The following is a 110,435-nucleotide window of genomic DNA, read 5'->3' as shown; positions in this document are numbered from 1 at the left end:
CTACTTAAAAAAGTAATTATGAATTTTCAGTTAAGCACCTATTAAGACTTCAAAATTAAAATATTTTAAAACAAGTCAATCAACAAGTGCCCACACAGATTGTCTGATATATTGTTAAAGAGCAAAAAACAACGACGCACTTGGAAACTTAAAGACTTCACAACAGTGCGTCGTTGTGTGCGGTGCATTATAGGGATTTTAAAAACCCTTGCAAGTACTTTTTTGTAAAAATATTTAAAAAAATGATCTTTTGATGGAAATATAAACATTTCATCAAAAAGTGCGGTTAGAATGCTCAAATTTTTATCGCTATAATTTCTTACGCAATGAAACTTCACCACCATTAAACATCTGAATTTTATTGCCACATAATACTTTTAAATAACCGCGTTCATCTATGCCTTGTTCAATACCTGAAATAATACCTTGTTCAGTCAGCACATTTACTCCACTATTTGAAAACGCATTATATGATTGCCATGTTTGTTGGAATTCAGCATTAATACCATTTTTCTCAAAGATATTTAAACGTGCATATAAATTTTGTATGAGTTTTGGTAATAAGGTTTGTCGCTCTACATCAGGATCAATTTCACATAGTTCCGCGTAAGGCTGAGTAATTTCCGTTTGTTTTGGCAACAACACATTAATACCTACGCCAATCACTAAATTGAGCATACCATTTTTATGGCTAGCAATTTCAACTAAAATACCACCTAACTTTCTTCCATCAAACAAAATGTCATTTGGCCATTTCACTTGCACATTTAGCACCTCGACAATCGCCAAACCGATGACTAAACTTAACCCCTCAATTGATCTTTTAGGATCAAATGCCCAATAAAAACTAAACATGATTTGCCCGGCAAAAGGCGATAACCATTGACGACCACGCCGACCGCGTCCTGCAGTTTGATATTCAGCCACACAAAGATCACCTTTTTTTAAGGAAGGAATATTTTGTAGTATCCATTCATTTGTAGAGGAAATAATCGGCTGATAATGGATACTATAAGGAAAAAGTGCGGTTGAAATTTGCTTAGGATTTAATAAAGGAAGGCTAGGCACTAAGCAATAATTTTGGCCATCAACGACAATTTCCAAGCCTAGCTCACGTAATTGTTTAATGTCCTCTTCAATATCTGGAGAAAACTTTTCCAATTCAAACCGCACTTTCGGCTGACAATCAGATAAATATGTCAATAAAGCGAAATTCATCATTTATTCCTTGTAGCAAACGGAGCGAAAATCATAGCACAAATCCAAAAATTTCGTTTTCAAAATCTAGTAAAATCTGTATAATCCCGCCGCAATATTTTTTAACTTCAACTTAGCGAGAATATTGCAATGTCATTACACATTAAACAAGAAGCCCTTACTTTTGACGATGTTCTACTCGTCCCGGCACATTCAACTGTGCTTCCAAATACAGCCAATCTTTCAACCAAACTCACTAAAGAAATTACTTTGAATATTCCTATGCTTTCAGCAGCAATGGATACTGTGACCGAAACCAAACTTGCAATCTCTTTAGCACAAGAAGGTGGCATCGGCTTTATTCATAAAAATATGACCATTGAACGCCAAGCGGACCGTGTTCGTAAAGTAAAAAAATTCGAAAGTGGTATCGTGTCTGAACCTGTCACCGTTTCACCTGATTTATCCCTTGCAGAATTATCAGAACTAGTGAAGAAAAACGGCTTCGCGGGCTACCCTGTTGTAGATAGTGAAAATAACCTAATCGGTATCATTACTGGACGCGACACCCGTTTCGTAAAGGATTTGAGAAAAACTGTTTCACAAGTAATGACGAAAAAAGAAGACTTGGTGACAGTAAAAGAAGGGGCGAGTCGCGAAGAAATTTTGGAATTAATGCATCAACACCGAGTTGAAAAAGTATTAGTGGTTAATGATAGTTTCAAACTTAAAGGCATGATTACCGTTAAAGACTTCCAAAAAGCAGAACAAAAACCAAATGCATGCAAAGATGAATTCGGTCGTTTACGCGTGGGTGCCGCTGTAGGAGCAGGCCCAGGCAACGAAGAACGTATTGATGCTTTAGTGAAAGCTGGCGTAGATGTACTGTTAATCGACTCATCTCACGGTCATTCAGAAGGCGTATTACAACGCGTGCGTGAAACCCGCGCGAAATACCCTAATCTTCCAATCGTGGCAGGTAACGTGGCAACTGCTGAAGGCGCAATCGCATTAGCCGATGCAGGGGCAAGTGCGGTGAAAGTAGGTATCGGCCCTGGTTCAATTTGTACAACTCGTATCGTAACCGGTGTAGGTGTTCCACAAATTACCGCTATCGCAGATGCAGCAGCAGCATTAAAAGATCGTGGTATTCCTGTAATTGCTGACGGTGGTATCCGTTTCTCTGGCGATATTGCAAAAGCCATCGCTGCGGGTGCAAGCTGTGTAATGGTTGGCTCTATGTTTGCGGGTACTGAAGAAGCACCAGGCGAAATCGAACTTTATCAAGGTCGTGCATTTAAATCTTACCGTGGTATGGGTTCATTAGGTGCCATGGCGAAAGGTTCATCAGACCGTTACTTCCAATCAGATAACGCGGCAGATAAACTCGTACCAGAAGGTATCGAAGGTCGTATTCCATACAAAGGTTATTTAAAAGAAATCATCCATCAACAAATGGGTGGCTTACGTTCTTGCATGGGCTTAACTGGCTGCGCAACCATCGAAGAATTACGCACAAAAGCAGAATTCGTTCGCATCAGTGGTGCGGGTATTAAAGAAAGCCACGTTCACGATGTAACGATTACTAAAGAAGCACCAAACTACCGTATGGGCTAATCCGCAAGGTGGGCTTTAGTCCACCTTTTGTTGTTAAAAGTGCGGTTGATTTTTAAGAGATTTTAATCTTTATCTAGTTATAAGGAATATACAATATGAAAAAATTGATCATTCTTTCTGTGAGTTTCTTCTTATCTGCTTGTGCAAATGACTGGTCTTCAAGTGGTGTGCCAGATATGTATGAAGGTCAATCACAAGAAAGTGTTCTTAAAGCCTTACAAAAAAATAATTGGATTATAAAAAAACAACATACTGATGAAAAAGGTAATTTGTATTTACTTGCCCAAGGTAAACCAACAAAACAATTTGCTGGACTTTTCGGTTCTGATTGTCGTCAAAGTTCATTTGCAATTTATAAAAAAGAAGGCTTACAAGCTCTTGAAACAGCACCATGCCAGGAAACTAAAAAATAATTTTTTAATTAATAGAGATTTTTATGACAAATATCCACAATCACAAAATCCTGATCCTCGACTTCGGTTCACAATATACTCAACTGATTGCACGTCGCGTACGTGAAATCGGTGTGTACTGCGAACTTTGGGCGTGGGATGTAACCGAACAACAAATTCGTGAATTTGCCCCAACGGGTATCATTTTGTCAGGTGGTCCAGAAAGTACCACTGAAGAAAACAGCCCGCGTGCACCTGAATATGTATTTAATGCCAGCGTGCCTGTATTGGGTATTTGCTACGGCATGCAAACCATGGCAATGCAACTTGGTGGTTTAACTAAGACCTCTGAGCATCGTGAATTCGGCTATGCTTCTGTTTTAATGGATAATCCGACCGCACTTTTTGCTCATCTAAATGATGGCGATAGCAAATTAGATGTATGGATGAGCCATGGCGATAAAGTCACGCGTTTACCTGAAAACTTCCAAGTTACCGGTACGACTCCAACCTGCCCAATTGCCGCGATGTCTGATGAAAGCCGTCGTTTCTACGGTGTACAATTCCACCCTGAAGTAACCCATACCAAAAAAGGTTTGGAATTATTGATGAATTTCGTGGTGAACATTTGTGGTTGCGAAACCAAATGGACTGCAGAAAACATTATCGAAGATGCCGTTGCTCGCATTAAAGAGCAAGTGGGCGATGATGAAGTGATTTTAGGTTTATCTGGTGGTGTGGACTCTTCTGTGGTTGCATTACTTTTACACCGCGCTATCGGTAAAAAATTACACTGCGTATTCGTGGATAACGGCTTGCTCCGCTTACACGAAGGCGACCAAGTAATGGAAATGTTTGGCGATAAATTCGGCTTAAACATTACCCGTGTTGATGCGGAAAGCCGTTTCTTAGGTGAACTTGCAGGCGTATCGGATCCTGAGGCAAAACGTAAAATTATCGGTAAAGTATTCGTGGATGTATTCGATGATGAATCGAAAAAACTCACCAACGTGAAATGGTTGGCACAAGGTACGATCTACCCTGATGTCATCGAATCTGCAGCAAGCAAAACCGGTAAAGCGCATGTGATTAAATCACACCACAACGTAGGTGGCTTACCGGACTATATGAAACTTGGCTTGGTTGAACCGCTACGTGAATTATTCAAAGACGAAGTGCGTAAAATCGGTTTAGCATTAGGCTTACCTGCGGAAATGATCAACCGCCACCCATTCCCTGGCCCAGGTTTAGGCGTGCGTGTATTAGGCGAGGTGAAAAAAGAATACTGCGATTTATTACGCCGTGCGGATGCAATCTTTATCGAAGAATTACGCAATAGCGGTTGGTATGAAAAAACCAGTCAAGCCTTCAGCGTATTCTTACCTGTGAAATCTGTTGGCGTAATGGGCGATGGCCGTAAATACGACTGGGTTATTTCCCTACGCGCAGTAGAAACAATCGATTTTATGACCGCACATTGGGCTCATTTGCCTTATGATTTATTAGGCAAAGTGTCTAACCGTATCATCAACGAAGTGAACGGCATTTCTCGCGTCGTGTACGACATTAGCGGAAAACCACCCGCAACGATCGAGTGGGAATAGAACCAGAATAAATAACGCCTTGTAAAACAAGGCGTTATTTTTTAATTTAACAATATTTTCGCTGCATCTATTACCACTGAAACGGCTTTCTCTTCAGTCTCTTTCATTGTCGCTTCATTTGGAATTTCTTGTTGAGTGCGGTTTACAATCACGCCTGCAACCATTCCTGCTCGTAACCCCAATGCGCTACACATGGTAAACAATGTTGACGATTCCATTTCATAGTTCATAACATTCAAATCTTGCCACTGTTTAAGTAGTCCTTGGTAATCACGATATACTTTACCACTATAGGTATCATAACGTTCTTGACCTGGATAGAATGTATCGGATGATGCAGTCACACCTACATAAGGTTCAATCCCTTTTGCTTTCGCTGCATTATAAAGTGCAGTTGTACATTCAAAGTTTGACACAGCCGGATATTCTAACGGTGCAAAATGGCGGCTTGCACCATCTAAGCGAACAGAAGCCGTTGTAATAAGAACATCACCCACATTAATATGTGGTTGAATTGCCCCCGTTGTACCAATACGTAAGAAAGTGCGAATGCCAAGTTGAGCCAGTTCTTCCACACAAATTGAGGTTGATGGCCCGCCAATACCGGTAGAGCATACAACAACAGGTTGTCCATTAAGATAACCTAACCATGAAGTAAATTCACGCGTGCTAGCAAGAAACTCTGGATTATCAAGTTGTTTAGCAATACGCTCACTACGCGCAGGATCGCCGGGAACAATAGCGAGTGTTGAGCCTTTAAGTTGAGATTTTGTAAGATTAAGATGGAATACATCTGACATAGTCGCCTCCTTATTATTTTTATATTGTATGTTTACATGCAAAAAAAATTAAAGCAATAGCATTGAACCCCATTTGATAATATCAAAGAAGAATTTATTTTCATTCGTCGCGATACCATCAGGATTTTTCGGTGTGCCATCTTCATTTTTCTGCACTTCCACCATGCCATTTTTATATTGACCTTTCACGACAGCCAAATCATCGCGCGCTTCATTACGTAATTTTAAACACGCCTGTTCAGTTAAAGGTTCAACATTACCCACTTCGGTACGGAATTTTTTAAACTGATAGCTTGCATAATTCATCGACTTTTCATCACCTTGAATAATCTTCACATATTGCTCGCCAATAATTTTTTCCAATGGGTAGAAAAAGACATATTGTGAATGAATATAGCTATCTTCTTTAGAAAAATGCTGTTGCAAAATCCGAGTTAAATTTGGGTAAACGCATTGTTCTGCTTGCTTACTTGCAATCGCCCATTGTTTTGCATCTTGATCGGAAAGTTGGTAATCCGCACCCGCAAATTCACCGGGGATTGCGGATTGTGAGCTACCAAACATTGAGCAGCCAGACAGCAATGCTGCCATACCTAAGGTTGCAATTAATTTCACATTTGATCCTTATAAAAGTGAGAATGCGCAAAATTCTAGCAATATCTTCACAACAGATAAAGCAGCAAATGAATTTAGTTTTCCTGATCCGAAAAACTTCCGCTATAATGACCGCACTTTTTTACGTTAATTAAAAGGAATTCTCATGCAAAATCCAAAAGATGATGTGTTATATGCGCCTGTTGAATGGGTCGATCACAGCGAAGGCTATAACGACATTCGTTATCATAAATCCACTGATGGTATTGCTAAAATCACGATTAACCGCCCAGAGGTTCGCAATGCGTTCCGCCCACAAACAGTGAAAGAAATGATCACTGCATTTTCTGATGCACGTTTTGATGAAAACATTGGTGTCATTGTACTAACCGGTGAAGGCGAAAAAGCATTCTGTTCTGGTGGTGACCAAAAAGTGCGTGGCGATTACGGCGGTTACAAAGATGACAGTGGCGTACATCACTTAAATGTATTAGATTTCCAACGCGATATTCGTTCTTGTCCAAAACCAGTCGTGGCAATGGTGGCAGGTTATGCAATTGGTGGCGGCCATGTATTACATATGCTTTGTGACTTAACGATTGCTGCTGAAAATGCTATTTTCGGGCAAACTGGACCAAAAGTTGGTTCATTCGATGGCGGTTGGGGCGCAAGCTATATGGCTCGTTTAGTGGGTCAAAAAAAAGCGCGTGAAATTTGGTTCTTATGCCGTCAATATAATGCACAAGAAGCATTAGACATGGGCTTAGTCAATACTGTTGTGCCTTATGCTGATCTTGAAAAAGAAACCGTACGTTGGTGTCGTGAAATGTTACGCAATAGCCCGATCGCGATTCGTTGTTTGAAAGCGGCATTAAATGCGGATTGTGACGGCCAAGCTGGTCTTCAAGAATTAGCGGGTAACGCGACAATGTTGTTCTACATGACTGAAGAAGGTCAAGAAGGTCGCAATGCGTTTAACGAAAAACGCGCCCCAGACTTCAGCAAATTCAGACGTAACCCTTAATTTATCGTTCTAAAGTGCGGTTAAAAATCTTCGTGAATTTTGACCGCACTTTTGTATTGGGAGCAAACATGGCTGAAAAATCATTTAATCTTTACCGTTATTCCATCCCCGTTGATAGCCAACTTATCCTGCGTGATCGTTTTTTAAAACGCCGTGAAGGCTTAATCGTAAGAGTGAGTTGCAGCCGAGACGGTTGGGGAGAAATCGCCCCGCTACCTGGTTTTAGCGAAGAAACCTTAGACCAAGCTCAAGAACAAGCAATTGAATGGCTAACGACATGGTGCAATGCAAGCTGTGACGCACCTCGCGTACCATTAGATGGCACCTATCCCTCCGTTGCTTTTGGTATCAGTTGCGCAATGGATGAAATGAAAGGTTATTTACAAGCTGAAGGCAATTATCATACGGCACCACTTTGTTATGGCGATCCAGATGAACTGTACGCTAAACTTGCGAGCATGGAAGGCGAAAAAGTGGCAAAAATGAAAGTGGGCATATACGAAGCCAATCGCGATGGATTAATTGCCGATATGTTTTTAGAGGCCATTCCTGATTTACAATTACGACTAGATGCAAACCGCCATTGGTCGTTAGAAAAAGCGTTACAATTTGCCACTAAAGTCAAACCGCAGCATAGAAAACGTATTCAATTTTTAGAAGAACCTTGTAAAACACAAGCACTCAGTCGTGAATTTGCATCGCAAACCGATATTGCAATTGCATGGGATGAATCCCTGCGAGAGCCTAATTTTTGCCTGGAAAAAGAACCACACTTATCGGCTGTCGTAATCAAACCCACTTTAATTGGTTCAATTCAACGTTGTGCTGAACTCATTAACCAAGCACATTCGCTAGGTCTAAAAGCGGTTATTAGTTCAAGTATCGAAAGTAGTTTAGGGCTCTCTCAGCTCGCGCGAATTGCACAACAATACACCCCGAATGTAACTCCAGGCTTAGACACTTTAGATTTGATGGAATATCAAGTACTACGCGCTTGGCCTGGTTCTGATTTACCTATTGTGGATTTAGAATCTGAATTTATCACTAAAATTATCTGATTCGACCACCAAAAATCGAAAAACCAGTATAATGCGCTACACAAAAAGGATTAAAAATGTCGCAAACACACAGAATTTTGCTGTTAAATGGCCCGAACTTAAATATGTTGGGGGCTCGCGAGCCAAAGCATTATGGCAGTATTTCTCTTGCATCAATTGAAGAGAAAATACAAACATTAGCCACTCAGCACAATGTAAAAGTGGAATGTTTTCAAACCAATAGTGAAGAAAAATTAATTAATAAGATCCACGAAAGTTTTCAACAAGTCGATTTTATTTTAATCAATCCTGCTGCTTACACCCATACCAGTGTGGCATTGCGCGATGCACTTTTAGCTGTTTCAATTCCTTTTGTGGAGATTCATTTATCCAACGTGCATAAACGTGAAGCATTTCGTCATCATTCTTATTTTAGCGATGTGGCTGAAGGCGTTATTTGCGGTTTGGGCGCAAAAGGTTACGAGTTTGCCTTTTTATTTGCTATCGATTACCTTGCTAAAAAATAAGAAAATCGAGCATTTTTGGCGAAATTCACAGAATTTTATCGCAAATTTGCAAAATTTAAGGTAATCTTTACAACATAAAAATAAGTTTATTCATAACCGCAATTTTTCATTTAAAAGTGCGGTTAAAATTTCAATCTTTTTTAGGAAGAACGTATGGACATTCGTAAAATCAAAAAATTAATCGAATTAGTAGAAGAATCTGGCATTACTGAATTAGAAGTGCAAGAAGAAGAAGGTACAGTACGTATTAGCCGTGCAGCGCCAGCAGTTGCTCCAGCAGCAGTTCAATACGCTGCGGCACCAGTAGTAGCACCAACTCCAGCTGCTGCGCCAGCTCAAACGCCCGCAGCTGCGACTCCAGCACCAGCTGCATCTGATGAATTATCAGGCCATCTTGTACGTTCACCAATGGTAGGAACGTTCTATCGCAGTCCAAGCCCAGAAGCAAAAGCATTTGTTGAAGTGGGTCAATCTGTGAAAGTTGGCGACGCGCTTTGTATCGTTGAAGCAATGAAAATGATGAACCGTATTGAGGCGGATAAAGCTGGCGTAGTAAAAGCAATTCTTATCCACGACGGTGACGCTGTTGAATTCGACGAACCATTAATCGTTATTGAATAATTTCCAATATTTTCGTCGGGCGGACTTTAGTCCGCCTATTTCATATACAAACAATTAGAGCGAATTTATCGTAGGCGATATAAATTGAAATCTGTTCACACCTAATTTTATAGGGAGAACAATATGTCAAAAACCTACATAAAAATTCACGTCTATCTGACTAAACGGACTCTTTTATGTTAGAAAAAGTTGTGATTGCTAACCGCGGTGAAATTGCACTACGCATTTTACGTGCTTGTAAAGAATTAGGTATTAAAACTGTGGCGGTTCACTCCACCGCAGATCGTGATTTAAAACACGTTTTACTCGCTGATGAAACCGTTTGTATCGGTCCAGCGCCTTCCGCAAAAAGTTATTTAAATATTCCAGCTATTATTGCTGCCGCCGAAGTAACAGGCGCAGATGCAATTCATCCAGGATACGGTTTCTTATCTGAAAATGCTGATTTTGCTGAACAAGTTGAACGTTCAGGTTTCACTTTCATCGGCCCAACAGCAGATGTCATCCGTTTAATGGGCGATAAAGTTTCAGCTATTAAAGCAATGAAAAAAGCAGGCGTGCCTTGTGTACCGGGTTCGGATGGCCCTGTAGGTAATGATATTGCTAAAAATAAAGAAATCGCCAAACGTATTGGCTATCCAATCATCATCAAAGCATCAGGCGGTGGTGGCGGCCGAGGAATGCGTGTTGTACGTAGCGAAGACACATTAGAAGAATCTATCGCGATGACCAAAGCAGAAGCGAAAGCAGCATTCAATAATGATATGGTCTATATGGAAAAATACTTAGAAAATCCACGTCATGTAGAAATTCAAGTATTAGCAGATACTCATGGTAACGCAGTTTATTTGGCTGAGCGTGACTGCTCAATGCAGCGTCGTCACCAAAAAGTTGTGGAAGAAGCACCAGCTCCTGGTATCACTGAAGAAGTTCGTCGCGATATCGGCTCACGCTGTGCAAAAGCTTGCGTAGAAATCGGCTATCGCGGAGCTGGTACGTTTGAATTCTTATATGAAAATGACGAATTCTATTTCATTGAAATGAATACTCGTATCCAAGTAGAACATCCAGTAACTGAAATGATTACAGGCGTAGATTTAGTGAAAGAGCAATTACGCATCGCAGCTGGCTTGCCGATTTCCTTTAAACAAGAAGACATCAAAGTTAAAGGCCATGCAATGGAATGCCGCATTAATGCAGAAGATCCAAAAACATTCTTACCGTCTCCGGGCAAAGTAAATCACTTACATTCACCTGGCGGGTTGGGCGTTCGTTGGGATTCTCATGTTTATGGCGGCTATACGGTGCCTCCACATTACGACTCTATGATCGCAAAACTTATCACTTATGGTGATACACGAGAAGTTGCAATCCGTCGTATGCAAAATGCATTATCTGAAACGATTATTGATGGTATCAAAACCAACATCCCACTTCATGAATTAATTCTTGAAGATGAAAATTTCCAAAAAGGTGGAACAAACATCCACTATTTGGAGAAAAAATTAGGTATGCATGAATAATTAAAATTTAAATGGCTAACAGGCGTTAGCCATTTTCGCATATCCCTAAAACTTATTTAATGATAATAAATACTAGAATCAGCAAAACATTTTGAATTATTCAAAAAAGTTGTAAGATTAGCAAACATAAGGGGCGTATAAAATATATGCCCCTTATACCATTCAAAAATATACTTTCACTTATAAAAATTTTAAGGAAGAAACATGACATTAAAACAACGTTACCAACAAGCGGCCAAGGAAGCTAGTTGGGCATTAGGTCTATCTATTTTATATGTGATAGGTTGGTGCTTATGTGCTTATTTGCCTAAAGAAACTCAAGGGCCGATTGGTTTCCCCCTCTGGTTCGAACTCTCTTGTATTTATTTGCCTATTCTGTTTATTGTAATTGGCCATTGGATTATCAAAATTATTTATCAAGATATCTCTCTTGAAATCAAGGATGAGGAGAATCAAAAATGAATTTAGGTATTATTCTCCCTTTAATTATTTATCTTGCATTTATATTTGGTGCTGCGATTTTCGCTTATGTAAAACGTACAAAAGGCGATTTTCTAACGGAATATTATGTAGGTAACCGCTCGATGACGGGTTTTGTGCTCGCCATGACAACCGCGTCAACTTATGCCAGTGCAAGTTCTTTTGTCGGAGGGCCTGGTGCAGCTTATAAATACGGATTAGGCTGGGTATTACTTGCGATGATTCAAGTCCCTGCAGTGTGGCTTGCATTAGGCGCATTAGGTAAAAAATTCGCACTATTATCAAGAGAAACCAATGCGTTAACGATTAACGATCTTTTCCTTTATCGTTATAAAAACAAATATTTAGTCTGGCTATCAAGCCTTGCCCTTCTTCTCGCATTTTTTGCGGCCATGACCGTGCAATTTATTGGCGGTGCGCGTTTATTAGAAACTACTATCGGTATTTCTTATACTCAAGCATTGCTCTTATTTGCTTTAACGGTAGGTATCTATACATTTATCGGGGGATTCCGTGCTGTCGTACTCACGGACACCATTCAAGGTACTGTCATGATTTTAGGTACTATTATTCTCCTTGTAGGAACCATTTATGCGCTCGGAGGGGTAGAAAGTGCGGTTAATAAATTAACAGAAATCGATCCTGCGTTAGTCACGCCTTACGGGCCAAATGGAATGTTAGATTTTCAATTTATGGCTTCCTTCTGGGTGCTCGTCTGTTTCGGGGTCGTCGGTCTTCCACATACTGCTGTTCGATGCATGGCATTTAAAGATAGCAAAGCCTTACATAGAGGGATGCTGATAGGAACAATTGTTCTTTCCATCATTATGTTCGGTATGCACTTAGCCGGTGCACTTGGTCGTGCAGTTATTCCAAATTTAACGGTATCGGATCAAGTGATTCCAACTTTAATGCTCAAAGTATTACCGCCTATTATTGCCGGTATTTTCTTAGCCGCACCGATGTCAGCAATTATGTCCACAATTGATGCGCAACTTATTCAATCTTCTTCTATTTTTGTAAAAGATTTATACCTTTCTACGAAACCTGAAGCGGCAAAAAATGAGAAAAAAGTGAGTTATTTTTCATCTATTATCACGCTGATTTTGACCGCACTTTTAATCTTTGCCGCCCTCAATCCACCAGATATGATTATTTGGTTAAATCTATTTGCTTTTGGCGGACTGGAAGCCGCATTTTTATGGGTGATTGTGCTGGGTATTTACTGGGATAAAGCAAATGCTTATGGTGCGTTAAGTTCAATGATTATCGGCTTGGGAAGTTATATCTTGCTCACTCAACTTGGCATAAAATTATTTAACTTCCATCAAATCGTACCGTCATTAGTATTTGGATTGATTGCCTTTTTAGTGGGTAATAAATTGGGCGAACGCCGTATTGAAAAAACTCAATTAAAAGTTACCGTACTTTAAGCGTCAATCAATATGCTGTCACCTTCTTCTAAATGAGAGGAAGGTGATATTTAATTTTCTCACTTTCAGAAAGTTCTACGCTAAAACACAGAATTGGAACAATTCACAAGGATACATCAATGCTCTATCAAATTCTTGCGCTACTTATTTGGAGCAGTTCATTAATCGTCGGTAAACTCACTTATTCGATGATGGATCCTGTGCTTGTTGTGCAAGTGCGGTTAATTATTGCAATGATTATTGTCATGCCACTCTTTTTACGTCGTTGGAAAAAAATTGATAAACCAATGCGTAAACAGCTTTGGTGGTTGGCATTCTTTAACTATACCGCCGTATTTTTATTGCAATTCATCGGACTAAAATATACATCCGCATCCAGTGCAGTCACCATGATTGGGTTAGAACCGCTGCTCGTTGTATTTGTTGGACATTTCTTCTTTAAAGACAAAGCAAAATGGTTTCACTGGCTATTCGGCGCAATGGCATTTATTGGCGTGGCAATTTTAATCAATGGTGGAAAAAATAATGAAGGCATTGATAACATCAGTTTATTTGGCTGTTTATTAGTGCTAAGTGCTGGGATCATTTTCGCAGCCGTGTTACGTTGGACACAGCGAGTTGTGGCCAAAGTCTCAACGCAAGCTTATACCTCCGTCAGCATTGTACTTGGGACCATCACAACGTTGCCATTTACGCTATTACTCACAGAAAACTGGCAAATATCATTAAATTCCACAGGTATTGCAGGTTTATTATATCTTGCCATTGGCTGTAGTTGGCTTGCCTATTGGTTATGGAATAAAGGCCTTAATAGTGTGGATGCCAATATCTCCGGTATTTTAGTCGCACTTGAGCCGTTATTCGGCATCTTATTTGCCGTATCATTACTTGGCGAAACGCTGTCATTTTCAGCCGCACTTGGTATAACAATCATCATGCTTGCCACACTTGGCTCGACTTTACTGCCGAAACTTTTGAAAAAATCAGTATAATACGCCCCATTTTATGAAATAAAGGAAAAAACAAATGGCTTGGATTCAAATTCGCCTAAATAGCACCAATGAAAAAGCAGAACAAATAAGTGATTTTTTAGAAGAAATCGGCTCTGTTTCTGTGACTTTTATGGATAGTCAAGATACACCGATTTTTGAGCCTTTGCCTGGTGAAACTCGTTTATGGGGCAACACCGATGTTATTGCGTTATTTGATGCAGAAACAGATATGGCAGAAATCGTCCGCTTATTAAAAGAAGCGAAACACTTAGATAGCAATACGGTATACAAAATTGAACAAATAGAAGATAAAGACTGGGAGCGCGAGTGGATGGATAACTTCCACCCAATGCAATTTGGTAAGCGTTTATGGATTTGTCCAAGTTGGCGTGATGTGCCTGATGAAAATGCCGTCAATGTGATGCTTGACCCAGGCTTAGCGTTTGGTACAGGTACTCATCCTACAACTGCGCTATGTTTAGAATGGCTAGATGGCCTAGATTTAAAAGATAAAACCGTCATTGATTTTGGTTGTGGTTCAGGTATTTTAGCCATTGCTGCATTAAAACTTGGTGCGAAAAGTGCAGTGGGAATTGATATCGATCCACAAGCGATTCTAGCTAGTCGTAATAATGCCGAGCAGAATGGCGTAGCTGATCGCCTACAACTGTTCTTATCTGATGAAAAACCCGCTGATTTAAAAGCAGATGTCGTGGTGGCAAATATTCTTGCTGGCCCGCTCAAAGAACTTTACCCAATCATTAGTCAACTTGTTAAACCTAATGGCGATCTTGGTTTATCGGGCATTTTAGAAACTCAAGCTCAATCCGTATGCGACGCCTATACGCAAACATTTGCGTTAGAGCCAGTCGCAGTGAGAGAAGAATGGTGCCGAATTACGGGTAAGCTAAAAACGCTTTAATTTCTTTTTGTCAATCAAAAAAAGTGTATTTTTTAAACAAATTTCACTTTGCAAAGTAAGGCAAAATGCGTATTATAGCCAGCCTTGTCGGTCGTCGACCAGTTCGACACTAATTAGATTTAGGCTTGCTAGGAAGGTAACGTAAAATGCGAATCGGTTCATACCAATTAAAAAATCGTGTTTTACTTGCACCAATGGCAGGTATTACCGACCAGCCTTTCCGTCGTCTTTGTACATATTATGGTGCTGGACTCACATTTTCAGAAATGATGTCCACAAATCCGCAAGTTTGGCATACCGAAAAATCCAAATTGCGTTTGGCACATAGTGAAGATTTAGGTCTCAATGCCGTGCAAATTGCAGGTAGTGATCCACTCGAGATGGCGCAAGCCGCTGCTATCAATGTGGAATATGGCGCTCAAATCATTGACATTAATATGGGGTGTCCTGCCAAAAAAGTAAATCGCAAACTCGCAGGCTCTGCGTTGTTGCAATTTCCTGATCTCGTAGAAAAAATTCTGCGTGAAGTGGTGGCTGCCGTGAATGTGCCGGTGACCTTAAAAATTCGTACAGGCTGGGATAAATCTAATCGAAACTGCGTTCAAATCGGCAAAATTGCAGAACAATGTGGCATACAAGCATTAACGGTGCATGGTCGTACACGCGCTTGTCTTTTTGAAGGCGAAGCGGAATATGACAACATCAAAGCCGTTAAACAAGCGATTGCCATACCAGTTATAGCCAATGGTGATATTGATTCTGCTCGGAAAGCAAAATTCGTTCTCGATTATACCGGAGCGGATGCCATTATGATCGGTCGTGCTGCGCTAGGTAACCCTTGGCTATTTCAAGCCGTGGAAAACCTAATTGAGCATGACTCGATAAGCCAAATGCCAAGTTTAAACGAAAAGTGCGGTCAAATTTTGCGTCATATTCAAGAATTACATCAATTCTATGGAGAACAAAAAGGCTATCGCATTGCGCGTAAACACGTGGCTTGGTATTTACAGGGAATTCAACCTGATTCCGTTTTTAAACAGACTTTTAATGCAATTAGTAATCCAAAAGAGCAACTTATTGTATTGGAAGATTTTTTCAATTTAATTTTGGATAAAGAAAAATGTTAGAACAACAACGTAATCCTGCTGAAGCCTTAACGGTATCAGTATTAAATGCGCAATCACAAGTGACCAACAAACCATTACGCGATTCAGTAAAACAAGCATTGCGTAATTATTTAGCGCAATTAGATGGTCAAGATGTGAATGATCTTTATGAATTAGTATTAGCGGAAGTTGAACACCCGATGTTAGATATGATTATGCAATATACTCGTGGTAATCAAACCCGTGCAGCAAATATGCTTGGTATCAACCGTGGTACATTACGTAAAAAACTAAAAAAATACGGTATGGGCTAAGTTATACGTTTTTTTAGATAGAAAAGGGCGAACATTTTTATGTTCGCCCTTTTCATTCAATCAGATAAAGCACAAGCTATAACCTGTGCTTTAAATTTATCTTAAAATCAACCGCACTTTATTCTACGGTGACGGATTTCGCTAAGTTACGAGGTTGATCTACGTCAGTACCTTTAATTAAAGCCACATGATAAGAAAGCAACTGCATTGGGATGGTGTAAAAAATCGGTGCAACGATATCATTGACTTTTGGCATCGTGATGATTTTCATTCCTTCACTTGGTGTAAAGCCCGCTTCTTTATCAGCAAATACGTATAATTGGCCACCACGAGCACGAACCTCTTCAATGTTCGATTTTACTTTCTCTAATAATTCATTATTTGGTGCCACAACAATTACTGGCATATCAGCATCGATCAACGCTAATGGACCATGTTTTAATTCTCCAGCCGCATACGCTTCAGCGTGAATATAAGAAATCTCTTTCAATTTCAAAGAGGCCTCTACGGCAATTGGATAAAATGCACCACGACCTAAGAAAAGCGCATGATGTTTTTCAGCAAAATCCTCAGCTAATGCTTCAATTTCTGTATCAAAAGCCAACGCTTTTTCAATTTCAGCAGGTAAAGATTGCATTGCTTTAATAATCTCATGCTCTTTTTCTGCAGAAATATGACCTTTAACTTTACCAAGTGCCGTCACCAACATTAATAACGCAGCAAGCTGTGTCGTAAATGCTTTTGTTGATGCCACTCCAACCTCAACACCGGCACGCGTCATAAATGCAAGATCTGATTCGCGTACTAACGAAGAGCCTGCCACATTACAAATTGTTAATGCCGCCATATAGCCCTTTTCTTTCGCTAAACGAAGTGCAGCTAAAGTATCTGCTGTTTCGCCAGATTGAGAAAGTGTAATCAATAAGCTATTTGGACGTGTAACAAATTTGCGATAACGAAACTCTGATGCAATTTCAACATCACAGCTCACGCCAGCCAAAGATTCAAACCAATAACGTGCCACCATACCTGCATTATAAGATGTACCACAAGCAACAATTTGAATATGCTCAACTTTTTCTAAAATGTCTTTTGCACCATTACCGATTGAATCGACAATCACATTTTCATGATTGAGACGCCCTTCCATTGTATTGATAAGTGCGGTTGGCTGTTCGTAAATTTCTTTCTGCATAAAATGACGGAATTTACCTTTCTCTGCCGCATCATTTTCAAGATTAGATTCGTGAATTTCACGCTCAACTTTATTGCCGTAAGTATCATAAATATCAACTGTACGACGTGTAATTTCTGCAATATCCCCTTCTTCTAAAAAGATAAAACGGCGGGTAACACTTAAAAGTGCAAGTTGATCTGAAGCTAAGAAATTTTCACCAAGGCCTAAACCAATCACTAGCGGACTACCAGAACGGGCCGCAACTAAATGTTCAGGATGGCGACTATCCATTACTACCATACCATATGCGCCCGTGAGTTGTTTTACTGCTTTTTTCACAGCTTCTAAAAGTGAATCCGTGCTACGCATTTCCCATTCGACGAGATGAGCAATCACTTCAGTATCTGTTTGTGATAAAAATATATAACCACGAGATTTTAGTAACTCTCGAAGTTCTTCATGATTTTCAATAATACCATTATGTACTACGGCGAAGGTACCTGACACATGTGGATGAGCATTGGTTTCCGATGGCTCACCATGCGTTGCCCAACGAGTATGCGCAATCCCTGTACCACCAATCAATGGTTTCTCCGATACAGTATCGTCTAAGGCTTTAACTTTACCTAAGCAGCGCACGCGTTGTAATTCATGATTTTCATTTACCACTGCTACGCCTGCAGAATCATAACCACGATATTCTAAACGATGTAAACCATTAATTAAGATTTCCGCTACATCTCGTTGCGCTACCGCGCCGACAATACCACACATAAGCTTTCCTTATTGTTCATTAAATAAAAAATACGTCTAATTTTTAACCGTACTTTATACACAAATTACTTCTACGCCATGAGCTAAAATGGCTTGTTTATCTTGTTCTGATAATCCCGTATCAGTAATAAGCACATCAATTTGTTGCCAAGTTAATTCTAAATTTGGCATTTTCCGACCAATTTTCTGAGATTCCACCATCACAACAACTTCGCGAGAAACTTCCGCCATCACCTGACTTAATCCTACAAGTTCATTAAAAGTCGTAGAACCTCGCGCTAAATCAATGCCATCAGCACCAATAAAAAGTTGGTCAAAATCGTAAGAACGCAGCACCTGTTCAGCTACTTTTCCTTGAAACGATTCCGAACGAGTATCCCAAGTTCCACCAGTCATCAGCAATGTTGGCTCATTTTCTAATGCTCTCAATTCCGTTGCCACGGAAAGAGAATTCGTCATTACAACTAAGCCTTGTTTTAAATTAAGTTGTTTAATCAGAGTCGCCGTAGTACTACCGCTATCTACTATAATGCGGTTGTGATCTCGAATACGTTCAGCGGCAGCTTTCGCTATGACAAACTTTCGCTTCGTAAGTTCATCATTTTCGTTTTCATCCATAATTTCTTTTGGCATTAAAATTGCGCCACCATATTTACGCAATAAAAAACCACTTGTTTCTAGCGCACTTAAGTCTTTCCGAATCGTCACTTCAGATATATCAAAAAGCTGCACTAGTTGATCCACACTCACCTCACCTTGCTCTTGTAAAAGTTGCATAATGGTATGGCGACGTTGTTTAGTATTACGAGGCTGGCTATTTTTTTTCATTAAGCTATCTTTAGACACAAAAGTTTCGGTTCGAAAGTTTATATAAACAATATTGTTTTGTAAAGTAAATTTTTGTCAACAAAAAACCCTGCTCATTGGCAGGGTTTAAAATCATTCAAATATTAATTATTTAATTGCGTCTTTTAATGCTTTACCAGATACGAATGCTGGTACTTTAGATGCGGCGATTTTAATTTCAGCACCAGTTTGTGGGTTACGACCAGTACGCGCTGCGCGTTTATTTACTTTGAATGTACCGAAACCGATTAATTGTACAGGCTCTTCCTTTTTAAGACTTGCTGTGATTGCATCTAAAGTAGCTTCTAATGCAGCCTTAGCTTGTTTTTTATTTAATTCTGCTGCGCTTGCAATCGCATCAATTAGATCTGTTTTGTTCATAAATTTGTACCTTCTGTTAAAAGAAAAATTCTACTATTTAAATACGCCAGCGGGCTTTTACCGCAATAGCTTTGCAAAGGATAATCTAACTTTCAAAGAAATAAAAGAAAGATTTTCATTTTTTGTGACAAATATCACATTATTGATGGAATTCTATACCAATATTAGACATACCTTCAGCTCTAATTTCATTCTTTAAGCCTAAAATTAAAGCAATATCTCGCTTTTCACACTCTTTAAGCAAACGATAAACTTGCCATTGTATATCTAATTCACCTTGGATATCTTCACTTTCTTTCAATTCATGTTCAGTCCAATCTCGTCCTGTTTCAGTTTCTAGCAAACTCGTGATTGTACCTAAAGAAATTTGACTAATTTCAACCGCTCTTTCTAAGGTTTCGCCCGCTATGATGCCGTGTAATATCTCTGAAAGAGATTGACACGCATCTAATGCTGGAATAACCCCAAAACTATTATAATCATTTACATCAGGAATAATTTCTTCTAATTTTTCAAGCTGACTCTCAAAATTGATTTTCGCATCTTTTACGATTAAATATTCCCATACTAGATTAAGTATGTTTTGATAAACCTTTACTTCCATTTCAAGATTATTCATCTGACAGAATAAATTGAAATTAGGTGCCATACGTTCACATAATGCAGCCATAAAAGTAAGATGTTGCCAACTTTCTAAATTCTCCAAACGTTTATGAATTGGATTTCGCATGATATTCTCTTATTTATGATAGATTCTAGAATAATGGTGCACGGCATCTACAAAAACTTTAGGTGCATTTTCTGGCACATCTTGATGAATTCCATGCCCAAGATTAAATACATGACCACTTCCAGTACCAAAATCAGCTAAGATCGATTGAACTTCTTGTTCGATACGCTCTGATGATGCATACAATACGCTTGGATCCATATTACCCTGCAATGCAACTTTATGCCCTACACGTGCTTTAGCATCAGCAAGATTCACTGTCCAATCTAATCCAATCGCATCACATCCGGTATTAGCTATGGCTTCTAACCATAAACCACCACCTTTGGTGAACAATGTTACGGGGACTCGACGACCATCATTCTCACGAATCAATCCATCTACAATTTTATGCATATACTGAAGAGAGAAATCTAAATATTCTCTATGTCCCAACACTCCGCCCCAAGTATCAAAGATCATCACAGCCTGAGCGCCAGCCTTAATTTGGGCACTCAAATAAAGCGTGATGGAATCAGCCAGTTTATCGAGTAATAAATGAAGTGTTTTCGGATCAGAATACATCATTTTTTTGATTTTTCCGAAAGTCTTACTTGAGCCACCTTCTACCATATAAGTAGCTAATGTCCAAGGACTACCAGAGAAACCAATGAGAGGGACCTCGCCTTTTAGCTCACCACGAATTGTGCGTACAGCATTCATAACATATTGAAGTTCTTCCTCAGGATCTGGAATAGGTAAATTTTCTACCGCGCTTTTACACTCAATTGGTCGGGTAAATTTAGGACCTTCCCCCGCACCAAAACTTAAACCTAGCCCCATAGCATCTGGAATAGTCAAAATATCAGAAAATAAAATCGCAGCATCTAAATCATAACGACGAAGCGGTTGGAGCGTCACCTCACAAGCTAAGTCAGCATTGCGACAAAGTGACATAAAATCTCCTGCTTGGGCACGCGTCGCTTTATATTCAGGCAAATAACGTCCAGCTTGACGCATCATCCAAACAGGGGTGTAATCCACTGATTCACGTAATAAAGCTTTTAAATAACGATCATTTTTTAATACTGACATTTAGATTTCCTTCTGATTATCCTCTGCTCGACAAAGCTCAAGCGTCGTATGTATAAGTTTATGTGCGATAGTACCTGTTGGCGGTAATTCTGGCAAGGGTTGATCATAAGAAAACCACTGTGCATCATGAATTTCACTTTCTTGCAAAGTAATTTCACCGCTCTCATAATCAGCAAAAAAACCGACCATTTGAGAATTCGGGAATGCCCAAGGCTGGCTACCAAAATAACGAATATTTTTTATCAAAATCCCGGTTTCCTCAAAAACCTCTCTCCGCACCGCTTGTTCAAATGTTTCACCGACTTCTACAAAGCCAGCAAGAGTGGTATACATTCCTCCGTTCGGGTGATAATGACGCCTATGATTTGCCAATAAAATTTCATGGCCACGTCGAACCGCAACAATAATGGATGGGCAAATTACAGGATAAATTCGATACCCGCAGTAAGTGCATTGCACGGCAAGCTCTTCTTGAGTTTGTTGTGTTTTATGACCGCACTTTCCACAGAATTTATGGGTTTTCAGGAAATGATTAATTTCCACACCTCGGCTTAATACATGGAATTCATCCTCTGGCAGTGAAAGTAATCCACGTAAACTTACATATTCCCGTTCATCACTTTCTTGCTCAGCCACAAGCCGTAACGGATGATTTTTCCATTCCCCGATTTGCATTGCCTGCAATCCTTCCATTCCAAGTGTTTTAGCCGTACCACAAGGCAACTCATTATTCAGCAAATAAAGATTCGAACCTTGAGTAAGCAACCAATAACCAAAATCATCTGGATGAAGTGTTTTCATTTTTTACTCCATAAAAATAACCGCACTTTCAAAGTGCGGTTATTATAAATCTTCTTTTTAGCACTCACTAATAATAAGAGTGCTCTCCACGCTGATGTTCGGTTACATCTTTTGCACCTTTTAATTCATTAGGGAATAGGCTAATAAGTTGTTTTTCTACGCCATCTTTTAACGTAACGTCCACCATTGAGCAACCATTACAGCCACCACCAAATTGTAAAATTGCGTAACCATCTTCAGTAATTTCAATTAAGGTTATGCGTCCACCATGACTTGCAAGCTGTGGATTAATTTGAGTTTGTATCACATATTCAACACGTTCAATTAATGGCGCATCATCAGCCACCTTACGCATTTTGGCATTTGGTGCTTTTAAGGTAAGTTGCGCACCAAGTTCTTCGGTAACATAATCAATTTCTGCTTCTTCTAAGAAAGGCAGGCTGACCTCATCAATAAATGCAGAAAAAGTGTCATATTTCATTTCAAAATCACTTTCTTCTACGGCATTCGGTGGGCAATAAGATACGCCACATTCCGCGTTAGGTGTGCCTGGATTAACCACGAAAATACGAATATTCGTTCCTTCTTCTTGCGTGTCTAAAAGTTTTCGAAAATGCGCTTGTGCGGCATCAGAAATAGCGATTTGCTGGGTTGCTTGTTCCATAATATTATGTCCTAAATACTTGAGAGAAAGTATCGGGAATAATACGCTCATCGCGCTTTTTTTTCCAGTGCTTTATATTAAGCCCGCGCCAGCCCCCACACTTGGATCTCCTCTACACCTAATTTTCGCAACAATTTTGATATTTCATTGAGTGTAGAACCAGTAGTAATCACATCATCCACCAATGCTACGCGACGATAAGGAAATTCATTTTTCGAAACAGCAAGAGAAAAGGCATTTTTTAAATTCTGACGACGATCTTTTGCACTCAAACCTCGTTGAGTATGGGTATGTCTCACGCGTTTTACAATATTGTTCAAATTAGGAATATCTAGCCAACGACTTAATTGCCGAGATAATAAATCAGCCTGATTATAACCTCGTCGCCACTGACGAAAATGATATAAAGGCACTGGAATGATTGCTTCTGGCAATTTAAGTTGATGCGTTCGTTTAGCATCACGCACCGCAAGATATAAAAGGCGAGCTAAAGTGCGGTCAATCCAAAATTGATTTTGAAATTTAAAACGGTGAATCAATATAGAAAGTGGCTCAACATAATGCCCAATAATGACTATCTTATCCCAACTAGGCTCTTGTTTAAGACAATTACCACAATGCTGCGCATAATATTGCAATTCCGCACCACAATGACCGCAATAAGGAAAAGATTTAATTTGTTTTTGGCAACGGGAACATAGCCCATTTTTTGCGATATGAAGATTGCCACGACAGTGGATACAGCGAAAATTAAAAAAATTCATCATCTAAAAAAGTTATTTTTTACCCGCACTTTTTTGTTTCAACGCATCTAACGTTTCTCCTGCTTTTAAAATATGCGGCGTCACGAAAATCACTAGCTCACGTTTTTGATGTCGTTCACTTTCTTTACTAAACAATCGTTTAATGCCAGGTATATCGCCAAGTACTGGCACTTTATCTTCGCTTTTCGTGATCGTATCGTGGAATACACCGCCAAGCACAATGGTTTCCCCATCTTTGGCAAAAACTTGAGTATTAATTTCTTGCTTATCAATAGAGACCACCTCGTTTTGTCCATAAGCGACACGAGAACCTGGTGAGTTTTGACTCACTAATAAATCAAGCAAAATATTGTTATCTTTAGAAATATGTGGCGTCACTTCCAAACCAAGCACTGCCTCACGAAATTCCACAGATTGCGTATCATTACGAGTATTACTCACAACATAAGGAATTTCTGTCCCCTGTTTAATGCTTGCACTTTTCTTATTCGTGGTTAGTAAGCGAGGACTTGCGATAATTTCTACATTATTTTCACGCTCCAAAGCGCTCAATTCTAAATCGAGCAATCGCCCATTAATTTTCGCGACTTGTAATGCTATTGATCCAGCAGGTGTCGTCGTTGTCGCAAAATTCACATTAAGATTATCCGTAATATTTTCAAAGCCATTGCCGGCTAAGCTACCCGCTACACGCCCCGCATTTTCCGTTGGATTAAAAATCCCCCACCGGACACCAAGTTCTTTCAAACTCTCATCCGTAATTGTCACAATACGTGCTTCAATAGCGATCTGCTCAATAGGTTTATCCATTTCAGAAATTAGTTTTTTGATATTTTGCACAGAACGAGGCTCATCCTGAATAACCAGTAAATTACTGCGATCATCAAAGGTAATGCTCCCAGCTGGTGAAAGCAAAGAGCCACTTCCTGTCGTTAAGGATTTCATTAATTCAGAGGCTTTAGCAAAATGGAGTTTTACCGTATGACTCACTAAGTGCGGTTCATTTGTAGTAAGATTTCCTGCAATTTGACCTTTGCCTGATAGCCCTCCATTCAGATAGTAAATACCCTCATCTTTATTCAAAGTAAGCTTCTTACTTTTAGCGATTATTTGTAGCAAACGTGGCATATCAATATTGTCTAATTTCAACGAAACATTGCCTTCTAGCGTCTCATCCATCACTAAATTGACATCATGTTGAAAAGCTAATTGCTCCAGTGTTTGAGCTAAAGGCGCTTGCGATAAACGAATAAAAAAACGTTCGTTATCTGTTTTGGGATTAGCAAAAACGATTAATGGCAAACAAAAACACACTAAAAAACAACCGCACTTTAAAAGATATTTCTTCATAATCTTCCTTTAAAAACTTAATTCTTTCTGTTCAGTGCTATCACATTGAGCACCAGACTTACGCATAAATTGAACTTTATTTTGATTGATTTTTGTTACAACATATCCTTCTTGAGCTACATCAACGCCCTCTAAAACGCTGTAAATTTGCAAATCCTGATCCAGCAATAACGCAAACGCTTTATCTTTAGAAATCACTACCCCCGCCAATTTTAAATCCTTCAAAGGAATTTCAGCCGCTTGGCGATTTTCATCCGCTCCGCATAGATTATTAGGTACATCAGAGGAAATTATTTCTGTCTGCTCCATTACTGTTTGTGCGTTATCAAACTGAGAATGGGTGCGCTGTGTTTTATCGAAAGGATCTTGTCCCCAACTGCAATTCATAAAAAATAATGCAACTAGGAAAAACCAATACTTCATTTTGCCTCCTTATCTAGCTGAAAAATGATCTCGGTTTGCAATGGGCTGTCTTCGGGTTTGACAAACTGCAATCGACTCACTGAAAGCTGTGACGTATTAGCCAAAAGTGTGGTTAAAAATGTCTTCGTTTTTTCAAAATGCCCAGTAAGCTGTAAATGCAAAATAGGCTGTTGCCCCATTTCCCAACGTAAATTCTGAGATAAATTGTTACGCGCAGCTAAACGTTGAATTTGTTTATTCAACGGCATAATTTGTGCAGCCAGTTCTGGAGAAAGTTTTCGACCTTCCGACTGCTGCTGTAAAGAGGTTAAAATTTTCTGTTGATGCAACAATTCTGATCTTTTCCCGGCTAATTCACTTTCTATTTCATGGAAACGCGAACTCCCCTCGATATAATCTAAAACGGGGCGAAAAATCACCGCACTTAATAACAATAAAAAAGTTAAACCGTGCACATAAAAAGGCTGACTTAGCCATTTTCCAAAAGGTGTAAAAGGATCGTTAAAAAAGGCTTTCACTTTTCCTCTCCTTGTTCCATATCAAAGCGAAAAAACAATGTATGTTGTTCAGGCTGAACCTGACTTAATTTCACATTGGGAAAATGTTTATTTAAAAATTGATGTACCGATTCAAATTCTGTTTGATCTTGTGCTCGACCTTCCAAACTTAAGTTATGGACATCTTGTTTAAATCGGTTTAATTCGCCTTTCTGAAGAGGCAATTCACTTAATTGCTGCAAACTATTTTGAACTTGCCCATTTGTGAGAGATTGCAAAACTTCACCAACTTTCAACGCACTACGTAACAGATCAATTTGCGTGGCAGTTTTGTGAAGTTGCTGGTTGAGTTGCTCAAATAACTTTTGCTGCACCTGCAAATTTTGTTTCTGTTGTTCAATCAAATGGCTAAAAGCCAAGGCTAAATTGATTGCAAGTAAGATAAATAAAGCGAAATAAAAAACTAAACGACGTAAACGCTTTTGATGTTGATAAGTACGCCAAGGCAATAAATTCATCGACATTTAGTTACCCATTTTTTGTTGATGTAAATCTTTTTGCCATAGTGCGTTACCAAGCGCAATAAAGGGTAAATCCGTTTCTACTCGTTGCCAATTTTCTGGTAATGGTGTATGACTTGAAGGAACTTGATACACAAAAATTTGTTCAATTTTTCCCTCAAAACGTTCCGTAAATTGCTCATAAAGTACAGTGAGATTTTCATGAGATTGTAAAATTTGCGATTGCTGAGATCTTTCACAAATCGCTAAACAATAGTCATCTTCTTGAAATAAAAATAAGGTATTTTCTGACCGCACTTGTTCATTCAACAAATATTGAAATGCACGCAAGATGGTATGAGGAATAACATCTAACACATTAATTCTAAATGGTTGAAAATCCTGCAAATAAGTTCGAGCACTCGCCTCTCGAATGGCCGTAATTTCTAAACAAAAACCTTGCTTTAACGGAGTAGAAATATAATCAAACCACAATTCATCCAAAGGAATAGGTAACTCTTTCTCAATCACAAATTTACATTGTTGATGACATTCTTGTACATTTAATATTTGCGGTAACATTAATACTTTCGACCAAGTCAAATGAGCGGAAATACTTGCCACAAACTGCAAAGGAAAGGTTTTCCCTTGAAATTGTATTTTTAAGTGTTGTAAAAAACGATTTTTAAAATCTTTATCATTGACAAAGATTTGATAACATTGTGGTCGTTCTAACTCATCAAACCACACGAAATCAAAATACCCTTGCTTACGGTGAATACCAATTTGTAAAGTGCGGTGATTTTTCCGGGAGAATTGCATATTCTTTCCTATTCTTTAAAGGCTGAATCTTTTATACTTAGCAGCTAAATCATAGGTCTCTTGACAAGAATATTCATTAACGAAGCGAGAATTTTACGATGCGGATCGCAAAATTAATATTTAGCACCTTATTAACTTTATGTATTTTAGGTTTAGTCGCAGGCGGAATGCTGTATTTCCACCTAAAATCAGAATTGCCCTCAGTAGAAGCATTAAAAACCGTTGAATTACAACAACCAATGCAGATTTATACGGCCGATGGTAAATTAATTGGCGAAGTGGGTGAGCAACGACGTATTCCAGTGAAATTAACAGATGTGCCACAACGCTTAATTGATGCATTTTTAGCGACGGAAGATAGTCGTTTTTACGATCATCACGGATTAGACCCTATCGGTATTGCTCGTGCATTGTTTGTCGCAGTGAGTAATGGCGGTGCATCACAAGGTGCAAGTACGATTACTCAACAATTAGCGCGTAACTTTTTCTTAACCCCAGAAAAAACTATTATTCGTAAAGCTCGTGAAGCGGTGCTTGCGGTAGAAATTGAAAATACCCTCAGCAAACAAGAAATCTTAGAGCTTTATTTAAATAAAATCTTTTTAGGCTATCGTTCTTATGGTGTTGCAGCAGCGGCACAAACCTATTTTGGTAAATCATTAAATGAATTGACCTTATCTGAAATGGCGATTATTGCTGGTTTACCTAAAGCACCTTCAACCATGAACCCGCTTTATTCTTTAAAACGTTCAGAAGAACGCCGTAATGTGGTGTTAAGCCGTATGTTAGATGAAAAATACATCAGTAAAGAAGAATATGATGCTGCATTGAAAGAGCCGATTGTGGCGAGCTATCACGGCGCAAAATTTGAATTTCGTGCGGATTATGTCACTGAAATGGTACGCCAAGAAATGGTTCGCCGTTTTGGTGAAGAAAATGCCTACACCAGTGGTTATAAAGTATTTACCACTGTACTTTCAAAAGACCAAGCTGAAGCCCAAAAAGCCGTACGTAACAACTTAATTGATTACGATATGCGTCGTGGGTATCGTGGTGGTGCGCCTTTATGGCAAAAAAATGAAGCGGCTTGGGATGATGAACGTATTCTAGCATTTTTACGTAAATTGCCAGATTCTGAACCATTTATTCCAGCGGCTGTGGTTGGCATGGCAAAAGGTGGGGCTGATCTATTATTAGCATCTGGTGAAAAAATGACGCTCTCCACTAATGCAATGCGTTGGACTGGCAGAAGTAATCCTGTAAAAGTAGGTGAGCAAATTTGGATTCGTCAACGTGCTAATGGTGAATGGCAATTAGGTCAAATTCCAGCGGCTAACTCTGCATTAGTATCGCTTAACTCAGATAATGGTGCGATTGAAGCAATTGTTGGTGGTTTTAGCTATGAACAAAGTAAGTTCAACCGTGCGACACAATCCTTAGTTCAAGTGGGTTCTTCTATTAAACCATTTATTTACGCAGCGGCATTAGAAAAAGGTTTAACACTTTCTAGCGTATTACAAGACAGCCCAATTTCTATTCAAAAACCTGGACAAAAATTGTGGCAACCCAAAAACTCACCAGATCGTTATGATGGCCCAATGCGTTTACGCGTAGGATTAGGTCAATCCAAAAATATGATTGCTATTCGCGCTATCCAAACGGCAGGTATTGATTTCACAGCAGAATTTTTACAGCGTTTTGGTTTTAAACATGATCAATATTTTGCTAGTGAAGCCTTAGCGCTTGGCGCAGCCTCTTTCACACCATTAGAAATGGCTAGAGCTTATGCTGTGTTTGATAATGGCGGTTTCCTCATTGAACCTTATATCATTGAAAAAATTCAAGATAACACGGGTAAAGACTTATTTGTTGCAAACCCTAAAATTGCTTGTATTGAATGTAATGATATCCCTGTTGTTTATGGTGAAACGAAAGACAAAATCAACGGCTTTGCGAATATTCCTTTAGGAGAAAATGCCTTAAAACCATCAGATGACAGTACAAACGGTGAAGAAGTTGATCAACAACCTGAAACTGTACCTGAACTGCCAGAATTACAGTCAAATGTCACCGCACTTAAAGAAGATGCGATCGATTTAATGGCGGATGCAAAAAATGGTTCATCTAAAACTGAATATGCCCCTCGAGTAATCAGTGGCGAGTTAGCATTTTTAATTCGCAGCGCCTTAAATACTGCGATTTATGGTGAACAAGGTTTAAGCTGGAAAGGAACCAGCTGGCGTATCGCACAAACCATTAAACGTAGCGATATAGGCGGTAAAACAGGTACCACCAATAGTGCGAAAGTGGCTTGGTATGCGGGATTTGGTGCAAACTTAGTAACCACAACTTATGTCGGGTTTGATGATAACAAACGCGAATTAGGTAAAGGTGAAGCGGGTGCGAAAACTGCAATGCCAGCTTGGGTCGCTTATATGAAAACTGCATTGAGCGACAAACCAGAACGTAAATTACCATTACCACCAAAAATAATGGAAAAAAGTATTGATACGATGACTGGTTTACTCTCTCCATCCGGTGGTCGAAAAGAATACTTTATTGTGGGAACTGAGCCAACCCGTACATACGTTTCCGAAATGCAAGAGCGTGGTTACTATGTTCCACCGGAACTACAACAACGCTTAAATGGTACTGGAGGCAAAGCGCCAGTGCCAGTTAGCCAGCCAGAAGAACTCTTCTAAAAATGACCGCACTTTAGTGCACAATCAGGCGAGTCAATTGGCTCGCTTTCGTTATTAAACAAAGGATATATTATGCTGAGTTATCGTCACTCATTCCATGCGGGCAATCATGCTGATGTCTTGAAACATATCGTCTTAATGCTCATTTTGGAAACTCTTAAACTCAAAGAAAAAGGCTTTTTTTACTTGGATACGCACTCAGGTGTAGGTCGTTATCGTTTATCCTCAAACGAATCAGAAAAAACGGGGGAATATAAAGAAGGCATTGGACGTCTGTGGGATCAAACCGACTTACCCGAAGATGTTGCTCGTTATGTAAAAATGATCAAAAAACTCAATTATGGTGGCAAAGAACTACGTTATTACGCTGGATCACCATTAATTGCCGCGGAATTGTTGCGCTCACAAGATCGCGCACTATTGACCGAGCTTCATCCTAGCGATTATCCAATTCTTCGCAATAATTTTAGCGACTACAAAAATGTCACCGTAAAATGTGACAATGGCTTTCAACAAGTCAAAGCAACACTACCTCCAAAAGAACGCCGTGGCTTAGTACTAATCGATCCGCCTTATGAATTAAAAGAAGATTATGATCTCGTTGTCAAAGCCATTGAAGAAGGCTATAAACGTTTTGCCACTGGTACCTATGCGATTTGGTATCCTGTTGTATTACGCCAACAAACTAAACGTATTTTTAAGGGATTAGAAGCAACGGGGATTAGAAAAATTCTAAAAATTGAACTCGCCGTTCGCCCTGATAGCGATCAACGAGGTATGACGGCAAGCGGTATGATAGTAATTAACCCACCTTGGACATTAGAAACCCAAATGAAAGAAATTTTGCCTTATCTCACAAAAACATTAGTTCCAGAAGGTACAGGAAGCTGGACTGTCGAATGGATTACACCTGAATAGAAAAATGAGCATCACCAGAAGATAACGCTCATTTTTATCAACTTAACTCTATGGAATAACGGGTAATTAACCTTTCTGTACGTTATATGCTTCTAATGCACGTAAAGAATAAGTATAAGCCGCGCCTGCATTTAATGCGATAGACATTGCTAATGCTGCAGCGACTTCAGCTTCGCTTGCGCCAGCTTTCACAGCTTCTTCTGCGTGTACGCTAATGCAGCTTTCACAACGAGTTGTTACCGCAACGGCTAATGCGATAAGTTCACGAGTTTTAGCGTCAAGCACATTGCCTTCTGCCGCTGCTGCGCCTAATGCTTGATAAGCTTGTAACATTTTTGGATATTGTTTACCTAACGCACCAAATGATTTTTTAACGTGTGATGTTTCTTCTTTCCAATCTGCAAACATAATGTTCTCCTAAATATATTGAATTAATAACGAACTGGTGTGGTAAATTATAGGCAGATTGGATTATGATACTTGCTTATTTATCTCAATTTTTATCGCTAACATCTCATTATGGATTATTTGGATAAACTCACCCATTTAGCACAAGTGCGTGGGGAAATTAATATTCGCTGTGAATTTCAAGGTGAATGGCAAGTTGCCCATCAAGAAAAAGATGCAGGAAAAGGCGTATTTCATCTTATTGAACAAGGCGAATGCTGGCTTACACTCGGACAAAAGCAATTTCATTTAAAGGAAGGTGATATCTTTTTCCTTCCCCAAAATCAACCGCACTTTATGCGTCATTCATCCAACCAAACAAAGGACGCATCATTGAAAAAAAGCTGGCAAGGTGCATTTGAATTGTATCAAGTAGGGCAAGGCACACCAGATTTAAAAATGTTCTGCGGGGCGTTTTATTATCAGCAAGATGCCCTTCTTACAGCTTCTATGCCTGAATATTTACATCTCAATTTATGCGATACACCGATTCATCCTTTGGTTCAACTTTTTCTACAAGAAGCACAAAAAAATGATGCAGGTACGAAATCAGTCGTCGATGCACTTTCGAATGTGCTTTTAATTTATATTTTACGCCATGCGATTCAAGAGAACTTAATTACAGATGGTGTGCTACTTGCGTTGCAAGACAAGCGATTAAATACAGTGCTAGGTGCGATATTACAATGCCCTCAAGAAGATTGGCGAATTGAACAGTTAGCCGATCTTTCTGCAATGTCTCGTGCAAACTTTATTCGTGTTTTTCAACAACAACTTGGTATGTCGCCAGGGCGTTTTATTACTCAAGTGCGGTTACAATCGGCAGCATTTTTATTAAAACAATCCCAACAATCCGTACTTGCCATTGCTTTAGAGGTGGGGTATCAATCGGAGGCGCATTTTAGTAAAGCCTTTAAGAATTACTACCAACTTTCACCAAGCCAATACAGAAAATCTGCCAGCCTATAAATTGGAGAATTTTTGCGCTATAATCGCCAAGTTTTTTGAAAGGCAACATCTGTTGCCTTTTCTTTTTAAGGAAAAGATATGTTTAACAAAATTTTTTCGTGGTTTGAAAACCGTTTAAATCCTTATCCAGAAGGTAATCCAACAACACCTAAAAAAGGCTTATTGCGCTTTATTTGGTCTAGCATTGAAGGAATGAAAGGCTGGATTCTCTTACTGACAGTGCTAACGGTTGGTACCGGTGTAATGGAAGCCGTATTATTCCAATTTATGGGAACGCTTGTAGATTGGTTAGGGACATTTACGCCTGAGACATTATGGCAAGAAAAAGGCCATTTATTAATTAGCATGGCTGCCCTATTACTTGTTAGCATCGTGTGGGGATTTTTAGCCTCTACCGTACGTTTACAAACCTTACAAGGCGTATTTCCAATGCGATTACGTTGGAATTTCCATCGTTTAATGCTTGGACAAAGTTTGAGTTTTTATCAAGATGAATTTGCTGGCAGAGTGTCTGCCAAAGTAATGCAAACCGCACTAGCTGTTCGTGATACGGTGCTCACACTAGCGGATATGTTTGTATATGTCATCGTATATTTTATTACATCGGGCTTGGTTCTAGCCGTATTAGATTCTTGGTTCTTACTGCCATTTATTGCTTGGATTACGATTTTTATTTTTATCCTACGAACCCTCATTCCTAAATTATCAAAAACGGCACAACGACAAGCTGATGCTCGTTCTTTAATGACAGGACGCATTACAGATGCTTATTCCAATATTGCCACAGTAAAATTATTCTCTCATGGTTCGCGCGAGGCCGCTTATGCCAAACGTTCTATGGAAGATTTTATGGTCACAGTACACGCTCAAATGCGCCTAGCAACATCACTGGACACGCTCACTTATGCAGCTAATATTTTACTTACACTAAGCACCGCTGTACTCGGAATTATCTTATGGAAAAGTGGTCAAGTTGGCGTGGGTGCAATTGCAACAGCAACCGCAATGGCATTACGAGTAAATGGACTATCTCGTTGGATTATGTGGGAGTCTGCACGTTTGTTTGAGAATATCGGAACCGTAAACGATGGAATGAATACTTTAACTAAACCTCATACTATTGTAGATAAACCTCAAGCATCACCTTTACAAGTGACACAAGGGGAAATCAAGTTTAACGATATTACCTTTGCTTATGATCCGACGAAACCATTACTCAATCATTTCAATCTTACTATCAAACCTGGCGAAAAAGTTGGGCTAATCGGCCGTTCTGGTGCAGGAAAATCTACAATTGTGAACTTGTTGCTTCGTTTCTATGAAGCACAACAAGGTGCGATTACCATTGACGGGCAAAATGTACTAGATGTGCAACAAGAAAGCCTACGCCGCCAAATCGGTTTAGTGACTCAAGACACTTCGCTGCTACATCGCTCTGTTCGTGACAATATTATTTATGGACGACCTAATGCTACAGATGAAGAAATGGTTTTAGCTGCTGAACGAGCGGAGGCTGCTGATTTCATTCCATTCCTCACTGATGCTCAAGGCAGAAAAGGCTACGATGCCCATGTGGGTGAACGCGGTGTAAAACTTTCAGGTGGTCAACGGCAACGAATTGCTATTGCTCGTGTCATGTTAAAAGATGCACCAATTCTATTGTTAGATGAAGCCACAAGCGCATTAGATTCGGAAGTGGAAGTGGCAATACAAGAAAGTCTAGATAAGATGATGGAAAATAAAACTGTGATTGCCATTGCTCATCGTTTATCCACTATCGCAGCGATGGATCGCCTGATTGTGCTTGATAAAGGACAAATTGTCGAACAAGGTACCCATGCTGAATTACTAGAACAAAATGGACTATATGCAAAACTATGGGCTCACCAAAGCGGTGGATTCTTGAGTGAACATATAGAATAAAACCCAAAGTGCGGTTTGTTTTTACCTATTTTTTATTGGAGTCTAAATGAAAAAATTATTACTTCCTATGTTAATTCTCCCCACTCTATGTCTAGCACAGGAAACAAAAATCGATCCTATTTTACTCGGTCTTGGAGAAGTTTTCTTTTTTGATAAATCCCTCTCTCATAATAAGACCCAATCCTGCTCCACTTGCCATATGCCAGTAGCAGCCTTTGCTGACTTGCGTCAAAATGATATCGCTCATATGGTCTCTCAAGGAGATGATCCAACAAAATTTGGTAACCGTAACACACCAACTGCACTTTATGCTAAGTATTCACCTAGCTTCCATTTTGATGAAAAAATTAACGATTATGTGGGCGGACAATTCTGGGATGGTAGAGCAAAAAATCTTGCAGAACAAGCCGGAGGTCCACCATTAAACCCCGTAGAAATGGGCATGAAAGATAAAGCAGATGTAGTAAAACGTATTGAAGAAAATCAAGCCGTGAAAGATTACATTACAAAATATTTTGGTGCCGAAATATGGAAAGATAATCAGAAAATATATGCCATTATGGAACAAGCATTAGCTACTTTTGAACATTTAGATTTATTTAGCCAATTCAGCTCAAAATACGACCGCACTTTAGCTGGAAAAGATACCCTCACAGAACAAGAATCTTTAGGAAAGGCATTATTTTTTGATAAAGAAAAAACAAATTGTAGTAATTGTCATCAATTACAAACAGCCGATAACGATGAAGAAACTTTCACAAACTATCGTTATTTTAATCTTGGTGTTCCTAAGAATGAAGCCTTAATTGCACATAATAAATTAGACAATAACTGGATTGATAATGGCTTGCTCGATAATCCAATGGTAAAGGGAGATGAAAAACAAAAAGGAAAATTCAAAGTGCCCACACTCCGTAATGTCGCAGTTACTGCACCTTACATGCACAATGGAGTATTTAAAGAACTTCGCACCGTATTATTATTCTTAGATAGCTACAATAACCCTGCACGAAAAATTAATCCAGAAACCAGTAAGCCCTGGGATTTGCCCGAATATGCACCAACTGTAAGCCACGACGCGCTTAAAGGAAAACCATTAACTGATACAGAAATTGATGCACTAGAATCTTTTTTAAAAACCTTAACGGATGCACCTTATGAAAGAAATTAAGAAAACTAGACAATTTTTAATTAAATTGAATCCATCCTAAAATCTAGGCTCTTCTTTACTTAATCTAGCGAGTAAAATAAATAACCCAACTTGTCTCATATAAGTTGGGTTATTTTCTAACTAATAAAGTACTCGCGCACGAATTGTGCCATCGATTTCCTTCAATTTCGCCAGTAATGGCGATGCATCATTTGTTTCTACATCAACGACAACATAACCAATTTTCGGGTCAGTTTGTAAATATTGCGCGGCAATATTCAGGTTGGCTTCGACGAAAATTTGGTTCAGTTTATTCAATATACCAGGACGATTTTCATGAATATGCAATAAACGTTTTGTTCCCTCGTGTTCTGGTAAAGATACTTCAGGGAAGTTGACGGAAGAAAGTGTTGAACCATTGTCTGAATATTTGACAAATTTACCTGCTACTTCAAAACCGATATTTTCCTGTGCCTCTGCTGTTGAACCACCGATATGTGGAGTTAAAATCACATTATCAAATTCGCGTAACGGTGAGACAAATTCTTCATTAATTGACGCAGGTTCAATTGGGAATACATCAATGGCAGCACCGTGAATTTTACCGTCTTTTAAGGCTTGAGCGAGAGAATCAATATCTACCACTGTACCACGCGCAGCATTGATCAAAATTGCACCTTGTTTTAATTGTGCGATACGCTCAGCATTCATTAAGTTTTTGGTAGATGGCAGCTCTGGCACATGTAATGAAACCACATCGCAAGAACTGAGTAATTCTTCAAGGCTACGAACCTGTTTGGCATTACCGAGCGGAAGTTTATTTTCGATATCGTAGAAATGTACATCCATGCCTAATGATTCCGCAATAATACTTAATTGTGAACCAATGTGGCCGTAACCAATAATTCCAAGTTTTTTACCCCGCACTTCATGAGATCCCGTCGCTGATTTATTCCAGACGCCACGATGTACTTCGGCATTCGCCTGTGGCACATTGCGCATAAGTAATAAAATCTCGCCTAATACAAGTTCTGCGACAGAACGAGTGTTTGAGAATGGCGCATTAAATACAGGGATTCCACGCGCTTTTGCCGCATTTAAATCCACTTGGTTGGTACCAATACAGAAACAGCCTACTGCGATTAATTTGGGTGCGGCCTCAATCATTTCTGCCGTTAAATGGGTGCGAGAACGCAAGCCGATAAAGTGTGCATCTTTAATGGCTTCTTTTAATTCATTACCATCTAGTGCTTTTTTATAGTAATCAATATTGGTATAGCCTGCCGCATGGAGCGTATCAAGTGCGCTTTGATGCACACCTTCAAACAATACAAATTTGATTTTTGATTTGTCTAGAGAGACTTTGTTTGTCATGTTTGCTTCCTTATGATTTTTATTATGAATTAGTCAATAATTTTGGCGCCTTCAGGCGTACCGACGATCACAACGTCTGCGCCACGTAACGCGAATATCCCGTTAGTGACGACACCCGCAACGTTGTTTAATTCTTTTTCCATTTCAACTGGATTTAAAATAGTAAAGTTGTGCACATCTAAAATCACATTGCCGTTGTCAGTCACCACTCCTTCACGATATTCCGGTGCGCCACCAAGTGCGGCTAATTTTCTGCCTACTTGTGAACGAGCCATTGAAATAACTTCAACTGGTAATGGGAAGGTCGAACCTAACACATCCACTTGTTTACTCGAATCCACAATACAAATAAATTTTTTCGCTAATGCAGCGACGATTTTTTCACGAGTGAGTGCTGCGCCACCACCTTTAATCATCATTTTTTGTGGATTGATTTCATCTGCACCATCCACATAAATATCTAAGCTCGAGACATCATTTGCATTAAATACTTCGATACCTTGTTTACGGAGTAATTCTTCTGATGCTTTGGAAGCCGCAACTGCGCCTTGAATTTTATCTTTGATTGTACCTAAAGCTTCAATAAAGCAGTTCACAGTGGAGCCACTTCCCACGCCAACAATTGTGTCAGCTTTTACATATTGTAATGCAGCTTGTGCTGCGAGTTTTTTCATTTCTAATTGATTCATTTCTTTTCCTTATTTTAATAAGTAAACGATTGCGTTACTTTATTACGAGAGTATTTAATAAACAAGTGTAATTTTCAGCAGTGATAGGTTTAACGGATAAGCTACGATTCCGTTAAAAATAATTCCAAAAGTCCATTGAGAAATAATTTGCCATGCTCAGTGATTTGCCAAGAATCATTGTTTTCCACAATATAGTTTTGTTGAATAGCAAAATCAATTTGATTTTTCACCGCACTTTGCGATAAACCTGTGTAATCTTCAAATTCTTGTTTGGGTACCGCTTCTAACAAACGAAAGCGATTCATAAAAAATTCAAAAGGGCGGTCAATTTCTGGCACGTTTTTTTCTTCGTAAAGATATTCGCCACGCAAATAACCTTTCGGGTGCTTAGTTTTAGAAAAGCGGGTAATCTCGCCATTCGGAAACGTCAATTTCCCGTGTGCGCCACAGCCAATGGCTAAATAATCCCCAAACCGCCAATAATTCAAATTATGTTTACATTGAAAACCCGCTTTTGTGTAAGCCGATGTTTCATATTGCTGGTAGCCTGCCGCAGTTAACAGTTGGTGGCCTTGTTCAAAAATATCCCAAAGCTCATCATCATCTGGCAATTTAGGTGGGCGGTAAGCAAACATCGTATTTGGCTCAATAGTAAGCTGGTACCAAGAAAGGTGAGGAGGAGATAGCTCAATAGCTTGGCGAAGATCATCTAAGGCTTCTTCCAACGTTTGGTTTGGCAAACCGTGCATTAAATCTAAGTTGAAACTTTTTAGCCCAGAAACTTTCGCTAAATTGACCGCACTTTTTGCCTCTGCTGCATTATGAATCCGCCCAAGACGCTGTAATTTGTCATCATCAAAGCTTTGTATCCCCATAGAAATTCGCGTAATGCCTGCTGATACATAACCTTTAAAACGTTCAGCTTCTACCGTGCCAGGATTCGCTTCTAATGTGATTTCAATATTATCTTCAAAATCAATCTGCGTTTTTATTTCTTTTAAGAGATATGCAATGCTTTTTGCTGAAAATAAACTTGGCGTACCGCCACCAATAAAAATTGAATGGAGTTTTCGTTGTTGAATTGAATCTTTAAAGCGCTGTAAATCAGCCCGTAGATCTTGCAGAAGGTGGTAAATATAGTCTTGTTCTGGTATATCGCCTTTTTGTGCGTGAGAATTAAAATCACAATAAGGGCATTTTTGAACGCACCATGGAATGTGTACATAAAGGGAAAGTGGAGGAAGTTTGAGCATGCTGTTATTAACAAGTTTTAAATGTGAGAACAGTTGAAAAAGTACAAATTAACGTTGTGTAAATATGAAATCTTAGCTGACACTATGAATGTTGATAAAAAGGGCCTGTTTTCACAAGCCCTAAAACATTCAATTAATTGACCGCTCTTGTTGTCTTACTGGTCGCTTTACGGCGGGGTGATTTTGCCGCTTTAGCTTCAACTTTGACAAACTCAATGCCTTCAGGCGGATTTTCCAATGCAAGGCCAAGTACTTCATCAATGGTTTCTACTGCATGAATCGCAAGATTTTGTTTTACGTTTTCTGGAATTTCTTCGAGATCTTTAACGTTCTCTTTTGGAATTAATACGGTTTTAATTCCGCCACGATGTGCAGCAAGAAGTTTTTCTTTTAATCCACCGATTGGTAATACTTTACCGCGTAAACTGATTTCACCTGTCATGGCTACATCCGCACGTACAGGATTACCTGTTAAACAAGAAACTAATGCAGTACACATTGCAATACCTGCACTCGGACCATCTTTTGGTGTTGCACCATCTGGCACATGAATGTGAATATCGCGTTTCTCATGGAATTCAGAATTAATACCAAGTTTATCCGCACGAGCGCGCACAACAGTCATAGCCGCTTGGATGGATTCTTTCATTACATCACCTAATGAACCGGTAAATGTGAGTTTTCCTTTACCAACAACGGAGGCAGTTTCAATAGTGAGTAAGTCGCCGCCGACTTCTGTCCAAGCTAGACCTGTCACTTCACCAATGCGGTTTTGTGTGTCGGCTTTGCCAAATTCAAAGCGTTTGACACCAAGATAATCGTGCAGATTATCTGAATTTACGGTGATAGATTTAAGTTTTGGATTTACCAATAAATTTTTCACTGCTTTACGGCAGATTTTTGAAATTTCACGTTCTAATCCACGAACGCCCGCTTCACGTGTGTAATAGCGGATAATATCTAAAATTGCGCTTTCTTCGACGGTAAGTTCGCCTTTCTTTAAACCATTACGTTCAATTTGTTTCGCTAACAAATGACGCATCGCGATATTAAGTTTTTCATCTTCTGTATAACCAGAAAGACGAATAACTTCCATACGATCCAATAATGGGCCTGGAATGTTCATAGAGTTTGATGTCGCCACAAACATTACATCAGAAAGATCATAATCCACTTCTAAATAGTGATCGTTAAACGTGGTGTTTTGCTCAGGGTCGAGCACCTCAAGTAATGCTGAGGCTGGATCGCCTCGCATATCGGATGCCATTTTGTCGATTTCATCAAGCAAGAATAATGGATTTTTCACCCCCACTTTTGCCATTTTTTGAATTAATTTACCCGGCAATGCACCAATATAGGTTTTACGGTGACCACGGATTTCTGCCTCATCGCGAACACCGCCTAATGCCATGCGTACATATTTACGACCAGTGGCATTCGCAATAGATTGACCAAGAGAGGTTTTACCTACGCCTGGAGGGCCAACTAAGCAAAGAATGGGTCCTTTCACTTTGTTTAAACGAGCTTGTACTGCAAGATATTCAAGAATACGTTCTTTCACTCGTTCTAAACCATAGTGATCGGCATCTAATACTTGTTGTGCTTTCGAAATGTCTTTTTTCACTTTAGAACGTTGATGCCAAGGCACTTGGATCATCCATTCAATGTAACTACGAACAACGGTTGCTTCAGAAGACATGGCTGACATCATTTTGAGTTTTTGTAGCTCATTTTCCACTTTATTGCGCACATCTGCTGGCATGCCAGCAGCTTCTACTTTTTGACGAAGTTGTTCAACTTCATCAATCGTATCCTCACTTTCACCATCATCCATTTCTTTACGAATGGCTTTAATTTGTTCGCTAAGATAATAGTTGCGCTGGCTTTTCTCCATTTGTTTTTTTACTCGGCCACGAATACGTTTTTCAATTTGGAGAATGTCTGCTTCTGATTCCATCATGCCAAGCAGATATTCTAGTCGGTCTTGTACGTTAGCAAGTTCCAAGACACTTTGTTTATGGCGAACACTTACTGGTAAATGAGCTGCCATTGTATCTGATAAACGATCTGCATCACCAAGACGATGAAGTGCATTTAATACATCTGCAGGGATTTTTTTATTTAAGGTGAGATAATTTTCGAATTCAGAAAGTACCGCTTTTTTCGCAACATCTAACTCTTTCTCATCACCATAAGTGGTTTCGATAGGGGTAATTTTTGCGGAAAAGCACTTTTCGCCATCTTCAAGGCTGTTAATTTTCGCGCGATTTTGACCTTCAACTAGCACTTTCACTGTGCCATCAGGTAATTTTAGCAATTGAATAATATTAGCAATGGTACCCACGTCAAATAAATCTTCAGGGGTAGGTTCTTCCAAATCAGCTTCTCTTTGAGATACCAAAAGAAGCTGTTTATCATCGTTCATCGCTTCTTCAAGGGCATTAATTGATTTTGCACGCCCTACAAAAAGTGGCATCACCATATAAGGGAAAACGACGACATCGCGTAATGGCAATACGGGCATCGTACGTTGGGTATTCTTCGCCATAATTTATCTCTCTTAATTCTTTCCGATAATTTGGGTAAATATTGGGATAGGGAAAAAGGAATTCAAGGAAAAGATTATAACAAAATCTGAGTTATAAAGTGGGTTTTAAACAAAAAAGAATTTTGGCAAATGAAGTGATAATCGCTAAAATGGCCGATAATTTTATTAAATTTCACAAAATATTGAGTTATGTCCACGAAAAATAATTTTATTTTCCCCACTTACGTTCAAATGTATCCTTATTCCAAGGATCGCCCTTTTCTCAAACAAGTGCGGGAAAAATTACGCTATTATGGCTATAAATGGTTATATCAAAAGCAATGTAACCAATTAGTGGATTTTCTTAATACAGAAACTCAATGGCAGCCTTTATTTACACAAGATTATTATCGTATCAATACGGTTCTGACTACTTTTTGCGATAAACGCTTTTCTGCTTCAGAACGTTTAACGGCGATTACGGAGAATTTACGTTTGGCTGAAGAGAAAATGGGACGTTCGCTTTGCCAACAATTATTAGAACAACAAAATATCGTGTTAACACAATTAACTGACGATTTGCGTTTATCTTTGAGTATCAACCATATCGATCCCTTTGAAGGGTATTTTTCTATTAATATTCGTAATCAACATAATGAGCGAGTATACGATGCTTCTTTCACTTTTTTGAGCCCAAATAAATTGCTTATCGCCTCGATTCAAGGCCCTTCAAGTGACAATGCTCAAGAACTTGTAAAACAGGCTACGAAGGCATTGCACGGTATGCGCCCAATGTTTCTGTTGGTTAATGCATTCAAAATGCTTGCTGAAAAATGGCAATGTGAGCTAGTGGGCATTCCGCACAAAGCGCAAGGAAAATATCGTCTTGCTGCGCGCAGTAAGATTTTGTTTAATTACGATGAGTTCTGGCAAGAGAATCAAGGGAAATATCGCCATAATTATTGGCAATTACCTTTGGATATTGAACGCAAACAGTTAGAAGATATCGCAAGTAAAAAACGTTCTATGTATCGTAAACGTTATGAAATGTTAGACCAAATGGCATTGGATATTCAGCAACTTTAACAAAGAAAGTGCGGTAAAAATGAGAGAAATTTTTACCGCTCTTCTCAATTAGTTTCCTTGTTTTTTCACTTCATCCCACAACAAATCTAACTCAATAAGTGGCACATCATTAACTTGCTTACCTTGTTGTTGAACCGCTTGTTCTACTGCTCTAAAACGACGTTCAAATTTTAAATTCGCTTTTCTTAATGCATCTTCAGGATCACATTTTAAATGGCGAGCAAGATTGACGGTTGCGAACAATAAATCGCCGATTTCTTCTTCCACTTTGTTCTGTTCAATCGAAGTGCGGTGAATTTCAGCTTGAACTTCTTCTAATTCTTCCTGCACTTTGTCAAATACTGGGGAAATTTCTTCCCAATCAAACCCTACTTTAGAACAACGTTTTTGTAATTTTGCTGCTCGAGTAAGAGAAGGCAAAGCACAAGGTACATTATCTAAAATAGAGGTTTCTTCACTTTTACCTTGTTTTTCTTTCGCTTTCATTTCGTTCCAACGAGAAAGGGCTTCTGTTTCATCCCCAGCTTTTTCATCACCAAACACGTGAGGATGACGGCGCACAATTTTTTCAGCAACATCTTGCAATACATCGTCAAAAGTAAAGTATTTATCTTCCGTAGCAAGCTGGCTGAAGAAAACAACTTGTAACAATAAATCCCCTAGTTCTTCGCGTAAATTTGGTATATCTTTTTTCTCAATCGCTTCGATTACTTCGTAAGTTTCTTCCGTTAAGCAAGGAATCATAGATTCATAATTTTGTTTTAAATCCCAAGGACATCCGTCATTTGGATTGCGCAATTGAGCAATAAGTTGAATAAAATCCTGAATAGAATAATGCATTGTCTCGCCTCCTAATCAATAATCTATCTGTTTAGTAGTATAACGGAACAATAAGAAAAAGGGTGTAAATACAATCGCTTTTTAACTACTTTTTCTTTATACTCTAGCCCCTAGAAAATCTTTTATTAAGCTGGACAAGATGGAAAAAATTATTATCGATCACGATCGTTTTTCTCGTACAATTTCACGCATTTCCCATGAAATCATTGAAAAACACCAATCTCTCGATAATGTAGTGATTGTTGGAATCAAACGCCGAGGGGCTGAAATTGCCGCATTATTACAGCATAGAGTAGAGAAATTAAGTGGTAATAAATTACCATCTATGGAACTGGATATTACCTTTTACCGAGACGATCTAACCTTAGTAGATCAAGAGGATAAAATGCCGGTATACAGTGGCTCCTCACAATATTTGAATATTCAAGACAAAACAGTAATTCTTGTCGATGATGTACTTTTTACTGGTCGAACCATTCGAGCAGCAATGGATGCACTCACTGATTTTGGTAGAGCGGCAAAAATTGAGTTAGTCATTTTTATCGATCGTGGACATCGAGAACTACCAATTAGAGCTGACTATGTAGGAAAAAATGTCCCAACAAGTCGCGAGGAATTAGTACAAGTTCGCACTGAAAAATATGATGGTTGCTATGAAGTTGCTATTATTGGGAAATAATTACTGTCACTTGTGAACCTTCTTTAGAACTGATAATCTAAAGAACATTGTTGATACTTTTTGATAAAACAGAAATGAAAAAATCTACATTTAAATCATTGTTTTTAGCCACTATTAGCGCCATTGTTTTAGCTTCTGTTGTAAAAGCCGAAGAACGTGTTGTAGCAATGGTGAATGGCGTTCCAATCCTTGAAAGCCAGGTTCAAGCAAATATAGGAAAAAGTGGAAATCGCCAAGTTGCTTTAGATAAAATTATTGATGACATTTTGCTTCATCAAGCAATGCAAGATGTGAAAGCCCCTTCAATTGACCCTAAAGCATTAAATGCAGCTGTAGAGCAACAGCTTAATCATATTGCTGCAGCAAACAATTTAACCTTGGGGCAGTTCGCTATTGCGCTAAGTAATGAAGGTTCCTCACTAAATGAATTTCGCCAACGTATCGCAAAAGATGTCAAAAAAGCCTGGGAAAACCAATTACAAACGATGACCCGCGATGCAATTCGAAATAGAGCAATTCATGAAAGCGTGGATGTTGAACAAGCACGTAGTGAAGCTTGGGCCCTTGGACAAAAAATGTTAGAGGAAGCAAAAGAAAAAGGTTCTGCACAGAAAATAACAGGAAAAGAATATGAAGTTCGTCATATTTTGCTTAAACTAAATCCAATGCTAAATGATGCTCAAGCTAAAGCAGAACTTACAAAAATTCGCTCAGATATTCTTGCTGGAAAAATTTCTTTCGCAGATGCAGCGTTAAAATATTCAAAAGATTATTTATCCGGCGCAAATGGCGGCAGTTTAGGTTATGCATTCCCCGAAACTTATGCGCCACAGTTTGCACAAACTGTTGTACAAAGTAAACAAGGTGTAATTTCTGCACCGTTTAAAACAGAGTTTGGCTGGCACATTTTAGAAGTGACAGGGATGAGAGACGGCGATCTTACTGCAGAGGCCTACGCACAAAAAGCCTATGAACATTTAGTAAACTCTCAGTCGCAAGATGCAACAAAAGACTGGGTTAAAGCATTGCGTAAAAAAGCAGATATCCAATATTTTAATAAATGATTTAATATTTAAAAGAAAGGGGCTTAATTGCCCCTTTTGTTGTTTTTTATTTTCTCTTTCTTATATCTTATGAAGAAATTTTTAATTGCGATTTTACTTTTAATTTTGATTTTAGCGGGCGTGGTTAATTTTGGTTATTACAAAATTACTGAATTTGTAAAAACTCCGGTAAATGTGCAGGCAGATCAACTTTTAACTATTGAACGTGGCACAACTGGTTCAAAATTAGCCGCACTTTTTGAGCAAGAAAAGTTAATTGATGATGGGAAATTATTACCTTATTTGCTGAAGTTGAAACCTGAGCTAAATAAAATAAAAGCAGGGACTTATTCTCTTGAGAATGTTAAAACTGTGCAAGATTTACTGGATTTGCTTAATTCAGGTAAGGAAGTGCAGTTCAATGTAAAATGGATTGAAGGAAAAACCTTCAAGGATTGGCGAAAAGATCTTGAAAATACACCGCACTTGGTGCAAACCTTGAAAGATAAGAGTAATGAAGAAATTTTCACATTACTTGATTTGCCAGATTTTGGTCGAAATCTTGAACTAAAAAATGTGGAAGGTTGGCTTTATCCTGATACTTATAACTACACGCCTAAATCGACAGACTTGGAGCTACTTAAGCGATCGGCTGAGCAAATGAAAAAGGCGTTAAATAAGGCGTGGAACGAGCGTGATAAGGATTTACCTTTAGCTAATCCTTATGAAATGTTGATTCTGGCTTCTATCGTAGAAAAAGAAACAGGCATTGCTACTGAGAGAGCAAAAGTGGCCTCTGTATTTATCAACCGTTTGAAGGCAAAAATGAAATTACAAACGGATCCAACGGTAATTTATGGTATGGGTGAGAATTACAGTGGTAATATTCGTAAAAAAGATTTAGAAATGTCAACGCCTTATAATACCTATGTGATTGATGGATTGCCGCCAACACCAATTGCTATGCCAAGTGAAAGTTCGTTACAAGCTGTTGCAAAACCTGAAAAAACAGATTTTTATTATTTTGTGGCAGATGGTTCTGGTGGGCATAAATTTACCCGCAATTTGAATGAACATAATAAAGCGGTACAAGAATATTTACGTTGGTATAGCAGTCAGAAAAATGCCAAATAAAAGAGCGGAAGAAAATATGAAAGGAAAGTTTATTGTTATTGAAGGCTTAGAAGGCGCGGGAAAAAGCTCTGCTCACCAGTCTGTTGTGCAAGTCTTGCATGAACTGGGAATTAAAGATGTGGTGTTTACTCGCGAACCGGGCGGAACGCCATTGGCAGAAAAATTACGTCATCTAATCAAATATGAAACTGAAGAACCTGTGACAGCAAAAGCAGAGTTATTAATGCTTTATGCAGCACGTATTCAGTTAGTAGAAAATGTGATTAAACCTGCTTTAATGCAAGGAAAATGGGTGGTAGGTGATCGCCACGATATGTCATCTCAGGCGTATCAAGGTGGTGGACGTCAATTAGACCCGCATTTTATGCTCACCTTGAAAGAAACCGTATTAGGTGATTTTGAGCCTGATCTCACAATTTATTTGGATATAGAACCGAGTGTCGGTTTAGCACGAGCTCGTGGACGAGGTGAATTAGATCGTATTGAGCAAATGGATTTGGATTTTTTCCATCGCACTCGAGCACGCTATTTAGCGTTAGTAAAAGATAATCCAAAAGCAGTGGTGATTAATGCTGAGCCGAGTATTGAACTTGTTCAAGCTGATATCGAAAGCGCGGTAAAAAATTGGTGGAAATCAAACGAAAAATGATCGCACTTTACCCTTGGCTAATGCCAATTTATCATCAAATTGCTCAAACCTTTGACGAAGGTTTGGGGCATCATGCTGTGCTGATTAAAGCTGATTCTGGTTTAGGTGTAGAACGTTTATTTGATGCACTTGTACAGAAAATAATGTGTGTGGCTCAAGGCGATAAACCTTGTGGTCAATGCCATTCTTGTCATTTAATGCAAGCCCATAGCCATCCAGATTATCATGAATTGAGCCCTATTGATGGTAAGGATATTGGCGTTGATCAAGTGCGCGATATTAATGAAATGGTTGCTCAACACGCACAACAAAACGGCAATAAAGTGGTCTATGTGCAAGGTGCGGAGCGTTTAACGGAAGCGGCTGCCAATGCATTATTGAAAACATTGGAAGAGCCTCGTCCAAATACTTATTTTTTACTTCAGGCGGATAGTTCAGCAAGTTTATTAGCAACCATTTATAGTCGATGCCAAGTGTGGAATTTGTCCGTGCCTAATGAGCAAACGGCTCTTGATTGGTTGAAATCAGAAAGTGCGGCTGAAAATCAGGAAATTTTGACCGCACTTGCGATGAATCTTGGGCGTCCGCTTTTAGCATTAGAGACTTTACAACAAGGGCTTATTGAACAGCGTAAAAACTTCTTACGTCAATTTTGGGTGTTCTATCGCCGACGTTCACCATTGGAATTGCTTCCGTTGTTTGATAAAGAACGCTATGTTCAGCAAGTGGATTGGATTTTGGCTTTTCTTTCCGATTGTTTAAAACATAAACTTGAAATTGATAGTCATCGACAAGTTGCCGATCTTGGCCGCGGTATCGAACAATTCAGCGATGAGCAAACCGCTCTTGGTTTATTACAAGCAATCAAAATTATGCAAAAAGTGCGGTCAGATTTGCTTACAATTAATGGTGTGAATGTTGAATTGATGCTATTAGATAGCTTGACCAGATTAGTCACAGAAGTATTTGAAACGCAATAAATTAAAGATATATCGTCTATGGCGTTCAAGCCTTAGGTATAAGGAAAAATAATTATGTTCATTGTTGACTCCCACTGCCATTTAGATGCATTGGATTATGAAAATTTACATAAAAACATTGCAGATGTGGTGGAAAAAGCGCGCGCGCGTGATGTGAAACATTTGCTCGCAATTGGTGTAACGTTAAGCCGTTTTGAGCAGGCTTATGAATCTTTACGCGAATTTAATAATGTCTCGCTTGCTTGTGGTGTTCACCCACTGGATTTTGAAGAAGAACCTTATGACGCAGAACGCTTATTGCGTTTAGCGCAAGATCCAAAAGTGATTGCGATTGGCGAAATTGGATTAGATTATTATTACAGCGCGGACAATAAAGCGGAGCAACAAGCGGTGTTTGGTAGCCAAATCGATATTGCAAACCAGTTAGATAAGCCTGTAATTATTCATACACGTTCTGCAGGTGATGATACCATTTCAATGTTACGCCAACACCATGCTGAAAAGTGCGGTGGCGTTATTCATTGTTTTACGGAAACCATGGAATTTGCGAAAAAAGCGTTAGATTTAGGTTTTTACATTTCTTGTTCTGGCATTGTGACCTTTAAAAATGCCGAAGTGATTCGTGAGGTTATTCGTTATGTGCCAACGGATCGCTTATTGGTGGAAACAGATTCGCCTTATCTTGCGCCAGTGCCTTATCGGGGAAAAGAAAATCAACCGGCTTATACGAGAGAAGTATGTGAATACGTGGCAACCTTAAAGGGCTTTTCTACTGAGGAGTTTGCTCGAATCACTACGCAAAATTTCGAGCGTTTATTTAAAATTCGTGTAGAATAAATGCACAGTTCTGACAAGGGAAAAGTATGCGAAAGTTTTTTAAATATTTCTTATTTATTGTTGTTTTTTTATTCCACGGTTTTATGTTTTCTGTGGTGAATTATGTGTTCCCTCATTATGATGTGACACGTGTTACTGGCGTAGAAGTTAAACGTGTTGATAAAGATGGGCCAATCACAAAATCGAATCCAGCTGATGGCCCAACACGTGATGTGTATTACATCAACACGCAAAATGACGATGGCAAAATTATGGTGTATCGCAATGAAGATACACGTTGGGGTTTTCCGTTCTACTTCAAATTTGGCTCAGCCAATTTACAGGCTGAAGCGCAGGCTTTGGGTAATGACAACAAACTTGTGCAAATTAAATACTATGGTTGGCGTATTACGATGATGGATGAATATCGCAATGCAACCTCAATTAAAGAAATTACGGCTGATGACACGCCAAGTCATCCAATCGTTTCTTGGATTTTCTATGCATTCCTGTTAGCTACCTTATTCTTGTCTATTCAATTTGTTCGCGGCTGGTTTGACAGCGAAGAGTAATATCCTGAACGGCCGCAAAGTGCGGTCGTTTTCTTTCATATTTTTGAGTAATGATTATGGAATTATTTCATACTATTTTGGCGATTATTGCCTTAATTCTAATTAGTGCGGTTGTTTCTTCTGCAGAAATTTCACTGGCGGGTTCGCGTAAATTGAAACTACAAACCCTTGCGAATGAAGGGGATGTGCGCGCGCTTCAAGTGCTTAAATTGCAAGAGCACCCTGGTCGTTTTATTACCGTGGTTCAAATCGGTTTGAATATGGTGGCGATTCTTGGCGGGGGAATTGGTGAAAGCGCACTAAGCCCTTATATCGCGGAAATTTTAAGCCGCTCTTTTGTGGGCGATTGGATTGAGCCAACCGCTTCTACAATTGCGTTTGTGTTGGTTACTTGTTTCTTTATCTTATTTGCTGATCTTATTCCAAAACGTATTGCCATTACTTATCCTGAAATGGTGGCATTGCGCGTTGTCGGCATTATGAATTTCAGTATGTTTGTCTTTAAGCCGCTTGTGTGGTTTTTTGATACGATTGCTAATGTATTTTTCCGCTTATTTCGTATTTCCACTGTGCGTGAAGATGGCATGACGTCTGAAGATATTTTCGCTGTAGTAGAAGCGGGGGCTGAAGCTGGTGTATTAAAAACTCAAGAGCATTATCTCATTGAAAACATTTTCGATATGCAATCACGTACAGTGACTTCCACCATGACAACGCGTGAAAATATCGTGTATTTAGACCGCACTTTTTCTCGCCAAGAAGTCATGGATACGCTTTCTCGTGATTCTCATTCTAAAATTGTGATTTGTGACAATAGCCTCGACAAAATCTTAGGTTATGTAGAATCCCATACGTTGCTCACCATGTATTTGCAGAATGAAAATGTGGTGCTCACAGATCCTAAACTACTCCGTAAAGCATTATTTGTGCCGGATACGCTTTCTCTTTACGAAGTATTAGAATTGTTTAAATCTACCGGTGAAGATTTTGCGATTATTGTAAATGAATATGCCCTCGTAGTGGGTATTGTTACGCTAAATGATGTCATGAGTATTGTTATGGGGGAATTAGTTTCTAACGAAGAAGAATATATTGTGAGTCGTGATGAAAACTCATGGCTTATTGATGGCGCAACGCCATTAGAAGATGTGACACGAGTATTAGATATTGAATCTTTCCCAGATGAAGAAAATTACGAAACCATCAGTGGCTTTATGATGTATATGCTACGTAAAATCCCGAAAAAAACCGATTCTGTGGTTTACGGAAAATACAAGTTTGAAGTGATTGATACGGAAAACTTTAAAATCGATCAGATTTTGGTGTCTTTAGTAAAAGAGGCGGAATAATTACCGCCCTTTCTTTAATCCCCTTCAGCCAGTATAATGGCGGCGTTTTATTAACTTTAATCAGGTATGACTATGTTTAAAAAAATCTCTGTTTTATTTTTTACGTTAATGTTGGCAGGTTGTTCTTCTTGGTCATCGGTTACCAACTACATTCCATTTATGGGGAACGATAAAAAAGTGATTGATTTAGATAAGGATAAAATCGATCAAAAATCTTATGCGGCTGCTTATGAAGCGACTATAGCGACATATAAAGGTCGCGTGAATGAAAATTTCTTTGTAGATAATTTTGCAAGTGGTGCGAATGACTGGTATCTAGGCCGTATTTTAGTTCCTGTTAAACAAATTCAGGATAAACTTTATACAGGCGGCCATGATTCTGATGTATATGCTTATTATAGCGGCGTGTTACATGCGGAAGCATTGCAAGCGAACCTTAAACGTTTGAACGCAAATTGTTGGGAAAAAGTGGATTCGCAAAGCATAACTCAAGGTATTTATGATGCGATGCGTGATTTGCAAAAAGGCAAAGAGCGCGGTGAAAATGATGAATATATTGCGCAAGGTAGTGAAGCACTGCTGAAAGCCTGCACATCTAAATAATTGTTTTTCAACAAGCTGCTGGTCGATTTATTTCACCAGCAGCTTTATTTTTAAATTATTAAGGAGCAAGAATGTTAGAACTTTCGGAAAGCAACATTCATTTAAATGCTAACGCAGCTGATAAACAACAAGCGATTGAAATCGCAGCGTCCGCATTAGTTCAAGCAGACAATGTGGAAAATGGTTACTTGCAAGGAATGCTAGCGCGCGAGTTGCAAACCTCAACCTTTTTAGGCAATGGCATCGCTATTCCTCATGGCACCTTGGATACTCGTTCGATGGTAAAGAAAACGGGCGTGCAAGTGTTTCAATTTCCTCAAGGCATAGAATGGGGAGAAGGAAATATTGCTTATGTCGTGATTGGTATTGCGGCGCGATCTGATGAGCATTTGTCCTTATTACGTCAACTTACTCACGTTTTGAGTGATGAAGATACCGCAGCGAAATTAGCAAAAATAACGGATGTTGCTGAATTTCGTGCGATTTTAATGGGCGAGACAATTGAGCCATTTGAAATTCCTGCTGCCAATATCAGTGTAGATGTAGATACCCAAAGTTTATTAACTTTAGTCGCGATTAATGCGGGGCAATTACAGATGCAAAGTGCGGTAGAAAATCGCTTTATTTCTGAGGTGATTAATAATGCGGCATTACCACTTGGCAAAGGGTTATGGGTAACCGATTCTGTCGTAGGGAATGTGAAAAATGCCTTGGCATTTAGTCGTGCCAAAACGATTTTTAGCCACAATGGCAAAGCTGTAAAAGGCGTGATAACCGTTTCAGCTATCAGTGATCAAATTAATCCAACTTTAGCGCGTTTATTAGATGACGATGTCCAAACAACCTTACTCAATGGTAATTCAACAGAAATTTTGACCGCACTTTTGGGTTCAGAGTGTGATGTTGAAACTCAATCTGTAGAAGGTGCTGTTGTAGGAACCTTTACGATTCGTAATGAACATGGTTTACATGCGCGTCCAAGTGCGAATTTGGTTAATGAAGTGAAAAAATTCACTTCGAAAATTACCGTGCAAAATCTTACTCGTGAAAGTGAAGTCGTCAGTGCAAAAAGTTTGATGAAGATTGTTGCACTTGGTGTAATACAAGGGCATCGTTTACGTTTTGTGGCAGAAGGGGAAGATGCAAAACAAGCTATTGAAGCATTGGGCAAAGTGATTGCCGACGGCTTGGGTGAGAATGTTTCTGCCGTGCCGCCATCTGAACCAGATACCATTGAAATTATGGGGGAGCAAATTCACGCACCAGAGGTAACAGAAGATAATAACTTGCCGGCAAATGCTATTGAGGCAGTGTTTGTAATTAAGAATGAACACGGTTTGCACGCTCGCCCAAGTGCAGTGTTGGTAAACGAAGTGAAAAAATATAATGCCTCTGTAGCGGTTCAGAATCTTGATCGTAATTCTCAATTAGTGAGTGCTAAAAGCTTAATGAAAATTGTGGCATTAGGCGTAGTAAAAGGGACTCGTTTACGTTTTGTTGCAACGGGCGATGAAGCGCAACAGGCTATTGATGGAATCGGTGCTGTGATTGAATCGGGTTTAGGGGAATAGTATGGCAAGCGTTGTAACAATTACTTTAAATTCCGCCTATGATTTAGTCGGGCGTTTAACTCATATCCAACTTGGTGAAGTAAATACCGTAGAAACCCTTGGCTTATTTCCTGCGGGGAAAGGCATTAATGTCGCAAAAGTACTAAAAGATTTAGGCGTTGATGTTTCAGTAGGCGGTTTCTTGGGCGAGGATAATTCAGCTGATTTCGAGCAAATGTTTAATAAGCACGGTTTGGAAGATAAATTCAACCGTGTGGATGGCAAAACTCGTATCAATGTAAAAATTACCGAAACTGAAGCAGATGTGACAGATTTAAATTTCTTGGGATATCAAATAAGCCCACAAGTTTGGCAACAATTTGTGACGGATTCTTTGGCTTATTGTTTAAATTATGACATTGTCGCAGTTTGTGGCAGTTTACCTCTAGGTGTATCTCCTGAATTATTTGCTGATTGGTTGAGTCAGCTTCACCAAGCTGGCGTAAAAGTGGTGCTTGATAGTAGCAATGCTGCGCTTACCGCTGGATTAAAAGCGAAACCTTGGCTAGTAAAACCCAATCATCGAGAACTTGAGGCTTGGGTTGGTCATCCATTAAATCGTCTTGAAGAAATTATTGCTGCTGCACAGCAACTCAAAGCGGAAGGTATTGAAAACGTGATTATTTCAATGGGAGCCAAAGGTTCTTTATGGATTAATAATGAAAGCGTGCTCAAAGCCGAACCGCCAAAATGTGAAAATGTAGTGAGTACTGTTGGGGCAGGCGATTCAATGGTAGCAGGCTTAATTTATGGTTTTGAAAAAGGTTTATCGAAAGCTGAAACCTTAGCTTTTGCTACGGCTGTGTCCGCTTTTGCGGTGTCTCAAAGTAATGTCGGTGTGAGTGATTTGAATTTACTTGAGCCCATTTTAGAAAAAGTACAAATAACGATGATTGAAGGATAGTATGAAGTTATTTTTAACCCAATCAGCTAATGTAGGCGATGCGAAAGCCTATTTATTACATGAAGTTTTTCGAGTAGCTGCGCAAAAAGCAAATGTCTCTATTGTAGAAACACCAGCCGAAGCAGATCTTGTTCTCGTATTTGGTTCTGTATTACCCAATAACCCTGCGTTAGTTGGTAAAAAAGTCTTTATTATCGGCGAAGCTATCGCCATGATTTCTCCTGAAGTCACGCTGGCAAATGCCTTAGCCAATGGAGCAGATTATGTTGCTCCGAAAAGTGCGGTGAATTTTACAGGTGTTTCTGGTGTAAAAAATATTGTTGCGGTAACTGCTTGTCCAACTGGCGTTGCACATACGTTTATGTCAGCCGAAGCGATTGAAGCCTATGCGAAAAAACAAGGTTGGAATGTAAAAGTTGAAACCCGTGGTCAAGTTGGGGCTGGCAATGAAATTACTGCAGAAGAAGTCGCGGCGGCTGATTTGGTATTTGTTGCAGCAGATATTGATGTGTCTTTAGATAAATTTAAAGGTAAACCAATGTATCGCACTTCAACAGGATTAGCCTTGAAGAAAACCGAGCAAGAATTTGATAAAGCATTTAAAGAGGCCAAAGTTTTTGATGGCAGAAATAATGCTGGCTCAAAAGAAGAAAGCCGTGAGAAAAAAGGTGTGTACAAACACTTAATGACTGGCGTTTCTCATATGTTACCGTTAGTGGTTGCGGGTGGGTTGTTGATCGCGATTTCGTTTATGTTCAGTTTTAATGTAATTGAAAATACAGGAGTTTTTCAAGATCTTCCCAATATGTTGATGAATATCGGTAGTGGTGTGGCGTTCAAGTTAATGATTGCCGTGTTTGCCGGTTATGTTGCATTTTCTATCGCTGATCGTCCAGGGCTTGCAGTTGGTTTGATTGCGGGGATGCTGGCAAGTGAAGCGGGTGCAGGGATTCTTGGCGGTATTATTGCGGGTTTCTTAGCGGGCTATGTAGTGAAAGGGCTGAATGTGATTATTCGATTGCCAGCAAGCCTGACTTCATTAAAACCGATTTTAATTTTACCGCTCTTGGGTTCGATGATTGTTGGTTTGACGATGATTTACCTCATTAATCCACCAGTAGCTGAAATTATGAAAGAGCTAAGTAATTGGCTTACTTCAATGGGCGAAGTGAATGCGATTGTGTTAGGCGCAATTATTGGTGCAATGATGTGTATCGATATGGGCGGGCCGGTAAATAAAGCAGCATACACCTTTTCTGTTGGATTGATTGCATCCCAAGTTTATACGCCAATGGCTGCGGCAATGGCCGCGGGTATGGTTCCACCAATTGGTATGACAGTGGCGACTTGGATTGCTCGCAATAAATTCACTGTTAGCCAACGCGATGCGGGGAAAGCATCATTCGTTCTTGGTTTATGTTTTATTTCCGAAGGTGCATTACCATTTGTGGCAGCAGATCCAATTCGTGTCATTATTAGCTCTGTGATTGGTGGTGCAGTGGCTGGTGCGATTTCTATGGGCTTAAATATTACATTACAAGCTCCACACGGCGGATTATTTGTAATTCCATTTGTATCTGAGCCGTTGAAATATCTTGGTGCAATTGCGATTGGTGCTTTATCAACAGGTGTGGTTTATGCCATTATTAAATCGAAAAACAATGCGGAATAATACCGCACTTTGAATGTAAAAAAGCCGATTCATTTGAATCGGCTTTTGTTTTGGAATAGATTTATTTTTCACGATCGTCGATAGTTTGTAGCAAATAATTTCCATCTGCATCAGCAAGACTGCGGAAACCTACATTCGTGATTTTGTAGGGATACTTTGTTCGATAAGTAAAGTTTTCGTGATGATGACCGTGGAATACTTGCTTAACACCCATCTTCATTGCCAAATCATTAATCACTTGGAAACCCATCGGATGTGGCTTAGGGGCTTCGTGACAAATCAACACATCCGCTTGTTGGTTTTCTAAGATTTCAATATCCGATGGGAAAATTGACGTGCGATGACGTAAAGGCACACCGCCTCGCCAGATTTTCTCTTGTGGGCTATATTGACAATAATGAATAGGATCAAAAAACATGGGGCGATTTGGCGGCATCCAAATTTGCCCTCGGAATACACCGCCTAATCCTGCAATGTGGGTGCCTTGAATATCAACTACGCGATTGTGTAAATTCCGTGATTGCCATTCAGAACCCCAAATCGCATCAAAAGCACTAATTGTTTTGCTATCATGATTTCCATGAATAAACCAAATATCACAATGTTTAGCAAGTTTATCCAACTCATCTGTTGTCGTGAGCTGTAAATCGCCTAAAATTATGAGTGCGACATTTTCCTGTTCTCTCACAAAAGGGTAAATATGATCGTAGCTTCCGTGTGGATCACCGGCAAATAAGATCATTGATGTTTTCCTTTTATAACAAATGGACTATTTTGCAATTCACTGATTTCTTCTTCATTTAACACTTTCTCAATGACTGCTTTCACTTGGTTATAGCGATCAAGATAACTTGGCGATTCAATTTCTATGTAAGGGACTTTATATTTATCTAACAGTTTTTTGAGTAGTTGTTGAAATTGTTGGCGTTGCTTTTGTGAACCTAAACTGCGCAAGCCATCATCCACCCATTCAGTATTATTTTTAAGCAAAATAGTGACATCGAATGGATATTCTTTAATCATCGAATCTAAAAATGGATGGGCTTTTCCTTCGTACTGAATGCAGAACGCTTGCGTGGTGATGAAATCCGTATCAATAAATGCAATTTTATGTGCATGGCGCACTGCATAATCAATGTATCGTTGATGACCAAGAGCCATTTGCGGATAGTCAGAATATTGCATGGCCTGCTCATTGCCACCTAGCTTTTCAAATACAAATTCACGGCCGTATTCCCATGCAGACGTGGTATTAAATACGGCAGCTAACTTATTCACAAGCACACTTTTACCGCTGCTTTCTCCACCTAAAATCGCCACCGTTTTGGCAAAGAAAGGGCGAACTTCTTTCGGAATAAATTTCCAATATTGGAATGGAGTCGTACGAATTTTAGTTGCAGACACATTAAAGAAAGTGCGGTCAGGATCGACTAACGAAACTTCTAAACCTAAGTATTTCTCGTAAGGTGCTTTATCTTGAGGTTCGCTACTAAATACGATTGAAGGTTCAAAATGTTTTTCATGAAATAGGGTTTTAACCGCTTCGCTCCAAGATTGCCAGCCATTTGGATAACTCGGAATACCGTCTTCAACCAAATGATGAATAAAAATCTGATTTTTTTGATATTTGAAAATTTGCTGCATCCAACGCAAACGATCTTGCACGGTTGGCATGCGTTTCATTTTACTATCGTAAAATAATTTCAAATCGCGCTCCGTATCACTACACACGATAACGTGTAGTTCATCTACTTTACTGAACGCTTCATAAATCATATTTATATGGCCTGTGTGCACGGGATAAAATTTCCCGAAAATGACACCGACTTTTTTCTCTTTTGCTTTTGACATAATCGGCTCTTGATAGCGTAAGAATTGAGTACGTTTATTGTAGGCTAAATGAAAATATTTTTCACGTTCTGATTTAGTGCCTAGGTATTTTGCGCTATACTTAGTGCGCATTCTCAGGGCAGGGTGAAATTCCCTACCGGTGGTAAAGCCCACGAGCGTTTAAAAGTGCGGTCAATTTTTGGCAAATTTTTCCAGCTAAATTGTCCTGATTTTCACTTTTAAAGTCAGCAGATTTGGTGAAATTCCAAAGCCGACAGTAAAGTCTGGATGAAAGAGAATAAAACGAGTTGGGTTCCCAAATCGTTCATTTTATTTGCATTTCTCAGCCCTGATTCTGGTATTTAATTGAAATCTCAAATTAGGAAATTACTATGAATCAGTCAATTTTATCTCCATTCGGCAATACCGCTGAAGAACGCGTACTTAACGCAATTAATGCCTTCAAAAATGGAAATGGCGTATTAGTTTTAGATGATGAAGATCGTGAAAATGAAGGCGATTTAATTTTCCCAGCAGAAACAATCACGCCAGAGCAAATGGCAAAATTAATTCGTTATGGAAGTGGTATCGTTTGTTTATGCATTACCGATAAACGTTGCCAACAACTCGATTTACCGCCAATGGTAGAACATAATAATAGCGTAAACAAAACGGCTTTTACTGTAACGATTGAAGCCGCGAAAGGTGTTTCTACAGGCGTATCTGCCGCAGACCGAGTCACAACCATTAAAACAGCGATTGCTGATAATGCAGTTCCAAAAGATTTACATCGTCCCGGTCATGTTTTTCCACTTCGTGCAGCAAATGGTGGCGTACTTACCCGCCGCGGACACACTGAAGCTTCTGTTGATTTAGCACGTCTAGCTGGATTTAAACATGCAGGTGTGATTTGTGAAATCACGAATGACGACGGCACAATGGCTCGCGCCCCTGAGATTGTAGAATTTGCAAAGAAATTTGGTTATTCTGTGCTAACCATTGAAGATTTGGTTGAATATCGTTTAGCACATAATATTTAAAATGAAGAAGTGCGGTGAAAATTTCTATGATTTTTCACCGCACTTTTTATCTTATACCATTCCACATTTTATTTATTTGGGTAACTTTTATGCTCAGCTCAGCACAATTATGTTATCAGTTTAACTACTGAACAAAAACGCCGAAAACATATTACAGAAGAATTCGGTAAGCAGAATATTCCTTTTGAATTTTTTGATGCTATCACGCCTGAACTTATTGAAGAAACGGCTAAAAAATTCAATATCACCTTTGATCGTTCATCAAAAGCAACTTTGTGTGACGGTGAGATAGCCTGTGCACTAAGCCATATCGTTTTATGGAATTTCGTTTTAGAAAATAATTTAGATTATATTAATATTTTTGAAGATGATATTTATTTGGGAGAAAATGCAAAAGAATTACTTGAAATCGATTACATCCCCAAAGATACCGATATTCTTAAACTAGAAACCTTGTACGGTAAAATTATGCTCGGCAGTATGTATAAAATAAAATGTCAACGAAATATATTTCAATTAAAGTATAAACATACTGGTATGGGCGGGTATACCATCACAGCCAAAGGTGCTCGATATTTATTGAATAAAATCCAAAATAGACAACTTGTTCTAGCAATAGACACGCTTATTTTTGATAAACTCTTAAACCAAAGAGAATATAAAGTTATGCAACTCTATCCCGCTGTCTGTATCCAAGATTTAATTATAAATGGTGAAAGTAAATTTAAGAGTAGCTTACAAGATGGTAGAGAAACCGTTCATGCTAATCAAACCAAAACAACCCCATTAGAAAAAGTGATCAATGAATTGGGGCGAATTAAAAGACGAATATTCGGTAAACCAGTACCATTTAAATAATACTTATTTAATCAAAAATACAATAATTTGAGATTCTAAGCAAAGTGATTACTTAAGATACGAAGTAATATAATAGAAAATTTATTAATACAAGGACTATGTTATGAATTCAACAAAAACATTCCCGCTTCCTACGGGTTATTTCGGTATTCCTCTTGGATTGGCAGCATTATCTCTAGCTTGGTTGCACTTAGAAAATCACTTTCCTGTAGCTCGTACTATAAGTGATGTAATCGGTATCATAGCAAGTGCAATTTGGATTCTATTTATTCTAATGTATGCCTATAAACTTCGTTATTATAGTGATGAAGTTCGCTCAGAATATCATTGCCCAGTACGTTTTTCTTTCATTGCACTCATTCCTATCACCACAATGCTTATAGGCGATATTACTTATCGCTGGACTCCATGGCTTGCGGAAGTAATGATTTGGCTTGGCACTATTGGTCAATTACTTTTCTCGTCCTTACGCATTAGTGAGCTATGGCAAGGTGGTGTATTTGAACAAAAATCTACTCGCCCACCTTTTTATTTACCTGCTGTTGCAGCTAACTTCACGAGTGCAAGCTCTCTTGCCTTACTTGGCTATCACGATTTAGGGTATTTATTTTTTGGTGCTGGTCTAATAGCATGGATCATTTTTGAACCCGTATTGCTTCAACACCTACGAATTTCATCACTTGAACCACCATTTCGAGCTACGATGGGAATCATTCTTGCTCCAGCGTTTGTAGGGGCTGCTGCATATTTATCTCTAAATAAAGGGGAAATTGATACATTCGTCAAAATTCTTTGGGGATATGGCTTTCTACAACTCTTTTTCTTATTACGATTATTACCTTGGATTATGGAAAAAGGCTTAAATATTGGATTATGGGGATTCTCATTCGGATTAGCGTCTATGGCAAATAGCTCAATTGCCTTTTTTCACGGCGACGTATTACAAGGTATCTCAATTTTTGCCTTTGTATTCTCTAACCTGATGATTGGCTTACTCGTATTAATGACCATCTACAAATTAGCCAAAGGACAATTCTTCTTAAAATAAAACACAATTAAAAAATAAGGCGTATGTGATGTGAATAAACATACGCCATTTTAATAAAAACATCATTGATAAAATATAGGATTACTCGGCTTACGTCGTTTGCCGATATTTTTCGTATCCTTATGACGCAATTTCACTTTTTTCTTCGCCTCTGTTTTTTTCTTTTCTTCACGTTTTTCTTTAATACGTGCCTTTTGTTTTTTGCTTACAGATTTCACTTCACCATCTTTTGGTGGCTTAGTGCGAGGTTCTAAACCTTCTAAAATACGCGCCTTTAAAATTTCCTCGGTATAGCGTTTGATTTTACCCAGTAACTTGTAATCATGAGCTTCGACAAAAGAGACTGCCGTGCCCTTTTTACCTGCTCTCGCGGTACGTCCAATTCGATGCAAATAAGTATCTGCACTATAAGGCAAATCAAAATTCATAACATGGCTTACATCATCAATATCAATACCACGCGCAGCCACATCTGTTGCAACCAATACCGTCACAATACCGGATTTCAATTTATCAATCGCATTGTTACGTTGAGTTTGTGCCATTTCACCTTCTAGATACGCGGAACGAATACCTCGTTTACGCAATGTTTCAGAAAGTTCTCGCGCATCTTCACGACGACGAACAAACACAATTCCACGCGTCACTTCTTCAGTTTCAATAAAACGCGCGAGCAATTTGATTTTGTGTTCATTGCTGTCTGCGTGGTAATACCATTGATTGATTTTTTTTCTTTCTCGACGGCTTGGTTCGGCATCCACCTTAATAGGATCATTCAACAAACGCTCTGCGAAATCGACCAATAACTCCCCTTCCAAGGTTGCAGAAAACAACAAGGTTTGTTTTCTCCAACGGGTTTCAGCCGCGATTTTTTCCGCATCTTGCCCAAACCCCATTTGTAACATTCTATCGGCTTCATCAAAAATCAGCATTTCAACCGAACGGCAATCAAAATTTTCTTCCTTAATGTATTGCAATAAACGACCAGGCGTAGCCACCACCAAATCCTGATTGGTATTGAATACATCGCCATGATTTTGATACGCCACACCGCCTGTAATTGTCGCAATATTTAAATGAGTGAACTGCGCTAATTCTTCCGCTTGTTCTGCCACTTGCATTGCCAGTTCACGGGTTGGCGTTAATACCAAAATACGCGGTGGACCTGGTTTACGACGCGGATAATCCAATAAATGTTGTAGCGCAGGTAATAAAAAAGCAGCAGTTTTCCCTGTTCCCGTTGGTGCCGAGCCTAATACATCACGCTCTTCCATTGCTGCTGGAATGGCTTCCATTTGAATAGCTGTTGGGCGGGAATAACCTTTTTTCTCAAGTGCCTTTAAAAGCTCAGGAGAAAGATCGAATTGTTCAAATTGGGATAAATTCATTATTGTGCGGTTCTTTGTTAAAATTGAGGCGGATTATACCTGAAATTAGGGGCAATTTACGAAAAATTTATGAGCGGATTTACCTTTAAACAATTCCATATCAATCAAGATTCTTGTGCGATGAAAGTCGGCACTGATGGCATTTTATTGGGTGCTTGGGCAGATGTAAAACATTGTAAAAATATTTTAGATATGGGCAGTGGCACAGGATTATTGGCTTTAATGTTGGCACAACGAACTGAAGAAAACTGCCAAATTCAAGCGGTTGAGTTGGCTCCCATTGCAGCAAAACAAGCACAAGAAAACATCAATGATTCTGTGTGGAAAAATCGTATTCAACTTATTCAAACGGATATACAACATTTTTTACAAACCACTGAACAAACCTTTGATTTAATTGTGGCAAATCCACCTTATTTTGAACAAGGCATAGCTTGCAAAAATGAAGAAAGGGAATTGGCTCGTTATACCAAGCAAAGCCACTTAAATTGGTTAGAATGGGCAGCAATGCACTTAGCGGAAAATGGGAAAATAAGTTTTGTCTTACCTTATGATGCGGGGAAAACGCTCATAAAATCCACCGCACTTTTTTGCATCAAACAGACGAATATCATTACTAAAGTGGGAAAAACGCCCCAAAGAATGCTACTTACCTTTGCCAAACAGCCAGAAGTTTTAATGCAAGATCAATTGGTGATTTATGATGCGGATAATCAATACACTGAAGCGTTTATTGAATTGACTAAAGACTTTTATTTGAAATTTTAAAGGGGAAATCATTTTCCCCTTCAATCATACACTATCTAAAATACCACTTTGCTAACAATACACCCGCATTCACTGCAATGTTTAAGCCCGATTTAATTGGACTTGCAAGCGTTAAACGCACTTGTGTGTCTTCTGGAGTCGCTAAACTTTCCGTAGAACTTTCACTTAGCACAAAAACCACTTTATTTTTTAACCGCACTTTATCCAACGGTTCGCCTTGTTTATTGTGCGATACGTGAATAATTTGATAGCCTGATTTACGTAATTGCATTAAAGCTGAATCAATATAATCCGTTTCTAACACACGAATATATTCCGCACCACCTTCTGCTACGCGCATTGAGGCTGCCGAATATAGATTTTCCACATTATCGGCGACAATATTTTTCACGCCAAAATAAGCACAAGTACGCAATACCCCACCAATATTTTGTGCATTATTCACGTTGTCTAATAGCACTAAACAATCCTCTTCACGAGGAATATCCAAATACCCTTGCAACGTGAAAGCACGCGGTTTCTTCACCAATAAGCAAATGCCACCATGATGTTCGGTTCCACTCACTCGAGCTAATTCTTCGCTATCTACAACATGATAAGCCTTCTTGTTTTCGGCTAAATAACTCAATACCTCGCCAATTTTGTGTGACATTTGTACGGTTGCCCACAATCGAACAATACTTCCAGGGCGTTCTGCAAATAAAGCTAAACAGGCATTTTCACCGTAAACCTTCATTTCTTCCGCACGGTTTTTCTTAATTTTTTCAGGCGCACGAGGAGAAAGCGCGCCAGTTTTCTTTTCTTTTGTTTTATAAACCGTACCCGTACTTTTTATCGTCACTTGAACCTTAGGTTGTTCTGCATTTTTATTTGATGGCGCACGAGATAAAGAGAGTTGCGTAATTTTAGTTTCTTTCACTTCTTGTTTATCACGAGAAAAACGAGATTTTTCGTTTCTATTTCCATTAAATTTATCATTAGAGTGCGGTCGATTTTGAGTTGGTTTTTCTCTGTATTTTTCACCTACTGAGCGTTCTTGAAAGGATCTGCCGGCGGATTGAAAAGACGGTTTGCGTTTGTCGTTCATAGGGTTTCCCTGAATAAAAATGAATATTTTTTAGCCAGAAAATGCTAAAATTTGTGAGCATTATAACGAAAAAAAGCCTTTTTTCTATTAATAAGCGCGTGAAATATTGTAAACTAACGCACTAGTCTTTAATCACGAGATGGATTATGTTAATCAATAAAACAAAACGAGCTGAACAAAATTTAAATAATTTGCCATTCCTTGCCTTGCAAGCTGAGCAAATTGAATTTTTGGGTAGCCCGGCTGAATTTAAAACTCAAATTATTGAATTAATCAGAAACGCCAAAAAACGTATTTATGTCACCGCACTTTATTGGCAAAAAGATGAAGCGGGGCAGGAAATCCTTGATGAAATTTATCGCGTGAAGCAAGAAAATCCACACTTGGATGTAAAAATTCTCATAGATTGGCATCGCGCACAACGCAATTTATTAGGTGCGGAAAAATCTGCCACCAATGCAGATTGGTATTGCGAACAACGCCAAACTTATCAGCTACCTGATGATCCGAATATGTTCTTTGGCGTGCCAATTAACACGCGAGAAGTTTTTGGTGTATTGCACGTTAAAGGCTTTATATTTGATGATACGGTGCTGTATAGCGGTGCAAGCATTAATAATGTCTATCTTCATCAATTTGAAAAATATCGTTACGACCGCTATCAAAAAATCACTCATTCAGAATTAGCTGATTCAATGGTGAATTTCATCAATGATTACTTGTTAGATTTCAGTGCAGTTTATCCACTTGATGTGACCAACCGCCCTCGCACCAAAGAGATCCGCGGCAATATTCGCGCTTATCGTAAAGACCTTGCGCAAAATGGTGAATATTCATTAAAAAGTGCGGTGAAATTACCGAATGTTTTAAGCTTATCGCCGCTGTTTGGCTTAGGCGCATCGGACAACGAATTAAATCAAGTGATTGAAGATTTATTCTTGCAAGTACAAGAAAAATTGGTGATTTGTACGCCATACTTTAATTTCCCACGCACATTGCAACATAAAATAGCAACGTTATTGGAAAACGGTAAACGAGTAGAAATTATTGTTGGCGATAAAGTCGCAAACGATTTTTATATTCCACCAGAACAACCATTCAAAATGGCGGGGGCGTTACCTTATCTTTATGAAAGTAATCTTCGCCGTTTCTGTGAAAAATTTGAGACTCAAATTGAAAATGGTCAACTTGTGGTGCGTTTGTGGCGTGATGGCGATAATACCTACCACTTAAAAGGTGTATGGGTAGATGATCGTTATATTTTACTGACGGGCAATAATCTTAACCCTCGAGCATGGCGTTTGGATGCAGAAAATGGCTTATTAATTTATGATCCACAACAACAGCTTTTAGCCCAAGTGGAAAAAGAGCAAAACCAAATTCGCCAACATACAAAAGTATTAAAACATTACACTGAATTAGAAGAATTGAATCAATACCCAGAACCAGTGCAAAAACTTTTGAAAAAATTTGCACGAATTAGAGCGGATAAATTGGTGAAAATGATTCTTTAGGTTATATTTTTAAAAAATAAGGGAACGTTAAGTTCCCTTTATCATATTTGCTAATCACCGAGCTTTAATGACTTAAATGCCAGATGATTTAGTTCAAGATTATTTATTTAATTTTGCTTTGTAAGTTGGGTTCATTAAGTTTTCTACAGAAAGAATGTCATCTAATTGTTCTTCTGTTAATAAACCTTTTTCTAACACAACTTCACGTACGCCTTTGCCTGTTTGCGCACAGATTTTACCCACTAAGTCTCCGTTGTGGTGACCGATAAATGGATTTAAGTAAGTCACGATACCGATTGAATTAAACACGTAGTTTTCACAAATTTCTTTGTTTACAGTGATGCCATCCACACATTTATCGCGTAAGTTCACACAAGCATTCGTTAAGATATCAATAGATTCGAACATTGCTTGACCAATCACTGGTTCCATTACGTTTAATTGTAATTGACCTGCTTCAGATGCGAAGGTCACAGTGGTATCGTTACCAATTACTTTAAAGCATACTTGGTTCACCACTTCAGGAACAACTGGGTTTACTTTTGCTGGCATGATAGAAGAGCCCGCTTGTAATTCAGGTAAGTTAATTTCTTTAATACCAGCTCGTGGGCCAGAAGAAAGTAAACGTAAGTCATTACATACTTTAGAAAGTTTCACTGCGGTACGTTTTAATGCTCCGTGAACCATTACATAAGCACCACAGTCAGATGTTGCTTCGATTAAGTTTTCTGCCGGTACGCAAGCTAATCCGGTTACCTCAGCAAGGTGTTTTACAACTAGTTCTGTATAGCCTTGTGGCGTATTTAAACCTGTACCGATCGCTGTTGCACCAAGATTTACTTCAAGGAGTAAACTTGCTGTACGTTTTAAGTTACGCACTTCTTCTTCAAGTAATACCGCGAAAGCTTTGAATTCTTGACCAACAGTCATTGGCACAGCATCTTGCAATTGAGTACGACCCATTTTTAAGATGTTCGCAAACTCTTTTGCTTTATTATCAAAACCGTCGTGTAAATATTGAATTTTATCTATCAATTTTAAGATACTGTTATACACTGCAATACGGAAACCAGTAGGATACGCATCATTGGTTGATTGGCTTGCATTAACGTGGTCCATCGGGTTAATCACGTTATATTCGCCTTTTTTATGACCAATTTTTTCGAGCGCAAGGTTAGCAACCACTTCATTGGTATTCATATTGACAGAAGTACCTGCACCACCTTGATATACGTCTGATGGGAATTGATCCAAGCATTTTCCAGTGGTAAGAATTTCATCACAAGCAGCCACTATCGCTTTTGCAATATCACTTGGAATTGCACCTAGTTCACCATTGGCTAAAGCAGTTGCTTTTTTCACCATTACCATGCCACGTACAAACTCAGGCACGTCAGAAATAGTTACGTTAGAAATATTGAAATTTTCTACCGCTCTTAATGTATGAATACCCCAGTACGCTTCTGCTGGTACATCACGTTCGCCGAGTAAATCTACTTCTTTTCTAAATTGAGTCATTTGAATCACCTTTTCTGGTTAGTTAATTTGACGCCATTATAGAAATTTTAAGGAGAAAAAACTTGACCAAGATCACATTTTCAAGAAATGCTCTCAAGACATATTTTCATTTTTCGGATTAGTTTTTTTAGGGGAAAATAAGTTTTCTATCAATCTTACGCAGCTTTTAAATGCTCACCAATTTTCTCAAACAGTTTCTGAATTTGCTCTGCCCTATGCCCTAACACACGCACTATCACCCCACCTTCATTCAACTGAGATATACCAAGAAGTAAGGATTTATCCGTTTCTTGCTGTTGAAGCTGTTGTACTATCTGCTTAATTTCTCTAGATATTTTTTGTAAGTTAATGTAAACCAATGATCCCTGATGTGAAAAACCTTCCATTTGGCTTAACGCTGTTAAATTCATTTTAGCCGGTAACCACTGAATACAATCTAACATCAGCGGTTTAACTTTCCCATTTTCTTGCACAAGCTGAACTTTTAAATGAGAAGAAAATTGGCGAAATTCAAAACGTTCATCATTTGCCACTCGCCCAATAGCTACAATTTCACCATAAATTAGCGTACTCTCAGGTTGAATATTGATTAACGTTTTTTGCTTAAGAGCAGAATTCTTATGCAAAACCAACGGATGAGGTAAATAAAATAAACGACTTTTCTCGGCAAGTTGAATCAATGTATTTTGCTCGGCAAAATCATCCTCATTCATTGCCTGAACTCGAGTAAATGCCTGCGTATTTAAAGAAAGTGCGGTAGATTTTTCGAGCGTTATTTGAATATCAACTCGATCCCCTGCTAATAACCCTGGCGAAGAAGACATTTGCATTGCGCTAAGTCCATTTTCCCAAGAATCGGCATAAGCAGATAACGTCATTACTTTAAAAGGTGGCGTCACAAAGTATTCATTAAGTTGAGTTTTGCCGTTTGAGGAAAGTTTGGTTGAAAGTTTGAGGGTACTATTCATAATCTTTTCAATTTGTAAAAAACTCCCCTCTTTAAAGGAGAGGGGATGATTCTTTATCTTACTAATGCCTTAGGTTCTTCTACGTTCTTCAACAACGCATATTTTTCAATCCAACCAATCACGCCATCTAAATTTTCTTTCTTCATCAAGTTGGTAAAGATAAATGGTTGACCGTTACGCATACGGCGAGCATCGCGCTCCATAATGCTTAAATCCGCGCCAACAAATGGTGCAAGATCTGTTTTATTAATGACTAACAAATCTGAACGAGTGATACCTGGTCCACCTTTGCGAGGAATTTTTTCACCTTGTGCCACGTCAATCACGAAAATTGTCACGTCTGCTAAATCAGGGCTAAAAGTTGCCGATAAGTTATCACCGCCTGATTCGATAAAGACAATTTCCACATCAGGAAAACGCGCCACCATTTCATCGACCGCTTCTAAATTCATTGAGGCATCTTCACGAATTGCCGTATGTGGGCAACCACCTGTCTCTACGCCCATAATTCTCTCTGGCGGAAGTAAACTATTTTTCGTTAAAAATTCCGCATCTTCTTGGGTGTAAATATCGTTAGTAATTACTGCCACGCTATATTTACTCGCCATTTCGCGAGTGAGTTTTTCAATTAAGGCCGTTTTGCCCGCTCCAACAGGGCCTGCCACGCCAATTTTAATGTAGTTACGCATAATGTTCCTGATTTGATTAATATGTCTTGAAATAAAATTAATGATTGTTAACGAATTACTGAAACAGAATCAACCTCCCCTTCAGCACCTATAAAACGGACTTCTGGCTGTAAACATACACCAAATTTAATTTCCACAGTATGACGCACATGACGAGCTAGATTTGCCACATCTTCACCAGTAGCTCCGCCCTTATTAATCAACACCAGTGCTTGTTTTTCATGTACTGCTGCTCCACCAATTTGATAACCTTTTAATTGACATTGATCGATTAACCATCCAGCAGCAAGTTTGACTGAGCCATCAGGTTGTGGAAAGTGCGGTAAATTTTCGTGATATTTTTTGATTTCCGCAAAATGCTCTGCACTCACTACGGGATTTTTAAAGAAACTTCCTGCATTACCAAATTCATCTGGGTTAGGCAATTTACTTTGACGAATTTGACATATTTCATCAAAAATTTGTTTTGCCGTAACTTTCAGAGAATCAAACTCAGTTAAAGAGCCATATTTTAGCACTGGCTGCCAGTTTTTGTTTAATTTCAATCCTATCGCAGTGATCACATAGCCAGACTGATAATGGTGTTTAAAGATACTGTCTCGATAACCGAATTCACATTCTTCAACTGTTAATCGAAATATTTCATGAGTACTTAAATTTAACACCTCTACATAATGGCATATATCTTTAAATTCTACGCCATAAGCACCAATATTTTGGATCGGTGCTGAGCCTGCGCAACCTGGAATGAGTGCAAGATTTTCCAAACCATAGATACCTTCATTTACACTCCATTCCACCAAATGATGCCAATTTTCGCCACCATTTACATGAAGATAATGAAAGTCAGTATCTTGTGTATGTGTAATCCCCATTAATCGATTAAGCACAACAATACCACTGAAGTCTGCTAAAAATAGCATATTGCTTCCTTGACCAAGGAAAAGTATGGGGAGATTCATTGCTTTTGCATGATCCCAAGCTTCTTGCAATTGTGCCACACTATGCGCATCAATAATTTCATGGGCTTGAACAGAAATATGAAAAGTATGAAAAGGTTGTAAATTTTGCATTTAAAATACCATTTTAGGATGCACTTATGCTTTGCTACTCGTGCATGAATTATCAAAAGTGTATGAATTTTTAAATTCACTCTACGTTTAAACTAGGGTATGAGGTAAAGTAATTTTTACCTGAGTCCCCCCCTCTTCTCGACGTCGAATATCTAATTCTGCATTCAATTGACGACAACGTTCTGTCATAATATTCAAACCATAATGTCCTTCGGGCTCTTCAAGATTAAGAATACCGATGCCATTATCTAGCACAGAAATTTCATACTCCCCCTCAGGGTTAATCAGGGCATGAATTTCAATGGCAGAACCTTTAGAATGTTTTATCGCATTTGTTGTTGCTTCACGTACGATTTGCAACACATGTACTAACTGCTGAGGATTTAAACTTTGTGAAGGCAAATGACTATTCACACTCATTTTCATACTAGTTTGAGCACGTAAAGAATCAATCACTTGCTCCAAAGCCAGTTGTAAGTTAGCTTCTTGAATCGTTAATCGGAATGTTGCTAAAAGTTCACGCAATTGTGCATAACCACCTGAAAGTGCTTGTTCAAAATCAGCAATAATCCCCAAGCTTTTTTCTCTTGCGTGTGGTTCTTCTTTCCTTAAATTATGTTTAAGCAACGTAAGTTGAATTTGCAGAAACGATAATACTTGAGCTAAAGAATCATGCAGTTCTCTTGCAATAATAGAACGTTCTTCCATCAACAAAAGCTGTTCTTGCTGACGCAAACTTTTATGGAAGTACAAAGCTCGTGCAAGCATTTGTGCCAAATTCTGCATCATTCTAGGGTCGGGACAAGGCAATCCTGATTGCCAAGAAAGTACACCTAAATCTTCATTATCTACCGATAGCACTTCAAGTTGTAAAGCCCGATGAGAATCCTGCTCTCCAAAAGCAATATTCCAATGCTCCGCCCCCATAACTTCTATTTTAATATATTGCAAATGCTCACTCACACGTATGAGATCTAATACTTGGCTTAAAATTTTATCATTAATGGAATTCGCATTAAGAATCTGTGAACTTTGATAAAGGTTTGTCAAAGAGCGGTTGGTTTGGCGTAATTTTTGTGTTTTTTCATTTACGGCATCTTCTAAACGAGAATAAAGTTGACCTAATTCCATCGACATTTGTGTAAAAACATGTGCCAATGTGCCCAATTCATTCTGTTTTGTTGTATCTAATGAAATATGATTAAACTGACGCATCTGCACTTGCATACTTGCTTTTGTCATTAGCTCTAAAGGTTTCACTACCTCACGATGAGTGTACCAAATCAAATAGGAAACCATGACCAAAATTAATAACATAGCCAAACAAAGTACAAATACGCCAAGGATCCATTTTTGCTCACTAAAACGCTGTAATTCAAACACAAAACGATCAACATCTGCGACATAATCCGTTAATTGTTCGCTATAACTTTTTACATTTTTCTGTTGGGCATATTTTTCCATTAATGCCCAACGCTGTAAAATGGTATGGTAGGATTGTTTGACTGCATCTGGAGTAAAAAATTGACGTTGAATTTCTAATAATGCAGATGAATGGAGACTAATATTATAATGCCGTAAATTAGCCTCGACTGTTGAGGGTTGAGATTGCATTTCATAGAGCAACCGATAGCTTTGCATGCGCAATGAACCTGAAATATTGATCGCTTCAGCATCATACTTATTGCTACTCATAATTGCTAAACTTAGTGAGCTAATAACACCAGAAACAATAAGGATAATAAATAAATATTTAGCAATACGTGTAGAAACAGAATGTTTAGTATGCACAGAAACTCCAATGAAATAACATCAATTTATAGATAAAAGTGCGGTTATTTTCTTACTTCTTTTTTAGTTGACTCCAAACTTTATCTTCCTGACCTCGCCATAAACGTTGAATATTATCGTGATGACGATAAATCAATAAACAACAAACTAAAGCAACAGGGAAAGTAAATTCAGGTTTAAACCACCATACATAAAAAGGCACAAGCAATGCCGCAAGTACGGCACTTAATGATGCATAACGACTAACAAGAAAGATCAATATCCACGTTCCAAACATTGAACCCGCAACAGCCCATGAAATAGGTGCTATCGCACCAAATGCAGTCGGTACACCTTTTCCTCCCTTAAATTGAAAGAACAGTGGGAAAATATGGCCTAAACATGCAGCTAAAGCAACCATACCTAATTCAAATTGAGTTAAACCTAAATAATAACCAGCCCATACGGGGAGCATCCCCTTTAAAAGATCAAGGATTAATACAATTAATGCAGCCCAATAATTACCAATACGAAATACATTTGTTACATCTGGGGTACATGAGCCATTTTGACGAGGATCAGGCAAGCCTGCAACGCGACAAATTAGAATAGCACTGGAAATAGAGCCTAAAAGATAGGCACAAAGCATATAAGAAAGGGCGAAAAGGCTCATTTTGTACTCCAGCAAGAAAAATTATTCGTTATTCTACCCAAAGTTGATAGCATACGCCTACAATAATTTTAGAGGAAATCTTATGGATCGTGTTTTTATTGAAGAATTGACTGTTTTTGCACAAATCGGTGTATATGATTGGGAACAGCAAATTAAGCAAAAACTTGTGTTTGATTTTGAAATGGCTTGGGATTGTAAACAAGCTGCGGAAACGGATGATGTTGCATATTGTTTGAATTATGCTGAAGTAAGCCAAGTGATAATTGATTATGTGGAAAGTAAACCTTTCTTGTTGATTGAGCGAGTGGCTTATGAAGTGGCAGATTTACTTGAGTCGCGTTATCAACTTCAAGGATTAAAAATTAAACTGAGTAAACCGAAAGCTGTTGCGCAAGCTCGAAATGTTGGCGTATTGATTGTACGTGGATGTTTAAAATAATGTAAAATTTTCGTAAAAACTTGTCGGCTTTTTAAACGAAATTGACTAAAATAGTCATGAGTTTTTACTGCAATAAAGGAGATTGCAATGAATATGAAAACCTTATTAGCACTAGCGGTTAGTGCGGTATGTTCAGTTGGTGTTGCGCAAGCACATGAGCATAATCATGATCACAATATGGCACCAAAAGGTGCTTCTATTGAAGTGAAAGTGCAACAACTTGATCCAGTAAATGGTAACAAAGATGTGGGTACAGTGACTATTACTGAATCTAACTATGGTCTTGTGTTTACCCCTAATTTACAAGGATTAAGCGAAGGCTTACATGGTTTCCACATCCATGAAAACCCAAGCTGTGAGCCAAAAGAAAAAGAGGGTAAATTGACTGCTGGTTTAGGCGCAGGCGGTCACTGGGATCCTAAAGGTGCAAAACAACACGGTTACCCATGGCAAGATGATGCACACTTAGGTGATTTACCTGCATTAACTGTATTACATGATGGTACAGCGACTAACCCTGTTTTAGCACCACGTCTTAAACATTTAGATGATGTTCGCGGTCACTCTATTATGATCCATGCTGGTGGTGATAATCACTCCGATCATCCAGCTCCACTTGGCGGTGGCGGCCCACGTATGGCATGTGGCGTGATTAAATAATTCGATTGTTCGAAACGAAAAGTGCGGTGAATTTTCACCGCACTTTTTTGTTAGATATTTAGCGTTTAATTCACGACTTCAGCAGTATATTTCAGCTTATGAATCGCATCGAATAATTGCTGGTTTGTGACTTTGGGATCTTCCACAACCGTCACTAAACCATCTTTAATAGATGCTTTTGTTGAAATTACGCCATCAATATTTCGTAACTCTTTATTCACTAAGTAAGCGCAAAGCTGGCAATTCATTTCTTTTACTTTTAGCATAATTTGTTTGGTTTCATTCGCATGAGCGAAAGAAATTGCAAACAACGAAAGCAAAAGTGCGATACATAATTTCTTCATTTTTATTCCTAATTAGCTAATTCTAAAATCCAAGGCAAAATTGTTGGATAGGTTAAGAAAAAAATCATCACGATAAATACAATCCAATATAAAATGATGAGTTTTTTACGGGAAATATATTTGCTACAAATGATTTTTTTGGAAAACATCAACAGCCAAAATCCATAGGCAAAGGCACATAATGAAATAATGAGCATTGGAATACGCAAATAATCATATTCGCCTAAGCCAATCAACCAAGTAGATGATACGCCGAACACTAAATAGATTAATGGTGCGATGCAGCACAAAGTTGATGCCACCGCGGCGCTAAGTGCGGTGGCTATGGCAACCCAAAAGGATTTATTAGAGTTTTTTAGAGACGTAGTCATATTTAAATTCTTTTGGATCAAAGGAATTTAACGGATCGCCACCTACTTCTGCATATGGATAGCCGAAGTTATTGATTGGAGCCAGTTCTGGTTGTGGATATAAATCGAAGTCACGAGCATGATTAAATCCGACCCAGTTTGCTTCCCAGTTACCAAACAAATATTTTGCTACGGCTTGTGTATCTTTATCTTCAACAGATTTTTTCTCTGCTAAGCGCATTTTGGCAACGTCTGCGGAATCAACTGGTACCCATCCAAACCCTGCAAGGTAGAATTCAGCTCGACAGTGTTGGCCACCACTTACGTTTGCGATTCCATGTTCATTCGCACTACCGAAAGCACCTTTGGAATATTTGCCCATTTTCTCTGCCGCACCTAAGCGAATACCAAAAATTTCACGAGCTGGGATGCCTGCCGCACGAGCAAGTGCCACAAATACAGAATTAATATCGGTACATTTACCTTTTAATACGCCAGTGGTAAGAATTTTTTCTACATCGCCGTCGCCACAACCTAATACAGAATTATCACGTTCCATATTTTTTACGATCCAATGGTGAATAAGTTCTGCTTTTTTCAATGGATTCGTTTCTTTACCTACGATTTTGTCAGCAAATTCTTTCACTATGCCATCAGTTTTAATGTGTTGAGTAGCTTTTAAGTACTCTTGTACATCCACGGAATACTGAATATCTTTTGGCGGAGTATAATTCTCTAAAGCACCTTTCACCATTGGCTCACGGTCTTTTGTTTCAATGACCATAGTGACTTTTAAATCACGTTTTTGTGCATCTTTATCCCAAGTGGCAAACAAGGTTTTCGCACCGTATTTATTGTTTTCTGTTACATAGGCATTCATGTAATTACCTTCAAAGTGAATTGATTTCACCTGTTGGTATTCCCCATTAAATGGCAATGGAACCCATAAATTGGTTTGTCCTTGCGAGCCTTTTGGCACAACTAAATCATAGGTTTGCGTGAATTCGTAAAGATGGGTGTCTGTATTGTAGTTTGGAATATTGGTGTTTGCATGAGCTAACGAGCCACATGCAGAAAGCACCGCAACTGCGATAAGTTTCTTCATGAAGAGATCCTCTAGTTAATAATAGTTAAACTTAACATATTAGATAAACTAATACGCTACTATGCTAACGGATTTTTGAGCAATAATTCAACCGTTTTGCGTAAACTTTTTATTTTTCCTATATAAAAAATATTTTATTTTCCAACCGCACTTTCCTTCTAACATTTGACACCCCTAGCCCTTACACCTATTATTCCCTCGTTATTTATTAAGATTTACGGAACAAAATAATGATGGTGAATAAAACCGCTCAACTTAAACAAGCTCTAGAAAATCGTATTCTCATTTTAGACGGTGCGATGGGGACGATGATCCAAAAATATAAATTGACGGAAGCTGATTTTAGAGGCGAGCGGTTTAAGGAAAGTGCGGTCGATTTACGCGGTAATAATGATTTACTGACATTGACTCAACCACTGCTAATTTCCGCTATTCATGAGAAATATTTGGCAGCGGGTGCAGATATTATTGAAACCAATACTTTTAGTTCAACTACGATTGCTCAAGCGGATTACGACTTGCAATCTATCGCTTATGAACTCAATTTTGTTGGCGCAAAATTAGCTCGTTTTGCTGCCGATAAATATAGCACGCCAGAAAAACCTCGCTTTGTCGCGGGCGTGTTAGGGCCAACAAACCGCACAGCCTCCATTTCACCCGATGTAAACGACCCAGGTTTCCGTAATGTGACTTTTATGGAGTTGGTGGATGCTTATGCCCAAGCAACAAAAGGCTTAATCGAAGGTGGAGCGGATTTAATTATGATCGAAACCATTTTTGACACGCTTAACGCTAAAGCGGCCGTTTTTGCTATTGAAAGTGTATTCGAAGAATTAGGCGTGGAATTGCCGATTATGATTTCTGGCACAATTACTGATGCTTCAGGGCGAACTCTTTCTGGGCAGACGACTGAGGCTTTCTATAACTCCCTCCGTCACGCAAAACCGCTCACTTTCGGTTTGAACTGTGCTTTAGGTCCAAAAGAATTACGCCAATATGTAGAACAGCTTTCAAAAATCAGTGAAACCTATGTTTCTGTGCATCCAAACGCGGGTTTGCCAAATGCTTTTGGAGGTTATGATTTAGGGACAGAAGAGATGGCGGCTCACTTAAAAGAGTGGGCAGAAAGTGGTTTTGTGAACATTATCGGCGGTTGTTGCGGCACCACCCCGGAACACATTAAAGCCTTTGCCGAGGCGGTAGAAAATATCCCGCCCCGCAAATTGCCACAAATCAAAACCGCCATGCGTTTATCAGGTTTAGAACCCCTCAACATTGATGATGAAAGCCTGTTCGTGAACGTGGGTGAACGTAATAACGTGACGGGTTCTGCAAAATTTAAACGCTTAATTAAAGAAGATAAATTTGCCGAAGCCATTGAAATTGCTATCGATCAAGTAGAAAACGGCGCGCAAGTCATCGACGTGAACATGGATGAAGCCTTGCTCGACGGCAAAAAATGCATGACCCGTTTCCTCAACATTATGGCGACGGAACCCGATGCGGCAAAAGTGCCAGTGATGATCGACTCCTCCAAATGGGAAGTGATTGAGGCTGGTTTGCAGTCGGTACAAGGTAAACCGATTGTGAACTCTATTTCCTTAAAAGAGGGCGAGGAAAAATTTATTCATCAGGCTAAATTGGTGCGTAAATACGGTGCAGCCGTTGTGGTGATGGCATTTGATGAAGTCGGGCAAGCTGATACCGAAGAGCGTAAAATGGAAATCTGTACCCGTGCTTATAACATCTTAGTCAATCAACTTGGCTTCCCGCCAGAAGACATTATTTTCGACCCGAATATTTTCGCCATTGGTACCGGGATTGAAGAACACAACAACTACGGTGTGGATTTCATTAACGCCACAGGTCGTATTAAACGTAGCCTTCCACACGCAAAAATTTCCGGTGGTGTGTCAAACGTGTCCTTCTCTTTCCGTGGAAATAACGTCATGCGTGAGGCTATTCACGCGGTATTCCTCTATCATGCCATCAAACAAGGCATGGACATGGGGATTGTGAACGCAGGACAGCTCGCAATTTACGATGATCTGGATCCTGAATTACGCAATGTGATTGAAGACGCTGTCTTGAACCGCACGCCGGATGGCACAGAGCGTTTATTAGATATTGCGGAAAAATATCGCAACCAAGGCAACGATGAAAGTGTGGTAGATTCTGTGGCTGAATGGCGTACGTGGCCTGTGGAAGAACGCTTAAAACACGCTCTGGTGAAAGGGATTACTACGCATATCATCGAAGACACCGAAGAGGCTCGTCAAAAATTGCCAACACCGTTAGAGGTGATCGAAGGGCCGCTGATGGCAGGCATGGACGTGGTGGGTGATTTGTTCGGCGACGGCAAAATGTTCCTGCCGCAAGTGGTGAAATCCGCACGCGTAATGAAACAATCGGTGGCGTATTTAGAGCCGTTTATCAACGCCACCAAACAAAAAGGCTCTAGTAACGGTAAAGTGGTGATTGCCACTGTGAAAGGCGATGTGCATGACATCGGCAAAAATATCGTGAGCGTGGTGTTGCAATGTAATAACTTTGAAGTGATTGATTTAGGCGTTATGGTGCCAGCGGACAAGATCATCCAAACTGCCATTGATGAAAAGGCGGATATTATTGGCTTGAGCGGTTTGATTACGCCATCCCTTGATGAAATGGAATACTTCCTCGGAGAAATGACGCGCTTAGGTTTGGACTTGCCGGTGTTGATTGGCGGGGCAACTACATCGAAAGAGCATACTGCGATTAAACTTTATCCAAAATATAAACAACATGGTGTGTTCTATACATCCAACGCCTCCCGTGCGGTAACGGTATGTGCCACGTTGATGAACCCGGAAGGCCGTGTAGCATTGTGGGAACAATTCAAGAAAGATTACGAGAAAATTCAGCAATCTTTCTCTAACCGTAAACCACTGCGTAAACAGCTTAGCATTGAAGAAGCACGAGCAAACCGCTTTGACGGCTTTAGCGGTGAATGGGCAGATTATGTGCCGCCAACGCCAAAACAAACCGGCATTGTGGAATTTAAAAACGTGCCAATTGCCGAACTACGCAAATTTATCGACTGGTCACCATTCTTCCGTATTTGGGGCTTGATGGGCGGCTACCCTGATGCCTTTGATTATCCGGAAGGCGGCGAAGAAGCCCGTCGCGTATGGAACGATGCACAAGTCGTTTTAGATGAATTAGAGCAAAACCACAAACTCAACCCAAGCGGTATCTTAGGCATTTTCCCTGCGGAACGTGTGGGCGACGATGTGGTGCTATTTTCTGATGAAGAACGCACACAAACCATTGGCACTGCTTATGGCTTACGCCAACAAACGGAACGTGGTAAAAACAGCAAAAGCCCATTTAACTTTGCTTTAAGCGACTTTATTGCTGATCGCGAAAGCGGTAAAAAAGACTGGTTCGGCATGTTCGCCGTATGCGCCGGCATTGAAGAAATGGATTTAGTGGAAGGCTATAAAGCGGTAGGCGATGACTACAACGCCATCTTGCTACAAGCTGTGGGCGACCGCCTCGCCGAAGCCATGGCAGAATACCTGCACTTCGAGCTGCGCACCCGCATTTGGGGCTACACCCAAGAGGAATTCGACAACCAAGGGTTAATCAATGAAAACTATGTCGGCATCCGCCCTGCTCCGGGTTATCCAAGCTGCCCGGAACACACGGAAAAAGCCTTGATTTGGGATTTATTAGAAGTAGAACAACGCATAGGCATGAAACTCACCGAAAGCTATGCTATGTGGCCAGCGGCTTCCGTCTGCGGTTGGTACTTCACCCACCCGGCAAGTAACTATTTCACACTTGGTCGCATTGATGAAGACCAAGCTCAAGATTATGCCAAACGTAAAGGTTGGGATGAGAGAGAGATGATGAAATGGTTGGGTGTGGCGATGAAGTGATAGATTTTTTTTCTAACTAAATTAAACTATGTCCAATTTATATATAACTGGAAAAAATATGGAAGAATTTGGGAACTATCTACTAGAAACTGATGGATTTTTAGGACAAGGTGCTTTTGGATTGGTTGAAAGAGTAAAGGTTTATAATAAAAGTAAAACTCATTGTACTCTTTTTGCAAAAAAGTCTTTTAAACCTGAACCTAACTTTGACAGTGAGCTTATTGGGGAATTAAAACAAAGATTTAAAAGAGAAATTAAATCTCAATCATTATGTAAACACAATAATGTTGTTCCCATATATTTACACAATCTTTCTATTGAAGAACCTTGGTTTGTTATGGAACTAGCTGATATCAGTCTTCAAGAGGAACTAGAACAGAATGCTCTTAATAAAAAACAGAAGCTATCTGCACTTTTAATGATATTAGAAGGAATTAAATATATTCATAATAAAGGTTTAATCCATCGTGATATCAAACCTCTGAATATGTTAAAGTTTACCGATGGTTCTTATAAAATATCAGACTTTGGTCTAGTAAAAAATCTAGAGCAAGATTCTCTACTTAAAACACAATTTGGAACTGTAATGGGAACTAGTAAATATTTAGCCCCAGAAATATCCAACGGAAGTACAGAATACACTATACTTTCTGATATATACGCTATAGGTGTTGTTATCGATGATTTAAATTTAGGAAATGAAGTAAATTTTATTATAGATAAATGTATGCATAGAAGACCTAATGCACGTTATAAAAATGTACAAGAAATTATTAATGACCTAAATTCGTTACCTGGAGAGAACAATGATTAAACTATTAGCTTCTTCAATTTTTTCATATCCATTTAATCTGGAAAATCAGGATTCAATATTAAGTCCAATTGAGCTCAATAATGGATATTTATTTGCAATTGCTGATGGTGTCGGTGGATATGAAGGAGGAGCATTGGCTGCCAATATTGCTATATCATCTTTAAAAGAAGCAAAAAGCATTGTTGACATCAAAAGAATTTTTAAACATAGTTTGAGTAAGATAAACCAGCTTGATCAAAAGTACAAAAAAGCATCAACAACTCTTACCTTAGGATATCTAAATTCAGAAGGTCTTCACATTGGACATATTGGAGATTGTAGACTATATATCAAGCAAGGTAATAAATTAAGACAAAAAACTAAAGATCATACATCACATCAGCAATTACTTGATCAAGGTATATATACAAAAAAAGAGTTAAAAGAACTCTCTGGAAAAAATATTATTACAACAGCCATTTCAAATTTAATTGAAATGAAATATGACGAGTCATTTATACCTATTAAAGATATAAAAGATGAAAATAATAATATTTTTATTTATATTATGTCAGATGGGGCTTATTATTTCTGGGAAAATCGACCAAGATTTTCTGATAATACAATGAATAGCGTAATGAAATTCTCAGCAGCATTGCAAAAAAGAATAGAAAAATCACCTATAGATGATTATTCATTAATTGCTATCCAATTTAAATTAGAATAATAACATATCCTTTCTAGCCCTCCCCACAATGGCGCACGCTTCCCAGCGTGTGCCTAACTTCAATAAAAACACCTCAAAAACTGACCGCACTTTATTTACTTTCTACGGCACGCGTTGGGCAACGCACGCCAGCATAAGCGTTAAACACAAAAAAGTGCGGTGAAAATTTTCAACGTTTTTCGATTTATTGCAACAACCAATCCACCACATAAATCACTTCAATCCCATCAATCTCCGTTTTTTCGTAATATTTCTCCGTAATTAAGATCTTTTTATAGTTATCCTTAATATGCAAAAGATTATCGGTTTCGTGGGTATTTTCAGGGATTTCAAAGGCGACTTGCACATATAAAATTTCATCGGCTTTTCGGGCGATAAAATCAATTTCTTTGCTGTCGAGTTTACCGACATCTACGGTATAACCTCGTCTAAGCAATTCAATAAAGACAATATTTTCTAAGCGATTAGCATAATTCGCACCTTTTTTGCCGATAGCGTGTCGTCTTAAACCGTTATCCACAATAAAATATTTCGCATTGGTTTTTAAATAGCCTTTTCCGCGAATATCGTATTGTTTTGCTTTATAAAAAAGAAAGGCATTTTCCAACAGATCAAGATATTTGCTGATGGTGTGATTTGAAGTAGGAACACGTTCAGACGTGAGCGTGTTGCTAATTTTGCTCGGATTCACCAACTGCCCTACGTTATCCGCCAAAAAGAGAATCACGCTTTTAAGAATATGAGTATCTTTCACGCCGGCTCGATGAGCAATGTCATTCAGCACGATGGAATCAAAAATGCCCGATAAAATCGTTTCTTTTAAAGGTTCATCCGCAATGGCGATACTGGGGAAACCGCCATATTTTTCGTATTCCGAATAGAGTTTATCCACCAATCTTGATTGGCTATCCACATTTTTAGAGCGTAAAAATTCTTTAAAAGAAAGCGGATAAATTTTGATTTCCACATATCGACCGCTTAACAGCGTCGCAAGCTCGCCGGAAAGCAAGTTGGCATTGGAACCTGTAATCACGATATCGGTGTTAAAACTCACACGAAGCGCATTGACGATTTTTTGCCAACCTTCTACAAACTGAATTTCATCAATCAGAAAGTAAGTTTTCTCTTGAGAGGAGAGCATTTTTTCTTGAATAAGCTGTTGGAAATCTTGAGCGTCTTTCACCCATTGATATTCAAAAGATTCAAAATTGAGATAAATAATGTTTTCGGAAGCAATGCCCTGCTGTTGCAAGTAATCACGGTATTGCATGAGTAACACCGATTTACCAGAACGACGAACACCAGAGATGACTTTGATAAAATCAGTATCTTTAAATTGAATCAGTTGCTGTAAATAATTTTCACGAGAGATCATAGTTTTACTCATTGGAAGTTAATTTCATATTTTAAAAAAGTATACAGAAATTGGAAGTTGATTTCCATATTATTTGTTTCCTGATATATTTGGAATTACATTTCCAGTTTTTATTTCGGTTTTTTAGTATCATTCCAATCCCTTGCACAATCCCCAATTTCCGCTATCATACGCGCTTTCTTATTTCTCGGAATTTTGTATTTATGAATAAATTAAAGGTGGCGTTGTTTGTGGGTGTCCTAGTGAGTTTATTTGCTTGTACCACAACACATCAGCCGAAGAAGACGGTTAAATCTCGATTTTTAAAGAACAATATTAGCCAAGCAGAGTTAAATAATTCGGTTAATTACAAGCCATATCATTATCGTTGTAATAATAAAGAAACTGGGGGGATTTCTCATTTAACGACTTATTTCCCTCTGTCGCGTGAAAGCCGTATGAAAGATAACTTCGGGTTTTATTTCCAGCTAGATAATGGCAAGGCGGTGCCTTTTGATCATTCATACACGCTGACACTCAATACACGCGGTACAAAATTTGAAGTGGTTTATCGTTCGTATGATCCGATTCAAGGAAGTTATGTGGATTTAATCGCGCGATCGCAAAGTTCAATTTACTACAAGAATCAACAAGGCAAGCAAGTTCCTTGGTTGATTTGTAAGGGCGGTTGATTTTTCTCGAGAATAACTTTTACTTTCAGCAAAATGAGAAATTGGAATTAGGTTTCCAATTTCTCTATCCCATAAATCTCTCTTCTTTCTGCATCAAATTTCACGCTTATATCAAAGGCTTTTGCAAGATTCGCTGAATTTAGCACCGCTTGTGTTTTGCCAGTCGCAATGATTTTACCCTTGTCGAGCAAAATCACTTCATCACAGTATTTATAGGCAAGTGATAAATGATGGATCGCTACAACGCAAGTATGCTGTGGCGTGAGTGATTTTAATTGTTCCATCATGTCTATTTGATAATAGGGATCAAGTGGTGCAATAGGTTCATCAGCAAGTAATAGCGGCGCATTTTTGATACAACAACGAGCGAGTTGCACACGGGCTTTTTCCCCGCCTGACAGTTTCTGAAAGGATTTATTAAGCAAATGTTCTATCGAAAATTTTTGTGAAATCTCCGTAATTTTTGACCGCTCTTTTACCGATGATAATGGTGAATTTAAGCCAAGAGCAATGACATCATAAACCGATAAATCCCAATGGATATTGATATCTTGCGCCAGATAAGCGAGTTGCAGGCTTTTTTCAGCTGTACTCATTTTGCTTAACGGGCTGTTTCCAAAATAAATTTCACCTCTTGTAATAGGTAAAATTCCTGCAATCGTTTTGAGCAAAGTCGATTTGCCCGCACCGTTTGCGCCCATAATGCCGATAAGTTTTCCTTTAGGAAGCGTGCAGCTGATGTTGTTTAAGCCATAAGGCTGGGAAAGATTTTCGATTCTAATCATTATCTTGCCAACTTGCGTTGCTCCGTAATTAAAATCCAAATTAAGCAAGGTGCGCCAATGATTGCGATGAGCGTGCCAATATAAATATGTGAGAAGATTGGAATATATTGCACGCAAAGATCCGCAATAAGTAGCAATAATGCGCCAAGTAATGCACTGGTGATGTAAAGTTGCGAAGGGCGTTTTTTTAGCAGAAGGCGAGCAAAGTGCGGTGCGATTAAGCCAACAAAACCGATAGTGCCTGTTTGCGGAATCGTTGCACCAACTAATAATGCCACGCCAAAGGTCGTGATGAAAAAGCTACGTTTAGGATTTACGCCCATTGTGCTCGCGGTTTCTTCACCGAAGGTGAGCAAGTCAATATAGCGGCGTTCACGATATAAACAGAACAATCCCAATAATACGATTGGAAATGAAATGAGTAGCGTATCAAGTTTTGCCCACACAAGAGAACCTTGTAGCCAGCGGTAGAGTTCAGCTAATGCCCATGGGCTTTCAGCGTTAGAAAGTAGCAATGCGACGGCAGCCGAGAGCAACATGTTGACGGCTAAACCACTTAAAATCATCGCCGTTGTACCGTGGTTTTTAGCGATTAAATAAACCAATAAAAAACTAGATAATGCGCCAGCTACACCGCCAATTAACAATAGACTTAAGGGTACGGAAAAATAGTAAAGTAAAAAGACACTGGTGGTGGTTGCACCAGCACTACAGCCCAATAATCCGGGACTTGCCAGTGGATTTTGAAATATCCCTTGCATTGCATTGCCCGCTAAAGCAAGACTTGCGCCAGTTAAAATGGCTAATCCGATGCGCGGTAGACGAATCTCAAGCAATACGAGCGAGCGCATATCCGTGAGCACGCCATCGGCATTTTTGAGATGAGCAAAATCGCCGAGCTGATGATAAATTGCAAAGCCGCTAATCAACAGCAACGCTAAGAAAAGTGCGGTATTTAATTTTAATGTTTTGGTCAATGAACAATTTCCTATGTAATCCAAATATCATTTTAATTGTTGATAAATCTTCTCCGCCCCTTGCCACACGCCGTGATCAAAGCAATAAGTATATTTCATTGGAATGCGAAAGTGCGGTCGATTTTTAAAAAGATTTTGCAAAAGCGGATGTTTAAGCAATTCCGCTTGCTCGTTATAACTTTGCTGGTCGCTGATTTCAATCAACACGTTTGGTTCAGCTCGTAACACTTTTTCAAGAGAAAAATTTTGTGCCGTAAGCGGTGTTTTTAGCGGGGTTAAGCCTAGCAAGTTAAGTAAAGTGGGATACTGTGGCGTATAAGTTTCTACAATGCCTGTATCTGAAAGTATTAATGTGTCAGTGAGTGATAGATTGAGGCGAGAATCTTGTAATTTAAGTTTTTCAACCAAAGATTCCGCATGCGTTTCGTTACCCGTAAGTTTGCCCAAGTGCAATATTAGCACAAATAACTCTTCTGCCGTTTGTGGCGTGTCATTAATTGGCTCAATTTTTGCCCCTAGTTTTTTCAAATCTGCCACAAGTTGTGGATAAAAGGTTTCATTGATCAGAAACGTTTTATCGAGATAGGGCAATAATGCGGTGAGTTGTGGCTCAAGGGTTGGTTTATCCACATTGAGTTTATCCAACATCATCAAGGGATTTTTAGAATAAGGAGATTGTGCGGCAATTTGCTCAGAACGCACAATTTCCGACAAAAGACGATCGCTACAAAGTGTGAGCGAGACAAATTGCTCCGACGCATGCGAAGTCAAGGGCAAGAAAAGTGCGGTTAAAATTAAACGAGTTTTTTGCATATAGATAATGATACGCTACGCCATCAAGAATGTAAAAAGGCGTGCTAAGCACGCCCTTATATGTGGATAATAATTAGAACGATCCTTTTAACCCAACGTAAACATTACGTCCGTCTTGGCCATAGCCAACTACGTTTTCGTATTTTTTGTTGAATAGGTTGTTGAGGTTCGCATAAATTGTCAAGTTATCTACCACTTTGTAGTTCAAGCCTAAGTTTGCCAAGGTGTAGGATGGCATTTTGAAATCGCCGGAATCAAGGCGTTTACCTACATAAGAAACATTCACATCAGAACCTAGTTTTTCCGTGATTTGATAAGCGAAACCAAGGTTTCCTGTGTGTTTTGGACGGCGAACGTAGTTTGAACCATATTGATCATTTTCAGATTTAATATAGGTGTAAGTATAGTTCGCGTAACCTGACAGCTGCTCGGTAAATTTACCGTTATACGCCACTTCTACGCCTTTGATTTTGGTTTTACCGTCACGATTGATTGTGCGATAAGCTGTAGAACCTCTAACTGGGACTGCAGAAAGGAAATTATCTACATTACGGGCAAAGAGTGTGGTATCTAAGCTATGACGTTTGTCATTGCTTTCAACTAATAAACCTAATTCACCACCTAAGCTTTTTTCTGGTTTTAAATTTGGGTTTGCAGCCCAACTGGTATAATTGCCCCATCCATAAACATCAATAAATGTTGGATTGTGGATTGCTTTACCAATACTTGCGTGTGCTTTTAAATTTTGTGATAAACGATAAGCTCCAGCAAGGCGAGCTGTGAATGCATTTTCAAATAAGCTGTTATCTGTATAACGACCGCTTACAGAGAGACTATGGTCAGATTCAGTAAATAAACGGTATTCAGCAGCGATACTTTTCTCGGTTAATTTTTTCTCAGCAAAGTTGTAAGCGGAAGCAATATATTTCGTATTTTGATAATCCGCTAATACGCTGACGGCTTGTTTGACTTCTCCTTCACGGTCGAAGTTAATATCAAGTTGATAGTTCGTATTCAACTTTTTGCTGTCGTATTCTGTTTTACCAACAGCGGAAGCCCAACTTTTATATTGTGCAGTATCAGCATCCATTTTAACGTGACTTACCGCCGCTTTATGCACAAATAAATCTTCTGCATTACCAAAATAACCGCTTAATTTATAGCGAGTTTCGCGTGTACGGGTATTATCATCAAATTTTAATTCATCTGCTGCACTATTATCAAAATGCAAGGTTTGAGAAGAGTGAGAAGCAAGGAAATCCACTCCTTTTTTACTATCATCAAAACCTAAACGCATAGACACGTTATCACGGTGGAAGCCGTCTTTTTCAGTTGCCGGCACGTTTGTGCTTTTCATGCCGGATACGCTCGTATAATTAAATACGTGTTTGCTACGCGCAGAAATCCCTTGTGTACGATGGCTATCGCCATGAAGCGCATAATAAAGGCCATGATGCTGACCGGAAAGTGTAACAGAACCATCTCGTGTACGGTGCGACCCTGTGCCAAAGTCAAAATCTGCATTAAATGGCTTGTCTTTATATAATCCACTTTTTGTGGTGATATAAACTACACCACCCATAGCATCACTGCCCCAGAGTGCAGATTGCTCACCACGTAATATTTCGATATGTTCAATATTACTTAATGCTAATCCACCAAAATCAAAGTTAGTATCAGCCGGATTAACGCGAATGCCGTCAATAATGACCGCAGTATGTTTTGAATTTGCACCACGTAAAAATAAACTAGTTACAGCACCACGACCTCCAGTTGCTCCCATTGCCACACCTGGCACAGTCTTCAATACATCACTTACATAAGTCGCATTACGCTCAGCAAAATCTTTTTCTGTTAATACGGTGACTGATGATGCAGTTTGATCTTGGTTTACAGGTGTTGCGTAAGCTGAATACACATTGATCGGTTCAAGCTCGGTTTTAGTTTCAGCTTGTACAAAAGCCGATGCACTCAATAAAAGTGCGGTAGTAATTAAGTTAGTTTTCATTAAGTTGGTTCCTCTTTTAAAAAAGTGCGCTATTTTGGCACAATAGAAATTCATTTCCTAGCTGAGAATTTTCATTTACTTTACAAATTCTGTTCATTTTGTAAAAAAATTCGTTTTTTGACCGCGCTTTTTCGCCTTTATCCGCCTTACGCTTTCAAGTATAATGCGGACATTTTTAATCACATTAGATCAACGATTATGAGCACAAAATTTAACGTAAAAACATTCCAAGGTATGATTTTAGCCCTGCAAGAATATTGGGCAAACCAAGGCTGCACCATTGTGCAACCTTTGGATATGGAAGTGGGTGCAGGTACTTCTCACCCAATGACTGCATTGCGCGCATTAGGCCCAGAGCCAATGGCATTTGCTTATGTGCAACCTTCACGTCGTCCAACCGATGGTCGTTATGGCGAAAACCCAAACCGTTTACAACATTACTATCAATTCCAAGTGGTGATTAAACCGTCTCCAGATAACATTCAAGAACTCTATTTAGGTTCACTTGAAATGCTCGGTTTCGATCCAACACAAAACGATATCCGTTTCGTGGAAGATAACTGGGAAAACCCAACCTTAGGGGCTTGGGGCTTAGGCTGGGAAGTGTGGTTAAATGGTATGGAAGTGACCCAATTTACCTATTTCCAACAAGTGGGCGGCTTAGAATGTAAACCAGTAACTGGCGAAGTAACTTACGGTTTAGAGCGTTTAGCCATGTACATTCAAGGCGTAGATTCTGTGTATGACTTAGTTTGGTCTGATGGCCCGCTTGGCAAAACCACTTATGGCGATGTTTTCCATCAAAATGAAGTTGAACAATCAACCTATAACTTTGAACACGCAAACACAGATTTCTTATTCTACTGTTTTGATCAATACGAAAAAGAAGCACAAGAGTTATTAGCCTTAGAAAAACCGTTACCATTGCCAGCTTATGAGCGTATTTTGAAAGCGGCACACAGCTTTAACTTGTTAGATGCACGTAAAGCAATTTCGGTAACCGAACGCCAACGCTATATTTTACGCATTCGTGCATTAACTAAAGGCGTGGCTGAAGCTTATTATGCAAGCCGTGAGGCCTTAGGTTTCCCGGGTTGTAAAAAATAACACTTAAAGGTAATTCAAAAAAGTGCGGTGAAATTTGGCCGCACTTTAGGAGAGCAAAATGAGCAAACCCATTCTTTATTATGCGGCAGATTGCCCTGATACTGCGCCATTTGTGGCAGAGTTAAAACGCTTGGGCGTGGATTATGAGTCAGTGGAAGTACTATCTTCCATCCCGAATTTGAAACAATGGTTACGCTTGCGTGATCGTCACGCCGCATTTGATGATGCAAAAGCACAAGGCTATGCGGGCTTTCCAGCATTATTGTTAGATGACGATCGTGTTATTTTGGATGAATCCAAATTAAAAGAGATTTTTTAAAGTAATGAAGAAAGTCGGGTTTTGGCAATTTTTATTTAAAATTGGCGATGATTATTTAATGTTTTTACGTAACTTAACGCCAGCAGTGTTATTTTTATCACTGGCATTATTTATGTTTTCTGAGCTGGATTGGCGGCATTGGGAGTGGGGTAATCTGCTTGTGCTATTTTTATGCCTCGCTTCCGGATTTATTGCACTTAGTGTAATGGCAATTAATACCGTCTTTTTTGTACGTAAGATGCTGAAAACCTTAAGAACACTGAGTGGAGAGAGCGAACTTGATGAAAATATTGGTACGCTCGCATTATTTAAAATGCTCTGGCTGGAAAGCAACAGTAAACAACTAATCTTTTTTGCGGTAGTCAATATTGTTGCAGTATTTATGGTGTTAGTTTACGGCACCAAATATGCCTTGAATTTTTATAGCTCAATTTCAGCATCAAATGATTAAGTCTCGAATATGAAAAAAATAACCCTAAAATTCACCGCACTTTTGCTTGGTTCTGCTTTAGCAACTAGCGTGTTGGCAACAGAAAATAGCCCAAATTCCTCAAGTTCTGATTATGAATTAGAGAAAGTATTGATTTTTAGCCGACACGGATTACGTTCACCAGTGGAAAAAGATCCGCAAGAAATGGCGAAATATTCTCCGTATGAATGGGCAAAATGGAATGTACCTTCTGGCTATCTCACGGCAAAAGGTACGGTGCTAGAAACCTATTTCGGACAGTATTTAGGTCAATGGCTTGCAGATAAAGGGATATTAACAACAGAACGTTGTGCATCGGGTGAAGGTATTTTCGCTTATGCGAATGGTGTGCAACGCACAATTGCAACAGGGCAAGCGATTATTTCTGGTGCATTTGCAGGCTGTAATGTTCAACTGCAACATCACGGTAAAATTGGTTCAGAAAAAGATCCAATTTTTAACACGCAGGCGCATAATCCAAGTAAAGCCTTGATTGAATCTGCAAAAAATAACGTTGATTTAACCGCTTTACAGCAGAAACTTGCACCAAATTATGCGTTATTAAGTGAAATCATCGATTATAAAAATTCACCAAACTGCTTGCAAAAAGGCGAATGTGATTTAGGTGGAAAAGTCGGTGAATATAGTATTAAAGACGGCAAGTCGGTAAAAATTACGGGTGCTATCAGCACTGGAAAGAAAATTGTCAGTGCATTATTGCTCGCGCATTATGTGGGTAAGCCTGATTCAGAAATCGCAAACGGCCGCGTGGATAGCCAAGAAAAATGGCGTGCAATTAACGAAATTAAAAACGAATATTACCGCACGTTATTTAAAAACAACGAAGCGCTGGCACAAAATGCATCATATCCGTTATTAGCATTTATTCAGCAACAGCTAAATAGTGAAAACAAAATTAACTTATTGGTTGGACACGATTCTAATATCGTCGCTCTGCTTGCAGCACTAGGTGTTGAGCCTTATGAGTTGAATGATTCATTAGAAAATATCCCAATCGGCGGCAAGTTACTATTTGAAGTGTGGAAGCACAAACCCAGTGGGAAGCTCAAATTTAAGTTGGATTATGTGTATCAAACCACCGAACAGCTGATTAACATCATGCCACTAAGTTTAGCGACACCACCAAACCAAACAGCATTAACCCTCAAAGGCTGTGAAAAAGATGAAAATGGCTTTTGTGATTACGAGCGTTTTCAACAGGTGTTGAGTGAGAGTATTAAGAACGGTAAGAAATAGCGTTCATGCAACCCTACGAAAAATACTTAAAAGAGAATTCGCAGAAATTGCGAGTGGATCAAACGGATGCGGAAAGAAAATTATGGCAACGTATCAATCGAGATCAATTATTAGGATTTCGATTTAATCGACAAAAGCCACTTTTAAGTTATATCGTTGATTTTTATTGTGCGAAAGCAAAGCTGATTATCGAATTAGATGGCAGTCAGCACTATGAACTTGATTATCAGGAAAAAGACGCATTGCGAGATGCAGAATTAAATTCACTTGGTTTTACGGTGATGAGATTTAGCAATGATGAAGTCATACGTGAAATTGAAGCGGTAGTCGAGCAGATTTATTTGTTTTTGGAGAATGTAAGGGCTGATTGAGTATGAGCGTTAAGTAGCTCTGCCAAATCTCCCCTAACCCCTCTTTGCTAAAGAGGGGATTTCTTGAGTAAATTGATTGCAGTTGACTCATTATTTTGATTTCAATCGCAGTTAAATTAACCTCTTTTAAAAAGAGGGAAGTAGAAAACAGATATTTAACTCTGCAAAGATCCAACCCCCTCTTTAGCAAAGAGGGGGTAGGGGAGATTTGGCAGAAGTGAAAACAGAGAAATATAAAAGATGATTAAGAAATCATATTCAATAATTTTTATTTGCGTATTGTTAATAATAGGTTGTACGAATAGCAATTCCGTTGTTCAAAAACAAATAACACATATACGTTTTTTTGATAATTCTATTAATGTTCAGATAAATGAAAAACTGTATCATTTAAAGAGCAAAGATAAGAAAACAATACAACAATTTAAAGAATTTTATGATAGTTACCATTATAAAGTATCCAAACAAGCTTTAAACCTGCAAATACTAACGCAAAGTTCTAATGAGCTTATATACTCACTTTTTATTGATAAAAACCTATTAAGTGATGATGACTTAATCAAATTAAAAAAAGTATATCAAGCTGAAGCTTATGAAAAACAATATATAAAAGTAACATTCTTGGCTGATGCTAAGACTTTTTATGGTTTAAATAATTTAACTGATGAATATAAATTAGATACCCCACTACCAATAGTTGTGACTGACAAAAGACCTTTTTTTGAAACTGGTAACGGTCAATTGTTATTTATTTTAACAATGCCAGTTTGGGTACCATTTGCATTAGTATTTGGTTTAAAGCCTTGATATTTATAATGATATAAATTACGTTTACATAGAGACTCTAAAATGACAACCCAAAACTTCCTAGTAGAAATCGGCACGGAAGAGCTGCCGCCAAAAGCTCTCAAAACATTAGCGACCTCTTTTGCGGATAACGTTGAAGCAGAATTAAACCAAGCGGGCTTAACCTTCGACAAAATCGAATGGTTTGCGGCACCACGTCGTTTGGCGGTGAAAGTGTTGAACTTAGCCACACAACAACCAAGCAAAGAAATCGAAAAACGTGGACCGGCAGTATCTGCAGCTTTTGATGCAGAAGGCAAACCAACCAAAGCGGCTGAAGGCTGGGCGCGTGGTTGTGGTATTACTGTTGAACAAGCAGAGCGCATTGCGACTGATAAAGGCGAATGGTTAGTTCACCGTGCAAAAATTGAAGGTCAACCGACCAAAAACTTGCTTAACGGCATCGTTGCAAATGCATTGGCGAAATTGCCAATTCCAAAGCCAATGCGTTGGGCAGATAAAACCGTGCAATTTATCCGTCCGGTTCATACTGTGACCATGCTGTTAGGTGATGAGTTAATCGAAGGCGAAATTTTAGGTGTGGCAAGCGCGCGTACTATTCGCGGTCACCGTTTCTTAGGCGAGAAAGAATTTGAAATTCAACATGCAGACCAATATCCGCAATTATTACGTGAAAAAGGTTCTGTGGTGGCTGATTTCAATGAGCGTAAAGCAGAAATTCTTGCAAAATCTCAAGCAAAAGCGACCGCACTTGGCGGCGTGGCTGATATTGAAGAAAGCTTGCTTGAAGAAGTAACCTCATTGGTGGAATATCCAAACGTATTAGCTGCAAAATTCGAAGAACGTTTCTTAGCCGTGCCTGCGGAAGCCTTGGTTTACACCATGAAAGGCGACCAAAAATATTTCCCGATTTATGACAAAGACGGCAAATTATTACCGCACTTTATTTTTGTCTCAAACATCAATCCTGAAGATCCAACAGCAATTATTGAAGGAAACGAAAAAGTAGTTCGCCCACGTTTAACCGATGCGGAATTCTTCTTCAAAACCGACTTAAAACAAAAACTGGTTGATCGTTTACCACGTTTAGAAACTGTATTGTTCCAACAACAACTGGGTACATTAAAAGACAAAACAGACCGCATTGAACAACTTGCAGGCGAAATTGCAAAACAAATCGGTGCAGACGAAGCAAAAGCAAAACGTGCAGGCTTGCTGTCAAAATGTGACTTAATGACTAACATGGTGTTTGAATTCACTGACACCCAAGGCGTAATGGGGATGCACTATGCCCGTCATGACGGTGAAGATGAAGAAGTGGCGGTGGCGTTAAACGAACAGTATATGCCACGCTTTGCCGGTGATGAGTTACCAAAATCACTCGTTGCAAGTGCGGTTGCTTTAGCAGATAAATTTGACACCCTAACGGGTATCTTCGGTATCGGTCAAGCACCAAAAGGTAGCGCAGACCCATTTGCATTACGTCGTGCGGCATTAGGTGCGTTACGAATTATCGTAGAGAAAAACTTACCACTAGATTTAGAAGATTTAGTGAAAAAATCAGCCGCACTTTTCGGTGATAAACTCACGAATAAAAACGTGGTTGCTGATGTGGTGGACTTCATGCTTGGTCGTTTCCGTGCGTGGTATCAAGATGAAGGCATTGCGGTGGATGTGATTCAAGCGGTATTGGCGCGTCGTCCAACTCGTCCTGCTGATTTTGATGCGCGCGTGCGTGCGGTTTCACACTTCCGTACTTTAGACTCAGCAGAAGCGTTAGCAGCAGCAAACAAACGTGTAAGCAACATCTTAGCCAAAGCGGATGCTGCAATTGGCGAGATCAATTTGACCGCTTGCGTAGAGCCAGCAGAAAAAGCCCTTGCAGAAGCGGTACTTGCATTACGCACTGAAGTTCAACCGCTTATCGCTCAAGGTGATTATACGGCGGTATTAGATAAATTAGCGAACTTACGTGCACCAGTAGATAGCTTCTTTGATAACGTGATGGTAAATGCTGAAGATCCAGCATTACGCCAAAATCGCTTAGCGATTTTAAATACGTTACAAGGGTTATTCTTACAAGTAGCTGATATTTCAGTGCTTCAATAATGCTAAAAAGGGATGATTGATTTTTCATCAATCATCCGTTCTTTTATAGACTTCAAGTGATTATTTCTCTATAATCACCGCACTTTCCCCCCTTAGCTCAGTCGGTTAGAGCAGGCGACTCATAATCGCTTGGTCGCTGGTTCAAGTCCGGCAGGGGGGACCAACTCAAATTTTCTCGTCTTATTTATTCTTTTCATCTTCATCCGATAATGACCTTATAAATACTGACCCTTACCAAGTTTTATTTTTTCTACTCTGGCGTTCTCCTATTAACTTCTACGTTTACAACCATATTTTTTAGTTATATGCTTAGTTATTCTTATACTTTTAACTCAATATTTTTGCTCACCGTGAGACTTATAGATTTAGGAATTTTAGGCGTTTTTTGTAACCACGAAATTTAAACAATGATGAGATTATAAGGCTTGGTTAAAAAATAGTTATAAAATATATGGTTATAAATACTTGAAGCAATTGAATTACACTTGTAAAAACTGTGATAAAGCTTTGTAAAAAACGGAAAAAACACGATTAGTTATCGCTGGTTTTGTTTAGTCAAATTATGCCCTATATAATTTCTTTTTAGTGCATGATCCATAATTGCACCGACAAGCTGGTGGATTTTTTTGAGCGTGTTACTTCTATCTGCTATTTTTTCATAAATGCTAACTAACTCTTTTACTTTTATTTCTGATACATGCTTATCACCAATATAAGGGAAGATATGATTTTTCAATCGTTCCCAATTCTTTTCTCGTGTTTCTGGATTTTTAGCTTTTTCTTTGTAAATACCATTAAAGTAACTTTCTGCAACAGAACGGAAAGTATCTTTTAAGCGGTTTTCATATTCTTGCTGGATGCGGATTTTTTCTTCTTGTGGATCGATACCTTTAGCAAGTAACGCACGATATTCTTCACGTTTAGCACGAGCATCTGATAATTGGATTTGGGGATACATTCCAAGGCCACCATTTGTTCTTTTTTTGTGACTGGATGATAGTAGTTAAATAGCCAAATTTTAGATCCGTTTGGCTTAACTCCTAGAATAAGACCGTTACCATCAGATAATGGATATTCTTTTTCTTTTGGCTTTGCTTTTCTGATTTCTGTATCTGTTAAAGGTTTTTTGGTTCTAGACATAAGATTTCTTCCCTAACGCAGTAATACAAGATAATAGATACTAAGTCAGTGTTACTAATAGTGTTACTAATAGTGTTACTAAAAACAGCGATTAAAGACGATTAGATATGATGAGGGAAAGTGCTGTAAACCCTTGTGAAACCTGGATAAAACAAAACCCCGCGATTAGTTTCGCGGGGCTTTGTTTAGTCAAATGGTGCTCTGGGCGAGACTTGAACTCGCACGACCTGTGGTCACTACCCCCTCAAGATAGCGTGTCTACCAATTCCACCACCAGAGCGCTAATTTTTATGCTAATCCTATTTTATTGTGGGATGTCGCTATTTTTATTTTCTTTCGCTGGAGCTGTTTGTTGTTGCTGAACTTGCTCTGCAGCTTGTGATAAATCGTCAAAAGCACCTTTTTGAATATTGCCTTTATGTGAATTCATGTTACCTAAAACAAGAGCAATAACAAAAAATGCGGTTGCTAAAATCGCGCTAGTACGTGTTAAAAAGTTACCTGCACCAGCAGAGCCAAACATTGTACCTGATGCGCCACCACCAAAAGATGCGCCAGCGTTCGCTCCTTTACCTTGTTGAACGAGAATAAACCCGATCAAGGCAATCGCGACAACAACATAAATAAATAAAAGAACTTGATACATTTTTTCTCTCTAATTTGCAATTTTGCAAGAAGACCAGTCGTGAATGTTATAGAAAATTCAATTTTCTCGCAAGTGCTTTGCATAAAAAAAATATTAATTGGTTTAACTTTAATCAGTTTGGCCGTTTGATTTACTCAATTTTTTTACCGCACTTTTAGGTTTTGTTCTATTGGATTTGATCATTTTAATACGGCTTAATTGTCTTAATGCATTAAGATCTACAAAACGGACTAAGTCAGGCAACATTTGATTCAAGTTATGCATAAATTGCTGATAAGTTGCTTGTTTTTGACTAATGTCTGTGAGTTGTGATTCCCAATGAGCGGTCATATCTGGTTGGGTGGCAATATCTGGTAATGCCTGAATTAAAATTCTTCCAGTTTCTGTACTATGAATATTTCGCCCTTTTTTCGTTAAAAAACCGCGTTTAAAAAGTAACTCAATGATGCCAGCGCGAGTAGCCTCTGTACCTAACCCATCTGTTTCTCGTAGGATTTTTTTGAGTTCTTTATCCTGTACAAATCGCGCAATGCCCGTCATTGCTGAAAGCAAGGTTGCATCTGTGAAAGGCTTTGGCGGCTGAGTTTTTTTACTCATCACCTCTCCGCGTTCACAATGCAAAATTTGTCCTTTCTTTACTATCGGTAATAAGGGTTCTTGATTTTCAGTGTCGTCTTCTTTGCCTAACAATTCTTTCCACCCAGCCGTTTGTAAATTTCGCGCTTGGGCTATAAAAGTACCTCCGGCAATATTTAATGTGATTTTACTTTTACGATATTCTGCGTCAGGACAAAATTGCATTAAATATTGGCGAGCGATAAGGCTGTAAATATTACGTTCTTCTTGTGTTAGATTGACTGGACGATTTTTGGCGGTTGGAATGATTGCATGGTGAGCTTCTACTTTTTTATCATTCCAACAGCGATTTCTTTGTTCAATTGAAATGACATTTGGTAAGACTTGATAAGCTTCACAATGGGTTGAAATTGCATTTAATACGTTATGGCGTTCTGTAAAATGTTCTTCGGGCAAATATCGACAATCAGAACGAGGATAAGTAATTAAACGATGAGTTTCATATAGGCGTTGGCACGTATCTAATACGGCTTGAGCGGACATACCGAATCGCTTTGCTGCATCAATTTGTAGCGCAGAAAGTGAATAAGGCAAGGGCGCCGTTTCTTTTTCACGAATGTCTTTGTATTCGGTTACTTCTGCTGGTTGATTTGTAATACGTTTTACAACGTTTTCTGCTAATCCTTTAGAGAGCACCCTGCCGTCATCATCTTGGTAATCTTCACAAGCTTTGCTAGGTTGCCATAAGGCACTAAAAAGTGCGGTTGATTTCCCCTGAGTTTTTTGTTCTTTATTCTCTGGATTAATCCAGGCTAGTACTTCAAAGAAATCTTTCGGTTGGAAATGTTCAATTTCCAAATCTCGACGTACAATTAAACCTAGCACTGGGGTTTGTACTCGACCAACCGAAAGCACACCATCATAGCCAGTTTGTCTGCCACGAATGGTATAGGCTCTGGTCATATTGATGCCATAAAGCCAATCGGCGCGGGCTCGTGCGAGTGCGGATGTGGCAAGAGGAATAAAATTACGGTTGGGTTGTAATTTTTTAACCGCTTTTTCTACCGCACTTGGATTTAGGTCGCTTATCAAGCAGCGTAAAATTTTATCGCGTTTTTCGGCAGATAAATTAGCATAACTGAACACTTCATCGACAAGTAATTGTCCTTCTCTATCAGGGTCTCCCGCATTAACAAGTGTATCGGCTTGATGGATTAGTTTTTCCACCACAGAAAGTTGTTTTTTTACTTCTTTTCGCGGTAAAAGTTGCCATTTTTCAGGAATGATAGGGAGATGTTCTAAACGCCATTGTTTGAATTTAGGATCATAGGCATCGGGTTCTGCTTGCTCGAGTAGATGCCCTACACACCAAGTTACCACATCATTATCGCCACACTTTATAAAACCATCCCCACGTTGATGGGGTTTGGGGAGCACATCAGCAATAGCTCGAGCTAAGCTTGGTTTTTCGGCGATAAATAAACGCATAATGGTATGAGAAGATTAGTCGATTTGGCGGCGACCAAGAAAAGAGTGAGTAAGCGTTGTGCCGTCCACAGTTTCCAGTTCGCCTCCGACTGGAATGCCATGAGCGATACGACTCACTTTGATATTGTGCTGGCGGCACATTTCGGCGATGTAGTTTGCTGTTGCATCGCCTTCCACTGTTGGGTTTGTTGCAAGAATCACCTCGTGGAAAGATTCTTCTACTAAACGTTTTTGCAGTAAATCTAAGCCAATTTCACGAGGACCAATACCATCAAGTGGTGATAAGTGCCCCATTAAGACAAAATAACGTCCTGAAAATTGCCCTGTTTGCTCAATGGCTTGAATATCTGCGGGCATTTCAACGACACAAAGCAAACCTGAATTTTGACGGCGTGGATTATTGCAAATGTTACAAGTGTCTTCTTCCGTGAAGTCTCGACATTGTGAACAATGGCCAATTTTAGACATAGCTTCTGTGAGTGCTCGAGCTAAATTCATTCCACCGCTACGATTACGTTGTAAAAGATGATAAGCCATACGTTGCGCAGATTTAGGTCCTACGCCTGGAAGACAACGTAAGTTTTCAATAAGGTGTTCTAAAAGTGGGCTGCTTTGCATAGTGTTTATGATGGGAAAATATAAAATGGTATATGAGGTATCATATACCATAATTTAAATTATTTTGCTGAAAGACGAGCTCTTTCGGCATCTAATAATAGATGACGCTTTGCTTTTTTAGCATTTAAACAAATGAGATCATTTGGATGAATTTCACCATTCTTACATTGATAGAGATATTTTTCTAATAGTGTTTGATCTGCCTTAAACTGTTCCACAGTGATCACATCTTTACTAAAAGTAAAAAAGAAAAATGAGACAATTGCAATAAATAGTTTTTTCATTTAGCACCTCTGTCTTTTATCCAACAAATTAAAATGGAAACTTCATTCCTGGAGGTAATGGCATTCCAGCAGTAACCGATGCCATTTTTTCTTTTTGTAATTCTTCTGCACGACGTACCGCATCGTTAAAAGCGGCCGCGATTAAATCTTCTAACATTTCTTTATCGTCTTCCATTAAAGACGGATCAATGTCAATGCGACGGCAGTTATGTGCACCATTAATTGTGATTTTCACTAAACCTGCACCAGATTCACCCGTTACTTCTAGTTGCGCGATTTCTTCCTGCATTTTTTGCATTTTTTCTTGCATTTGTTGGGCTTGTTTCATTAAGCCGCCTAAACCGCCTTTTCCAAACATAATGTTATCCTTTATTAAGTCAAAAATTGACTGCATTCTAGCGAAAAAATTAATTCTTGGGAACAAAGAAATTAATACATGACGCTTGTAAAATCAGTGAAAAATTTAATATTTATCGCATTGAATCATAAAGATGATGGTAATAAAAAATCTAATAAAATATAGAACCAAGAAAAAGCGAGGATTTCAAAAACTTAATCAATTATCTTTTATTTAAAGTAATTTAGATACGTATCTTCTAAACGGAAACCCTCACATTTCATTCATCATCAACCTATTTTTTCAATGCCCCCATTATTCCTCTCATAATTTGCTTGGTAATTTGATTTCGAATATTTCGCCCTACAGACTGCGCAACACTATTTACAATTTGTTCAGTTGGCGATAATTTTTCACCGCGCTTTTGCGTACCAAAAATCATTCGGCTCAAACTACCTAAGAAGCCGTTTTCTTCTTCCGCTTGGGCTTGCTCTGCTTGTTTTTGTTGTACCGCAGATAAATCCGCTTGAGCAGTTAATACTTCAAAGGCAGATTCATTATCTACATATTCTTTATAATACGCATAAAGATCATCATCTTTCACCCAAGCATTACGTTCGTCTGTCGTTAATGGTGAAAGCTGACTTTTTGGCGGATAGATATAGGCAATTTCAACTGGCGTTGGCATGCCTTTTTCATCTAAAAATGATACCAATGCTTGTCCCACTCCAAGGGTTGAAATGGTCTCGACGACATTCACAGAAGGGTTTGCTCGGAAAGTTTCTGCAGCTGATTTTACAGCTTTTTGATCGCGAGGAGTAAATGCACGAAGAGCGTGTTGAACACGGTTACCTAACTGCCCTAATACGGTATCTGGCAAATCAAGTGGATTCTGCGTGACAAAATAGATTCCCACACCTTTAGAACGAATCAAACGCACAACCTGTTCTACTTTTTCCACTAGTACGCTCGGCGCACCATCAAACAATAAGTGTGCTTCATCAAAAAACATGACAAATTTAGGTTTCTCAGGATCTCCCACTTCTGGCAGTTGTTCAAAGAGTTCTGCCATCAACCATAATAGAAATGCGCTATACATTCTTGGGGAATTAATCAATTTTTCAGAATTGAGTACATTAATCACCCCTCGCCCATCGCGAGTTTGCATCCAATCATCTAGATTCAATGCTGGCTCACCAAATAAATTCGTTGCGCCTTCATTTTCAAGTGTCAGTAATGCTCGTTGGATTGCACCAACACTTGCAGTCGAAACATTGCCATACTCAACTTGGAAGGTTTTCGCATTCTCTGCAACATATTTCAGCATTGCACGAAGATCTTTTAAATCAATGAGCAATAAACCTTTATCATCTGCCACACGAAATACCAGGTTTAATAATCCTTCTTGCGTAGCATTTAAATTCAATAAACGAGAAAGCAACAACGGGCCCATTTCAGAAATAGTTGTTCTGAGAGGAATGCCAGTTTGGCCAAAAACATCCCAAAAAGAAACAGGATAGCCATTGAGATAACTTTCATTGCCTAACCCGAACTGCTCAATTCGTTCAGCAATTTTGCCCTGAAATTGACCGCTCTTTACTAAGCCAGAAAGATCGCCCTTTACGTCTACTAAAAATACCGGTACCCCATCATCACTGAAGGCCTCTGCCATTTTACGTAATGTGACAGTTTTACCCGTACCTGTTGCGCCAGCAATAAGGCCATGGCGGTTAGCCATTTTGGCCGTGATGCCTAGGATTTTACCTTGTTCTGTGCGAGAGAGATCGTATTGCATAAATGAATATCCTTTTGTTTTTTTGTTGTAACGAATAATAAGTAAAAAAAGAAGTGCGGTCAAAAAGTTAAACGTTTTCGGTTATAATTCCACGAAAATTTTTTCTAGAACAATAAAAAATCAAAATGGATGCAAAAATTTTAGTTATAAAAGTGGGACAAGTTGAAACCCTAACCTTTTCAGATGGAAGCGTATACGAAAGCGCAATTCGTAAGAAAACCGTACCATCGGTAAAAATTCATTCTCTTGGTGCAGAAGGAAACGACGTGGGTTTGAAAAAACATCATGGTGGTGTGGATAAGGCGCTATTTTTTATGTCGGCAGATTCTTTTAATGAATTAAATGCTTTATTAAATAAAGATTTTTCTTATATGGAAACTGCTACATACGGAGAAAATTTTGTCGTTTCAGGCTTGAATGAAGACAATGTTTGCATTGGTGATCGTTATCAAATCGGCTCAACCATTTTAGAAGTGTCTCAGCCACGTAAACCTTGTGAGCGTTTATCAAAAAATACGGAAAACGAAGAAACTCGCGATATTGTTTATCAAACTGGGCTCAGTGGATGGTATGTTCGCGTCATTGAAACGGGAGAAATTAGACAAGGTGATGAATTGAAATTGCTCGCGCGCCCTTATCCGCAAGTAACAATTCGTCATTTAAATCGCTTGTTATCTGCACCCGAAAATGAAGTTGAGCTGGAAGCAGCATTAGATATTGAAGTATTAGCTGAAGCCTTTAAACGATCAATTCGATCACAAGTATCGAAATTCAAACAACAGGGATAAATATGTCAGAAATTTCAACCGCACTTTCAGAAGGCTGCCCATGTCAATCTGGTCATCATTACGCAGATTGTTGTGGCAAATTTCATTTGAGACAAGCATTCCCCGAAACGGCAGAACAACTCATGCGTTCACGTTATACGGCTTATGTTTTAAAAAATATACCTTATATTGTTGCAACAACTGTGCCAAGCCAACAAACTTTATTAGAAACTCATCTATTGCAAGAATGGGCTGACAATACTACATGGCTGGGATTAGAAATCTTAAAAACAGAAAACCTCACAAAAACTCAAAGTGCGGTGGAATTTAAAGCTATTTTTCAAGGCGAAGAGGAAGAACTAACCCATCAAGAGCGGTCAATTTTTGTGAAAATTGAAAACCGTTGGTATTTTATTGATCCGACCGTATCCTTGCCTACAATGAAACAACCTTGTGTATGTGGTTCTGGTAAAAAATTTAAACATTGCTGTGGGGGATTTTTATGATTTCATTGAAACAATTTAGCCAGATCTTTTGGAAACGTTTTTCAGAAAATAAACTCAACCAAGCTGCTGGCGCACTAACTTACAGCACGATGCTTGCTATCGTGCCAATGGTGATGGTGATTTTTTCTATATTCTCTGCCTTTCCTGTATTCAATGAAGTAACAGGAGAATTGAAAGAAATGATTTTCACCAATTTTGCGCCATCAGCGAGTGATATGGTAGGCGAATATATCGATCAATTCGTCTCAAACTCAAAGAAAATGAGTGCGGTGGGAATTGTAAGTTTAATTGCCGTTGCATTGATGCTAATTAATAACATCGACCGAACCCTTAACAGCATTTGGCATGATACCAGTATTCGCCCTATTTTTACCTCTTTCGCGATTTACTGGATGATTCTGACTTTTGGACCTCTCCTTATAGGTACAAGTATAGGGATTAGCTCTTATATAAAAGTGATGTTTGAACAATCAGAAACACTTTCGCTCGGTGTGAAATTGCTCAGTTTACTCCCTTTCTTTTTCACATGGTTTATTTTCACATTGATTTATACCATCGTGCCAAATAAGAAAGTGGATACAAGATATTCTGCTTGTGGTGCGCTTATTGCCGCGATTTTCTTTACACTCGGTAAACAAGCCTTTACTTGGTATATCACTACATTCCCTTCTTATCAACTAATCTATGGCGCAATGGCAACATTGCCAATTATGCTGTTGTGGATTCAGATTAGCTGGTTAGTTGTGTTAGTCGGGGCGCAATTATCTGAAGTATTAGGAGAGTTAAAAGAATAAAAATAAAAATAGAAAGACCGATTATCAATATCGGTCTTTTTTATTTAGCTATTTTGCAATCTTTAAGGTTTGATAGAGATAATGACGATAGTCGTTCACGAATGCAGGATTAGAAGAATCCTCCAATTTTCCGTGACTTAGTTTACACATTGCCATATTCGCTTTCATAAATTCATCTTCTGCTGATAATCCAGCTACATTCATCAAGACGCCTCCGGCAAAAGCGAGATCTAAAAAATGTTGCTCTTGCTTAAATTGGCTCGCACAATTACTTCTTACAACAAATTGTGTTACATAATCAGGCTGTGCATAATCCCCTTTCTTCAGAGGGGTAACATTATCAAATGCTACTTGGTGATCACCGAAATACCCTAGAACAAAAGGCTTTTTACGTTCATGTAAATAGTTATTCATTCCTTCAATCGCATCATTCAAAGCGACAATACGTTGAGTATAGTCATTCAATGCAGAAATACTTTTAGCCCCTAAATTAGGCATTTGAAGATTAAATGTATTTTCCATGCCCAATTCATATGGGCCATGTTCTCGCATAGTCAACACATAAACAAACATCGGCTGATCCACATTTTCTAATGCAGGATGCTGTTTTTCCAAAATCATTCGGGTGTACTTCATCATTTCTTCACTACTAATATCCCAAAGATTTTTACTAATAGGCGCTGGATAGCCAAGGTCTTGCGGCTGTAACATCAAATCAAAACCGAAATGATCATAAGCGGATTTCGCATTGTAGTTACCTTTTGTAAAAGGCGATAAGGCAACACAAAAATATCCTTGTGCTTTTAGATTTTTCACTAAACCTGATTGCAAGTGCGGTACAACAGAATAAAAAACGCCACTTGCTAACGCGCCAAAATCGGTCGAAGGCACGCCTGCTAAAAAAGCAAATTCTGATTTCCAAGTTGCGCCAGCAAAAGTATGTACACGCAACGGCGAAGCAAATACCGTATTATTTTGAAGTTCAAACATGGAAAGTGGTGGAATAGATTGCTGACTAAAAGCAAATTGATGAGGGTTCAGCGTGGATTCCATTAATGTTACAACAATATCGGGTTTTGTTTCAGATACCTTGTTTGTATCAAATGAAAGTGCGGTCATTTTTTCAATAAAATTTTGGCTATTGCCATCAAAATTTGGCACTTTAAAAAAAATACCGCGGCAAGACATTGGTAAATTTAAAAACACATCACGACCATCATCGGGCAAAGAATCTAACCAAACTTGCACCGCACTTGGCTTTTTAGAATAATGCCACATCAAGCTAAAACTAACGATAAACAATAACGCCCCAATGCTGTTACCTAATAGCCCTAAAGACTCGACATCATTAAAACCCAAAATCGCATAACCTAATAACGCAAGTAACCCAATAACGCCAAACAACGCACCTTTATAATGAATTAAGGTTTCCCAATTTCGCCAATCCACCACAAGAAAGAAATCTGAAATTAACAAAGGCTGTTTGTAATAATGAATTTTTAAACGGTGAAATAACATCAGTACCACAAAAAGCACAGATGAAAAATTTAAAGCACGTTGCCATTGGCCGGAAACCATAAGCATGCCACCAAATAAAAAAGTAAAAAGCGTAATAGCAAAGAAATAAGTCCAACGATAATGGGAGTTTATGATAAAAATCACTGCCGCAATCGTGAATAAAGCTAAGAAAATATAAGCGATCATGAATTTTCCCTATGATGCATAACAGACTAAAATGAGACATGACAATGTCTGCGCACTTTATCACGTAAACGTAATAGATTGAACGGGAAAAGAAAATTATTTGGATAATTTAAAAATAAAGTGGTGGGCGATACCGGTCTCGAACCAGTGACCCCCTCCTTGTAAGGGAGGTGCTCTCCCAACTGAGCTAATCGCCCGATAATATTAAGGTAAAACCCTAAATTTTCGGTTTATTTAAACACTTTTAAGTGGTGGGCGATACCGGTCTCGAACCAGTGACCCCCTCCTTGTAAGGGAGGTGCTCTCCCAACTGAGCTAATCGCCCACTAGAAAGCGTTTAAATACAACGGGAAAGTTTGAGCGGAAAGGACACTTTAGAAAAGTGGTGGGCGATACCGGTCTCGAACCAGTGACCCCCTCCTTGTAAGGGAGGTGCTCTCCCAACTGAGCTAATCGCCCGCTAGGTCAAACTTAGTAACATTAAGAACACTTTTTAGAGAAGTGGTGGGCGATACCGGTCTCGAACCAGTGACCCCCTCCTTGTAAGGGAGGTGCTCTCCCAACTGAGCTAATCGCCCTTAATGTTGTGGGTTGGCATTATAGGGAGAATGCATTTTCAGTCAATACCTTTTTACTAAATTTTGTTTAATTGTCGTAAAAATAAGCATAAAATCCGCTTTTTTATTTAGAAGTCAAACAAGTCGTAGTAGAATAACGACTAATATTTTATTGAAGATAGGTTATAAAAATGAAACTAGATGCTCCTTTTAATTTAGATCCAAATGTAAAAGTGCGTACACGTTTTGCTCCTAGTCCTACAGGTTATTTACATGTAGGTGGCGCACGTACTGCACTTTATTCTTGGTTATACGCAAAACATAATAACGGCGAATTTGTATTACGAATTGAAGACACGGATTTAGAGCGTTCAACACCAGAAGCAACTGCTGCAATTATTGAAGGAATGGAATGGTTAAATCTTCCTTGGGAACATGGTCCTTATTACCAAACTAAACGCTTTGATCGTTACAACCAAGTGATCGATGAAATGATTGAACAAGGCTTAGCATATCGTTGTTATTGTACTAAAGATCGCTTAGAAGAACTTCGTCATACTCAAGAACAAAATAAAGAAAAACCACGTTATGACCGTCACTGCTTACACGATCACAACCATTCACCTGATGAACCCCACGTTGTACGTTTTAAAAATCCAACTGAAGGCTCAGTCGTATTTGATGATGCCGTGCGTGGCCGTATTGAAATCAGTAACAGTGAGCTTGATGATCTTATTATTCGTCGTACAGACGGTTCACCAACTTATAACTTCTGCGTAGTTGTGGATGACTGGGACATGGGTATCACTCATGTAGTACGTGGTGAAGATCATATCAACAACACGCCACGTCAAATCAATATTTTAAAAGCGATTGGTGCTCCAATTCCAACCTATGCGCACGTTTCCATGATTAATGGAGATGATGGTCAAAAATTATCTAAACGACATGGTGCAGTGAGCGTAATGCAATATCGTGATGATGGCTACTTACCAGAAGCTTTAATCAACTATCTTGTGCGTTTAGGTTGGGGACATGGCGACCAAGAAATTTTCAGTCGCGAAGAAATGATCAACTATTTCGAATTAGATCACGTCAGCAAATCAGCTAGCGCATTTAATACTGAAAAATTACAGTGGTTAAATCAACATTATATCCGTGAATTACCGCCAGAATACGTGGCTAAACACCTTGAATGGCATTACAAGGATCAAGGTATTGATACAAGCAATGGTCCAGCATTAACGGAAATAGTCACCATGCTTGCGGAACGTTGCAAAACCTTAAAAGAAATGGCTAGTTCAAGTCGCTACTTCTTTGAAGAATTTGAAACCTTTGATGAAGCAGCAGCAAAAAAACATTTCAAAGGCAACGCTGCCGAAGCACTAGCAAAAGTAAAAGAAAAATTAACCACACTTTCTAGCTGGGATTTACATTCTACTCACGAAGCGATTGAGCAAACGGCTGCTGAACTAGAAGTGGGCATGGGTAAAGTTGGCATGCCATTACGTGTCGCTGTGACAGGTTCTGGTCAATCTCCATCAATGGATGTTACCCTAGTCGGTATCGGTAGGGATCGCGTACTTGCGCGTATTCAGCGTGCTATTGATTTTATTCATGCACAAAACGCTTAATATTTAATCGGATAACAAACGCATAATAAAATCGTATTGACAGCCACATAGTCAAATTTTATCATGTTGCTGTCTTTTATGGGGATATAGCTCAGTTGGGAGAGCGCTTGAATGGCATTCAAGAGGTCGTCGGTTCGATCCCGATTATCTCCACCAAATTAATAAAGCAAGGTAAATCACCTTGCTTTTTTTATCTCAGAATTTTTACATTCCAAACTTTAAAGGGTAAAAATAGCGCCATTATTAAATGGCGCTATTTATAAAACAATTAACCGTTAAAACTCTCACCTAAACACGGTCTAATTTTATTCAACATTTCTTTTAATACTCTCGCTGGTGCTGCAATAATATTACCGCTACGTAAGTAGCCGTTACCAGCATCAAAATCACAGACTAAACCACCCGCTTCACGCACGATTAAATCGCCAGCAGCACAATCCCATGCTTTTAAGCCCATTTCAAAATAACCATCAATACGGTTTGACGCCACATAGCATAAATCCAATGCTGCAGAACCAGTACGACGGAAATCCGCGGCATCTTCAATTAAAGCATTCATCATTGCAAATTGAGTTGGCATTAATTTTGGTTGTTTGAATGGGAAACCGGTCGCTAAAATTGAACCTTGAATTTCACGTTTACTATCTACACGCAAACGTACTTCGTTTAATTTTGCGCCTTCACCACGCACAGCGGTAAATAATTCATTACGGATTGGATCATAAACAACCCCGACTTCAGTGCGATTTTTTACACGAATTGCGATAGACACGGCAAAATGAGGAAGGCCCGTCATAAAATTACGGGTACCATCTAGTGGATCAATCACCCATTGTACTTCACTATCTTTTCCTTCAAGCGCACCCGTTTCTTCGCTGATGATGGTGTGGTCAGGATAAGATTTACGAATAATTTCAATGATTTCTGCTTCTGCCGCTTTATCAACATTGGTCACATAATCATTAATACCTTTTTGCGTGCTTTCGATAGCATCACGGCGTTCATAATTTTTAGCAATCACATTGCCCGCTTTTCGTGCCGCACGAATTGCGATATTTAACATTGGATTCATATTTCCACCAGATTTTAAAGAACAGAAAAATTCCGCGCCATTATAGCGAGATTTGCCAAAATAACCAGTTGAAAATTATAAAACAATGGTTTTTATAGGTTTTCAAGAAAAGTTTGCGATACAGATCGCAAAAATAGCATGAAGTGATTTTTCTACTCATTATTTATCATTAAAGTGCGGTAGAAAATTGGAGCGTTTTATGCAGAAAGGTGTGACATTAGTAGAATTATTGATTGGGTTAGCAATTATCAGCATTGCGCTGAATTTTGTCGTGCCATTATGGCAAACAGACTCACCTAAAACGATTTTAGCCAAAGAGCAACATCGCCTGTATTTATTTCTACGCCAAATTCAGACTCGAGCAGAAAATTCATCGGAAGTGTGGTTCCTGCTGATAAATCGTAACCTTGCGACACAGCAATGGTGCTTAACGGCACAAGTAAAAAATGATCAAACTTGCGATTGTTTAAACCCAACAAACTGCCCGAAAGAGGCCTATGCACATTTTTACTATCCTTATTTTCCTCAAAAAACGATGATTCAAAGCCATTATATTTATCCCAAAGAAATCACGAGGTTTTATGGTGCTCGTAATACGAGTGTTACTCGTTGCTTTATTCTGCAAGCGGAAAATGAACGTACATTATTTTCATTTTTCAATGTTGGCAGTATTCGTTTGAAAACCAATCAAGCGGCTAGTGCATGCAATCAATCATGAAAACATTATTAAAAGGACAAACCCTATTAGCACTGATGATTTCGCTAGCGTTATCGTCTTTATTATTGCTAAGCATTTCACATTTTTATGTGCAAATACAAACGCAAAATCAACACATGTTATTGCATTTAAAACTACAAGCAGAACTACAACGAACATTACAGCTAATCGGTAAAGATCTTCGGCGATTGGGATTTAGAGCATTAAATACAAAAGGAACAGAAAGCAATTTATCTTTATTTGAATTAGATGAACAAGGCACTGCCATTTTCATTAGCCAAGAAGATAACGCCCCACTTAATAGCTGCGTGTTGTTCTTTTATGATTTAAATAAAAATGGTTGTATTGGCAAAGATTCGCCTAAAACCTGTATGAAAAATGGGAAAAATATATCTAAAAACAGTACAGAAGAATTATTCGGTTATAAAGTAAGTAATAAAATGATAAAAACCAAACTGACTTATCAAAGTGTTATTCCTACTAATTGCACAGCAGAAACTTGTAAACGAGCTTTTCAACAATCGGCTTGCAACGCTGGAGGCGGTTGGACAGATTTATTAGATAACAATGAATACGAAGTCACTACCCTACAATTTAATTGGTTAATCGAAGGCAAAGGATTAGAAATCAAACTAAAAGGAAATTTAAAACAAACCCCAAATATCAGTTACGAAACATCCCTTGTCGTTGCGCTCTGGAATCAAAAATAATGGCTACACACAAAGGCATTATCACGCTGACTATTCTGATTTTTATTTCAGGTTTATTAACCGTAATCTTATTATTGGATGACAGCCATTTAAGTTTTTTTCGTGCACAACAAAATCAACGAAAATACTATGTAGAAAGAACATTACAACTGCAAAAAATAACAGAGGAGAAAAAACAAACCGCCTGCCTTGATTTACCGTTAAATAATAATGAAAGTGTAAAGCAAACCAGCATCACGCTTGATGGCGCCACCGATGCAATTCAATATTTTCTTTGGTGTGAAAGAATGAGTCTATTTAAAAAATCGCCCACAAGAGGCGATAATCAAGGTGCATTGAAAGATTTTATTCACATAGAAAAACTAACGGATTTTCGACCGCGCTTTTCTTCCCCACCCAAAATTTTAAATGCTAACAAAATACCTAAACTTTATTGGTTTTCAAATTCACAAGCGGAAGTTGAAATTAATGGCATCGTGTCTGCCGTATTAATTGCGGAGGGAGATTTAAAACTAACGGGCAAAGGAAGGATTAGTGGCGCGGTGATCACCAACGGGAATTTAACTTTAGATGGGGTAACTTTAGCCTATGGCAAACCGGTTGTAACAACCTTAGTGCAACAATATAGCCAATGGCAGTTGGCTGAAAAAGGTTGGAGTGATTTTAATGTTCCAGATGAATAAAGGCATGTCGCTCACTACCCTATTATTTTCCTTGGCTTTATTTAGCGTTTTATTTATTGCTTTCAATCAATGGACGGCAAGCCAAAGAAAAAGTGCGGTGAAAACTTATCAAGATTTTCAGGCGATACAGATTGCGGAGAATCAAGCTCAACGCCAATTTTTAGGGTTAGCTTGTGAACAATTGATACCACAAAATGGCTTAACTTTTCGCGTTCAATGTCAAAACGAACGAGTCATTGTGCGTTATCCTATGGGTGAAATTTCGATAAAAACTAAGTAAAATGGGGCTTGTCTTTTTCTAAATCAAATCCTCAAAAGGTCGCCATTGTGTTCATTGTTTACTACTCTAATCAACTCGAAAAACAAAAAGAAATTCTTTCTTCCTTATTCAAATCGTTACCTCCAGAAGATCCTTTTCAGCAAGATATTATCTTGGTGCAAAGCCCGGGTATGGCGCAATGGCTGCAAATTGAATTAGCGAAAGAAACAGGCATTTCAGCGAACCTCAAATTTCCTATGCCAGCAAGTTTTATTTGGCAACTTTATGCTCAAAACTTACCCGCAACGGCACTGGAAAATCCTTTTGATAAAGATTCAATGACATGGCGATTAATGCGATTAATCCCGACTTTTCTCAAGAAAGAAAGTTTTTCACCTTTACGCAATTATTTAGCATCATCGCCTCATTCTGAACAATACAAACTTTATCAACTCAGCAGCAAAATTGCCGATTTATTTGACCAATATTTAGTTTATCGACCAGAATGGATTTTTGCTTGGGAAAAAGGCGAAGATGAACAAATCACTGTTCAAATACAAAAACAGCAACCTAACCTAAACGATACTTTGTTTGAGCAAATTCAAAGCAATACAAAATGGCAAGGTGAGTTATGGCGTGCATTGGTCGTCGATGTTAAATCAGATGTTGGGGATGCCACACATCGAGCGGCTTTGCATAATCAGTTCTTAGCCTTGCTTGCCGATAAGAAAGCACCGAAAAAATTACCTTCACGCATATTTATTTTTGGTATTCCAGCACTTCCAACTGCTTATCTCAATATTTTGCAAGCGATGTCATCAGAAGTGGATATTCATTTATTTTTTAATAATCCATGCCAAGAGTATTGGGGAGATATTAGCGATTTACGCCTTGATTATTTGCGTTCTCGCAAGCGTTATCAATTCAATAAACAAGATAAAAATCAACCGCTGTTTTCCGAGGATCAACTTTCTCAACTAGAAAACGCTCAGTTTGATGTCACTTATCAAAAAGAAAACCTTCAAGTAGGCAATCCGTTACTGGCTGCTTGGGGAAAAATGGGGCGAGATTTTCTTTACACCTTGGTGCGAGATGAAGAACATATTCCAACTTATCCCGTCAATGCTTATCAAGAAATTAAATCGAACAGTTTGCTTGGGCAATTGCAGTCTCAAATTCTGCATTTAGAAAATAAACCGCTAAATATCGCAAAAAATGACCGTACTTTAACCCTACATTCTTGCCACAGTGCTATGCGTGAAGTGGAAATATTGCACGATTATTTATTAGATTTATTTAATCAAGATCCTAACCTTACGCCAAAAGATGTGGTTGTTATGGTGGCAGATATAAACCAATATACACCTTATATTCAGGCAGTTTTCGGGCAAAAAAATGGGGATGCGCCACAAATTCCATTTTCACTTTCGGATAATAAACTTTCAGAAAGTGATGTGTTGGTATCAAGTTACTTAACTTTATTGCGCTTAAAAGAAAGCAATTTTAGTGCAGAGGACGTCTTAGCGTTGCTGGATATTCCTGCGATGCGAGAACGATTTAATATTTCTCTTGCTGATTTGCCATTAGTGCGAGAATGGGTGGCGGATTCAGGGATTCGTTTCGGTTTGCAAAAAAATCA

Annotated in this window: 106 protein-coding genes, 7 tRNA genes, 3 pseudogenes and 1 riboswitch (1 of these 117 only partly in view); of the genes and pseudogenes, 61 read left to right on the top strand and 55 right to left on the bottom strand. The window is 38.9% G+C overall.

The features are described from left to right. Positions 1–309: 309 nt before the first annotated feature. Positions 310–1,218, bottom strand: coding sequence for a bifunctional biotin--[acetyl-CoA-carboxylase] ligase/biotin operon repressor BirA (gene birA, locus KP712_RS07360; protein ID WP_165818747.1), 909 nt, complete (start codon positions 1,216–1,218; stop codon positions 310–312). A 129-nt stretch (positions 1,219–1,347) separates the two neighbouring features. On the opposite strand from birA, the gene guaB reads away from it, so the two are divergent. The 3 genes from guaB to guaA all read left to right on the top strand — a co-directional run bounded on the left by guaB (position 1,348) and on the right by guaA (position 4,810). Then, positions 1,348–2,814, top strand: coding sequence for an IMP dehydrogenase (gene guaB, locus KP712_RS07355; protein ID WP_111407677.1), 1,467 nt, complete (start codon positions 1,348–1,350; stop codon positions 2,812–2,814). Positions 2,815–2,909: 95 nt separating this feature from the next. After that, positions 2,910–3,227, top strand: a complete 318-nt coding sequence (locus tag KP712_RS07350) for a hypothetical protein (protein ID WP_111407678.1) — start codon at positions 2,910–2,912, stop codon at positions 3,225–3,227. Positions 3,228–3,250: 23 nt separating this feature from the next. Continuing rightward, the gene (gene guaA / locus KP712_RS07345; RefSeq protein ID WP_111407679.1) at positions 3,251–4,810 is read left to right on the top strand and encodes a glutamine-hydrolyzing GMP synthase; all 1,560 of its coding nucleotides are present in this window, start codon (positions 3,251–3,253) and stop codon (positions 4,808–4,810) included. 41 nt (positions 4,811–4,851) lie between these two features. On the opposite strand, the gene udp is transcribed toward guaA, so the two are convergent. Continuing rightward, a complete protein-coding gene (udp, locus tag KP712_RS07340; protein WP_111407680.1) occupies positions 4,852–5,610 on the bottom strand; it encodes a uridine phosphorylase in 759 nt (252 codons plus the stop codon). Between the two features lie 48 nt (positions 5,611–5,658). Next, on the bottom strand, positions 5,659–6,225 hold the full coding sequence (locus KP712_RS07335) for a DUF5358 domain-containing protein (RefSeq protein WP_046949870.1): 567 nt from the start codon (positions 6,223–6,225) through the stop codon (positions 5,659–5,661). 145 nt (positions 6,226–6,370) lie between these two features. Here KP712_RS07335 and menB point away from each other — a divergent pair, with 145 nt between their 5' ends. From menB to fis, 11 genes are all read left to right on the top strand, one after another. Next, positions 6,371–7,228, top strand: coding sequence for a 1,4-dihydroxy-2-naphthoyl-CoA synthase (gene menB / locus KP712_RS07330; protein WP_005626704.1), 858 nt, complete (start codon positions 6,371–6,373; stop codon positions 7,226–7,228). A gap of 68 nt (positions 7,229–7,296) precedes the next feature. Next, a complete protein-coding gene (menC, locus tag KP712_RS07325) occupies positions 7,297–8,286 on the top strand; it encodes an o-succinylbenzoate synthase (RefSeq protein ID WP_165818748.1) in 990 nt (329 codons plus the stop codon). A 56-nt stretch (positions 8,287–8,342) separates the two neighbouring features. Then, complete coding sequence (aroQ, locus tag KP712_RS07320) at positions 8,343–8,792, top strand: type II 3-dehydroquinate dehydratase (RefSeq protein ID WP_215770777.1); 450 nt, start codon at positions 8,343–8,345, stop codon at positions 8,790–8,792. Positions 8,793–8,945: 153 nt separating this feature from the next. After that, positions 8,946–9,413, top strand: coding sequence for an acetyl-CoA carboxylase biotin carboxyl carrier protein (gene accB, locus KP712_RS07315; protein WP_111407682.1), 468 nt, complete (start codon positions 8,946–8,948; stop codon positions 9,411–9,413). 176 nt (positions 9,414–9,589) lie between these two features. Further along, a complete protein-coding gene (gene accC, locus KP712_RS07310; RefSeq protein WP_111407683.1) occupies positions 9,590–10,936 on the top strand; it encodes an acetyl-CoA carboxylase biotin carboxylase subunit in 1,347 nt (448 codons plus the stop codon). 204 nt (positions 10,937–11,140) lie between these two features. After that, positions 11,141–11,398, top strand: a complete 258-nt coding sequence (locus KP712_RS07305) for a YhdT family protein (RefSeq protein WP_005634512.1) — start codon at positions 11,141–11,143, stop codon at positions 11,396–11,398. After that, positions 11,395–12,849, top strand: coding sequence for a sodium/pantothenate symporter (gene panF, locus KP712_RS07300; protein WP_111407684.1), 1,455 nt, complete (start codon positions 11,395–11,397; stop codon positions 12,847–12,849). Before KP712_RS07305 ends, panF begins: the two co-directional genes overlap by 4 nt. Positions 12,850–12,968: 119 nt before the next feature. Further along, positions 12,969–13,841 carry a DMT family transporter gene (locus KP712_RS07295; protein WP_111407685.1) on the top strand — a complete coding sequence of 291 codons (873 nt, stop codon included), beginning with the start codon at positions 12,969–12,971 and terminating at the stop codon, positions 13,839–13,841. A 34-nt stretch (positions 13,842–13,875) separates the two neighbouring features. Then, positions 13,876–14,763 carry a 50S ribosomal protein L11 methyltransferase gene (gene prmA, locus KP712_RS07290; protein ID WP_111407686.1) on the top strand — a complete coding sequence of 296 codons (888 nt, stop codon included), beginning with the start codon at positions 13,876–13,878 and terminating at the stop codon, positions 14,761–14,763. Between the two features lie 146 nt (positions 14,764–14,909). Beyond that, positions 14,910–15,890 (top strand): tRNA dihydrouridine synthase DusB, encoded by a 981-nt coding sequence (dusB, locus tag KP712_RS07285; protein WP_111407687.1) that lies wholly within the window; start codon positions 14,910–14,912, stop codon positions 15,888–15,890. Then, complete coding sequence (fis, locus tag KP712_RS07280; RefSeq protein WP_009500196.1) at positions 15,884–16,183, top strand: DNA-binding transcriptional regulator Fis; 300 nt, start codon at positions 15,884–15,886, stop codon at positions 16,181–16,183. Before dusB ends, fis begins: the two co-directional genes overlap by 7 nt. Positions 16,184–16,301: 118 nt before the next feature. On the opposite strand, the gene glmS is transcribed toward fis, so the two are convergent. The 13 genes from glmS to KP712_RS07215 form a co-directional block, all read right to left on the bottom strand. Then, on the bottom strand, positions 16,302–18,134 hold the full coding sequence (gene glmS, locus KP712_RS07275; RefSeq protein ID WP_106013557.1) for a glutamine--fructose-6-phosphate transaminase (isomerizing): 1,833 nt from the start codon (positions 18,132–18,134) through the stop codon (positions 16,302–16,304). 54 nt (positions 18,135–18,188) lie between these two features. Continuing rightward, the gene (locus KP712_RS07270; RefSeq protein ID WP_106013558.1) at positions 18,189–18,962 is read right to left on the bottom strand and encodes a DeoR/GlpR family DNA-binding transcription regulator; all 774 of its coding nucleotides are present in this window, start codon (positions 18,960–18,962) and stop codon (positions 18,189–18,191) included. Positions 18,963–19,088: 126 nt separating this feature from the next. Continuing rightward, complete coding sequence (locus KP712_RS07265; RefSeq protein ID WP_048952927.1) at positions 19,089–19,361, bottom strand: HU family DNA-binding protein; 273 nt, start codon at positions 19,359–19,361, stop codon at positions 19,089–19,091. A gap of 139 nt (positions 19,362–19,500) precedes the next feature. After that, on the bottom strand, positions 19,501–20,091 hold the full coding sequence (locus KP712_RS07260; protein WP_106013559.1) for a YjaG family protein: 591 nt from the start codon (positions 20,089–20,091) through the stop codon (positions 19,501–19,503). 9 nt (positions 20,092–20,100) lie between these two features. After that, on the bottom strand, positions 20,101–21,165 hold the full coding sequence (hemE, locus tag KP712_RS07255; RefSeq protein WP_111407689.1) for a uroporphyrinogen decarboxylase: 1,065 nt from the start codon (positions 21,163–21,165) through the stop codon (positions 20,101–20,103). Then, a complete protein-coding gene (gene nudC / locus KP712_RS07250) occupies positions 21,166–21,966 on the bottom strand; it encodes an NAD(+) diphosphatase (RefSeq protein ID WP_111407690.1) in 801 nt (266 codons plus the stop codon). Positions 21,967–22,033: 67 nt separating this feature from the next. Further along, on the bottom strand, positions 22,034–22,630 hold the full coding sequence (gene nfuA, locus KP712_RS07245; protein ID WP_005634545.1) for a Fe-S biogenesis protein NfuA: 597 nt from the start codon (positions 22,628–22,630) through the stop codon (positions 22,034–22,036). Positions 22,631–22,707: 77 nt separating this feature from the next. Next, on the bottom strand, positions 22,708–23,394 hold the full coding sequence (locus KP712_RS07240) for a ComF family protein (RefSeq protein ID WP_032828001.1): 687 nt from the start codon (positions 23,392–23,394) through the stop codon (positions 22,708–22,710). 12 nt (positions 23,395–23,406) lie between these two features. Continuing rightward, positions 23,407–24,744: a type IV pilus secretin PilQ family protein gene (locus KP712_RS07235; protein WP_215770776.1), complete on the bottom strand. Its 1,338-nt coding sequence runs from the start codon at positions 24,742–24,744 to the stop codon at positions 23,407–23,409. A gap of 9 nt (positions 24,745–24,753) precedes the next feature. Then, entirely contained in the window at positions 24,754–25,167 is a 414-nt protein-coding gene (locus KP712_RS07230; protein ID WP_215770775.1) for a pilus assembly protein PilP, read from the bottom strand. Further along, positions 25,164–25,685: a competence protein ComC gene (gene comC, locus KP712_RS07225; RefSeq protein WP_215770774.1), complete on the bottom strand. Its 522-nt coding sequence runs from the start codon at positions 25,683–25,685 to the stop codon at positions 25,164–25,166. Before comC ends, KP712_RS07230 begins: the two co-directional genes overlap by 4 nt. Continuing rightward, positions 25,682–26,188, bottom strand: coding sequence for a competence protein B (locus KP712_RS07220; RefSeq protein ID WP_215770773.1), 507 nt, complete (start codon positions 26,186–26,188; stop codon positions 25,682–25,684). Before KP712_RS07220 ends, comC begins: the two co-directional genes overlap by 4 nt. Then, positions 26,189–26,986 (bottom strand): competence protein ComA, encoded by a 798-nt coding sequence (locus KP712_RS07215; RefSeq protein WP_215770772.1) that lies wholly within the window; start codon positions 26,984–26,986, stop codon positions 26,189–26,191. A 98-nt stretch (positions 26,987–27,084) separates the two neighbouring features. Between KP712_RS07215 and KP712_RS07210 the strand changes: the two genes are divergently transcribed. Then, positions 27,085–29,688: a penicillin-binding protein 1A gene (locus KP712_RS07210; protein WP_215770771.1), complete on the top strand. Its 2,604-nt coding sequence runs from the start codon at positions 27,085–27,087 to the stop codon at positions 29,686–29,688. A gap of 72 nt (positions 29,689–29,760) precedes the next feature. Continuing rightward, positions 29,761–30,606, top strand: a complete 846-nt coding sequence (locus KP712_RS07205) for a 23S rRNA (adenine(2030)-N(6))-methyltransferase RlmJ (RefSeq protein ID WP_215770770.1) — start codon at positions 29,761–29,763, stop codon at positions 30,604–30,606. Positions 30,607–30,672: 66 nt separating this feature from the next. On the opposite strand, the gene KP712_RS07200 is transcribed toward KP712_RS07205, so the two are convergent. After that, positions 30,673–31,014: a carboxymuconolactone decarboxylase family protein gene (locus KP712_RS07200; protein WP_005627672.1), complete on the bottom strand. Its 342-nt coding sequence runs from the start codon at positions 31,012–31,014 to the stop codon at positions 30,673–30,675. Positions 31,015–31,125: 111 nt separating this feature from the next. Here KP712_RS07200 and KP712_RS07195 point away from each other — a divergent pair, with 111 nt between their 5' ends. The 3 genes from KP712_RS07195 (at position 31,126) to KP712_RS07185 (ending at position 35,116) form a co-directional block, all read left to right on the top strand. Continuing rightward, positions 31,126–32,022, top strand: a complete 897-nt coding sequence (locus KP712_RS07195; RefSeq protein ID WP_111407692.1) for an AraC family transcriptional regulator — start codon at positions 31,126–31,128, stop codon at positions 32,020–32,022. A 78-nt stretch (positions 32,023–32,100) separates the two neighbouring features. Next, on the top strand, positions 32,101–33,945 hold the full coding sequence (locus KP712_RS07190; RefSeq protein WP_111407693.1) for an ABC transporter ATP-binding protein: 1,845 nt from the start codon (positions 32,101–32,103) through the stop codon (positions 33,943–33,945). 46 nt (positions 33,946–33,991) lie between these two features. Next, entirely contained in the window at positions 33,992–35,116 is a 1,125-nt protein-coding gene (locus KP712_RS07185) for a cytochrome-c peroxidase (protein WP_111407694.1), read from the top strand. Between the two features lie 120 nt (positions 35,117–35,236). Here the strand turns inward: KP712_RS07185 and serA are convergent, their stop codons facing one another. From serA to lon, 4 genes are all read right to left on the bottom strand, one after another. Then, positions 35,237–36,469 (bottom strand): phosphoglycerate dehydrogenase, encoded by a 1,233-nt coding sequence (gene serA / locus KP712_RS07180; RefSeq protein ID WP_048952942.1) that lies wholly within the window; start codon positions 36,467–36,469, stop codon positions 35,237–35,239. A 29-nt stretch (positions 36,470–36,498) separates the two neighbouring features. Further along, positions 36,499–37,158 (bottom strand): ribose-5-phosphate isomerase RpiA, encoded by a 660-nt coding sequence (rpiA, locus tag KP712_RS07175; RefSeq protein ID WP_048952943.1) that lies wholly within the window; start codon positions 37,156–37,158, stop codon positions 36,499–36,501. Between the two features lie 101 nt (positions 37,159–37,259). Beyond that, a complete protein-coding gene (gene hemW / locus KP712_RS07170; RefSeq protein ID WP_048952944.1) occupies positions 37,260–38,411 on the bottom strand; it encodes a radical SAM family heme chaperone HemW in 1,152 nt (383 codons plus the stop codon). Between the two features lie 133 nt (positions 38,412–38,544). Beyond that, positions 38,545–40,959 (bottom strand): endopeptidase La, encoded by a 2,415-nt coding sequence (gene lon, locus KP712_RS07165; RefSeq protein ID WP_048952945.1) that lies wholly within the window; start codon positions 40,957–40,959, stop codon positions 38,545–38,547. 189 nt (positions 40,960–41,148) lie between these two features. Here lon and KP712_RS07160 point away from each other — a divergent pair, with 189 nt between their 5' ends. Beyond that, positions 41,149–42,024: a VirK/YbjX family protein gene (locus KP712_RS07160; RefSeq protein WP_048952946.1), complete on the top strand. Its 876-nt coding sequence runs from the start codon at positions 41,149–41,151 to the stop codon at positions 42,022–42,024. A gap of 48 nt (positions 42,025–42,072) precedes the next feature. On the opposite strand, the gene mazG is transcribed toward KP712_RS07160, so the two are convergent. After that, entirely contained in the window at positions 42,073–42,864 is a 792-nt protein-coding gene (gene mazG, locus KP712_RS07155; RefSeq protein ID WP_048952947.1) for a nucleoside triphosphate pyrophosphohydrolase, read from the bottom strand. A 139-nt stretch (positions 42,865–43,003) separates the two neighbouring features. Between mazG and pyrR the strand changes: the two genes are divergently transcribed. The 12 genes from pyrR (at position 43,004) to KP712_RS07095 (ending at position 54,875) form a co-directional block, all read left to right on the top strand. After that, on the top strand, positions 43,004–43,543 hold the full coding sequence (gene pyrR, locus KP712_RS07150; protein WP_048952948.1) for a bifunctional pyr operon transcriptional regulator/uracil phosphoribosyltransferase PyrR: 540 nt from the start codon (positions 43,004–43,006) through the stop codon (positions 43,541–43,543). A gap of 74 nt (positions 43,544–43,617) precedes the next feature. Beyond that, positions 43,618–44,607 (top strand): peptidylprolyl isomerase, encoded by a 990-nt coding sequence (locus tag KP712_RS07145; RefSeq protein ID WP_111407846.1) that lies wholly within the window; start codon positions 43,618–43,620, stop codon positions 44,605–44,607. A gap of 69 nt (positions 44,608–44,676) precedes the next feature. Then, the gene (gene mltG / locus KP712_RS07140; RefSeq protein WP_048952980.1) at positions 44,677–45,720 is read left to right on the top strand and encodes an endolytic transglycosylase MltG; all 1,044 of its coding nucleotides are present in this window, start codon (positions 44,677–44,679) and stop codon (positions 45,718–45,720) included. Beyond that, positions 45,710–46,369 carry a dTMP kinase gene (tmk, locus tag KP712_RS07135; protein WP_048952949.1) on the top strand — a complete coding sequence of 220 codons (660 nt, stop codon included), beginning with the start codon at positions 45,710–45,712 and terminating at the stop codon, positions 46,367–46,369. Before mltG ends, tmk begins: the two co-directional genes overlap by 11 nt. After that, positions 46,366–47,349, top strand: coding sequence for a DNA polymerase III subunit delta' (locus KP712_RS07130; RefSeq protein WP_048952950.1), 984 nt, complete (start codon positions 46,366–46,368; stop codon positions 47,347–47,349). The genes tmk and KP712_RS07130 overlap by 4 nt, the downstream gene beginning before the upstream one ends. A 54-nt stretch (positions 47,350–47,403) precedes the next feature. Further along, positions 47,404–48,186 carry a YchF/TatD family DNA exonuclease gene (locus KP712_RS07125; RefSeq protein WP_048952951.1) on the top strand — a complete coding sequence of 261 codons (783 nt, stop codon included), beginning with the start codon at positions 47,404–47,406 and terminating at the stop codon, positions 48,184–48,186. Between the two features lie 26 nt (positions 48,187–48,212). Beyond that, the gene (locus tag KP712_RS07120; RefSeq protein WP_005626131.1) at positions 48,213–48,737 is read left to right on the top strand and encodes a DUF1523 family protein; all 525 of its coding nucleotides are present in this window, start codon (positions 48,213–48,215) and stop codon (positions 48,735–48,737) included. Between the two features lie 50 nt (positions 48,738–48,787). Further along, the gene (locus tag KP712_RS07115; protein ID WP_048952952.1) at positions 48,788–50,086 is read left to right on the top strand and encodes a hemolysin family protein; all 1,299 of its coding nucleotides are present in this window, start codon (positions 48,788–48,790) and stop codon (positions 50,084–50,086) included. 72 nt (positions 50,087–50,158) lie between these two features. Then, the gene (locus KP712_RS07110) at positions 50,159–50,689 is read left to right on the top strand and encodes a hypothetical protein (RefSeq protein ID WP_165818743.1); all 531 of its coding nucleotides are present in this window, start codon (positions 50,159–50,161) and stop codon (positions 50,687–50,689) included. Positions 50,690–50,760: 71 nt separating this feature from the next. After that, positions 50,761–52,260, top strand: a complete 1,500-nt coding sequence (gene fruB, locus KP712_RS07105) for a fused PTS fructose transporter subunit IIA/HPr protein (protein WP_065265601.1) — start codon at positions 50,761–50,763, stop codon at positions 52,258–52,260. 1 nt (position 52,261) lies between these two features. Then, a complete protein-coding gene (gene fruK, locus KP712_RS07100) occupies positions 52,262–53,203 on the top strand; it encodes a 1-phosphofructokinase (RefSeq protein WP_065265600.1) in 942 nt (313 codons plus the stop codon). A gap of 1 nt (position 53,204) precedes the next feature. Beyond that, positions 53,205–54,875, top strand: a complete 1,671-nt coding sequence (locus KP712_RS07095; protein WP_111407696.1) for a fructose-specific PTS transporter subunit EIIC — start codon at positions 53,205–53,207, stop codon at positions 54,873–54,875. Between the two features lie 61 nt (positions 54,876–54,936). Here the strand turns inward: KP712_RS07095 and KP712_RS07090 are convergent, their stop codons facing one another. Together KP712_RS07090 and nadR are read right to left on the bottom strand one after the other, a co-directional pair. Further along, entirely contained in the window at positions 54,937–55,617 is a 681-nt protein-coding gene (locus KP712_RS07090) for a metallophosphoesterase (RefSeq protein ID WP_111407697.1), read from the bottom strand. Further along, positions 55,614–56,855, bottom strand: a pseudogene (nadR, locus tag KP712_RS07085) (multifunctional transcriptional regulator/nicotinamide-nucleotide adenylyltransferase/ribosylnicotinamide kinase NadR); the annotation flags it as partial. The gene KP712_RS07090 and the pseudogene nadR, both read right to left, overlap by 4 nt. Further along, positions 56,832–57,009, top strand: a riboswitch (FMN riboswitch). It overlaps the preceding pseudogene by 24 nt. 88 nt (positions 57,010–57,097) lie before the next feature. Here nadR and ribB point away from each other — a divergent pair. The 3 genes and pseudogenes from ribB to tehA all read left to right on the top strand — a co-directional run bounded on the left by ribB (position 57,098) and on the right by tehA (position 59,651). Beyond that, positions 57,098–57,745: a 3,4-dihydroxy-2-butanone-4-phosphate synthase gene (ribB, locus tag KP712_RS07080; RefSeq protein ID WP_009500753.1), complete on the top strand. Its 648-nt coding sequence runs from the start codon at positions 57,098–57,100 to the stop codon at positions 57,743–57,745. A 14-nt stretch (positions 57,746–57,759) separates the two neighbouring features. After that, positions 57,760–58,603 (top strand): annotated as a pseudogene (locus KP712_RS07075) (glycosyltransferase family 25 protein). A 103-nt stretch (positions 58,604–58,706) separates the two neighbouring features. Then, complete coding sequence (gene tehA, locus KP712_RS07070; RefSeq protein ID WP_048952955.1) at positions 58,707–59,651, top strand: dicarboxylate transporter/tellurite-resistance protein TehA; 945 nt, start codon at positions 58,707–58,709, stop codon at positions 59,649–59,651. Between the two features lie 62 nt (positions 59,652–59,713). Here the strand turns inward: tehA and srmB are convergent, their stop codons facing one another. Continuing rightward, a complete protein-coding gene (gene srmB / locus KP712_RS07065; protein WP_111407698.1) occupies positions 59,714–61,039 on the bottom strand; it encodes an ATP-dependent RNA helicase SrmB in 1,326 nt (441 codons plus the stop codon). Between the two features lie 69 nt (positions 61,040–61,108). Between srmB and KP712_RS07060 the strand changes: the two genes are divergently transcribed. Next, a complete protein-coding gene (locus KP712_RS07060) occupies positions 61,109–61,807 on the top strand; it encodes a tRNA1(Val) (adenine(37)-N6)-methyltransferase (protein ID WP_215770769.1) in 699 nt (232 codons plus the stop codon). Positions 61,808–61,838: 31 nt separating this feature from the next. Here the strand turns inward: KP712_RS07060 and KP712_RS07055 are convergent, their stop codons facing one another. Then, a complete protein-coding gene (locus tag KP712_RS07055; RefSeq protein ID WP_106013587.1) occupies positions 61,839–62,894 on the bottom strand; it encodes a tRNA/rRNA methyltransferase in 1,056 nt (351 codons plus the stop codon). Between the two features lie 146 nt (positions 62,895–63,040). On the opposite strand from KP712_RS07055, the gene pssA reads away from it, so the two are divergent. Further along, positions 63,041–64,408, top strand: coding sequence for a CDP-diacylglycerol--serine O-phosphatidyltransferase (gene pssA, locus KP712_RS07050; RefSeq protein WP_215770768.1), 1,368 nt, complete (start codon positions 63,041–63,043; stop codon positions 64,406–64,408). Between the two features lie 99 nt (positions 64,409–64,507). Here the strand turns inward: pssA and aspA are convergent, their stop codons facing one another. The 6 genes from aspA to plsY form a co-directional block, all read right to left on the bottom strand. Beyond that, on the bottom strand, positions 64,508–65,926 hold the full coding sequence (aspA, locus tag KP712_RS07045) for an aspartate ammonia-lyase (protein WP_106013589.1): 1,419 nt from the start codon (positions 65,924–65,926) through the stop codon (positions 64,508–64,510). A 155-nt stretch (positions 65,927–66,081) separates the two neighbouring features. Beyond that, the gene (locus KP712_RS07040; protein ID WP_106013590.1) at positions 66,082–66,894 is read right to left on the bottom strand and encodes an urease accessory protein UreD; all 813 of its coding nucleotides are present in this window, start codon (positions 66,892–66,894) and stop codon (positions 66,082–66,084) included. Between the two features lie 53 nt (positions 66,895–66,947). Beyond that, positions 66,948–67,583, bottom strand: a complete 636-nt coding sequence (ureG, locus tag KP712_RS07035; protein ID WP_106013591.1) for an urease accessory protein UreG — start codon at positions 67,581–67,583, stop codon at positions 66,948–66,950. A gap of 47 nt (positions 67,584–67,630) precedes the next feature. After that, positions 67,631–68,656, bottom strand: coding sequence for a UDP-N-acetylmuramate dehydrogenase (gene murB, locus KP712_RS07030; RefSeq protein WP_106013592.1), 1,026 nt, complete (start codon positions 68,654–68,656; stop codon positions 67,631–67,633). An 87-nt stretch (positions 68,657–68,743) separates the two neighbouring features. After that, a complete protein-coding gene (gene narQ, locus KP712_RS07025; protein ID WP_106013593.1) occupies positions 68,744–70,447 on the bottom strand; it encodes a nitrate/nitrite two-component system sensor histidine kinase NarQ in 1,704 nt (567 codons plus the stop codon). Positions 70,448–70,499: 52 nt separating this feature from the next. Continuing rightward, positions 70,500–71,099 carry a glycerol-3-phosphate 1-O-acyltransferase PlsY gene (gene plsY, locus KP712_RS07020; RefSeq protein WP_106013594.1) on the bottom strand — a complete coding sequence of 200 codons (600 nt, stop codon included), beginning with the start codon at positions 71,097–71,099 and terminating at the stop codon, positions 70,500–70,502. 82 nt (positions 71,100–71,181) lie between these two features. Between plsY and folB the strand changes: the two genes are divergently transcribed. Both folB and sodC read left to right on the top strand, forming a co-directional pair. Continuing rightward, positions 71,182–71,538 carry a dihydroneopterin aldolase gene (folB, locus tag KP712_RS07015; protein ID WP_215770767.1) on the top strand — a complete coding sequence of 119 codons (357 nt, stop codon included), beginning with the start codon at positions 71,182–71,184 and terminating at the stop codon, positions 71,536–71,538. 87 nt (positions 71,539–71,625) lie between these two features. Next, positions 71,626–72,198 (top strand): superoxide dismutase family protein, encoded by a 573-nt coding sequence (gene sodC, locus KP712_RS07010; RefSeq protein WP_005626862.1) that lies wholly within the window; start codon positions 71,626–71,628, stop codon positions 72,196–72,198. Positions 72,199–72,263: 65 nt separating this feature from the next. On the opposite strand, the gene KP712_RS07005 is transcribed toward sodC, so the two are convergent. From KP712_RS07005 to KP712_RS06995, 3 genes are read right to left on the bottom strand one after another with little or no spacing between them, the layout of a single operon-like run. Then, positions 72,264–72,542, bottom strand: a complete 279-nt coding sequence (locus tag KP712_RS07005) for a heavy-metal-associated domain-containing protein (RefSeq protein ID WP_106013595.1) — start codon at positions 72,540–72,542, stop codon at positions 72,264–72,266. Positions 72,543–72,550: 8 nt separating this feature from the next. Then, a complete protein-coding gene (locus KP712_RS07000; protein ID WP_164994217.1) occupies positions 72,551–72,913 on the bottom strand; it encodes a hypothetical protein in 363 nt (120 codons plus the stop codon). Beyond that, positions 72,888–73,997 carry a transglutaminase-like domain-containing protein gene (locus tag KP712_RS06995; RefSeq protein WP_106013596.1) on the bottom strand — a complete coding sequence of 370 codons (1,110 nt, stop codon included), beginning with the start codon at positions 73,995–73,997 and terminating at the stop codon, positions 72,888–72,890. The genes KP712_RS07000 and KP712_RS06995 overlap by 26 nt, the downstream gene beginning before the upstream one ends. Before the next feature lie 233 nt (positions 73,998–74,230). On the opposite strand from KP712_RS06995, the gene metH reads away from it, so the two are divergent. Genes metH through KP712_RS06980 form a run of 3 tightly spaced genes read left to right on the top strand, consistent with a single transcriptional unit; the run spans position 74,231 to position 79,440 of the window. After that, positions 74,231–77,920, top strand: coding sequence for a methionine synthase (metH, locus tag KP712_RS06990; RefSeq protein WP_374223961.1), 3,690 nt, complete (start codon positions 74,231–74,233; stop codon positions 77,918–77,920). Positions 77,921–77,978: 58 nt separating this feature from the next. Next, the gene (locus KP712_RS06985) at positions 77,979–78,734 is read left to right on the top strand and encodes a serine/threonine-protein kinase (protein WP_215770765.1); all 756 of its coding nucleotides are present in this window, start codon (positions 77,979–77,981) and stop codon (positions 78,732–78,734) included. Continuing rightward, entirely contained in the window at positions 78,727–79,440 is a 714-nt protein-coding gene (locus KP712_RS06980) for a PP2C family serine/threonine-protein phosphatase (RefSeq protein ID WP_215770764.1), read from the top strand. Before KP712_RS06985 ends, KP712_RS06980 begins: the two co-directional genes overlap by 8 nt. 184 nt (positions 79,441–79,624) lie before the next feature. On the opposite strand, the gene KP712_RS06975 is transcribed toward KP712_RS06980, so the two are convergent. Then, positions 79,625–80,827 (bottom strand): ATP-binding protein, encoded by a 1,203-nt coding sequence (locus KP712_RS06975; protein WP_215770763.1) that lies wholly within the window; start codon positions 80,825–80,827, stop codon positions 79,625–79,627. Between the two features lie 191 nt (positions 80,828–81,018). Between KP712_RS06975 and KP712_RS06970 the strand changes: the two genes are divergently transcribed. Next, complete coding sequence (locus tag KP712_RS06970) at positions 81,019–81,486, top strand: hypothetical protein (RefSeq protein WP_215770762.1); 468 nt, start codon at positions 81,019–81,021, stop codon at positions 81,484–81,486. Between the two features lie 47 nt (positions 81,487–81,533). Here KP712_RS06970 and KP712_RS06965 read toward each other — a convergent pair whose 3' ends face one another. The 4 genes from KP712_RS06965 to KP712_RS06950 all read right to left on the bottom strand — a co-directional run bounded on the left by KP712_RS06965 (position 81,534) and on the right by KP712_RS06950 (position 86,069). After that, positions 81,534–82,271, bottom strand: coding sequence for an ABC transporter ATP-binding protein (locus KP712_RS06965; protein ID WP_215770761.1), 738 nt, complete (start codon positions 82,269–82,271; stop codon positions 81,534–81,536). After that, the gene (locus KP712_RS06960) at positions 82,271–83,248 is read right to left on the bottom strand and encodes an iron ABC transporter permease (RefSeq protein WP_215770760.1); all 978 of its coding nucleotides are present in this window, start codon (positions 83,246–83,248) and stop codon (positions 82,271–82,273) included. The genes KP712_RS06965 and KP712_RS06960 overlap by 1 nt, the downstream gene beginning before the upstream one ends. 27 nt (positions 83,249–83,275) lie before the next feature. Beyond that, entirely contained in the window at positions 83,276–84,061 is a 786-nt protein-coding gene (locus tag KP712_RS06955; protein WP_215770759.1) for a helical backbone metal receptor, read from the bottom strand. Positions 84,062–84,134: 73 nt separating this feature from the next. After that, positions 84,135–86,069, bottom strand: a complete 1,935-nt coding sequence (locus KP712_RS06950; RefSeq protein ID WP_215770758.1) for a TonB-dependent siderophore receptor — start codon at positions 86,067–86,069, stop codon at positions 84,135–84,137. A gap of 198 nt (positions 86,070–86,267) precedes the next feature. Here KP712_RS06950 and glyQ point away from each other — a divergent pair, with 198 nt between their 5' ends. The 8 genes from glyQ (at position 86,268) to KP712_RS06910 (ending at position 92,671) form a co-directional block, all read left to right on the top strand. Further along, on the top strand, positions 86,268–87,176 hold the full coding sequence (gene glyQ, locus KP712_RS06945; protein WP_215770757.1) for a glycine--tRNA ligase subunit alpha: 909 nt from the start codon (positions 86,268–86,270) through the stop codon (positions 87,174–87,176). 58 nt (positions 87,177–87,234) lie between these two features. Then, positions 87,235–87,495 carry a hypothetical protein gene (locus KP712_RS06940; RefSeq protein WP_005628150.1) on the top strand — a complete coding sequence of 87 codons (261 nt, stop codon included), beginning with the start codon at positions 87,235–87,237 and terminating at the stop codon, positions 87,493–87,495. A 4-nt stretch (positions 87,496–87,499) separates the two neighbouring features. Beyond that, a complete protein-coding gene (locus KP712_RS06935; RefSeq protein WP_118788692.1) occupies positions 87,500–87,946 on the top strand; it encodes a hypothetical protein in 447 nt (148 codons plus the stop codon). Positions 87,947–87,955: 9 nt separating this feature from the next. Next, positions 87,956–89,221, top strand: a complete 1,266-nt coding sequence (locus tag KP712_RS06930) for a histidine-type phosphatase (RefSeq protein ID WP_215770756.1) — start codon at positions 87,956–87,958, stop codon at positions 89,219–89,221. 5 nt (positions 89,222–89,226) lie between these two features. Beyond that, positions 89,227–89,592: an endonuclease domain-containing protein gene (locus KP712_RS06925; protein ID WP_215770755.1), complete on the top strand. Its 366-nt coding sequence runs from the start codon at positions 89,227–89,229 to the stop codon at positions 89,590–89,592. Between the two features lie 240 nt (positions 89,593–89,832). Continuing rightward, complete coding sequence (locus tag KP712_RS06920) at positions 89,833–90,399, top strand: hypothetical protein (RefSeq protein ID WP_215770754.1); 567 nt, start codon at positions 89,833–89,835, stop codon at positions 90,397–90,399. 42 nt (positions 90,400–90,441) lie between these two features. Then, the gene (gene glyS, locus KP712_RS06915) at positions 90,442–92,508 is read left to right on the top strand and encodes a glycine--tRNA ligase subunit beta (RefSeq protein WP_215770753.1); all 2,067 of its coding nucleotides are present in this window, start codon (positions 90,442–90,444) and stop codon (positions 92,506–92,508) included. Positions 92,509–92,594: 86 nt separating this feature from the next. Continuing rightward, positions 92,595–92,671 (top strand) — tRNA-Ile (locus KP712_RS06910). A 372-nt stretch (positions 92,672–93,043) separates the two neighbouring features. Here KP712_RS06910 and KP712_RS09255 read toward each other — a convergent pair. The 9 genes and pseudogenes from KP712_RS09255 to KP712_RS06870 form a co-directional block, all read right to left on the bottom strand. Then, positions 93,044–93,298, bottom strand: coding sequence for a hypothetical protein (locus KP712_RS09255; RefSeq protein WP_374223960.1), 255 nt, complete (start codon positions 93,296–93,298; stop codon positions 93,044–93,046). Between the two features lie 135 nt (positions 93,299–93,433). Then, positions 93,434–93,648, bottom strand: a pseudogene (locus KP712_RS09250) (integrase arm-type DNA-binding domain-containing protein); the annotation flags it as partial. Between the two features lie 194 nt (positions 93,649–93,842). Next, positions 93,843–93,928: transfer RNA gene (locus KP712_RS06900), tRNA-Leu, on the bottom strand. A 24-nt stretch (positions 93,929–93,952) separates the two neighbouring features. Continuing rightward, complete coding sequence (secG, locus tag KP712_RS06895; RefSeq protein ID WP_021034373.1) at positions 93,953–94,294, bottom strand: preprotein translocase subunit SecG; 342 nt, start codon at positions 94,292–94,294, stop codon at positions 93,953–93,955. A gap of 108 nt (positions 94,295–94,402) precedes the next feature. Continuing rightward, positions 94,403–96,358 (bottom strand): DNA topoisomerase III, encoded by a 1,956-nt coding sequence (locus KP712_RS06890; protein WP_215770752.1) that lies wholly within the window; start codon positions 96,356–96,358, stop codon positions 94,403–94,405. A gap of 15 nt (positions 96,359–96,373) precedes the next feature. Further along, positions 96,374–96,976, bottom strand: coding sequence for a recombination mediator RecR (gene recR / locus KP712_RS06885; RefSeq protein ID WP_005626527.1), 603 nt, complete (start codon positions 96,974–96,976; stop codon positions 96,374–96,376). Between the two features lie 59 nt (positions 96,977–97,035). After that, a complete protein-coding gene (locus KP712_RS06880) occupies positions 97,036–97,260 on the bottom strand; it encodes a hypothetical protein (protein ID WP_111407722.1) in 225 nt (74 codons plus the stop codon). Positions 97,261–97,288: 28 nt separating this feature from the next. Further along, positions 97,289–97,618 carry a YbaB/EbfC family nucleoid-associated protein gene (locus KP712_RS06875; RefSeq protein WP_005629464.1) on the bottom strand — a complete coding sequence of 110 codons (330 nt, stop codon included), beginning with the start codon at positions 97,616–97,618 and terminating at the stop codon, positions 97,289–97,291. A gap of 274 nt (positions 97,619–97,892) precedes the next feature. Next, positions 97,893–99,392: a helicase HerA-like C-terminal domain-containing protein gene (locus tag KP712_RS06870; protein ID WP_111407723.1), complete on the bottom strand. Its 1,500-nt coding sequence runs from the start codon at positions 99,390–99,392 to the stop codon at positions 97,893–97,895. A gap of 125 nt (positions 99,393–99,517) precedes the next feature. Between KP712_RS06870 and KP712_RS06865 the strand changes: the two genes are divergently transcribed. The 3 genes from KP712_RS06865 to KP712_RS06855 are packed head-to-tail and all read left to right on the top strand — an operon-like array spanning position 99,518 to position 101,459. Beyond that, positions 99,518–100,180, top strand: a complete 663-nt coding sequence (locus tag KP712_RS06865; RefSeq protein WP_111407724.1) for an MOSC domain-containing protein — start codon at positions 99,518–99,520, stop codon at positions 100,178–100,180. A 2-nt stretch (positions 100,181–100,182) separates the two neighbouring features. After that, on the top strand, positions 100,183–100,665 hold the full coding sequence (locus KP712_RS06860) for a YchJ family protein (protein ID WP_111407725.1): 483 nt from the start codon (positions 100,183–100,185) through the stop codon (positions 100,663–100,665). After that, positions 100,662–101,459 carry a virulence factor BrkB family protein gene (locus KP712_RS06855; protein ID WP_111407726.1) on the top strand — a complete coding sequence of 266 codons (798 nt, stop codon included), beginning with the start codon at positions 100,662–100,664 and terminating at the stop codon, positions 101,457–101,459. The genes KP712_RS06860 and KP712_RS06855 overlap by 4 nt, the downstream gene beginning before the upstream one ends. Before the next feature lie 48 nt (positions 101,460–101,507). Here the strand turns inward: KP712_RS06855 and lpt6 are convergent, their stop codons facing one another. From lpt6 to KP712_RS06830, 5 genes are all read right to left on the bottom strand, one after another. After that, a complete protein-coding gene (lpt6, locus tag KP712_RS06850) occupies positions 101,508–103,163 on the bottom strand; it encodes a phosphoethanolamine transferase Lpt6 (protein WP_111407727.1) in 1,656 nt (551 codons plus the stop codon). Between the two features lie 121 nt (positions 103,164–103,284). Then, positions 103,285–103,360 (bottom strand) — tRNA-Val (locus KP712_RS06845). Positions 103,361–103,412: 52 nt separating this feature from the next. After that, positions 103,413–103,488 (bottom strand) — tRNA-Val (locus KP712_RS06840). A gap of 58 nt (positions 103,489–103,546) precedes the next feature. Then, positions 103,547–103,622: transfer RNA gene (locus KP712_RS06835), tRNA-Val, on the bottom strand. Positions 103,623–103,665: 43 nt separating this feature from the next. Continuing rightward, a tRNA-Val gene (locus KP712_RS06830) sits at positions 103,666–103,741 on the bottom strand. Positions 103,742–103,911: 170 nt separating this feature from the next. Between KP712_RS06830 and gltX the strand changes: the two genes are divergently transcribed. Together gltX and KP712_RS06820 are read left to right on the top strand one after the other, a co-directional pair. Further along, positions 103,912–105,354, top strand: a complete 1,443-nt coding sequence (gene gltX, locus KP712_RS06825) for a glutamate--tRNA ligase (RefSeq protein ID WP_048953522.1) — start codon at positions 103,912–103,914, stop codon at positions 105,352–105,354. Between the two features lie 80 nt (positions 105,355–105,434). After that, positions 105,435–105,510, top strand: a tRNA-Ala gene (locus tag KP712_RS06820). Between the two features lie 112 nt (positions 105,511–105,622). Here the strand turns inward: KP712_RS06820 and suhB are convergent. Next, entirely contained in the window at positions 105,623–106,426 is an 804-nt protein-coding gene (gene suhB / locus KP712_RS06815; RefSeq protein WP_140450237.1) for an inositol-1-monophosphatase, read from the bottom strand. A gap of 199 nt (positions 106,427–106,625) precedes the next feature. Between suhB and KP712_RS06810 the strand changes: the two genes are divergently transcribed. The 5 genes in view from KP712_RS06810 to recC are tightly spaced (at most 47 nt apart) and all read left to right on the top strand, a layout consistent with a single transcriptional unit that may run on beyond the window. Next, entirely contained in the window at positions 106,626–107,144 is a 519-nt protein-coding gene (locus KP712_RS06810; RefSeq protein ID WP_140450238.1) for a type II secretion system protein, read from the top strand. Continuing rightward, positions 107,138–107,854: a type II secretion system protein J gene (locus KP712_RS06805; RefSeq protein ID WP_140449943.1), complete on the top strand. Its 717-nt coding sequence runs from the start codon at positions 107,138–107,140 to the stop codon at positions 107,852–107,854. Before KP712_RS06810 ends, KP712_RS06805 begins: the two co-directional genes overlap by 7 nt. Continuing rightward, complete coding sequence (locus tag KP712_RS06800; protein ID WP_140450239.1) at positions 107,854–108,537, top strand: DUF2572 family protein; 684 nt, start codon at positions 107,854–107,856, stop codon at positions 108,535–108,537. Before KP712_RS06805 ends, KP712_RS06800 begins: the two co-directional genes overlap by 1 nt. After that, positions 108,530–108,817, top strand: a complete 288-nt coding sequence (locus tag KP712_RS06795) for a DUF5374 domain-containing protein (RefSeq protein WP_181153749.1) — start codon at positions 108,530–108,532, stop codon at positions 108,815–108,817. Before KP712_RS06800 ends, KP712_RS06795 begins: the two co-directional genes overlap by 8 nt. A gap of 47 nt (positions 108,818–108,864) precedes the next feature. Further along, positions 108,865–110,435 carry the 5' portion of an exodeoxyribonuclease V subunit gamma gene (recC, locus tag KP712_RS06790; protein ID WP_215770751.1) on the top strand. Its footprint extends 1,801 nt past the window's final position, so 1,571 of the gene's 3,372 nt are visible here — the first part of the coding sequence; it begins with the start codon at positions 108,865–108,867; the stop codon falls past the right edge of the window.

The sequence above is a fragment of the Haemophilus sp. SZY H68 genome (assembly GCF_018829685.1).
Classification (GTDB): Bacteria; Pseudomonadota; Gammaproteobacteria; order Enterobacterales; family Pasteurellaceae; genus Haemophilus; species Haemophilus haemolyticus_K.
This window is presented reverse-complemented; position numbering and strand designations above follow the sequence as displayed.

Coding starts and splice junctions, on each gene's coding strand:
- pssA (WP_215770768.1), top strand. CDS start 63,041: ATGTTAATCAATAAAACAAAACGAGCTGAACAAAATTTAAATAATTTG.
- nfuA (WP_005634545.1), bottom strand. CDS start 22,630: ATGGAACAAGCAACCCAGCAAATCGCTATTTCTGATGCCGCACAAGCG.
- aroQ (WP_215770777.1), top strand. CDS start 8,343: ATGTCGCAAACACACAGAATTTTGCTGTTAAATGGCCCGAACTTAAAT.
- ribB (WP_009500753.1), top strand. CDS start 57,098: ATGAATCAGTCAATTTTATCTCCATTCGGCAATACCGCTGAAGAACGC.
- KP712_RS07215 (WP_215770772.1), bottom strand. CDS start 26,986: ATGCAATTCTCCCGGAAAAATCACCGCACTTTACAAATTGGTATTCAC.
- recR (WP_005626527.1), bottom strand. CDS start 96,976: ATGCAAAGCAGCCCACTTTTAGAACACCTTATTGAAAACTTACGTTGT.
- KP712_RS07210 (WP_215770771.1), top strand. CDS start 27,085: ATGCGGATCGCAAAATTAATATTTAGCACCTTATTAACTTTATGTATT.
- tehA (WP_048952955.1), top strand. CDS start 58,707: ATGAATTCAACAAAAACATTCCCGCTTCCTACGGGTTATTTCGGTATT.
- guaB (WP_111407677.1), top strand. CDS start 1,348: ATGTCATTACACATTAAACAAGAAGCCCTTACTTTTGACGATGTTCTA.
- KP712_RS06940 (WP_005628150.1), top strand. CDS start 87,235: ATGAGCAAACCCATTCTTTATTATGCGGCAGATTGCCCTGATACTGCG.
- secG (WP_021034373.1), bottom strand. CDS start 94,294: ATGTATCAAGTTCTTTTATTTATTTATGTTGTTGTCGCGATTGCCTTG.
- KP712_RS07220 (WP_215770773.1), bottom strand. CDS start 26,188: ATGTCGATGAATTTATTGCCTTGGCGTACTTATCAACATCAAAAGCGT.
- pyrR (WP_048952948.1), top strand. CDS start 43,004: ATGGAAAAAATTATTATCGATCACGATCGTTTTTCTCGTACAATTTCA.
- menC (WP_165818748.1), top strand. CDS start 7,297: ATGGCTGAAAAATCATTTAATCTTTACCGTTATTCCATCCCCGTTGAT.
- KP712_RS06955 (WP_215770759.1), bottom strand. CDS start 84,061: ATGCAAAAAACTCGTTTAATTTTAACCGCACTTTTCTTGCCCTTGACT.
- mazG (WP_048952947.1), bottom strand. CDS start 42,864: ATGCATTATTCTATTCAGGATTTTATTCAACTTATTGCTCAATTGCGC.
- KP712_RS07190 (WP_111407693.1), top strand. CDS start 32,101: ATGTTTAACAAAATTTTTTCGTGGTTTGAAAACCGTTTAAATCCTTAT.
- fruK (WP_065265600.1), top strand. CDS start 52,262: ATGGCAAGCGTTGTAACAATTACTTTAAATTCCGCCTATGATTTAGTC.
- panF (WP_111407684.1), top strand. CDS start 11,395: ATGAATTTAGGTATTATTCTCCCTTTAATTATTTATCTTGCATTTATA.
- sodC (WP_005626862.1), top strand. CDS start 71,626: ATGAATATGAAAACCTTATTAGCACTAGCGGTTAGTGCGGTATGTTCA.
- folB (WP_215770767.1), top strand. CDS start 71,182: ATGGATCGTGTTTTTATTGAAGAATTGACTGTTTTTGCACAAATCGGT.
- mltG (WP_048952980.1), top strand. CDS start 44,677: ATGAAGAAATTTTTAATTGCGATTTTACTTTTAATTTTGATTTTAGCG.
- KP712_RS07235 (WP_215770776.1), bottom strand. CDS start 24,744: ATGAAGAAATATCTTTTAAAGTGCGGTTGTTTTTTAGTGTGTTTTTGT.
- KP712_RS07120 (WP_005626131.1), top strand. CDS start 48,213: ATGCGAAAGTTTTTTAAATATTTCTTATTTATTGTTGTTTTTTTATTC.
- KP712_RS06875 (WP_005629464.1), bottom strand. CDS start 97,618: ATGTTTGGAAAAGGCGGTTTAGGCGGCTTAATGAAACAAGCCCAACAA.
- glmS (WP_106013557.1), bottom strand. CDS start 18,134: ATGTGTGGTATTGTCGGCGCGGTAGCGCAACGAGATGTAGCGGAAATC.
- accC (WP_111407683.1), top strand. CDS start 9,590: ATGTTAGAAAAAGTTGTGATTGCTAACCGCGGTGAAATTGCACTACGC.
- KP712_RS07060 (WP_215770769.1), top strand. CDS start 61,109: ATGAGCGGATTTACCTTTAAACAATTCCATATCAATCAAGATTCTTGT.
- KP712_RS07055 (WP_106013587.1), bottom strand. CDS start 62,894: ATGAACGACAAACGCAAACCGTCTTTTCAATCCGCCGGCAGATCCTTT.
- KP712_RS07305 (WP_005634512.1), top strand. CDS start 11,141: ATGACATTAAAACAACGTTACCAACAAGCGGCCAAGGAAGCTAGTTGG.
- menB (WP_005626704.1), top strand. CDS start 6,371: ATGCAAAATCCAAAAGATGATGTGTTATATGCGCCTGTTGAATGGGTC.
- KP712_RS06880 (WP_111407722.1), bottom strand. CDS start 97,260: ATGAAAAAACTATTTATTGCAATTGTCTCATTTTTCTTTTTTACTTTT.
- KP712_RS07295 (WP_111407685.1), top strand. CDS start 12,969: ATGCTCTATCAAATTCTTGCGCTACTTATTTGGAGCAGTTCATTAATC.
- accB (WP_111407682.1), top strand. CDS start 8,946: ATGGACATTCGTAAAATCAAAAAATTAATCGAATTAGTAGAAGAATCT.
- KP712_RS06935 (WP_118788692.1), top strand. CDS start 87,500: ATGAAGAAAGTCGGGTTTTGGCAATTTTTATTTAAAATTGGCGATGAT.
- srmB (WP_111407698.1), bottom strand. CDS start 61,039: ATGAATTTATCCCAATTTGAACAATTCGATCTTTCTCCTGAGCTTTTA.
- aspA (WP_106013589.1), bottom strand. CDS start 65,926: ATGACTCAATTTAGAAAAGAAGTAGATTTACTCGGCGAACGTGATGTA.
- KP712_RS07000 (WP_164994217.1), bottom strand. CDS start 72,913: ATGACTACGTCTCTAAAAAACTCTAATAAATCCTTTTGGGTTGCCATA.
- plsY (WP_106013594.1), bottom strand. CDS start 71,099: ATGAGCCTTTTCGCCCTTTCTTATATGCTTTGTGCCTATCTTTTAGGC.
- KP712_RS06800 (WP_140450239.1), top strand. CDS start 107,854: ATGGCTACACACAAAGGCATTATCACGCTGACTATTCTGATTTTTATT.
- tmk (WP_048952949.1), top strand. CDS start 45,710: ATGCCAAATAAAAGAGCGGAAGAAAATATGAAAGGAAAGTTTATTGTT.
- KP712_RS06810 (WP_140450238.1), top strand. CDS start 106,626: ATGCAGAAAGGTGTGACATTAGTAGAATTATTGATTGGGTTAGCAATT.
- KP712_RS06975 (WP_215770763.1), bottom strand. CDS start 80,827: ATGAGTAAAACTATGATCTCTCGTGAAAATTATTTACAGCAACTGATT.
- KP712_RS07195 (WP_111407692.1), top strand. CDS start 31,126: ATGGATTATTTGGATAAACTCACCCATTTAGCACAAGTGCGTGGGGAA.
- KP712_RS07125 (WP_048952951.1), top strand. CDS start 47,404: ATGTTCATTGTTGACTCCCACTGCCATTTAGATGCATTGGATTATGAA.
- KP712_RS07090 (WP_111407697.1), bottom strand. CDS start 55,617: ATGATCTTATTTGCCGGTGATCCACACGGAAGCTACGATCATATTTAC.
- KP712_RS06930 (WP_215770756.1), top strand. CDS start 87,956: ATGAAAAAAATAACCCTAAAATTCACCGCACTTTTGCTTGGTTCTGCT.
- ureG (WP_106013591.1), bottom strand. CDS start 67,583: ATGCGTAACTACATTAAAATTGGCGTGGCAGGCCCTGTTGGAGCGGGC.
- KP712_RS07095 (WP_111407696.1), top strand. CDS start 53,205: ATGAAGTTATTTTTAACCCAATCAGCTAATGTAGGCGATGCGAAAGCC.
- KP712_RS07110 (WP_165818743.1), top strand. CDS start 50,159: ATGTTTAAAAAAATCTCTGTTTTATTTTTTACGTTAATGTTGGCAGGT.
- KP712_RS06950 (WP_215770758.1), bottom strand. CDS start 86,069: ATGAAAACTAACTTAATTACTACCGCACTTTTATTGAGTGCATCGGCT.
- nudC (WP_111407690.1), bottom strand. CDS start 21,966: ATGAAAACACTTCATCCAGATGATTTTGGTTATTGGTTGCTTACTCAA.
- KP712_RS06995 (WP_106013596.1), bottom strand. CDS start 73,997: ATGAAGAAACTTATCGCAGTTGCGGTGCTTTCTGCATGTGGCTCGTTA.
- fruB (WP_065265601.1), top strand. CDS start 50,761: ATGTTAGAACTTTCGGAAAGCAACATTCATTTAAATGCTAACGCAGCT.
- hemW (WP_048952944.1), bottom strand. CDS start 38,411: ATGCTCAAACTTCCTCCACTTTCCCTTTATGTACACATTCCATGGTGC.
- KP712_RS07130 (WP_048952950.1), top strand. CDS start 46,366: ATGATCGCACTTTACCCTTGGCTAATGCCAATTTATCATCAAATTGCT.
- rpiA (WP_048952943.1), bottom strand. CDS start 37,158: ATGAATCAATTAGAAATGAAAAAACTCGCAGCACAAGCTGCATTACAA.
- KP712_RS06795 (WP_181153749.1), top strand. CDS start 108,530: ATGAATAAAGGCATGTCGCTCACTACCCTATTATTTTCCTTGGCTTTA.
- lon (WP_048952945.1), bottom strand. CDS start 40,959: ATGGCGAAGAATACCCAACGTACGATGCCCGTATTGCCATTACGCGAT.
- KP712_RS06870 (WP_111407723.1), bottom strand. CDS start 99,392: ATGCAATACGATCTCTCTCGCACAGAACAAGGTAAAATCCTAGGCATC.
- KP712_RS07265 (WP_048952927.1), bottom strand. CDS start 19,361: ATGAACAAAACAGATCTAATTGATGCGATTGCAAGCGCAGCAGAATTA.
- metH (WP_374223961.1), top strand. CDS start 74,231: ATGGTGAATAAAACCGCTCAACTTAAACAAGCTCTAGAAAATCGTATT.
- glyQ (WP_215770757.1), top strand. CDS start 86,268: ATGAGCACAAAATTTAACGTAAAAACATTCCAAGGTATGATTTTAGCC.
- KP712_RS07145 (WP_111407846.1), top strand. CDS start 43,618: ATGAAAAAATCTACATTTAAATCATTGTTTTTAGCCACTATTAGCGCC.
- murB (WP_106013592.1), bottom strand. CDS start 68,656: ATGCAAAATTTACAACCTTTTCATACTTTTCATATTTCTGTTCAAGCC.
- KP712_RS06890 (WP_215770752.1), bottom strand. CDS start 96,358: ATGCGTTTATTTATCGCCGAAAAACCAAGCTTAGCTCGAGCTATTGCT.
- KP712_RS06965 (WP_215770761.1), bottom strand. CDS start 82,271: ATGATTAGAATCGAAAATCTTTCCCAGCCTTATGGCTTAAACAACATC.
- glyS (WP_215770753.1), top strand. CDS start 90,442: ATGACAACCCAAAACTTCCTAGTAGAAATCGGCACGGAAGAGCTGCCG.
- KP712_RS07005 (WP_106013595.1), bottom strand. CDS start 72,542: ATGAAGAAATTATGTATCGCACTTTTGCTTTCGTTGTTTGCAATTTCT.
- suhB (WP_140450237.1), bottom strand. CDS start 106,426: ATGAATCCAATGTTAAATATCGCAATTCGTGCGGCACGAAAAGCGGGC.
- KP712_RS07040 (WP_106013590.1), bottom strand. CDS start 66,894: ATGAATAGTACCCTCAAACTTTCAACCAAACTTTCCTCAAACGGCAAA.
- KP712_RS07185 (WP_111407694.1), top strand. CDS start 33,992: ATGAAAAAATTATTACTTCCTATGTTAATTCTCCCCACTCTATGTCTA.
- guaA (WP_111407679.1), top strand. CDS start 3,251: ATGACAAATATCCACAATCACAAAATCCTGATCCTCGACTTCGGTTCA.
- lpt6 (WP_111407727.1), bottom strand. CDS start 103,163: ATGATCGCTTATATTTTCTTAGCTTTATTCACGATTGCGGCAGTGATT.
- birA (WP_165818747.1), bottom strand. CDS start 1,218: ATGAATTTCGCTTTATTGACATATTTATCTGATTGTCAGCCGAAAGTG.
- KP712_RS07200 (WP_005627672.1), bottom strand. CDS start 31,014: ATGTTTGCAGATTGGAAAGAAGAAACATCACACGTTAAAAAATCATTT.
- KP712_RS07260 (WP_106013559.1), bottom strand. CDS start 20,091: ATGCGAAATCCAATTCATAAACGTTTGGAGAATTTAGAAAGTTGGCAA.
- KP712_RS07230 (WP_215770775.1), bottom strand. CDS start 25,167: ATGAAGTATTGGTTTTTCCTAGTTGCATTATTTTTTATGAATTGCAGT.
- gltX (WP_048953522.1), top strand. CDS start 103,912: ATGAAACTAGATGCTCCTTTTAATTTAGATCCAAATGTAAAAGTGCGT.
- hemE (WP_111407689.1), bottom strand. CDS start 21,165: ATGTCAGTATTAAAAAATGATCGTTATTTAAAAGCTTTATTACGTGAA.
- KP712_RS07240 (WP_032828001.1), bottom strand. CDS start 23,394: ATGAATTTTTTTAATTTTCGCTGTATCCACTGTCGTGGCAATCTTCAT.
- KP712_RS06920 (WP_215770754.1), top strand. CDS start 89,833: ATGATTAAGAAATCATATTCAATAATTTTTATTTGCGTATTGTTAATA.
- prmA (WP_111407686.1), top strand. CDS start 13,876: ATGGCTTGGATTCAAATTCGCCTAAATAGCACCAATGAAAAAGCAGAA.
- KP712_RS06865 (WP_111407724.1), top strand. CDS start 99,518: ATGGATGCAAAAATTTTAGTTATAAAAGTGGGACAAGTTGAAACCCTA.
- KP712_RS07205 (WP_215770770.1), top strand. CDS start 29,761: ATGCTGAGTTATCGTCACTCATTCCATGCGGGCAATCATGCTGATGTC.
- KP712_RS07270 (WP_106013558.1), bottom strand. CDS start 18,962: ATGAAAAAAAATAGCCAGCCTCGTAATACTAAACAACGTCGCCATACC.
- KP712_RS06985 (WP_215770765.1), top strand. CDS start 77,979: ATGGAAGAATTTGGGAACTATCTACTAGAAACTGATGGATTTTTAGGA.
- KP712_RS06925 (WP_215770755.1), top strand. CDS start 89,227: ATGCAACCCTACGAAAAATACTTAAAAGAGAATTCGCAGAAATTGCGA.
- KP712_RS06970 (WP_215770762.1), top strand. CDS start 81,019: ATGAATAAATTAAAGGTGGCGTTGTTTGTGGGTGTCCTAGTGAGTTTA.
- KP712_RS07350 (WP_111407678.1), top strand. CDS start 2,910: ATGAAAAAATTGATCATTCTTTCTGTGAGTTTCTTCTTATCTGCTTGT.
- KP712_RS06980 (WP_215770764.1), top strand. CDS start 78,727: ATGATTAAACTATTAGCTTCTTCAATTTTTTCATATCCATTTAATCTG.
- dusB (WP_111407687.1), top strand. CDS start 14,910: ATGCGAATCGGTTCATACCAATTAAAAAATCGTGTTTTACTTGCACCA.
- serA (WP_048952942.1), bottom strand. CDS start 36,469: ATGACAAACAAAGTCTCTCTAGACAAATCAAAAATCAAATTTGTATTG.
- udp (WP_111407680.1), bottom strand. CDS start 5,610: ATGTCAGATGTATTCCATCTTAATCTTACAAAATCTCAACTTAAAGGC.
- fis (WP_009500196.1), top strand. CDS start 15,884: ATGTTAGAACAACAACGTAATCCTGCTGAAGCCTTAACGGTATCAGTA.
- KP712_RS06860 (WP_111407725.1), top strand. CDS start 100,183: ATGTCAGAAATTTCAACCGCACTTTCAGAAGGCTGCCCATGTCAATCT.
- KP712_RS07160 (WP_048952946.1), top strand. CDS start 41,149: ATGTCCACGAAAAATAATTTTATTTTCCCCACTTACGTTCAAATGTAT.
- KP712_RS07115 (WP_048952952.1), top strand. CDS start 48,788: ATGATTATGGAATTATTTCATACTATTTTGGCGATTATTGCCTTAATT.
- KP712_RS06855 (WP_111407726.1), top strand. CDS start 100,662: ATGATTTCATTGAAACAATTTAGCCAGATCTTTTGGAAACGTTTTTCA.